This is a genomic window from Bradyrhizobium sp. (assembly GCF_035935975.1).
GTDB lineage: Bacteria > Pseudomonadota > Alphaproteobacteria > Rhizobiales > Xanthobacteraceae > Bradyrhizobium.
This window is the reverse complement of record NZ_DASYWN010000028.1, coordinates 1-114,431: the sequence shown is the minus strand read 5'-3', so window position 1 is coordinate 114,431 and position 114,431 is coordinate 1. Positions and strand designations below refer to the sequence as shown.

Below are 114,431 nucleotides of genomic sequence, written 5' to 3'. Positions count from 1 at the left end.
GCGGAATCAGAGCTGCGGTATGACCTGGGCCCAGATCGCGATCATTCCGACGAACAGCGAGATCGAGGCGAGTGCGGCGGCTTCTTCCACGAAGATCCTGAACATGGCTTGCTCCATCACCAGAACGTATGAAGAACATTGTTCTCATTTCGTTCTGTGGAGTCAAGCAATCTCGGCCACCTCGAAACGGGATGGTTAACTCGCTGAATTCACGCAATAAAAAAGCCCCGGCGCAAAGGCCGGGGCTTTCCACAACCGCTTCTTGCGAAGCGATCAGTCTCAGTAGCGCGCGATGGGCATGCCACCGAACTTGTAGTTCAGGCGGACGAGGCCCATGTCGACGTCCTGACGGATGCGATCGGTCGAGGGCACCAGCGCGAAGGTGACGTCCTTGTCCTGCAGGAAGATGTGGTTGTACTCGACGCCAACCGACCAGTTCGGCGCGAAGCCGTACTCGATGCCGGCACCGACCGTACCACCCCAACGGGTCTGGCTGTTCGAAGCGAGCAGCGCGCCCGAAGCGGTGCTGAACACGTCGTACTTGGTGCCCGCAACAGCCGCACCGCCCTTGATGTAGACGAGCACGTTGTTCCAGGCGTAGCCGACCTGACCGGTGATCAGACCGAACGAATCGATCTTCGAGTGGTTGCGCGTAGCGAACAGCGCGCTGACGTTGTCGCCGGAGAAGTCGGCCCAGTTGCCCTGGCCTTCAACGCCGAACACCCACTGGCCCGACTGCCAGCGATAGCCGATCTGGCCACCGACCGTGCCGCCGGTCGCGTCGTGCGAACCTTCGCGGCCACCGCCGACGATATCCCAAGTCGAGTGCGCCGAACCACCGCCGCCGTTGATGCCGATGTAGAAGCCGCTCCAGTCATAGATCGCGGCGACCATCGCAGGCGCCTTGGTGTACGGCCGAGCCGCGAGATCGGCAGCCAGCGCCGGAGCAGCCGCGCTGAGCGCGACGAGGCTGACGGCAGCAAGCAACAAGTTCTTCTTCATTTGAGTCCCGTTCCAGTTTCTTCAGTAGGCCCCCGGGCCGTCGCGTGGTCATATCAGCGATCGACGGAATTGCTGTAACCGCAACGCCACAGTTGAAGCCAAAGGCCCCGCTTGCGTTAATGGATGTTTAGCAGCGCATGCAGGAAACCCTTTGAAACAAGTGTTTTCCTGAGTTCCATTGTTCGACCGCACGACTTAAACTGCACACGCGTGTAACGACGACGCACGCACATTCCTGTGATGGAGATTTGAAATGCGTGGACAGATTGTCCTCCCCATTGTCGCCACATTTTCGCTCGCAATCGCCACATTCACGTTCACGTTGAACCCAAGTACGCCGGCGCGTGCGTTCGGAACGCGTCACGCGTTTTGTCTGACCGGCGATGAATGGCCAGGTCTCAGCAATTGCACCTTCGACACTTATGCGCAGTGTCAGGCGAGCTCGTCGGGCCGCCCGCTCACCTGCATCGCCAATCCCTACTTCGCAGGACAGAGCGATGATCCCTACGCCTATCAAAACCGCCCGCGCGCCGGTTATTCACCGGGCTACTACCCGCCGCGCTGAGATGCGCCGCGCTTCGTTCATGCTCCTCGCGGTCAGCCCGCTTCTCGTCAGCGCGCCTGCACGCGCGCAGACTTACGATCCGAATTATCCGGTCTGCATGCAGATCTACGGCCAGGTGGGCTATTTCGATTGCCGCTACACCTCGATGGAGCAGTGCCGATTTCTCGCCGTCGGACGTTCGGCAAGCTGCGTTGCGAATCCCTATTTTCCACAGCAGCGAGCCGCTCCGCGCACCAGGCGCCAGCGTTGGCACTCGCAAATCGGGACGCTGATATGCGGCCCGCTTTGTGTTGAGCTTGTAGTGTTGACGTAAGTCGTCACGGGTTTAAGTACGACAGACAAATCTTGCAGGGATGGCGACGTTCGCTGGGCGGGTTCCCGTTGACGCCACCACTGCAGGACACATGACGACCTCGCACCCAGCGACCTCGCCCCGCGCGACTGCGGCTTCCGCGCCCCCTCGCCTCGCCATCGTCCTGTTCTCGCTCGCGATGGGCGGCTTTGCGATCGGAACCACCGAATTCGCATCGATGAGCCTGCTGCCGTTCTTCGCCGCCGACCTCCGCATCGACGAGCCGACCGCGGGACACGCGATCAGCGCCTACGCGCTCGGCGTGGTGCTGGGCGCGCCGCTGATCGCCGTGCTCGGCGCGCGGTTCGCGCGGCGCACGCAATTGCTGGTCTTGATGCTGGTGTTCGCGCTCGGCAACGCGCTGACCGCGCTCGCCCCCGGCTTCGGCTGGATGATCGCGGCGCGCTTCCTCTCGGGCTTGCCGCATGGCGCCTATTTCGGCATCGCCGCGCTGGTCGCGGCCTCGCTGGTGCCGTTCGATCGCCGCTCGCGCGCGGTCGGCCAAATCATGCTCGGCTTGACGGTCGCCACCATCATCGGCGTGCCGCTCGCCAATCTGATCGGCCAGGCGGTCGGCTGGCGCGCGAGCTTTGCCCTCGTGTCGGTGCTCGCGCTGCTCACGGTGCTGCTGTGCGCCCTGTTCGCGCCGCGCGACCAGGCCGGCCGCTCAGATCCGCTGCGCGAACTCGGCGCGCTCCGAAACGGCCGCATCTGGATCACGCTGGCGATCGGCGCCATCGGCTTCGGCGGCTTGTTCGCCGTCTATACGTATCTGGCGACGACGCTGATCGAGGTCACCAAGGTCAGCACCGCGGTGATCCCGTTCTTCCTCGCCGTGTTCGGCATCGGCGCCACGCTGGGCAATCTGTTCGTGCCGCGCTTTGCCGACCGCGCCTTGATGCCGACGGCGGGCGTCATCCTGCTGTTTGCCGCGGTCGCGCTGCTGCTGTTTCCGCTTGCCGCCGGCAATCCCTGGCTGCTCGCGGTCGACGTCTTCGCCATCGGCGCCAGCGTCTCGCTCGGCGCGATCCTGCAGACGCGGCTGATGGACGTCGCCGGCGATGCGCAGGCGCTCGCGGCCGCGCTGAACCATTCGGCGTTCAACACCGCCAATGCGCTCGGCCCGTTCCTGGGCGGCATCGCCATTCGCGAGGGGCTGGGCTGGACCTCAACCGGCCCTGTCGGCGCCGTGCTCGCGCTGCTCGGCTTCCTGATCTGGATCGTCGCCTGGCGCGACGCCAGCTCTGTGCCGGTCGCGGTCGCCGCGAGCGGCCACGCTGCCCCACCGACAAACGCGCCCGCACGCGCGGCGCCGCCGCTGGCACCGGATCACCGCGCCCACGCGCAAGACCCGGTGGCGTAGCGGCCAGGCACGTTCAGCTCTGCCAGGGCGTGTTGCGGATGCGCGTGCAGGCGTTGGGCTTTTGGAAGGTCGGATCGTGGTCCTGGATGTAGTCGAAATTGACCGTCCCGAACGTCGTTTGGGGCTTCTTCAGCGCGGAGCAGGTCTGCACCTTCAGGAACTCGTTCTTGAAATCACCGCGCGGGAACGCGGTGATGACCTGATCGCGCTGCTCGGACGTGTAGTCGTCAAACCCGATGCCGACCACATCCACCAGAACGCCTGCGTTGGTGAGCGCGATCTCCGGCCGCATATATTGCGGAATGCCGGGAGTGGTGTGCAGCGCGATCGCCTCCCACACCAGATCGGCTTGCGGCTCGGCAATGCCGCGTGCCCGGAGAAAGTCGCGCGCGGCGTCGGCCCCGTCGACCTCAAATCGCTTGGTCTCGGTGTGGTAATGATCGACCAGGCCAAGGTCGTGAAACAGCGCCGCGACATAGAGCAGTTCGGCGTCGAACTTCAGCTTTTGCCGCAGCCCCTTCATCGCCCCGAACACGTAGACGCGAACGGAATGGTTGAACAGCATCTCGTCTTCGTAAGAGCGGACCAGTTCGGCCGCCTCGCGCGCCAGCTTGCTGTCGGGAATTCTGACGCCGGAGATCACGCTCGCCATTTTCACGCTCCTGCTTTGCATCGATGCCGGCTGATGCCGTTCGTGGACCTTCAGGCCGCCTTTTCGACGGCGGCCGGCGGCGTCTTGCGGAAGCTGATCGCCATGCGATTGTACGTGTTCATCATGCCGATCGCGATGGTGAGATCGACCAGCTCGCGCTCCTCGAAGACGGCGCGCGCCGCGTCATACGCCTGATCGGGCACGCCGGTATCGGCGACGCGGGTGACCGTTTCGGCCCATGCGATGGCGGCGCGCTCGCGTGCATCGAAGAGATCGCCGGCTTCCTGCCACGCCTGCAGCAGCGCGAGCTTTTCGACCTTCACCCCGCTCTTGAGCAGATCGCGCGTGTGCACGTCGAGGCAATAGGCGCAGTTGTTGATTTGTGATACGCGCAGGTAAACGAGGTTGATCAGCGCCGCCGGAAGATTGCTCTGCAGGATGTAGCCGTAGACGCCGCCCAGCGCCTTCACACCTGCCGGTGCAATGCGGTCGTAATCGAGACGCCTGGTCATTTTCTTGTTCCTTGATGATCGGGCGTGGCTGCCCTTTTTCCACCTTTAGGTGCCCCTGCCCTGGTCCATAAAAAAGCACCAAGAACGCACAAAAATCGTGTACCAAGGGCGATGACCAAGCCGCTGCGGTTGGAGCTCGATCGGTCCGCCAGGACGCCGCTGGCTGATCAGATCCATCGGGGCATCAGGGCCGCGATCGAGAACGGCGTGCTCGCCCCCGGCGCCCGCCTGCCCTCGTGGCAGGATTTGGCCGCCCAGCTCGGCGTCGCGCGCGGCACCGTTCGTTCGGCGTATGAAAAGCTCTCCTCCGCCCAACTGATCGTGGCGGCCCGCGCGACCGGAACGCATGTCGCGGATCGGCCCTTCGTTCCCGTCCGGCTGGACAAGGCCCCGGATCCCGGCTCGTTCATGGAGACGTACCGGGGGCTCACCGCGGGGCCGGCGATCTTCCAGATGGGCGTGCCTGCACAAGCAACATTTCCTGCCACGCTATTTGCGCGGATGCGCGCACAGGCCGTTCGCGTGGAAACGAGCGCGCCGGCGATCTATCCGGATCCGCGCGGCGAGCCGGATCTGCGCCGCGAGATCGCGGCCTACCTTGCGCTGGCGCGTGGGATCGAATGCGCGCCGTCGCAGATCATCATCACCGGCGGCTTCAGCGGCGGCCTTGGCCTCGCGCTCCGCGTGCTCGGCCTCGAGCAGAAAAAGGCTTGGGTGGAGGACCCGGGCTTTCCATTCACGCGGCATGGCCTCGAGCTTGCCCGCTTATCGCTCGTGCCGATCCCGGTTGACGCTGACGGCATCGACGTCGGCTACGGACTGCAACATACCCCCGACGCGGCTCTGGTTGTCGTGACGCCGGGACAGCAGGCGCCGCTCGGATCGACACTGTCTCTGGAAAGACGTTCGCGCCTGCTCGACTGGGCCGCACAAAGCAAGGCGTGGGTGATCGAGGACGACTATCTGAGCGAGCTTCAGCTCAAAGGCCGGGCCACGCCTGCGCTCGCCTCGCTCGACCGCGCCGGCCGCGTCATTCACATCGGATCCTTCAGCAAGACCATGACCCCCGCCCTGCGGCTCGGCTTCGTCGTCGCGCCCGCCGCTCTCGCGTCGCGTTTTGCCGAAGTTGCGGCGTGCCTCGCGCCGGCGCCCGGGCCCGCAGTGCAGCTCGCGACCGCCGATTTCATCCGCGACGGCCATTATCTGCGGCATCTGCGACGCACGAAGCGGGTCTACGCCGCGCAAGCCGATGCGCTGTTGAAATATCTTCGTCCGCGCACAGCCAACGTTGCGCTGGCCGGATTGGCGGCCGTCCTGCGATTGCCGGACGGAACAGATGACCTCTCCATCGGCCGGCAGGCGACATCGTTCGGATTGGCGCCGACGCCGCTCTCGCTCTGGTACGCCTCGACGACGTCAGTCCGCCCCGGTCTGTTGCTGGGCGTCGCCACATCTCCGGAAGCAAAGATTGCAGCCGCGTGCGACCGGCTCCTTCAGATCATCGCGCGTTAGCCGGCCAGCGTGACGATCAGAGGCCCGTTCCGGGTTGCGATCACGGTGTGCTCGTATTGGACGGTCGGCGCTTCCGGGCTGCTGTAGAGCGTCCACGGATCATCGCCATCCTGGGCCCATTCGGCGCCCAGCGACAGGAACGGCTCGACGGTGAACACCAGCCCGTCGCGCATGATGCGTCGTTCGGAGCGGTCGGGCCATGTCGCGATCTCCGTCGGCTCCTCGTGGAGCGACAGGCCGACACCGTGACTGGCGAGATTCCGGACCAGGCTGTAGCCGTTCTTCCGCGCAAAGCTGCCGATGGCGTCGCCGATTCCGGCGATCGGCTTGCCGGCTCCGACCTGCCGCAGGCCCGTCCACATCGCGCGCCGGCCGTCCCTGCAAAGGCGCTCGATCGTGCGCGTCACCGGCGGAACGGCGAACGAGGCGCCCGTATCGGCAAAGAAACCGTTCTTCTCGGCCGAGACGTCGATGTTGACGAGGTCGCCTGGCGCGATCCGCCGCTCGCCCGGGATGCCATGGGCGATCTCCTCGTTCACGCTGATGCAGGTCGCTCCGGGGAAGTCGTAGGCCAGTTCCGGCGCCGAACGCGCCCCGGAAGCCTCCAGCAGCTTTCGTCCGATCTGGTCCAGCTCGGCCGTGGTCATGCCCGGCTCGAGCGCCTTCCCCATCGCCTCGAGCGTATTGGCGCAGATCCGGCCGATCTCCTTCAGGCGCGTCAGGTCGTTATCATCGGAGATCGTCATATCAGGGCTCTTGTTCGGGAGGCCCGGACATAGCGCGTGTGACGGCGGCTTGCAAACGACGGCGAAATATCCGGCGGCAAGCCGCCTATCAGCGCCGCATGGGCCGCGGAGTCTTCGCGAAATAAACGCGAAACGACGCGCCACCGCAAGTTGTGCAATCGCCGATCGTCGTGTAGCGTCGGGATCGTTCTGCATTGCTCAGTCGATCGTTCATGCTTGCCCGCATCCTGCTTCTCGTTGCCTTGCTGTTGTCTCCCGTTGCAATGCATGCGGAAGGCACGACCGCCGAGCAAAACGGATTTGCATCCAGGCTGACGATCTACCTCGCCAAGGGCGCGCCTGACGCGTGCGGGCCGGGCTGCGACCGCTGGATCGCCATCGAGGGCCAGATCGATCAGGAGGCCGCGCCGCGCATTCGCCGCTTCCTCGCCGGCGTCAAGGACACGCAGCGTCCGATCTATTTTCATTCGCCCGGCGGCAATGTGGACCAGTCCTACGCGATCGGACGGCTGCTGCGCAGCCGCAAGGCGATCGCGCGCGTCGGCCGCACGATCGTGACGGCCTGCGCCACGGGCACGCAGGTGGACGCCGCCTGCCTGAAGCTGAAGAACGCCAGTGGCGAGGTCGAGGCCGAGCTCACCACCTATCATGCCATGTGCAACTCGGCCTGCGGCTTCCTGTTCATCGGGGCCACGTCTCGCGAGGTGGCTCCCGACGCCGCGCTGGCAGTGCATAATTCCAGACTGATCCTCCAGTTTCACGGGAATCCACCCCCGGCGGTGGTTGCGGAGGCCAGGCGGCGGCCCATCGCGAGCGGCCAGCGCGACCGCACGGCGTTCATTGCGGCGATGGGGATCAGCCGCGAGCTCGATGACCTCATCGGCACCGTGAAGTACGAGAGCCTGCACGTGCTGACGCGCGCCGAGCTCTATCGTTTCGGCATCGACACGCGGCCGCTCGCCGAAACCACCTGGAAGCTGGAGAAGGAAGCGCGCCCTTTCGTCCGCAAGTACGCGGTGATGAAAAAGGAGAATGACCCGTCGTTCCGCATGATGGAGTGGCGCCTGTCGTGCGAAAACAGGAAGCGTGTGCCATTGACGTTCGCCGGCGAGATCGACGAGGCGGTCACCGGCAAGAGCACGATCCAGATCGCGGCGGACGCCGAGGCGGACAAGCAGATCGGAGGATCCGCGCTGCGATCCGGCAAATATGAGATCTGGCGCGACAGCATCGATCCCGACATGATCAAGACGCTGCTGGCGTCCCGGGCCCTGCATGTCCGCCAAACCATGTTGATGCCCGACAACAAGACGGACACGACGAAATTCGACATCGACCTGACGGGCCTGGCGTCGGCGTGGACCCAGCTCAAATCATCCTGCGCCTTGTCGGCGCTCAACCCGATCAGCCCCTGGCCCGCCACGGTGCCGAATGTCGGTACAGCGCCTCCAGCCGCGCCGTCGCCATGAGCGCACACCCGTGCACAAGGGCACAATTCGATGGCCGGTGCGACCGGTTGACTGAGGGGGTTGCACTTCGCGCGCAACAGGCAATAGACTGACAACTCGCACGGAGATTGCGGGGGGAAGCCGCCGATGGGACGTCCGTTGCTCAGGCCCAAGATTCTTTTCGGCTGTATTTTGTTCTGTACCGAAATCATTGCTCTTCGCGCCGCTCATACGGCCGAAATCGCCATTCCAAGTGCAACGACCAATGCCGCAGGCGCCAAATCGCTCGCGCTGACCGTCGACCGCTCCAACTTTACCTGGCCAATCGTCGTTCGCCGCAATGACAGCGGAGACACTGCATTGCGGGTTCGGGTGGACTTCACATCGCTGCAATCCTCCTCGGCGCAAGTGGCGGACGCACTCCACCTCTCGCTGGATGGACGGGATGTCGCCGCGGCCGAATTCGACCTCGCCTCGCTCGATCAGAAAGAAGTTCGGCTGAGCGGGACGCTGCCGGTCGAGGGCGAATTCACCGGGCAGCTCGGCGTCATCGTCGACGGAAAACGCGTTCCGTACGAACTCAAGGTGACACGCCGAAAGCCGGAAAATCAGCCCAAGGCGCGACTGGTCGGCGCGACAACCGATGGCAAGCTGGCAATGACCAGCGACAAATCGGCCTTCGAATGGCCTCTCGTCATTCGCCGCGACGACGTGTTGGAGCAGGACATCGACATCACGCCGCGCATCTCGCTGATGTCCGGCCCCTCCGGCACCATCGTCGAGCCGAAGCTCCTGAAGGACGGCAACCCGCTGACCGGTGCGTTCAAGCTTCCCGCGCGCGGCCAGCAATCACTGACGTTGGCCGGCACTGCCGATCGGGAAGGACCTTATACCGGCGAGATTAGCTACGACATCAACGGCACAGGCACGACCGTGGTGCTGAACCTGACCCGCACGCACCCCGATCTCGATTTCAAGGTCGAACCAATCTCGAAGACATTCGCGACCACCGGCTCCCCGGTTACGCTGCAGCTGCGTTTGCTGAACAACAGCAGCACGACGCGGGAGATCTACCCGCCGGCCATCGTGCAGTTCGAGCGGACCGATACACTGGGATCGAGCCCGGTCCAGGTGGCGGCAGGCGACTACAAGCTCGCGTTCAGGCAGGACGACGGCAAGTCGTTGCAGTCGCTGAAGGCCAACGGCGACGCCGAGCTGACGATGGCCGCGACGATCACGGAGCTGGCGACCGCCGGCAATTACAAAGGCGTCATGCGGTTCACGGCTCCCGACCGCAAACCCGCAGACGTCGTCTTCGAGTTGAGCTTGCGACTCTGTTGGTTCTGGCCGGCCCTTGCCATTGCAGCAGGCGTCATCGTGTCCGCGCTTCTCCGCTACTATCAGAGCACGGGCCAACCGCGCCTTCAGGTTCAGCAGAGCGCCCTCGTGCTGCGCTCGGACCTGACCACGATGCTGCAGGCCGAGGGCCGGGATCTGAAGGACCGGGAGCAGCGAGCCCTCACTCACCTCATCGCGCAGATCGATAATGCGAGCGACAGGCTCGCCGACCCCGCCGCCAGAATCGATGCTGCGTCGGCGATCATCGACACCGTTCGCCGCAGGTCACCTCTGCTCGCTCCCTGGATCAGCAGCCGCCGCCGGCGGGATTCGTTGCGTGCCGAAATCGCGGATGCCCTCCCCAATACAGTCGAGCAGGCTCTGCGGGCGGCATTCAACGCACTGATGAATGATGGCGCTACCGATGCCAGCATCCAGACCGCCGTGGATGGGCTCAATCAAATGAATGCTGATATCGACGCCACGCTTCTGCAGAGTTTCGTCGCAGCAGCAGCGAAACTGCGGGAGGCCATTAACGAGTTCCCGGAGCCCGACCGGCCTCAGTTTGACCCGGTGGCGACCTCTATCGGGGAGATGATCCGTCAGGCCAATGGGTCCAATTTCGAGGAGGCCGAAAAGATCCTCGCACAGGCGCGTTCGAAGTTCGCCGCGATCGCTGCCGGCTTGCTGCGCGCAACTCTGACTGCGGCACAGCCTGCGGTCGGGTTTGAGGTCGCGGACTGGGCGGCATTCATCGCCGAGATCACGGGCCTCCTCGACAGTGTTGCTGCCGAGCCGGATCCGGAAAAGCGGGTGCAGCGCTGGACCGAGGCGAACCGCCGTTACCTTGGCGGTGTGATCCGGCACGCCAAGGCGCGTGTCGAGGAGCTGATCGCAGCAAACGTCGTGGGGACCGAGGAGGCGCTGGCGAACGCCCGCGAGAAACTCGTGGCGGCAGAGGCCGCCTTGACCGCGGATAAGCTTGGGACTGCCCGAACCAGATACCAGGAAGCCGTCGAAGCGGCCGCCCCGGCGCGCCCGCATCTTCGGGCGCAAGGCGTTCAAATGGGTAAAACGGCTGCCACCGATGCCGACGCGCCCAGATCGGGAGCCGACCTGCCGGACTCGATCATCGTGGAAGCGATCGCCAGCGTCTGGCCGCTGCCGCTGGGCCGCCGCGTTACGCTTGCGCAGGTGATGAACCGAAGGCGTCTTTACAGCGTGGGATTTGCCGTGGTTCTGCTGCTGATCGCCGTCGTAAGCGGCCTGCAACTGCTTTACCTCGCAAACCCGGCGTTCGGATATGTCGACCTTGTCGTTGCCTTCCTGTGGGGCGCCGGACTGCATGCGATCGCCGGGCAGACTTTTCAGGGGCTGACCGGCCTGGTCCAGCAACTGCGCTGAAGAGACATGGTCGATATCGGATATACCCGCCGCGACCATGTCGTCCGAATTTCTCGACAGGCGGACCGACGGCTTGTCGTCGAGCTCAGCGACGGCGTGCGGACGAGATTGCGGATCGTTCCGATCCGGCAGAGCGCGCGGGCCGGGGAAACGCCTTCGATTGCCGAGCTCGCATCCCTGCTGTTTGAAACCGCAGCAATTCGAACCGAACTGAGCCGCTGGAAGGAGACCTATCGCTCCAGCCTGGAGGCCCCTCCCGGCGGCGCCCGGTCGGAGCACCACCTCGAGCGCGTCTGCCTTCGAATTGACGACGAGCTGCTTGCCGGGCTTCCGATCGAACAAGCGCTCCGGCGTGCCCTGGGCGCGAAAAAACCCGGCGGCCCTCCGTTTCCACGCCTGATACCGCTACCGGCCCGCGTGGCTCAGGTTCCCTTCACGCTACCGATCCGCTTTCTGCAACTCGATCCACACCGCGATTTCCACCTTGGCCAGACGATCAAGAGCATATTCCCCTCGCACCTCCGCAAGCACCATTTCGCGTCAGTGATGCAGGTCCACGTGGGTTCGTCCGATAACTTTTCGCGGTGGACGCTACCTTCGGGGTGGCGAACCGTCGACGTCCTGCACCTCGATCGCCTGGCCCGTGACAAGGATCGTCTTCTGGTGATGTCGGCGCCGGAGGAAGTCGGCACGCTCGGCTGGCTCACACGTTGCGTCGAAGTCTGGCGCACCCGGCTGGTGGTCATCCGCTGCGACGTCTGTGCCGATATGCGCGCCCTGCGCCGTTTCGCTCATCGCCTGGCGGCACAAGGCGGACCGGCCGTCTGGCTGGTCGATGCGAAGACGCCTCACCTCCCGTCCAGATTGCGGAAGTTCTATAACCAGCTCGTTCACGACACCCCGATTGATCTTGCCGTTGCGATCGCCGCGCGATCGTCACCGAATCCGGCCAACGACACGCTGATCGTCGGCAGCGGGCGCGAGGAGCTTGTGCGCGTGTCGGCTCCAGGCCGTCGTATCTCGGAGATTGCCGGCCAACTCACCGACCCCGATCCGTCGGTAAGCGCGGAATCGGCAGGAAAGCTCTGGTCGTCGATCGCCGAAACCGGCCTCGATGTTGACCAGGTGACCGCAAACTTCGCGACGGCCGTGCGTGGGTTGACGGGAATTGCCAAGAGCTTTCCCACGCTGCGGTTTGACATCCACGAGGGTGATGGCCTGGTTCCGCTCGGCCGCACGATGGGCACCCTGCGGAGCCGCCTGCCCAAGGCCGCCGACCCGGCCAGAGACGTCAGGATCGTCCTGGATCGATCCGGCCCACGCTTCGTCAATCCCTCGCTCTGGCGGATCGACATTGCGACGGGCGAAAAGGAATCGATTCCGCAGTCCGCGCGTCTCCAGCGTGCCCAGCCGGTCATTTTCGGCGCGCAACTCGGTCCGCGCGACAGTTACGCCCCCGTGCTGGACGCCATCGCCATCGTCGAGGAGCCGTTCAAATGGTCGGAGGGTCAGGACGGCGTATGGCTCTCCGTGGGAGTGACGGGTATCGACTTTACGGTGATTGGCACTGCCATCCAGCAGGTGTGGCTGCCACGTCAAGGCGCAAGCGACCTGGTCGAATTCCTGGTCGAGCCGACAGCGGTCGGCGTCAGTCAACTGCGCTTCTGCGTCTACTTCGGCGCAGATCTCCTCCAGTCACACCGGCTCGCGGCTCTGGTCGTCGAAAATGTCTCGGAGGTCGAGGCAGGCGCAGCAGCAAGCTCATCTCTGGCCAAGGCACTCGGCGTTCCGGCAGAGCGCGTCGACAATTCCGGTTGGCTGGCCCGCATGGAATACGTCGCCGCAGCCGATCTCGCAGCTCCTCCCACCAACCGCGACGTGGCCCTCAGCGTGTTCGCCAACAATCTCGATGGCCGGCGGATCTTCACCGTGCGCGGATCGGAAGGCTTCGAGATTTCGGTGGCCGGCGACATCAGCAAGCGCGTCGAAGACGTCCGCAAGCAGCTTGACGCAATAAGCCGCGACAAATTCAAGCTCTATGCATTTCGCGAGCGTCCGGGCGTGCCTCGGCATTCCGGGACGCCGGACCAGCGCGACGCGGCGCTGCTGTCACTCGCCTTTATCGGCCGGATCTTGTTCGACGCGATCCTGAAGGAAGTGGACCAGGATCTCATCGCCGCCGATCTTGCGGGCGTGGGGCGCGTGATCCACGTCGCCCATTCCTTGCTGGAGAACGTGATCCCGTGGGCTGCGATCTATGACCGCCCGTATGACGCCAACCGCCAAACGGACGATGCCGGCCTGCCGGTGCTCCCCGCCGTCTGTCCGGCGGGCCTTCCGGACGCGAACGGGCAATTTGCGGCAGACACCTGCGGGACCCACCCGGATTGTCCGTTGTCGCCGCAGGGGAAGAAAGCGGCCACCGCCACTGGACGAGGCGTTACCGACGACACGATTGTCTGTCCTCGCCACTTCTGGGGCTTCCGTCACGTGATCGAGATTCCACCGTGGCAGCAGGATGATCCGGCCGCAGATGCGCCCGTCCCCGCGACGACGACCACCGTGAGCCGGTGGTCGGCGACGTCGGCAGGCAAGCCCGCGAGCCTGCTGCTCGGCTACAACGGCGCCCTGGCGACAGTCGATGCACACCGCACAGAGCTCGACGGTCTGGTCAAGCAGCAACATAAGGTTTCGGCAGTCTGGCGTGATACGAGGCTGCGCGACGAACTGCTCAAATACCTTCGGGAGGGGCGTGACGATTTTGTCTATCTGTTCTGTCACGCGCGTGGCGGAATGGCGGACCCGGAGATCAGCCCACCGGCGCTCGAATTTCAGGAGTCCGCGGCCAGCAAGCCTGTCTTCATCAACGCCGCCGATTTTCGCGGCGTGAAGCTGGCCAAGCACCCGCTTGTCTTCCTCAACGGCTGCAACACAGCCGCGTTCAGCCCCGATGCGCTCTCTCCTTTCATCCGCAAGCTGGTTCGGGATTGTGACGTCGCCGGCGTGATCGGAACGGAAATCCCGGTCTTCGAACTGTTGGCCGGCGAGATGGCGAGCCAGTTCCTGAGGCGGTTTCTGGACGGCCGGGAAGCCGGACAAGCCCTCCTCGCGAGCCGGCTGGACCTCCTTGCCCGCGGCAATCCACTCGGATTGGTGTACACTTTCTACGGGGCAGCCGAACTCACGCTGGTTCAGTGAGCCGGCCAACGCCCTAGACCGGCGTGTAGATCACGAGCTTCAGCGCGGGATCGTCATTGGCCTGAAAACTCGTGTGCTCGAACCGGAGCAGGCCCCTGGTCGGATGGTTCATGGTCTTGAGGCCGGACAAGGTGCTGCGGATCTCGTGCGCCTCCCACCATTTGACGAATTCCGGACTGCCCTGCCGCAGCCGCGCCAGCAATTCGGCAAAAGCGGGATCGCCGGCCCAGACGTCGTGCGTGGCGCGAAACATCGCGACCATGCTCTTGGCGACGTCGGCCCAGCCCGCTCCGTAGAATTTGCGCGTCTGCTTGTTGGTCAGGACCAGCAGCAGCGTGTTGCGGTCCTGCTCGGGCAGTTTGCCGAATCCGAAGATGTCCTCGGCCGCCGCGTTCCAGGCCAGCACGTCCCAGCGCCGCCCCGTGATGTAGGCCGGTTGCTGCAGGCTCTCCACCATCCGCCGGATCGGCGGCGGCACGGTCTCAGGCACAAAGGCGGTCCGCGTCCCGTCGCGTGCCAGCGCCTTCAGATGCGCGTGCTCGGTCTTGCTGAGGCGCAGCGCGCGGGCGAGCGCGTCGATGGTGGTGACCGAGGGGCTGACGGTGCGGCCCTGCTCGAGGCGGATGTACCAGTCGACCCCGATGCCGGCGAGTTGCGCGACCTCCTCCCGGCGCAGGCCCGCGGTGCGGCGCCGGCGGCCGGCGGGCAGGCCGACGGTCTTCGGCGTCAGCTTTTCGCGGCGGGACCGCAGGAAGTCGCCGAATTCGACGCGGCGCGGATCGGCCATGGCATTGCTCCCGCGATGGAGGGACTTGAGAATACTAGGATAATACCAGGTCTTCCTGGCCCTTCAAGGGCGGCGCATATCCACCTCACCCGACCTTGAGGTGAACACATGAAAGCTGCCGTACTCAAATCCCTGGGATCGCCGCTGGTGATCGAGAATGCCCCCGAACCGGTGCTCGGCACCGGCGAGGTCGTCGTCGATGTCGTCGCCACGCGCGTGCTGTCCTACATGAACGAGGTCTTCAGCGGGATGCGCAACTACGCGCTCGACCTGCCCATCATCCCCGGCCCCGGCGGCATCGGCCGGGTGCGCGCGATCGGCCCGGACGCGACCAAGCTCAGCGTCGGCGACTGGGTGTTCTGCGACCCCACGGTGCGCTCGCGCGACGACATCGTTGCGCCCGACATCGCGCTGCAGGGCCTTACGGCCGCCGGTCCCGGCGGCATGCGGCTGCAACAGCATTTTCGCCACGGCTCGTTCGCCGAGCAGATGCGCGTGCCGACCGAGAACGTCAAACGCCTCGGCACGATCACGTCCGAGGAGGCCACGCGATGGTGCGCGCTGGGCACGCTGCTGGGGCCCTATGGCGGCTTCCTCGCCGCGAACCTGCAGCCGGGTGAGACCGTGCTGGTGAGCGGAGCCACCGGCAATTTCGGCAGCGCCGCCGTCTCGGTCGCGCTGGCGATGGGGGCGGCCTGCGTGGTCACGCCCGGCCGCAACGAAAAAATCCTCGCCGACCTCGTCCGCCGCTTCGGCAGCCGCGTGAAGCCGGTCAGGCTCACTGGCAACGAGGATGACGACCGCGAGGCGATGAAACGCGCCGCATCGGGGCCGATCGACTGCGTGTTCGACATCATGCCGCCCTCGGTGAGCGCGACCGTCGTGCGCGCGGCGGTCATGACGGTGCGCGCCTATGGCCGCGCCGTGCTGATGGGCGGCGTCGGCATGGCCGGCGGCGCGGGCCTCGAGCTGCCCTACCCCTGGCTCATGCGCAACTGCATCAGCATCCACGGCGTCTGGATGTACCCGCCCGATGCCGCCAGCCGCCTGATCGCACTGGTGCGCGCCGGATTGCTGCGGCTGGAGGGGTACGAGACCACCGCCTTCGACCTCGACCACGCCAATGACGCCGTCGCACATGCCGCAGCCAATGGCGGTCCGTTCAGATTGACGGTGATCAGGCCGTAATTGGCCCTGATGTATACGCGCACCGCGCGCACGGCACCCGTCCGACCAAAGGGGCGCTCGCGCGCCTTGGGGAAGTAGGCAATTGCGCGTGCGCGGTCATCGCGTGAACAACATCTTCTTCAGCTCATCGACCGTAAACGGCGGGTCCCGTCGATGTGCGACTCGATGGCAGTTTGGACAAAGCGGCACGAGATCGGTCGCGGGATTGATGCGATAGTCGGGACCCAGCTTTGAGACCGGTATCAGGTGATGAACCTCAATAAGGCCTATGGCGGTTGGGCCATACCTGTCACCCAGATCGGAGCTACAGACTTGGCAGGCGCAACCATGGATAGCCAGCGCAGCCGCGCGATTCCGACGATCACGTTCGTAGCGATTTGCTTCGAATTGCACCTGTGCACCTTCAGAGAACCCACCGTGCAGGTTCTCTGTAGGAAGGTCGTCCTGCTCAAGCGGCAGCAACGCGACGATTGCGGCCGTGACCTGCTGGGTCCACGCGAAAATCTTCTCATTGTCTTGGTCACCGTTGCCAAGATCGAGCTGGCCGCGACGTACTGACAATTCGAGGCGCGACCATTCGCCGTCCCAGCCCGACGGATCGTCCGGCCTGGCCGGTCGACCGTTGATTTTCAGGTTGACGCTCGCGCCATCGCGAAGGCACCTGGCAAGCACGGCCGCGCAACTAGTGCGCGCGCCGGCATCCGCCAGTCCCATGTGGCGGACAAAGTCCCCGGCAAAGGAGCCGGGCACGAAGCTAACTTCCACGTTGCGCCAGCCGACAGCGGTCTGGATAGTGAATGTGTTCTGGACCGGCAGACCTGACGGATGAATCTGGAACGTATTGGCGCCGGTCAGACGCCGTCCGTCGAATGGCAATCCGCAGCTGTCCGAGATCAGCCGCGCAAGCGCTCCGGCCTCAAGCGGCATTCTCGTTCAGCTCCGGATCGGGCAGACCTTCAACCAGCTTCGAGAGGATCTTCGACAGCTCAAACCGCATGTCCTTGAAGTGGTCTGCGACCTCATCGTGGTATGCGGTCAGCTCCGCCACGGCCAAGGCCCACATGAGCGAGTCCATGCCCTGAACGAGAACGCTCTTGTTCAGGTTGGGGACGTAGACCTTGGCGTAATAGGGGTGTGAGCTGTTGATGTGAACCGCGCGGTGTCCCTGTATCAGACCCGGCTCGAAAAGCAGGCCGCTGTCGATGCTGTCGACCGTCTTGACGTAGACCTCGCCCGGCTTCGCGGCGGGTCCCATCGGCAGTCTGATTTTGAAGGTACCGTGCGGATTCTGCACCAGACATTCGCCAGTGTTCGGATCAACAACGTTGACCTTCGCACCCCCGGCCGCAGCCTCGCGCTCCTTGATGGTCTTGTTTGACGCGTCGTGCGCGCCCTGTGCAGCCTTCGAGATATCCTTCTTCTGGCCCTCACGATAGCGCTGGTTGGCCATGCGCCGTGGCGCGGTCAGGAATTGCCCGCCGAGCCAGTCCCAGAGCTGTTCGTTAAGGCCGATCTGGCTTTTCTTTATGTCGAGATGAAATACCTCGTCAAGCCGGTGGTCAAAGGAGAACTCGACGCGGAGCAATGTGCTGTGCGGCTCCTTCTGGTAGATGCCAAGCCAGTCGGCGTCCTTGATCAGGCGGTTCTCGCGGTAGATGTAAATACCCTGATTGTCCGACGATAGCTCTGCTTCCTTTGCGAGCTCGATCGTTGGAAAATCCTCGCGACGGGGAAGGATGTACGCCTTCACCGTGAACGAGGCATCTTTGCCGCTCGGCAGCTCGACGGGGACTTCCTGCTCGGCTGCAAGTTCGGCCAAGTCAGGCACAAAAGGATTCCACGCTTTGATGGCAGTCCCGTTGAGCTTTACGTTCACAGTCCGCGCGCGCGTGTCCTTCGGGTCGAGAAACCGCTGAAAGACCATCGCGAGATGGCGGCGCAGTTGATCCTCTTTCTGCTTCAGAGCCTTCTGCGCAGGCTTGCCGCCGGCATCCGCGTAGTCCTTCAGGAGACGGTCGACCTTTTGCCAGACAACGACCGTACCCGACGAATCCTTGGCCACTTCATCCAGATGGTCGGTAATCTCGTCATCGACGTTTTCGCTAAGCAGAACTTCCCATTTGCCGCTGTTGGCAACGTGGTCAAGATCCCACGTTGCTGCCAGCACGGGGTCTTTTGCTGCCGCCCGGGAGGCGACTGTCAGCATGCGGCAGAACGCAGTCGAAGCGGTCTTCAGACCGAGGCCATACTTGCCGAGACTCGCCGGGTTGGGACGAAGCCTCGCGCCGTAGGTCATGGCGTTTAGAAGGTCGGACCGGTTCATGCCGCAACCATCATCTGCCAGCGACAGGGTGATGTTGCCGCGAAGGTCCATATCGATGCGAAGGTCGATATCGGTCGCGTCTGCGGCGATCGAGTTGTCGAGTACGTCCGCCACTGCGGTGTTGAATTCATATCCCGTATCGCGGAGACCCATGATCATCCGCTTCGGATCCGGAGGAAGGATGATGCCTTCTTCCTTTTTGGTTCCTGCCACGTGCGTGCTCCCTTTATAGATCAATAACCTTCCACCCGAGGGCGAGCCGTAGCACGCCTCCCGGTTTCCATTCCGCCTGGTTCTTGCGGTGGTGCCCTATCGAAAAATGGTCGCGCTCGGAGCGCTTCAATATGATCTCGTCACCGGGCTTGAGATTATGCCGATGGAAGTAAGGTGTCATCCGGGTCAGGCGATACTCGTTTCGCGTACCGCGCCCGTGAATCCTGTTGTTGTAATAGATGAAGGCAAATTCCCAACGCTCGCCGGCCTCGTCCGCGAAGAAGAGGTGAACCCGCGGATTGTATTCTTGCGGATCGAGGTGCGGAAAAAACGAGACGACACCTGAAGTCTTCTGAATCAAGATACCCGCCTGGTGAGCCCCGGTTTCACCGGCGTCGTTCGCGCTGAGAATCTTGGAAATTTGGCCTGGTCGCTTCATTTCGTCGGCGACCTCTCGGCCAGCGGCGAGCGCTGCAGCGCGGCGAGGATATCGGTGTAGTCATCGGACTCACCCCGGACCCCGACTACGGCGGTCTCTGAAAGGGTCCGCTTTCTTGCCAGCCGGTCATCAACCACTTCTTCCACCGTCCCCCCGCAAAACAGTCTATGCACCGTAACCGGGCGGGTCTGTCCCCGTCGGTAAGCCCGGGCGGAAGCCTGGTCCTCAAGGGCAGGATTCCACTCCAGCGTGTAGTGTATCACATGGTTCGCGGCGGTGATATTCAGCCCGGCGCCCCCGGCCCTAGGATTAAGGACCAGGAGGGCCGGACCGGACTCCGCGGAAAAGCGGTCAATCACGGGCTGCCGGTCGTCGATCGGAACCCGGCCGTCGATGTACCCGGTAAACACCCGAAACCGCTTCGCGATATCCGCAACCACCATATCGGTCATTTCAGTGTAGGCGGTGAAAAGAATAGCCTTCTCGCCGCCCTGGAAGATTTCCTCAAGGATGTCGACAAGCCGCGCGTATTTGGAGAAGCTGGCAGGGTCGCCCGTGCGTGCCGTGCCGGCGACCAGCCACGGATGGCTACAGAACATGCGCAGTCGGGTCAGGGCGACCAGCGTTGCCGAGGCACCAAACTGTGCAGCGATGTCCTCGCGCATGGCTTCGTAGGTCTTCGCCTCGTCTTCCTCCAGCTCGATCGCCTGCGGGATGTCGATGCGTTCGGGTAGATCCTTCGCGACCTCCGACACCCGGCGCCGCAGCATGATCGGCGACGCTAGCCGCTCTAGGCTAATGGCACCATCGAGGTCGTCCTCGAAACGCTTCTGGAATTCACCGGCAGTGCCGAAGTAGCCGGGCAGAACGAGATCAGTGATGGACCAGAGGTCAGTCAGCCTGTTCTCGACCGGTGTGCCGGTCACGGCAATGGCCGAGCTGCGGCGCAATCTCTTTACTGACCGCGCCCGGAGGGAGTCGCTGTTCTTGACGTACTGCGCCTCGTCGCATACCAGCATCGACCAGCTGATCATCATGAACAGGGAATTGTCGCGAACGACAGTGTCGTACGAGGTAATCACGACATCAACCTGCTTCAGGTCGGCCGGGCGGCCGGTACGGTCGGGACCATGGTGTTTTAACGTGCGAATCTGCGGCGTGAACTTCCTGAACTCGCGCGCCCAGTTTTCCAGAAGAGAGCCGGGCGCCACGATCAGCACGGGCTCCTCACGCGGCTTCGGCGGGTCGGCGATGGCGCCAATGACCTGGAGGGTTTTGCCGAGCCCCATTTCGTCGGCAAGGATGCCACCCAGACCTTCGGCTGCAATAAATCGGCACCACCGCCAGCCGTCGAGCTGGTAAGGGTACAGCGTGGCATTGACGTTCTGCGGTTTCGCATCCGACGGTGTCAGGAAAGAAAGCGCGCCCAGCGGACGCGTGTCGCCTTCGGGCTCGACACCGGCTTGGCGCATGGCCAGATACATCTGTAGCGAGACACGCTCGCCGGGGTGTGCCTTGTTCTTCACAAGGAGCTGGCGGATTTCCGCCGCTGACGAGCCATCGAGCGGGTACCAGCAGTCGTCGCTTACAAAGTGGCCGGCGTCGAGCGCCGCGGCGTCGGGAATCGTGACCGTTTTACCGCGGTGCGTACCGTTCAGGAGCAGCAGCTCCATGCCATTCTGCTCTTTCAGCGAAAGCCCGAGCTGCAGGGGATATTTTGAGAACCGCAGATTCTCGACCGCGCTCTCATCCACCGGTTCCGGGACGAAACCACGGTCGCCTTCTCCGAAATACCGGAAGATATCTTCGGCCGAGGGAATCCGCTCACCCTCGGGTGAATGCATGCGAAGAATACCATCGCGCACAAACCAGCTGTACATGCTGCCCCCCGCTTAACCGGCCTGTCGCCCCCGCACAAGACCGAGAAAGCCCCGGACATCCATGAGGCCGGATTGCTGCGCGGTCGTAAACGTTGAATGGATCGCACGGGGGATAACCAGCTGCAGCCGGCTGGCTGCAATCTGTGAGGTCTGGTGGCCGGAGATCCCGGGCTCAAATGTAAGAAGATGCTTGTCTCTGATCCGGTTCGCCTCGGCCAGCACCTGGCGCCATCTGTCCTTGAGCGTGAACTTCACGCCGAGCATGGTGAGGCGATCGGCCGGAAACGCCACGTCGGCGTATTCCGCAGTGCCTGGAAAAAGGAAGTCGGGCTTGTTGCGGTTCTCGGTTTCAGCGCCCCGCGCGTACCGAAGGCCATGAGCCTCCAGAATCGTCTCAAAATGATTTTCGAGCGCCCGGCCGGCACGGGAGCGGCGCCGTTGATGAAGCTGCATCGAAAGCGACAGGACGCCTTCGACCAAGGCATTTTTGTTGCCGACGACGCCCGACAGTTGCCCGGCGATGATATGGCGTTCAAGCCGCCGGAAAAGCTGCTCCTCACGCTCCATCCATGCAAACAGGGCGGCGTCAGGATCATCGAGCGGCGAAACATCGCGCAAGGTCTGTCGTGCAAAAGCAGAAAATTCGCGAGTCGGCGGGAATGTCGTTCCGAATCTCGCGATGAGCGGGTCAATCGCGTCGACCTCCGGCTCCTCCAGGTCGATGCCGAGCTCGTCGAGAACATAGCGTGCGGCGAAATCGAGCCGGGCGGAGTCGTCGCCGGTGATTTCCCTAAAGGCGAAGGCAAGTTCCGGCTGCTCGTCGATGCCGAAGAGCCAGAGCAGCTGGCTCTGGATCGTGCTGTCCAGCGGGACGACCACGACCATTGCGGTACCGTCCCGGCGTAGCGCCAGGAACAGCGCGTCGCCGGGCTTCATGGCCTCAGTGACGATATTGCCGGAGTAATAGAGGTGATATTCGGGCGCCCGGGGCTTGCCCTTGCGGACGTTCGACCAGCTGATGAAACCGTCCTCGCTCAGGCCTTCGTTCTCGTCGTTGAGCCAGATAAAGCGTGTGGGAATGGACTTGCGGTCGGCATCGCCGAACATCCGGCGCAGCAGTTTGATGCCCTGGATTTCATGCTGGTTGGATTTGGGGCTCACGGTCTCGACCAGCGTCAGCCTCTTGACCGCAACCCCCTCGAAGAAATCGGACAGCATGCCGCGACGATACGTCATCAGGCGCCCCGGATTTCCAAGCAATCTTTGCGGGAGCGCAGCCACGAGGAGCATTGGCTGACGACCGCCGGGTAGGACAGACGCGTCCTGCCCTTCAACGCGCATTCCCATACAACGCCGCACCGCCAGCCGGCTTCACGCAATGCGGCCTCGTTCCGTGCATCGACCTCGCGGTTTCGCGCGATCTTCGCTTTCCAGAACTCGGGACGGGTCGATGGTATCTTGAACAGGTTGCAGTCATGCCCGTGCCAGAAACACCCGTGTGCGAAAAGAACTGCGTTGTATCGGGGAAACACCATGTCCGGCTTGCCGGGCAACCCCTTCGCGTGGAGCCGGTAGCGAAATCCCTTTGCAAAAAGGCCGCGTCGGAGAAGCATCTCCGGATTCGTGTGGGCACCCCGGATGCCAGCCATCATCCGGCTGCGCACCTCGGGGCTGACGACGTCAGCCATTTACGGCGACCGGCTGCCGGTCGGGGCGGGTGACCTGACGAACGACCACCGGTCGCGCGGGAACGGAGGCCTGCTTCTCCATGGCCTCCTCAAGGTAAGGCTTTATCGCCTTGGCGAGAAACTCGACCACAGGGACGACAACAGCATTGCCGAACTGCTTGTAGGCCTGTGTATCGGAGACCACGATCTTGAACTTCCGCTTCTTTGTCTCGAAGCCCATCAGGCGCGCGCATTCCGTCGGCGTAAGCCGCCGGGGACGCGTGCCGTTCTGTTTGACCAGAACTTCCGAACCGTCCTTGTAGTATCGGGCTGAAAGCGTTCGCGTGACATCGTCGGGACCGAACAGCCCAAAGCCAAATCCGTTGCCGGCGGCCGTGTGCTTCTCTTTGTAGGCTTGCAGATACTTCCAGAGATGCGGCGTCAGTGTATACTTCGCGTCGACCTCCTCGGGCGATTGCAAGATGCTGCCGAGCTTTGGCCATTGGCCTTTGGGCGGCAAACGGAGCGCAGACAGGTCAAATGTGGTGGGCTCTCGAAAGCCCACGATGAATATTCTTTCGCGGCGCTGGGGCACCCAGGGCTCCGAGCTGATGACCCGATGCTGGACGTGATAGCCGAGTTCGTTCCTCAGCACATTGATAATGGTGTCGAAGGTGCGGCCGCCGTCGTGGCGTTCAAGGTTCTTGACGTTCTCGAGCACGAAGGCCGCAGGACGGTGATGAGCAATGATCTGGGCCGTATCGAAGAAAAGCGTACCCTGGGTATCGCAGAGAAACCCGTGGGGTCGACCCAAGGCATTCTTCTTCGAAACACCCGCAATGGAGAATGGCTGGCATGGGAAGCCGGCCAGTAACAGGTCATGCTCGGGGATCTTGTCCGGATCGCTGGAATACTCGCGAATATCGCCTGCAATTTCGTGATTGTCGGCGAAATTGTGTTTGTAGGTCTCCTGGCACTTCGCGTCCCATTCGGACGTGAAAACGCACCGGCCACCAATGGACTGGAAGCCCAGCCTGAGACCACCAATGCCGGCGAACAAGTCAATGAAGCGAATGCCGGGAGCAGCGGGAGGCTCTTGGGCAAAACGGCTGTCCACAGCCTGGCGCAGCTGGTCGAGAGCTAGTTTTGTAGGCCGGGTCTCGCCGCGCTCATAGCGGTAGACCGTGCGTAGCTCCACCTTCAGCAGATCGGCTGTTTCCGGCAGCGTGAGGCCGGCGCGCTCGCGCAATTCCTTGAATTCTGTCCGCTTCTTCGTCGGTTTCAGGCTCATGTGCGGGCGACTCGCTCTGTGTCAATTTTTGACAATGTGGCATTGATTTTCCCTACCAGCAATGAACATGCCTGCAGAAAACAGAGGACGGAGGATTGCCTGATTGCGCTGGTGCGCCGGGCTGTTGCGGCTCGACGAATACCAGACGACGAACTTCGACCTCGACCACGCCAATGACGCCGTCGCACATGCCGCGGCCAATGGCGGTCCGTTCAGGTTGACGGTGATCCGGCCGTAATTGGCCGACCCGCTGCGGCGATGCGCCGTCGCAGCGGGTTTGCAAGGTATGTCAAGGAATTGGCAGGCGTCGCCCCGGTCAGCGCCGGAAGAGGCCGGCTACTGTGCATGGGGTTGTTTTCGCACTTTTTGTTATTCGAGCTCGACGACCTGGCCGTTCGACAGCGACACGCGCCGGTCCATGCGGCCGGCGAGCTCCATGTTGTGGGTCGCGATCAGCATCGAGACCTGGGTCGCCTTGACGAGCTGCATCAGGGCCTGGAACACGTGCTCGGCCGTGCCGGGGTCGAGATTGCCGGTGGGCTCGTCCGCAAACAGCACGCGCGGCGCATTGGCCACCGCGCGCGCGATGGCGACCCGCTGCTGCTCGCCGCCCGACAGTTCGGACGGGCGATGGGTGATGCGGTCGCCGAGGCCGAGATAGCCGAGGATCTCCTTGGCGCGCTTGACGCTCTCGGACTTCTTCAGGCCGCGGATCATCTGCGGCATCATCACGTTCTCCAGCGCCGAGAACTCCGGCAGTAGCCGGTGCGACTGGTAGACGAAGCCGATGTCGGTACGGCGAAGCTGGGTGCGCTCGATGTCGGGCAGTTGCGAGGTCGGCGCGCCGTTGACATAGACCTCGCCGGAATCCGGCGCCTCGAGCAGGCCCGCGATGTGCAGCAGCGTCGACTTGCCAGAGCCTGACGGCGCCACCAGGGCCACCGACTGCCCCGCCCACAGCGCGAGCTTGGCGCCGTCGAGGATCGTCAGCGGCACCTCGCCCTGCAAGTACTGCCGCTTTATCTCGTGGAGATAAATGACCGGTACATCTTCAGCCCCCTGCTGCTGCTCCATCAGCCCCTCACTCGTACCGGAGCGCTTCGACGGGATCGAGGCGCGCGGCGCGCCAGGACGGATACAGCGTTGCCAGGAACGACAGCGTCAGCGCCATGATGACGACGGCCGCGGTCTCGCCGATGTCGATCTCGGCGGGCAGTTTCGACAGGAAATAGAGCTCCGGCGAGAACAGCTCGGTCGAGGTCAACCAGGACAGGAATTGCCGGATCGACTCGATGTTGAGGCAGATGATGAGGCCGACGAAGAAGCCGACCAGCGTACCGACCACGCCGATCGAGGCGCCCGTGATCAGGAAGATCCGCATGATCGAGCCCTGCGAGGCGCCCATGGTGCGCAGGATCGCGATGTCGCTGCCCTTGTCCTTCACCAGCATGATCAGGCCGGAGACGATATTGAGCGCCGCGACCAGCACGATCATGGTCAGGATCAGGAACATCACGTTGCGCTCGACCTGGAGCGCGTTGAAGAAGGTCGAATTGCGCTGCCGCCAGTCGACCAGGAACACCGGCCGGCCCGCGGCCTCCGTCACCGCCTGACGGAACTGGACGATGCGATCGGGATTTGTGGTGAACACCTCGATCGAGGTGACGTCGTTGCTGCGGTTGAAATAGGCCTGCGCTTCGGCGAGCGGCATGAAGACGAAGCCGAGATCGTATTCGGACATGCCGATCTCGAACACCGCGACGATCTTGTAGGGTTTTATGCGCGGCGTTGTGCCCATGGGCGTGACGGCCCCCTTCGGGGCCACCAGCGTGATGCTGTCGCCGGCATGCAGCGAGAGCTGGTCGGCGAGACGGCGGCCGATCGCGACGCCCTGCCCGTCGTCAAACCCCTCGAGCGAGCCCTGCTTGATGTTCTTGGCGATCGAGGTGAGGTTGTTGAGGTCGTCGGAGCGGATGCCGCGCACCAGCACGCCCGAGGCGTTCCATGGCGATGACGCCAGCGCCTGGCCGTCCACCACGGGCGCGGCGAGCCGGATGCCCTGGACCTGGCTGAGCCGGTCGGCAACGTCCTTCCAGTCGGTCAGCGGCGATTCCAGCGGCTGGACCAGGATATGGCCGTTCAGGCCCAAAATCTTGTCGAGCAGTTCTTTCCGGAAGCCGTTCATGACGGCCATGACGATGATCAGCGTCGCAACGCCCAGCATGATGCCCAGGAACGAGAACCCGGCGATGACCGAGATGAATCCTTCCTTGCGGCGCGCCCGCAAATAGCGCGCCGACAGCATCCACTCGAAGGGCGCGAAAGGCGCAGTTTGAACGGTTTCAGTCATGGTTTCATCCATCGCTCGATAATCCCATGATTCGGGGTCAATTGTGGCCGGATTGGCGGCCGCGATATCAAGCGATGAACAATATTCAGCCGACCAGCCGGGCGATCGCGTCTGCAGGCGACATGGTCTCGCGGGATCCGTCACTGCGGCGCTTGATCTCGACCTTGCCGTCGGCCAGCCCCTTCGGGCCGATCATGATCTGCCAAGGGATGCCGATCAGGTCGGCAGCGGCGAATTTGGCGCCGGCGCGCTGGTCGGTGTCGTCATAGAGCACGTCGACGCCCTTGGCGGTCAGCTCCGCATAGAGCTTTTCGCAGGCCGCATCGACCGCGGCATCGCCCTGCTTCAGGTTGAGGATCGACACGCGGAACGGGGCGACGGCCTCGGGCCATTTGATGCCGGCATCGTCATGGCAGGCCTCGATGATGGCACCCAGCAGGCGCGAGACGCCGACACCGTAGGATCCGCCATGGATCGGCACGTCGACGCCGTCGGGGCCGGCCACGAGGGCCTTCATGGCGTCGGAATATTTGGTGCCGAAATAGAAGATCTGGCCGACCTCGATGCCGCGGGTGTTCACCCGCTTCTCCGCCGGCACTTCCTGCTCGAACCGGGCGGCGTCGTGAACGTCTTCCGTCGCGGCGTAGACCGAGGTCCATTGCTTGATGATCGGGGTCAAATCGCTGTCGTAGTCGACATCCTCGCCCGGCACCGGCAGGTCCAGCACGTCGCGATTGATGAACACGCCGGATTCACCGGTCTCCGCGAGCACGATGAACTCGTGGCTGAGATCGCCGCCGATCGGGCCGGTCTCGGCGCGCATCGGGATCGCCTTCAGCCCCATTCGCGCGAAGGTGCGCAAATAGGCAACGAACATCTTGTTGTAGGAGATACGCGCCGCGGCCTCGTTGAGGTCGAAGGAATAGGCATCCTTCATCAGGAACTCGCGTCCGCGCATCACGCCGAAACGCGGACGCTGCTCGTCGCGGAATTTCCATTGAATATGATAGAGATTCAGCGGCAGGTTCTTGTAGGACTTCACGTAAGCCCTGAAGATCTCGGTGATCATTTCCTCGTTGGTCGGCCCGTACAGCAGCTCGCGCTTGTGACGATCGGCGATGCGCAGCATCTCCGGACCATAGGCGTCATAGCGGCCGCTCTCGCGCCAGAGGTCGGCGAGCTGCAGCGTCGGCATCAGCAGTTCCAGCGCGCCGGAGCGGTCCTGCTCCTCGCGCACGATCTGCTCGATCTTCTTCAGCACGCGGAAGCCGAGCGGCAGCCAGGCATAGATGCCGGCCGCTTCCTGCCGGATCATGCCGGCACGCAGCATCAGCCGATGCGAGACGATCTCCGCCTCTTTCGGATTTTCCTTCAGGATGGGCAGAAAGAACCGCGACAACCGCATGGCAATACTCGAGGAATCAGTGAGGGCCTGCAGTGAAACCGGATTGGGAGCGAAAACACAAGACCGGGAATGAGGAAAAGCCGCTAACACGGCGAAATTCCTTGTCATTTTTCCGTCGACTTCATGTGCGACGTGAACGTCCGGCCTAGGGCGGCGCCACCTCGAGATCATCCTCAAGCGTGATCTTCTCGAAATCGGTCACAAGCGCATCGATGCGCGCGTGCCAGCGCCCCGCAAAGGGCAGCTCGACCTTGCGCACATGCCAGTAGCCGTCCGGCCCCAGCGCGGCGTCCCGCTCCATCGGCTCGATGCCGCGCTCGGGCAGGCTCAGGGTGAGCGTGACCTCCTTGGCCGCCAGTGGCGTCGCCTCACCCGTCATAAGCTGGAGCACGAAATCGTCGGAGCCCGCCTTGCCCGGCGACACCAGCACCTGGAACATCGCCTTGTCCGAATGGATGTGGATCGCGAGCGGCGTCTCCGGAACGATCGTCCGTGGCGGCGGCGTGAAGCGCCAGCCGGCGACGATGCCGAGGACGGCGAGCGCGATCACGCCTTCCAGCAGGATCGAGCGCTTGAGCGCGGGCGTCGATGTCGCGTCCCGCGCCAGGGCCGGCGTCAGCCGGAACCGGTTGAGCGCGGCAAGCGCCAGCAATCCCGTGACCAGTGCAAGTTTGATCGAGAGGATCAGTCCATAGCGGGTCTCGACCAGCGCTGCCGGCTTTTCGAGCTGAACGATCGCAAGCGCGAGGCCGGTCAAGGCCAGCACGCCGACCGCCAGCGCAGCGAGGCGGGAAAAGCGGTTCACGACGGGGAGCAACGCAGTCGCCGGTTTCGCCATCAGCGCGACGAGCGGCGCGAAAGCACCGATCCAGACGGTGACGCCGAGACCATGGAGAAAGATCGCCGGCCGGGTCAACGCCTCGGGCGGGGCCGTTGCTGCGTGCCCGGTCGCGGCGAGCGACAGACCGACGCCGATGAAGGCGATGAGCGCGAGCGCGCGCGCATACCATGCGCTGCGCATCGCCATCCACGCGAGCAGCATCGCCGCGATGGCGATGAGCAACGCGGGGCCGGCGCTGGTCGCGAACGCGACCTTCCACGGGGCAGCCGTCGCAAGAGCCGCCGGCGGCAGCCCGAGCAGATCCAAGCCAAGCGCACCCAGGGACGCCGCGGCGCCCAAGATACCGATTCCGAGCGCAACGCGCGGAACGGTCATGCCGATCATCGACCACGCGATCCAGCGCGCAAAGAACACGCCGCCGATGCCGACGAACAGCCCGAGATAGAGACCGACCCGCGCCAACCAGATCAGCACGCTCAACCCGCCATCCGCCGTGACCGGAGGCTTTGTCGCGGTCGGCATGCCGATCGAGAAGATCACCGATCCCGAGACTGGGTGGCCGTCCTGCGAGATCACACGATAGCTGACCACGGCCGTCCCCTGCGGCAGGTCCGGCGGCATCACGACCGAGATCGCCTCGCCCGATGCGTTGACGCGGGCATCATTGCGCGCCCTGCCCGCGCCGTCGATCAGCAGAATGGCGCCCGGCGTCACCGCCTCATTGAAGCGCAGCTCCACCGCCTTCGGTGCGGTCGCAAGCATGCTGCCGCTCGCCGGCTCGACCGAGACGAGCGCCGCATGCGCAAAGGCGCCGGTCGCGAAGCCGACAACGAGCAGCAGCGTCGCGAGCGCGGCAAGCAGGCGCATCAGGGCTTTGGCAGCAGCTTCAGGCCAGGCGCCGGCGAATTGCCCTCATGCGAGTGCTTTGCCTCCTCCGCCGGAATTTCGATCCAGCGGCTGACACCGCTCTCACACTCCTGCACGACCGGGAAATACAAGGTCGTATTCGGCTTCAGGCTGTCGGTGAGGAAGCTGCTGATGACGAACTCGTCGTAGTAATGATCCGGCAGCTTGCCGCCGGACCAGGCCACCTCCTTGACGCCGGTGGAGAGCTTGTTGCCGTGATAGTCGTACTCGTTGGTATATTTGCCCTCGACCACATCGACGCTCCAGCCCGCCTTCGGCATCGGCTTCACCCCGATCACGCCTTCCGGAATCTGCACCCGGATCTTCACCGTGGGCGAGCCCTTGCAGCCGTGCGGCACGGCGAAGACGGCCTTGTAGTAGGAGCCGACCGTCGCCTGCTTGGTCTCGAGCGTGATATGCGCCGCCGCGGGCGACGCGGTGAGCGCGGCCACCAGGATCAGGCAGGATCGCTTCGACATGTTCGGCCCCTTCGGCATGGTCATTTGATCAGGATCGGCGATTCGACGTTGACGTGATCGGCCTCGGAAATCGAGATTCCGAGACCCAGCATCCAGCGCCCGGGCGAGAGCTGCGCCACCTTCACATGCCAGCTGTCCTCGCCGTCGCGCGAGGCCTCGACCGGTGCGAGCTTCCGGCCGGATTGCGTATCGACGAGCGTCACCGATACGGCTTTCGCGGAAAGCGGCGTCTCGTCGGTGGTTTCGAGCTGGATCGCGATCTCGACCGGCCCGGCGCGGCCGGGCGAGACCGTGACATTGGCCATCGCCTTCTCGGTGTGCAGATGGGTGAAGAAGCTGTCGTCGTCGGTCGCTGCCGCAAGCGGTGTCGCCGCAACGGACAGCAACGCAGCCATCGCGAGTGCAAGGCCCGCAAGATTTCGACGCGAGGTCATGGGAGGCATGATCTGTTTCATCACATCTTCATTCCCGAATGATCCGGCATTTTCTTCATCATGTGCCCGCCATCACCCGGCGCCTGCGCGCCGACGCCCTGCACGTCGAGCGAGACGGCGACCTTGCCGGCCTTTTCGAACTCCAGCGTCAACGGCACCTTGTCGCCCTGCTTGAACGGCCCCTTCAGCTCCTGCAGCATCAGATGATAACCGCCGGGGGCCAGCTTGACGGTCTTGCCGGCGTCGATGACGAGCCCCTTGTCGAGCGGGCGCATCTTCATCACGCCGTTGTCCATCGCCATCTCATGGACCTCGGCCTTGCCCGCGATCTTGGCCGAAATGCTGACGAGCTTGTCCGCCGCCGTCCCCTTGTTCTCGATCGTGAGATAGCCGCCCGCGACCTTGGCTCCGCCCGGCGTTGCCCGGCTCCAGGCCTGCGAGATGACGAGATCGCCGGCCTTGACGTCCTCTGCCGCCGCAGGCGCGGCGCAAAGCACGAGAGCGAACGCAGCGAGCATCACATCTTTCAACATCGTCTTCATATCAGTCTTCCCGTTTGCAGATTGAGTTTCAGTGTGTGGCGAGCTGCTGGCCCGACCATTTTTCGAGATCGGCTATCTCAGCCGAGCCTTCGATCGTCGTGATGGTCCCGTCCCGCGAAATCAGCATGGTCCGGGGAATATCGCCCTGCCAGGCAGGATCGATCTCGAACCGCAGGCGCTCGACGAAGCCGTCGCTGAAGATGAAATTCTCGGTCGACGACAGCCCCGCCTTGTCCAGCATCGACTGCGTGGCGGCCGGAAGGTTCGGCACGAGATCGGCGCTGATCGTGACCACGTCGATCCCGGGATGGTCCTTTGCGAACCGCCCGAGCTCCGGCAGCTCGACCTTGCAGGGCCCGCAGGTCACACCCCAGAAATGCACGAGGGTCGGACGGCCGGCATGATCCTTGAGGACACTTTGCCACGTGCCGCGCTCGAATGGCTTCAGGGCCGGCGCCGCCACGAGCGTAGCGGCCGATGCGATCAGGATGCCCAGGCCCAGAATGCCGGCAAATCGATATGTCATGGTTGATCCTCGATCGCTGTAAGCCGATAGCCATCCGCCTTCGTCATCCACGACAGGTAAACCTGCCGGCCGCTGGAGACCAGCAAGGGATGGTCGGAGGTGTCGGTCGTGGTCGATATGGTCTTCGCCGCCGACCATGTCTCGCCGTCATCGCGGGAGCTTGTCATCTGGACCGAGGTCTTCTCGCCATCGAACTCCTTCCAGACCATCACCGTTCCCGCCGGGCCTGCGAGCACGTATGGGCGCGTCGGATTTCGGCCCGGCTGGCCCAGCGCCATCGGCGAAGAGAATGTCCGGCCTTCGTCGCGCGAATGCGCGTAGAACAATCCCTTGCGCGCCTTGCCATTCGTGTACCAGGCGACGTGATAGGTCCCGTTCGGCGCAACTGTGAGGCTCGGCCCGTGATGCGGGCAGGCGTTGATCTGCCAGTCGTCATTGCTGACCCGGCGGATTTCGCCCGGCGTCGCGGCGTCGGTGAAGGTCATGACCGCATGATCGCGCACGCCGCCGTCAAAGATGTTCCTGAAGATCACGGCCGGTCGCCCGGGCGCCGCGAACGTCAGCCCCAACCGGCAGCATTCGCAGGTGCCTTCGCGCGCCAGTCGGGCCTCGGCGTAGGTCGCGCCGCCGTCGCTGGACGCGGCGAAGAACAGCCCTGCCCCCTCGTACTTGCGTCCCGCCTCCTTCGCTGGAACGCGATTGCGCTTATCAAGCCACGCCGCGAAGACCGTTCCGTCCTGATCGAGCGCCAGCGCCTCAAACCGCTGGCTCTCGTTGCTGGCGGTGATGGGCTTCAGCTCCGCAAAGCTCTTCCCGCCATCGGCCGAGCGCGTGTAGAGCACCTGGCCGTTGAAGGCCTCGTCCCTGAAGATCGAGAACGCGAGCGCGATGCCGCCCTTGCGATCAACCACGATCTTCGGCCGCGCATCGGGCCCCCAGTCGAGGTTCAGACGCTTCGTCGTGACCTGGGTAGCCGCCGAGAAACTCCGCCCCGCATCCTGCGAGCTTGCAACCGAGACCTGCCCTCCCGCCATCCAGACCAGCCATAACGTTCCGTCTGGACCGAACGCGGGCGTCACCTTGGTTGCGCAACGCAGCGTCGGCTCTTCGCACGCGGCTTCAGAGGCGTGCTGACCGTGCATCTGCGCGAGCGCCGCACCTTGCAGGAATGCAAGAGCGACTATCCCGAGCAAGCCTGTTCGGATCATGGCCTTGGTCCCTTCGAGAGCCCGGCTCATTTGAATGCCACCTTCATACCCGCAACGAAGGCGCGCGGCGAGCCTGCGTAGATCGATCCCGTGGTGTTTGCGAGGACACTCGCGGGATTTTGAAGCCCTGCCGTTGTCACCGTGTTGGCGATGTTGTTGGCCGACGCAACGTAGGTGCGGTCGAACACGTTCCTGACCTCGAGGAACAGGTTCAGGGATCTGAACGTGTCGGACACAAGGTCGGTCTTGTAGTGGACATTGACGTTGACCAGTTCATAGCCGGGCGCCTTCAGCAGGTTTGCGTTGTCCATGTAGAAGGAGTCCTTCCACTGGAGTTCGACAAAGGCACCGAGGCCCGCGAGCGGCCCGGCGAACTCGTCGTAGCCTACCCGTGCCGTTAGCTCGTTCGGCGAGATGCCGGGAATCTTGTTGCCTGCCCGGTTGAAGCTGAACACCGCGCCATTGGTGATGTTCTCGACATACTCGGTGTAGACCTCGTCGAGATAGGTATATGCTGCCATGAACCGCCAGCCCGGATAGAACTTCCAATCAGCCGCAAGCTCGATGCCGCGATGCTCGGAGCGCGGGGCATTGAACGTGTAGCTTGTGTTGGGTGAATTGGCTGGCGTTGCCTGCGATACGAGTTCGTTGCGGAAAAATTCGTAAAATGCCGTCGCGCTCAGTTTGACTGCATTGCTTGGCGTCCAATCGAAGCCAAGATCGTAGCCGACATTGGTTTGTGTCTGCAGCTGAGTGTTGTTGCCAAAATCGCCGCTCGGAAGAACGAACAGATTCGAGACCTGCGGCGTTCCGTATCCGGTCCCCACGCGTCCGCGAAACTGCCATTCGGGATTGAGCCTGTATAGCAACGCCAATTCCGGAGCCGTGTTCTCAATCTTGCGATCAACGCTTGTAGGCGCGGGAATCGTAGCTATCGGGACATTGAACGTATTGTACTTATAGACAGTATTTACGCCCTTCAGAATCGTGGTCTCCCATCCAATTCCGGCTATCGCAGTCAGATCGGGAGTGAGCTTCAGCTCCTCCCTCGCGCGTACTCCGTAGTTGGACGTGTCGCTGAATGTATTCGCCTGGAGCAGCCCCAACGTGGCGTTTCCACCCGGCATGACGTTGCGCGTGTCGCTCGACGCCACGAGCGTATTGTACCACGCGCCGACGAATGTGGTGGAATCCATGCCGAGGATTTCACCGCGCTTCGTAAGGTCACTCATGTAGTTGTACGACGGAAAATCGCCGATAGCGCTGGTCGCGCCGGTCGGCTGGCTAATATTCCGGTCGTCGAAGACGAACTGGTTGCGCCAAGTCGTGGTGTTGTCGAAATCGTGCTCCCATCGTCCACCGACAATGGTTCGCCGATCGTTTCGCCCCAGACCCGCTTGCGTTGCCGTCTCAGTGTCTCTGTCGGCCGCGACGCCCGGTCTTGCGTTGAAGCCGTTGTTGAAGAGGGACACGGTTGGACATCCCGCAGCTATCGCTGTGCCAGTCGTGCACCCCTGCTGGAACGGGTTTTGATAGTACTGGTTCAACAACTGACGCAGCGGCAGCCGCGTGCTGAGGTCGTTGTTGATGATCTTGACCGTGAAACGATCGTCCGGCGTCGCCTTGAGCGTGCCGAGGAAGTTGACCGTCTGCGTGTTGAACCAGCTATTGCCGATATAGCCGTCGCCGCGTGCATCGCTTGCGAACAGCGAGCCCTCGAAATTGCCGACCTTCTTGCCGGCGGCAAGGTAGTTGTTGAGATAGCCATAGCTGCCGCCATCGACGCCGTATTCGACGCCGTCGATGGTGCCGCCGGGTCGTGTCCGGAAATTGAGCGCGCCGCCGGTCGCATAGTTGCCGTAGAGCGCCGACGAGGGGCCGCGGACGACGTCGATCGCGCTATAGGCGCGGGGATCGATCAGGTCGCTGCGCGACAGGCCGTCCGGCTGCGTCACCGGAAAACCGTCGTCGAAGATCACGAGATTGCGGATGGCAAAGCCGTTCCTTGCGTTGGAACCGCGAATCGAGATGCCGAAATCGCGCGGGCCGTTGCCCTGCTTGACCGAAACGCCGGGACTGTCCCGAAGGACGTCGCCGACCGAGAATGCGGGGCGGTTTTCGAACAGGCTGCGATTGATGGTGGTCTCGGTCTGGCCGGCCGGCGCCTGATAGAGGCTATCGAGTGCTGCACTCGCAGTCACGGTCCGTCCTTGGGTCGGTACGCTCGCGCTTGCAGTCGGCGCAGCGGGTCTCGCCGCACGCCCGGCCGAAGCCGAGCGTGGTTTCGACGGCCGCGCGACCGGCTTGGCTCGGGCCGCGTGCGGCGCCTCGACGGTGACCGCGGGAAGCTCGGTATTGCCGCTTTGGGCAAAGGCTCCGTTCGACGATGCGAGCAGCGCGGCCTGGATGGCAACGACACTCACGCCGCGACGGGCATGACAACGTAACATGGGGCATTCCTGACGCCGGGCTTTCTCTCCGGCAATTCGACAGCATCAATCGCCGGCGGACGGACCGCGGCGATCACGAGGGTCGTCAGGAAAAGTGCGGGGGTGCGCGTGCCTGGGCGCTCGAGCCCCTGTAGACGGCGACGGCGGATAGGTCCGCCGCGTGCCACACCACGCGCTCGGCGTGGCGGAAGGGAATGGCGAGCGCAATTTGCGGCGGCGAATCGAGCGAGGCGTTCGCCTGCGCCAGACAACAGAGTGCGCACGCGGCGCCATGCGCGGTCGGCGCGCCGGTCCGGTCGCTCTGGCCGCCCTGCTCGCTCGCGCTGTGACAGATGACGGCGGCGGAGAGCGGATCGGCCACGGCCTGACCCGCCGCCAGACAGGCGGCAATCGGCGCCAGCACCTGCATCGTCAGAGCGAGCAGGACCAAGGGTAGGAACTTTTGCAGCCGTGCGCGCATCCGCCGAACCATTCGTTCGCCTACGAACTAAACACCCGGCCGCGGGCTGAGTCGAGGTCAGTTCCGCCGGCTTCTTGGCCCAGCGCAAATTTCTCGAAAACTGTGGTCGGACCGCCCCACGGGAGGAGCCGGGTCCGGCATTTGAGGCAGCCCGGCCGCCCTGCCCATCCACAGATTTCTTATATTTGTCATATGCTTACACGGCCAAAAGCCCGATCATTTCGTTAACTGCTCTTATTTTGAACAATCGTTGCCGAAAATGATGACAAGTGAGAAAAGTTGATCTAGCATCCCTCTTGCTCAGGCTGGCCGCGAGGTCGAAGTCTGGTGGTCCAAGTCTCGGGAGGAGCCCCTGGCGCGCAAAATGCAGCGTCGCCCCGTCAATCAAGAGCAAATCTTAGAATCGGGGATAATAGGGTCGACACAATTTTTGAGCGGGGCCAGGGCCCCGCTCTTTTTTTGTCTGCGTGGCTTCGCCGCGAATGAACGCGTCCTCTAATCCGATCGAAAACAGTTTCGAAATCGCAGCCTCGCGTTGCGCGGATCTCACGCCACTCGTTTATCAACGCCTGTTCGAGACACACCCGGAGACGCGGACGATGTTCCGCTCGCAGGGCAGTGAGCTCGTGATGGGATCGATGCTGGCGCTGACGATCGAGGCGATCCTCGATTTTGCGGGTGAGCATCGCGGACCTTTCCGGCTGATCGCCTGCGAGGTCGTCTCGCACGATGGCTACGGCACGCCGCGCGAGCTGTTCATCGCCTTCTTCGGCATCATCAGGGATACGCTGCGCGAACTGCTCGGCAATGAATGGTCGCCGGACATTGCACAGGCCTGGGATACATTGCTCGTCGAGATCGACGCCTTCGCTGGCATCGCAGCGTAGCGCTTCGCGCTGCACCAACACGCCGCGACCATCTCCCGCTCGATTGCAGATTGGGTGGCGTGAACTCTTCGATTGTGAGAGACTTTCGGACATCGGTCGCGCAAGCAATGACGCGCCGAGATAAATATATGGGAGCGAGCGATGTCCGGGACGAAAGATTTCTCGACGACGAGGCGCGATCTTCTTCAGGCGGCAGCGACCGCCGGCGCCGGGGCTGCCCTGTTCGGTAGCATGGGCATAAACCCCGCATTGGCAGCCGAAGTCGGACGCAGCGAGAAGCCGCTGAAGGCGGCATTCTCCAACGCTGGCCTTCAGGCGACCTGGTGCGCACAGGGCAAGCAGGCGGCGGAATTCTGGGGCAAGCTGTTCAACGTCGACGTCACCTGGTTCGACGGCCAGCTCGACGCGGTGAAGCAGCGCGCCGCGATCGACAACATGGCCTCGCAGAAATGGGACTTCGTCGCGATCCAGGCCTTCGGCATCGGCACCCTCACCCAGCCCGTGCAGAAGATGATCGATGCCGGCACGCCTGTCATCGACATGGACACGCTGATCGCGCCGCTCGACCAGATCAACGTCCACTCCTTCCTCACCCCCGACAACGAGTTCATGGGGGCCTCGGTGACGCAGGCGCTGTGCAACGCCATGGGTGGCAAGGGCAAGATCATCATGACGCAGGGCGCGCTCGGCCACACCGGCGCGCAAGGCCGGGCCAAGGGCTTCAACAATGTCGTGAAGCAGTTCCCCGGCATCGAGGTGCTCGACACCCAGCCGGCCGATTGGGACGTCTCCAAGACCGCCCGCCTCTGGGAAACCTATCTGACGAAGTATCCGCAGATCGACGCGGCGTTCTTCCACAATGACGACATGGCGCTCGCCGCCGCCAACATCATGAAGGCCCGGGGTCGCACCAACATCCTGATCGGTGGCGTGGACGCGATGCCGCCGGCGATCCAGGCGGTGAGTGAGGGGCGCATGTTCGCGACCGTCCGCAATCCCTCCTGCCGCATCCATGGCGGCGCCATCATCGCAGGCGTCTCCGCCGTGGTCGGCGGCGAGAAGAGCGGACAGGGAATCCCCAAGAACGTCGTCACGGACGGGCCGGTCGTGACCAAGGCGAACGCGGCCGGGATGCAGTGGATGCAGGATCACTTCCTGATCTAAGCTTCCATGCCTGAGACGCGTTCGCCCATCCTGGAACTGCAGGGCATCACGAAGAGCTTTGGCGGCGTCGAAGCGCTTCGTGGTGTCGACTTCGCGCTTCTTCCCGGCGAGATCCACGGTCTCGTCGGCGAGAACGGCGCCGGCAAAAGCACGCTGATGAAGATCATCGCCGGCGTGCACACCGAATTCTCCGGCCGCTTCCTGATCGACGGTCAGGAGACGCATTTCCGCTCGGCGCGCGATGCGCATGCGGCCGGCATCGCCATGGTGCATCAGGAGCTCTCTGTTGCACCCGACCTCACGGTCGCCGAGAACGTCTTCCTCGGCAACCAGCCGACCAACGCGCTTGGCCTCGTGCAATGGCGGCGCATGGCGCGCGAGGCCGGCGAGCAGCTCGCCCGCTTCGGCATCGACGTCGATCCGATGACGAGGCTCGGTGACTTGCCCATCGGCCTGCAGCAGCTGATCGAGATCGCCCGCGTGCTGTTCTCCGGCGCGCGCATCGTCATCCTGGACGAGCCGACCTCTGCCCTTTCCCCGCCCGAGGTCGAACGGCTGTTCGCAACGCTCCGGCGCCTGCGCGAGGAAGGCACTGCAATCGTCTTCATCTCGCATTTCATCGAGGACATTCTTCGCGTGTCCGACACGGTGACGGTTTTCCGCAACGGACGGAAGGTTGCGGAGACGGCGAGCGCCGCAACCACCAAGGGCGCCCTGATCGAGGCCATGATCGGCCGCGGCGGCGAGGCGCTCGAGCACAGCTACACCGACGATCTGATGCTGCCACAGCCGAGCGCCAGTCCGGTGGTGCTGAAGGTCGATCAGCTCTCGCTCGCGCGGAGCCTGAAGGACATCTCCTTCGAGGCGCGTGCCGGCGAGGTGCTCGGCATCTACGGCTTCATGGGCTGCGGCCAGCAGGAGCTGTCCCGCATCCTGTTCGGCAAGCTGAAACCTGATAGCGGCACGCTTCTCGTCGACGGCACGCCGAAGACCTTTGCCAGCACGGCCGCGGCCCGACGCGCCGGGGTGGCGCTGGTGCCGGAGAGCCGGCGCGATATGCTGTTTCACCAGGAGCCGGTCTACAAGAACATCTCGATCAGCATTCTGGATCGCATCTCGTCGCTGCTGCTCAAGCCGGCGCAAGAGCGCGACATCGCCCAGCGTCAGGTCGAGCAGTTGCAGATCCGGCCACCCGTGGTCGGCCTCGACCTCGGCATGCTCTCCGGCGGCAATCAGCAGAAGGTGGCGCTGGCGAAATGGCTGACCTATCCGCCCAAGCTGCTTGTGCTGTGCGAGCCGACCCGCGGCATGGATGTCGGCGCCAAGAACGACGTCATCAACATCGTCCGCGACCTCCGCGCCCGGGGGCTCGCGATCATCGTGCTGTCGACCGAGCCGGAAACGGTGCTGTCGCTGGCCGACCGCATCCTCGTGCTCAAGCGCGGTGCGGTGGTGCGGGAATTCAGGAACGAGCCGGTCAGCAAGGACCGCCTGCTGGAAGCGGCGTGACGGAGAAGCACATGAGCAGCGAGACAGTTTCAGCGGCAGGGCAGCGGGCACGGGGCCTCGCGCCCTTCCTGCGCTCGCAGATGCGCAACATCGCGCCGTTCCTGACCCTGATCTTCCTGTCCGCCTTCTTCGCCTTCGCGAGCCCCTCCTTCGCGACGCTGGACAATCTCGGCAACATCCTGACGCAGGTGTCGGTGACGGGCATCATCGCCGTCGGCCTCACCTTCGTGATCCTCTGCGCCGAGATCGACCTGTCGATCGCCAGCATCGCCAACGTCACCGGCATTGCGGTGGCCTATTTCACGCTTCAGGAATCCTACGTCAACATCGCCAACATCCCCCTGCCCGGCGCAGTCGCGATTCTGCTGTCGATCCTGCTCTGCGCCCTGCTCGGCCTCGTCAACGCGCTGGGGCTGACCGTGATCGGCATCCCCTCCTTCATCATGACGCTCGCCATGATGCAGATCGCCGCCGGCATCTCCGCGCTGCTGGTGCGCGGCCAGATCGCCTACAAGGTGCCGAGCCTGATCACCACGCTCGGCTCCGGCTCGATCGGCGGCATCCCCTGGATCGTCATCGTCGCCGCCATCATGCTGCTTGGCGGCCATCTGGTGCTGACCTACACGCGCTTCGGCCGCTACGTCTACATGGTCGGCGGCAACCGCGAGGCGGCCGAATATGCCGGCCTCAACGTCAAGCTCATCCTGGGCAGCGTCATGGTGATCTCGGCGGTGTGCTCCGGCATCGGCGGCATGCTCGGCGTCGCGCATTTCGGCAGCGCCCAGCAGAACGAGTTCGATACCTATCTGCTCGACTCCATCGCCGCCGTCGTCGTCGGCGGCACCAGCCTGTTCGGCGGCCGCGGCGGCATCGGCAACACCATCGTCGGGCTGTTCGTGCTCGGCGTGCTCAACAACGGCCTCGACCACGTCAACATCGACAGCTTCCTGAAGATCCTGATCCGCGGCCTGATCCTGCTGGCGGCGCTGGTGATCAACGTCTACGCGCAGCGGCTGAGGGAAAAGGCGGCGGAATAGTCGCTCTCAAAACAAAAACTGCGAAAAACAACCCCATGCACAGTAGAGACTGTGAGGAAATTCAAACGCTTACGAAACCCGCAAATGGCGTGCGTGCGACCGAGCCCACATTTGACTCGTCGGGCAAAACAGGAGCAGGATGTCACCGTGGGATGTCCGCGGATGATGATCGCATGGCGGCCACGATTCCCAGGCGTCACCGGGCTACAGTTGGTGAAATGCCTGCGCGTTCCGCTTCACAAACTCCTTGATGCTCATCGGCCGAACTCCGGTCAACTGCTCGACATCGTCACTGAACCTGTCGTAGCGGTTGTTGCGATGAAGGGCTGCCATCGTCTCTACATGCGCAACGATATGCGGCGACATTCCAGAGGCGATCAACTGCTGCCTGAAGGCGTCCTGGGGAACATCGACATAGCTGATCGTGCGGCCGAGCGCCTCGGAGAACTCGCCCGCGATCGCGCGCATGTCCTGTGAGACCGGTCCCGTCAAATGGTAGGTCCTGCCGACATGGCTCGACGGATCCTGCAAGATGACGGCGATGACCCGAGCGACATCGAAGGCGGCAATTGCCGAGTTCTTTCCTTGCCCGAAGGGAGCCGGGAGCTTGTCTTGAAGGGACACGCCCTTCGCGCTCTGGAGAAACAATCCCTCCATGAAGGCTGTGGGGCGCACTTCAACGACGGGCAGGCCGGACCATGCGAGAATCTGCTCCGCCAGCCAATGCTGCTTTTGCTGCGGGCTCGCGGTCGTGTTGAAGACGTCCATCTCCTTCACGGTCATCTGAGACAGATTGACAAACGCCTTGATATCGTGATGTTTCGCCACAGCGGCAACGTTCGTTGCGACCTCCAGATAGTCCGGAGATACCGACATGGTCAGGCAAAGACGCTCGCAGCCCTCCATCGCGCGGTGAACGTCCGCGAGCTCGCGCAGATCGCCGACGACGACGTCCGCGCCCGCATCGCGAAGGTCAACGGCTCGCTCGTCATCAACCCTCAGCTGGGCGCGGACACGGAAGCCCGCGGCGAGAAGCAGATCGGCGACCTTGCGGCCAACGGAGCCAATCCGTCCGGCCGCGCCAGTCACGAGGATGGGATGCTTGTACTCTTTCGGGTCCATCATTCTGTCTCGGCTAAAGGACCTGCTCATCCCGCAGACGAGCCGGCGGGACAATGATCTCGACCTTCCCGTTGGCGACATCGTAGACGACGCCGGACACCATCATCGCAGCAGGAAAATGGTCGTTTCCCTTCAACGCAGCGACATCGAGGCGGACAGCCTGATACGGGTCCGTGATGGCCATCTTGTTCAGCTCGTCTTCCGTGACGTTCAAGTGCTGCGCCAGCAGCCCGGGCGCGTGCTTGTAGCAAGGTATGATTCCGCAATCGGTATGGTGCAGAACGATCAGGTTCCAGCCTTCTCCGAGCGCCTTTCCGGCCGCGTTCGCGACGGTCTGCAGGATTGTCATCGTCTCCAGCAGCGCCATGTTGATGCGGCCCCCCACATTCCGGATGACCACCGCCTCACCCGGCTTCAGCTCGAAGATGTCGGCGGGATCGACACGGCCATCGACGCACCCGACGATGACAGTGCGCATCGACGGAAGCATTTTGAGATCGGTCGCGAAGCCGTTCTTCGCAAAATCGATGTTGCGTTCGACCAGTGTTTCCACAAAGTCCATGATCTACTCCTTCACATTTTCCGTCAGGCCGGTTCCAACATCGCTTTCGCGACAAGATGAGGCACGTCGATCTGCAGCCAGTGGTTCGCATCGAGGGCTTTGAGCGTGGCGCGGGAGAACCGGGACGCCATGTCGTCGGCCACGCCCCGGGTCAGATACGGATCGTAGATGCCCCATATCAATCGCACCGGCGCGCGGAATTCGCGGAGCGCCGCGACCCGCCGATTGTTGTATTCGAGATTGGCGCGGGCATCGCTCGCCATGCTCAAAAATGCCGGCCCGGAACCAGGCGTCCGCACGAAATTCTCGTTGATGATCGGCTGCAGGATCGATTCGAACCGTGCGCGCAGCTCGGGGGGCGCCCCCTCCTCGAAGAGACCTTGCTGGAAGCGGAGCAACCACCCGGCCTGCTTCGGATCGGTCATGATCGCCAGCGCAAGCTTCTTGAGTGCGGGATCCGAGCACAGTTCGATGAGCTCGGGAAAGCGCAGCGCCGCCGAACTCGCGTAATAGCAGTTCAGCAAACACAGCGACGAGACGAGCTGAGGATGATCGAGCGCGAAATTGATCGCTGCGGGCCCGCCGGCATCGTGGGCTACCGGGATCACCGGGCCCACGCCAAGATCGTCAACGACGGCTTTGAGGTCCGCGAGCTGTTGCTCGAAGCTGTAGAGAAAGCCTGGAGGCTTGTCGGACAGGCCGAAGCCGAGGAAATCGAATGCGATCACGCGACGGCCCGCCGCGGACAGAAGCGGCGCAAGCTCTTCATAGATCCGGCAGTTGTCCGGAAATCCGTGCAGCATCACGAACGGAGCACCACCCCCGGGATAATCACGGACGTAGAGGCGCCCTCCCGGACGCGATACATACCTTTCTAGAAATCCGCCCTTTGACGGGGAGCCATCCGCTGATCCGGCCGCGGCAGACGCGACCGAAGGATATCCAGCCGCGAGCGTGCCCGCGACAGACAGGGCTGCATCTCTCACGAAGGCTCGTCTTGTTCGTTCCCGCGTACAGTCCGTATCGTTCGAAGGCATGGCGTCAGCCTTTCCTTGCATCAGTTGCGCCGCCACTCAGCGGCCAATGCCGCAGACCGATGAGATGATGTTCCAGGCGTTCATTTCGCTGTCGGAGGCAGAAGCCGTCCCAACGGCTGAAGCGGACCTAGCGGGGTGAATTCAAACGTCATCATTCCAGCCTGCCCGAGAGGCAACGGGTCCAGCAGCGCCTTTGCGGCCTCGACCGTGGTAACGTCGAGAATGAAGACAACGCCGGTCTGATCGGGCCTCGCGTACCAGCCATCGATTTTTCCGGCCAGGTACAGCTCCAGAGTCGCCGGCACTTCACGTGCAAGGACCGCTGGCAAAGCCGCCGGTGTCGCCTTTGACGTTAGATTGCCGACGGCCAATATCCTCGTGACGAGACCCGGCTTGGCAGCTGTGCCCGGCGCATCCGCTGCCTGCGCAGAAGTCCCGCCGGCACCCACCATCATCGCAAGGGTCAACGCCCCAAGCGTCGCTCTTACCGGCCAATCAACGAGCTGGTCGTACATCATGGCAACTTCTCCTTGGCAATGAGGCTGTTCTTCTCGGACCGAATGTCATTGACCGCCGGGTTTTCCGTTGAGAACGTCCGAATGAATGCGGGCGAATTCGCCGACGGCCATGGGCTTCTTGCCGGTGATGCGCTCGACGTTGTCGTCGCTCCCGGACATGTGCCCGTGCTGATAGTCCGCCATCGCGCCACGGAAATGCTGCACGACGTAGGGCGGCACGCCCATGGCAGCGATCGAGTCGCAATACTCGTCGATTGGAAGGTCCTGGTATCTGAACTTCCGGCCGAGCGCCTCGGAGAGTTCCGCGGCCATTTGCTCGTGGTCCATCTCCACTGGTCCGGAAAGAGGAATGGTCTTGCCGACATGAGCCTCAGGGCTTCTGAGCAGCGCGGCCACGACCCGCCCCTGGTCGTCCGAGGCGATCGGTGAATGTCGCCCTTTACCGGCCGGTATCCGGATTATCCCCTCGCGGACAAAGGGCAGTTGCCAGGGATAGAGCAGCCATTCGAGGAAAAAGGTCGGCCGCAGATGAATGACCGGAACGCCGGACCAATTGAATACCTGCTCGGCGATGTAGCTGTCCCGGCAGGAATCGCTCTTGGAGTAGCGATTTGCCGAGCGCTGCGACAGATTGATGACCGTCGAGACACCCGCTTCCTTCGCCCCCTGGGCGAAGTTGACTGTCGCATGGATCAGGTTCGGCGCGACCGGCCACACGAAGTACGCGGCGTCCACGCCATCCATCGCCGCACGAATGGTGTTGATCTCCAGGAGGTCGCCAATGACGACTTTCGCCCCCAGGATCTCGAGATTCTTCGATCTGGCATCTCTGCCGTGGGCCATCGCGCGCACATTGAGCCCAAGGGAAAGCGCTTCCCGCACCGCCGCCCTGCCCGTGTCGCCGGTGGCTCCTGCAATCAGAACGGTCCTGGTCATGATCTCACTCCGATGGTGTGACGCGTCTGATGCCGGTCAGGCGACCGCCGGTGAACGAAATCTGATCGCCGCGAGGATCGTCACGATGACGAACACCGCTAACGTCACGGCCTGGACGGCGACGAACGCTGGCTCGGTCTGGGTCGGCGCCAGGGCCTTCAGCGCCGGCACCTTGAGGAAGGTCTGAATGACCAGAACGAAGACGTTTAGATAAAGTGAGATCAGAGCCGTCACGACATAGATGGTGCGCCAGTAGCCCGAGAGATGCTTGCCATAGAGCGCAAACGAGGCGACGGAGAGCAGTGCCAGCGAGAGTATTCCGACGACATGCGACGGAAGCAATGACGCGACCGGGAACAGGAACCCTGTCAGGCTGGTCAGTATCGTTGTCGCGAGGAACAGGATCGTCCAGCCGCGCGATATAGTTGAGCTGAGAAGGCCTGCCGCTGCAACAAAGCCCGCGGCGATACCGATCAGGCCAATGGCAACGTGGATAGGCGTGAGAGCCGACAGCACCATATCCGTCCCCGAGCATCGAAGCCTGCTGGTGGCAACGACACTGCGCCGTCGCTCCGTTCAGGCAGAGCATCGGTCAGGTTCGGATCTTTTGATTGAATGAAAACGATGTCGCGCTTTGTACAAAAGCAACCCGGGAAAAAGGAGCAGCTACGGGCCGCGTACTAGTCGCCTTGGTTGCGCTGCCGCCAGCGGCCGGGACTCATGCCATTGAACTTCGTAAAGACCCGGCTGAGATGGCTTTGGTCAGCAAATCCGCAGATCACAGCCACCTCCGCCAATCCCAACCGGCCGCGAACCAGTAGCTCCTGCGCGCGCTCGACGCGCTTTCGCATCAACCATTGATGGGCCGTGACACCGGTCGTTCGGCGGAAGGCTCGCGCAAAATATCCCGGCGACAGTCCGCATTGCTCGGCAAGCTGAGCGATCGTGGGATCGCCGTCGAGATGAGCCGCAATGAAGTCGATCGAGCGGCGAAGCTGCCACGGCGCGAGCTGCCCCAGGGGCAACGCCGGAGTAGCCGACACATCGCCGTAAAACCGGGCGACGTGGGCATGAAACGCCAGGGCAATATGGTCGATGAAGAGCGTGCTCTGCTCGTCCGGCGTTTCAATACGGTCGAGCAGCGCCGTTGCCAGACCGTGCATGACGCGATCCTGCTGTCCGAGATCCGGCGAAATCAGGCTCCTCACCCTTCTGCTTCCGCTGTCATATCCGAGCTCCTCCAACGACGCCTGCGAGATATAGAAGCGGACCACATCGAACGCGTCGTGAATCTGGGAGACCGGATTGCTGCGCAAGTCGAACAGGAACGCGTCGCCGGTAGCTGCCGTCTTCGTCAGGCGATGCTTGCCATCGATCCACAAGTCCACGGCAGTCGGCTTGAGGGCAACGTGCAACGAGAAGGCATTTTCGGAGGGAACGTCCTTCGCCCGCAAGCTGAGCGCGCGATCGCTGAACAGGCGGGTAAAGCCGATGGGCGCAACCGACGCGGTCCGCGCCAGCACAGTCGGCGGCAGGTCCAGGTGGAACCTCTCGCCGATGACGCGACTTTCGTAACTTCGCGCTGGCCGATTAAGTGCCGACACCATTCGCGGCGCCTCGTTGCTGATAGGCGTATCTCAATAGCGGAAATCCGGCCTGCCAGCACGCTCAAATCCTGATCAACCATGGGCGGCAAGCACCCTCCCCCCTGGAGATATCCACCCTCAGTCGGAGGCCATCGCCGCCCGCCCCGCAATCTCCTCACTCCGCCAACACCGTACCGCATGCCCATCCGCGCGCGTTTCCAGCGTCGGCCCCGGCTCGCGGCGGCACAAATCTTCCGCGTAACGGCAGCGCGGGCTGAAGGCGCAGCCGTTCGGGGGATTGAGCGGGTTGGGCAGATCCCCGCCTGTGGTCGCGAGCGGCGCATGGTGCAAGGGATCGGGGATGGCGGCGATCAGGGCCTGCGTATAGGGGTGCGCGGGCCGCTCGAAAATTTCGCGCCAGTCGCCGTTCTCGACGATGCGGCCGAGATACATCACGGCGACGCGGTCGCTCATGTGCTCGACGACACCGAGATCGTGGCTGATCATGATGTAGGAGAGACCGAGCGTGTCCTTCAGTTCCAGCAATAGATTGATGATCTGGGCGCGGATCGAGACGTCGAGCGCCGACACCGGCTCGTCGCAGATGACGATTTTTGGATTGAGGATCAGCGCGCGGGCGATGCCGATGCGCTGGCGCTGGCCGCCGGAGAATTCATGCGGATAGCGGTAGGCCTGTTCGGGGCGCAGGCCGACATGCCGCAGCATCGTCGCGACGCGGTCCTCGATCTCGCTCTTTGCGGTCACGCCATGCACGCGCAGCGGATCTTCCAGCGTGCGACGAACGGTCTGGCGCGGATTGAGCGAGGCGTAGGGATCCTGGAACACGATCTGGACGGTCCGGGCGAGCGACTTGCGATCGCCGGACTGCCGGTTGGTCACGACCTGCCCGTCCAGCACGATGCGGCCGCGGGTCGGCGTCAAGAGGCCAAGGATCGACAAGGCGACCGTCGACTTGCCCGAGCCGGACTCGCCGACGAGGCCGAGGCATTCGCCGCGCTTCAGCTTGAGATCGACACCGTCGACGGCACGAAGCAGCCGCCTGTTACGGCCGAACAGGCCACCGCCCAGCGGAAAATGAACCGCGAGATCCTCGACGCTGAGAATGAGATCGTCGTCCACTCTCGCCTCAGCCAACACGTTTTGCGGCTCATGCATGGTGGTGACACCTCACCAACCCGCCTGCCCCGAGCAAATCCGCCGTCGGCGCGACGGTGCGGCAAATATCGGTCGCCTGCGCGCAGCGCGGATTGAACCGGCAGCCATCGGGAAAGTTCGCGATCGCCGGGACGACGCCCGCGATCTCCTTGAGCCTGCTGCGGCCAAGCGCAGCGCGGCTGCCCAACCGCGGCAGCGAGTCGACGAGACCTTGGGTATAGGGATGCGAAGGCGCCCGAAAAATTTCGGTCGAGCCGCGCTCCTCGACGATGCGGCCGGCATACATCACGGCGACGCGGCGGCAGACATTGGCGACGAGGCCAAGATCGTGGCTGATCATCAGGATCGCGGTGCCCCGCTCGGCGCACAAATTCCGCATCAGCTCGATGATCTCGGCCTGCACGGTCACGTCGAGCGCGGTGGTGGGCTCGTCCGCGATCAGGAGATCCGGGCCGCAGGCCAGCGCAATCGCAATCATCACGCGCTGGCGCATGCCGCCGGAGAGCTGGTGCGGATAGTCGTTGACGCGCCGCTCGGGCGCGGGGACGCGGACGCTGGCGAGCGCCTCGACGGCCAGCTTGTTGGCCTCCCGCCAGCTCTTGCCCTTGTGGAGCACGAACATCTCGGCGATCTGCCGGCCCACCGGCGAGACCGGGTTGAGCGCCGTCATCGGCTCCTGGAAGATCATGGCGATGCGATCGCCGCGCAGGTCCCTCTGCCTGGCCGCGGAAAGATGCTGGATCTCCTGTCCGTCGAACCGGATGACGCCGGCGCCGATCGACAGCGGCGGCCGCAGCAGGCCGATCAGGGCGAGCGCCGTGATGCTCTTGCCGCAGCCGGATTCGCCGACGAGGCCAAACGTCTCGCCGCGATCGATGCGGAACGAAATGCCCTCGGCCGCCGCGACGCGCTTCGATCCGTCGTCGAGATCGATGCGCAAATCCTCGACTTCGATCAGCGGCGCGCCCGTCATGTCCGCCGGCTCCGCGATTGAGGATCGAGAATGTCGCGCAGACCATCGCCGAGCAGATTGAGGCCGAGCACCGTCAGGAAGATGGCAAGGCCCGGAAAGACCGAGAGCCACGGTGCCGTCGTGATCTGGTCACGGGCGTCCGAGAGCATGCTGCCCCAGCTTGGGAATGGCGGACGAACACCAAGGCCGAGGAATGATAATGCGGCCTCAGAGAGGACCGCGCTGCCCATGCCGAGCGTCCCGATGACGACGATCGGACCAAGCATGTTCGGCAGCAGCTGCGTGATCATGATGCGCAGATCGCCGTAGCCGAGCACGGTGGCGGCCTGCACATAGCCCTGGCTCCTCAGCGACAGCGCCGAGGCCCGTGCGATCCGGCACGTGAAGGACCAGTTGGTCAGTCCGAGCGCGATCAGGAGGCTGGTCAGGCCGGGACCGAGCACCGCCATGATGGCGAGCGCAAAGATCAGCGAGGGGATCGCGAGCATGACATTGGTCAGGGCGTTGACGACATCATCCCACCAGCCGCCCCAATAGCCGGCACTGAGGCCCAGCGCCACGCCGATGATGCTGTTGATGAGCTGCGAGACGATGCCGACCGTCAGCGAGACGCGGGCGCCATAGACGACGCGGGAATAGATGTCGCGGCCCTGGTCGTCGGTGCCGAACCACCAGGTCCAGCTCGGCGGCTCCTCCGCATTCATGAGGTTGGCGTCCAGGACGGGATCAGTGTGCGCCAGCCAGGGCGCGAGCAGCCCGACCAGGATCGCAAGCGCGAACAGCGCGCCGCCGATGATGAGGTTGGCGCGGAGCTTCATGCGTATCTGATCCTGGGATCGATCACGCCGTAGAGCACGTCGATCAGCAGATTGATCACCAGAAAGGCCAGCACGACCACGAGAATGGAGCCCTGGACAGCCGGAATGTCGCGCTGCAGGACGCTGTCCACCAGCAGCGAGCCGATGCCCGGCCAGGAGAACAGCTTCTCGACCACGACCGCCTGACCCATCAGCCCGCCGAACTGCAGGCCGACGGTGGTGAGAATGATGACGAGCGCGTTGCGCATCACATGCCATTTCACGACGCGGGTCTCGCTCATGCCCTTGGAGCGCGCGGTGCGGACGAAATCGGCTGTCATGATCTCGAGCACCGCGGCGCGCGTGGTCCGGGCAAACAGCGCCATCGGCGAGACGCCGAGCGTCACGGCCGGCAGCAGCAGATATTTCAGGCCGCCATCGCCGTAGCCGAAGCTCGGCAGCCAGCCGAGCTTCAGCGCGAACAGATACATCAGCACCAGCCCAAGCCAGAATTTGGCGATGGAAAGCCCCGACACCGCCACGACCATGGCGGCACTGTCGACCAGACCGCCCGGCCGCAATGCGGCGATGAAGCCGAGCGGCACGCCGAGCACGATGGCGAACGCCATGGCTGTGAAGACCAGCTGCAGCGTCGGCCAGGCCCGCTTGGCGATCATGGTCGTCACAGGCTCACGGGTCCGGAACGACGTGCCGAAATCACCGGTGGCGAGCTTGGCGATGTAGGAGCCGAAACGCACATAGACGGGATCGTCGAGGCCGAGCTGCTTCTTCATGCGCAGCTCGACCTGCGGGTCGGCATCGTCGCTCATGCTCGAGACGATACTGCCGGGAACAACGCTGAACAGCACGAAGACCAGCAGCACGACGGCAAGCACGGTCGGAATGGTCTGCAGGAGGCGACGGATCAGGAAGGAGAGCATCGGCACTTTCTTCCCTCCCTCCATCTCTTAGCGTGATGGAGGGAGTACGAGAACGCGTGTCACTTCGCGGGCGAGGTCTCGTCGACCCAGAGGTCCTCGACGTTCTGGTGGGTCAGCTCCGTCGCGTTAAGCTGAACGCCATGCAGCCAAGGCTGCACGGCCATCACCGCCTTGTTGTAGTTGAAGAACCAGACCGGCGCCTCGTCGTAGAGCAGCGCATTGGCCTTCTGCAGCAGCTGGGTCCGCTTGGCGACGTCGTCGACCTGCCCGGCCTCGTCGATGATCTTGTCGAACTCGGCGTTCTTGAACGTCATGTAGTTGCAGGCCGATTGCGGCGTGGAAGAGTGGAAGCATTTCAGCGCGGCCTGGGGGTCCGGGCCGGTCTGCTGGGAATAGATGAAGGCCTGGTAGTCGCCGGAGCGAACCACCTCCGAGAGCACCGCGGCCTCGACCTGCTTGACCTTCGCCTTGATGCCGACCTTGTCCAGCATCGGGATCACGGCCGAGACGATCGGCAGGCCCCAGCTCTCATTCTGGCTGGTGGTCCATTCGAATTCGAAGCCCGAGGGATAGCCGGCGTCAGCGAGGAGCTGCTTGGCCTTGGCGGGATCGAAAGCGTAAGGCTTCATCGCCTTGTCGTAGGCCGGCGAGGTCAGCGGCAGCCAGCTGGTGGCGCGATAGGCCTTGCCCTTGACCAGCTTGTTGATGATCAGATCGGTGTCGATCGCGAGGTTGATCGCCTGCCGGACGCGCTTGTCGGCGAACGGCTTGAACGAGGGGTTCATGCCCATGTAGCGCGTGAAGACCTCGGCGACCTCGACGATGGTGCCCTTGAGGTCGGCATCGTTCTGATAGGCGACGTACTGCGCCGGCCCGAGCACGGAGGTGTCGATCTCCTTGTTGCGGAAGGCGACATCGCGCGCCGCGGCCTCGCCCATGATCGACACGACGACCTTGTCGGCATAGGGCTTGCCGGGCTTGTAGAACCGGTCCCACCGTTCCAGCACGATGCGCGATCCCGGCACGTGCTCGACGAATTTGAACGGCCCGAGGCCGATCGGCTTCTGGATGAAGCCCTCCTTGGCGGCCTCGTCGGCGGGATAGATCGAGGTCAGCGCGGTGAAGAAGTAGAAGCCCGGATCGACCTTCTCGGTCAGCTTCATCTCGACGGTGAAATCGTCGATCTTCCTCAGGCCGGAGATCTCCTTGGCCTGGCCTTTCTCGACCGCGGCCGCGCCCTCGATCATGCGGACGAAGCGCGCGCCCGGATAGGCCTTGGTGCCGTCCATGATGCGGTTGTAGGACCAGATCACGTCGTCGGCCGTCATCTTGCGCCCGTTGTGGAAGAAGGCGTCATCGCGGAGCTTGAAGGTATGAACCAGACCGCCGCCAGAGACGACGTCCTCCTTGGCGAGTTCCAGCACCGGCTTTCCTTCCGCGGAATTCCAGATGTAGAGCGAACGATGCAGCGCCTTGGCGTAGATCTCGTCCTGGGCGCGCTGGGTGGTGTGAATGTCGAGGCTGGTGAAACTCGACCCATAGGGCGCCGTCATGCGGACGGTTCCGCCCTTGCGTGGTGTCTGAGCCTCTGCCGGGGCGGCGAGCGCCAGCCCTAGACCAGCGACGATCGCCATCAACCTGAACATCATGTGTCCCCCAACAACGCAGGTATTCCGATCAGGGATTTGATCATTCGTCGCCAGTCGAAAGCAAGCATCGTTTTGATGGCAATCGATGCCGGTTCCTGAGGCAGCCACGGCCTCGTGGATCAGGTTGCATGTTCCGACGATGCAAGCTGCCGATTGACGCGGTGCATCATCGAGCGACCAAAACCAGTGAACATTTTTCGTGATCGATGCGACCAAGCTCAGGATCGTTATCTGAGCCCCAGGGATCGCGGAAAAATGAAGCTCCGAACGTTAGGTATCCTGCTCGCCGGCAGTCTGGTCGCCGCGACGGCGGCGATGGCGATCCCGGTCACGCCGGACCCCGCCCGGGACAGTTCGACCAACACCCTCCACGCCGGCTGGTCCCACACCTCGCGGTCAAACGGGGATGTCGCCGATTCCTGGTGGGCGGTCAGGGACCGTTGCGCCCCCGACTATCTCGGTGAGCGCCTGCTCTGCGACGCCCTCGGGGTTTTGGCGCGGGCCGCAAGCCGGACCTTCGAGAGCAAAATGTCCGCGGACGTGGGCCTGCCGCTCCCGGGCGGCTGGGGCCTGATGACCGCGAACAACTCGCCCTTCATCCGGTCGGCTCACGTCGAGACGCCGCTCGACCTTGCGGCCGTGCTCGGCTTCTATCGCGCCGCACTCGGGCAGCGCGGCTGGACAGAGAATGACGGCGCGGTGGTCGAGGCGGATCGGGCCGTGATCGCCTTCGCGACGTCGGACGGACCGGCCTCGCTCCGGCTCACCCGTCAGGACGGCAAGACCATCGCCGACCTGTCATTGCGCAAGCCCCCGGTCGCGACGGCAGGGTTTTTGCCGAAACCGGAGCAAGGGCGGCTGATGCTCGGCAACAGGACGGACGGCGCGGCGATCGTCACCATCAACGAGCGGACCATCAATCTGGCGGCGCGCGCCGGAGAGAACCTGGCGAATTCGGACAGCACGGCCGGCGAATTGCCGGACGGCCAAAAGCTCGATCTGTCGCCGGGCAAGTACAAGGTCACCCTGAAGGTGGACGGTAGCGCGGCGCAGAGCCGGGAGTTCGAGGTCGCGGCCAACGAGACCTGGGGTCTCCTGGTCGGCCAGGATGGCGCGCCGCTGCCGATGCGGCTGTATTGAGGCGCTGCTCTCTCCCCTCGTCATTGCGAGCCACCGGGTCCGCGCAAAGCGCGGCCCGATGACAGGCTCCGCGAAGCAATCCAGACTGCCGCCGCGGAAGGACTCTGGATTGCTTCGTCGCTCCGCTCCTCGCAATGACGGAGTGTGCGGGTCGGCCTTTTGCGACGTCTTCAGCCTGCCAATTCCGGCTGCCAGTCGCGCAATTTCCGCGCGGCGCCCGCAACGTCAGCGATCGTCCGAAACGCGGCCGCCTCGACCATCATCGCCCGCGCGAGCCGCACGGCGCGCGCCTCGCTTTCCGCCCTCCTCTTCGGATCCTCGATCAGCTCGAAATCGATGTTGTGCGCGAGGCCGAAGATGCGGCGGATGGTTTTGGCTGCGGCAAAGCCGACCGTGTCGGTGAACAGCCGCTGCATATAGGCCTGCCGCTCGGCCTCCAGCCGCACGACGCCCTTGTCGCCGGCGAAGAGCGAAACCGGATAGGCATCGCCGGTCGGCCCGGTCCGCCAGAGGTCGAGAAATTTGCGCGCGAACTCGTTCCAGACCTTGTCGACCGTCTCCAGCACCCAGGCCTCGAACTCAGCCCGCTCGCCCGGCGCACGCTCGTGGCCGGCGGAGGCGAAATAGGCCATCAGCAGATTGGCCAGCACGGCGCCGACGTCGAACCCCATCGGGCCATAGAAGGCGAATTCAGGGTCGATCACCCGCGTCTGGCTGTCCGTGACCATGATCGAGCCGGTGTGGAGATCGCCATGGAGCAGCGCCTCGGGGCTTGCCATGAATTTCAGCTTGAGGCGGGAGATCGCGACATGCAGCTCCATGTCGTCACGCAGGTTCGCGGCAAGCTTGTCGAGATAAGGCGCGGTCCAGCGGTTCTGCTCGGCGATGCGGTAGGGGTCGGTGAAGATCAGATCCTCGGTGATCTTGCAGAGCGCATGGTTGCCGGCGAACGCCGCGATGGCCTCCTTCTTCTCGGCGGCCGCAAGCGCGAGGTCGGAGGTGAAGAACAGCGTGCGCGCCATGAAGGTGGTGATGTCGTCCACGAAGCGCGGATATTGCGTGCCCGCAACCAGCCCCTTGCGCATGATGATGTGCGGCTCGAGCAGCTCCATCACCGTCAACGCCAGCGCCGCGTTGTGATGCAGCAGCGCCGGCACGAGGCCGGGGGCGAGCCGGGCCTGCTTGGACAGCGCGAGATATTCGTAATGAGCCCGCGACAGCGGTAGCGGCCAGCTCTCGCCGACGAGGCGGACGTAGGGCAGCGCCTGCTTTACCGCGATGCCGCCGCGCGCGCCCCTGACGATGAAGACGAGATTGAGATTGCCGTCGCCGACCTCGGTGATGGGCCAGGATGCGGGGTCGCCACCGAGCAGCGCTGCGATGTCAGGTTGGCCTGCGAGATAGTCCCGCAAGTCGGCTTCATGCAGAATCCGATAGTCCCCTGCCCGATCTCCGGTCATGACGATCCCCATCCCATGTTATTGGCCGGATCGTTACTCCCGCTCCAGGAAGCTCGAGCCGATCTCGGCCTTTCTTTTGATGGGATCGTAATCGCAATAGACGCTGTCCGCCACCAGCGTGTAGCTGGCGCTGACGGTGTATTTATCGAGCTTGGCCGAGTTCAGCCCGATCACCGAGGTGCTCTTGCCACCGTTCCACTTGAACGGCGTCGAGCTCTTGGCCTGCTCGCAGGCCAGCACCGCCTCGTTGAAGACGTAGCCCTCGACGAACGCCTTCAGCGTTCGCACCTGCACCGCCATCTTCCATTCGAAATAGCCGATGCCGCCGAGGCCGGCGACGATCAGCACCAGAAGCGCGATGACGATCCTCTGAAAAGTCATTCGTCCCCCCAAAAAACAACGACGTTACACACAAATTCTAGAACGGCATGCCCATCAATTTCGACAGGCGCTCGATCGAGAGATAGCCGGCCTGATAGGCGGCCATGCCGAGGCCGTAGATGACCGCCGAGATGATCGTGGTCCAGATCACCTTGCGGCCCATCCGCGTCAGGATCGGCGCGCCGGGGTCGGTGCCGGGCGCGCCGACGCCGTCCTCATGCTGGCTGCGCACGCCGAACGGCAGCGTCAGGAACAGCGCGATCCACCAGATGACGAAGTAGATCGCAAGCGCGGTCGAGATCTGGATGGCCATGGCGCGGCCTTACGCCTGCTCGATTTCGACCAGCGCGCCGGAAAAGTCCTTCGGGTGCAGGAACAGCACCGGCTTGCCGTGGGCGCCGATCTTCGGCACGCCGTCGCCGAGCACCCGCGCGCCCTCTTTCACCAGCGTGTCGCGGGAGGCGATGATGTCCACGACCTCGTAGCAGATATGGTGGATGCCGCCGTCGGCATTGCGCTCGAGAAACTTTGCGATCGGCGAGGTCTCGCCGAGCGGCTCGATGAACTCGATCTTGGTATTGGGGAGCGTGGCGAACACGGTGATGACGCCATGCTCGGGCAGCGGGACGGCTTCCGAGATCTGCGCCCCGAACGCCGCGCCGTAGATCTTTGCGGCCTTGACGGCATCCCTGGTCGCGATCGCGACGTGGTTGAGGCGACCCAGCATGTTTCTTCTCCCTCAGCGCATGATCCCGCGAGACCATGCCGACACAGTTACACTGTCAGGACATGTACCAGACAGGGGGGCTTTTTACCCCAATGTTCGTTGATGACGGCCCGGACAGCACGCCGCACCGACTCTCCCAGCGCATCGGGATCGCGGCGGCGCGCCCGTGGCAGGCCCTCGATCGTGGACATCACGGCATCGAAGACCAGGTCGTCGAACGGCTCGCCCGCCCGGTTCTTCTCGGGAATGCCGACGAGGTCGACCTCGGGATCGTCGGCGAGCTCGCCCTGCGCGGTCATGGCGATGGCGACGAAGGCGCAGCCGGAAAAGGCCATGCGGCGACGCTCGACCACGGCGCGGGATTTGGAATCCTCCAGGATCGTGCCGTCCTTGTAGAGCCGGCCCGCAGGCACCTCGCCGACCACGCCGGGATCGCCGGGGCCGAGCTTGACGAGGTCGCCGTTGCGAATGACCAGGACCCGCGGCACGCCGGCGGCTCGCGCGAGCTTGGCGTGCTCGTTCAGGTGCAGGGCTTCGCCGTGGACGGGGATCAGGAGCTGCGGCTTCACCCAGGAGATCATGTCGCGCAGCTCGTCGCGGCGCGGATGGCCGGAGACGTGGACCAGATGGTCGCGATCGGTGATGATCTCGACGCCCTGCAGCACCAGATTGTTGATGATCGAGCCGACGGCCTTCTCGTTGCCCGGGATGGTGCGCGAGGAGAAGATCACGCTGTCGCCGCGGTTGAGCGTGATTTCAGGGTGGTCGTCGTTGGCGATGCGGGCCAGCGCGGCGCGGGGCTCGCCCTGGCTGCCGGTGCAGAGCGCCAGCACCTTGTCTTGCGGCAGGTGGCCATAGACCTCGGGCGAGCGGAAATTCTGCACGCCGTCGAGATAGCCGGTCTCGCGCGCGACCTGCACCACGCGCTCCATGGCGCGGCCGACCACGACAACCTCGCGATCGGCGGCCTTTGCGGCATCGGCGACCGCCTTGATGCGGGCGACGTTGGAGGCGAAGGTCGTGACAGCGACGCGGCCCTTGGCTGACTTGACGAGGTCGATGATGGTCCGCGCCACCTCGGCCTCCGAGGGCGAGCGGCCGTCGCGCACGGCATTGGTGGAATCGCCAATCAAGGCGAGCACGCCCTCCTCGCCCAATTCGCGCAGCCGCTTCTCGTCGGTCGGCGCGCCCAGGGTCGGGGTCGGGTCAATCTTCCAGTCGCCGGTGTGCAGCACGATGCCGGCGTCGGTGTGGATCGCCAGCGCGTGCGCTTCCGGAATCGAATGCGCGACGGGGATGAACTCGACGTTGAACGGGCCGATATCGACGCGTCCGCCGGACGGGACGACGGTGACGGGTATCTCAGGCGCATTGCGTTCGGCGGCGCATTTGGCCTCGAACAAAGCGGCGCTGAATTTGGTGGCGTAGATCGGGCATTTCAGCTTCGGCCAGAGGTCGATGATGGCGCCGAAATGATCCTCATGGGCGTGCGTCAGCACCAGGCCCATCAGGTTCTTGCGTTCCTTCTCGAGGAAGCTGATGTCCGGCATGATCAGATCGATGCCGGGCAGATGCTCCTCGTCGCCGAAGGAGACGCCGAGATCGACCGCGAGCCACGAACGCTGGTGGCGGTTGCCGAGGCCGTAGACCGACAGGTTCATGCCGATCTCGCCGACACCGCCGAGCGGCGCAAACACCAGTTCGTCGGGCCTTGCCATCACGCAGCTCCCACCGAGCGGACCGGGCCGAAGAACACCTCGCCCGCGGCAATCGGCACGCGACGGCCCTCCGCGGTGCGGACGATCAGGCAGCCGGTGTCGTCGATCGTATCGAAGATACCTTCCAGCACCATCGTTCCCGTGTGGATCGCGACCGGCTCGCCGAGCCTGGCCGCGCGCTCCAGCCAGAGTTTCCGGATCTCGGCAAAGCCGCGGCCATTGTCCCAGATGCCGCGGAACTCGACCCAGGCATCTGATAGCGCCGAGAACAGCTCTTCCGCGCTGATCTGCACGCCGAGGGCTGCCAGCGACACCGCGGGCGTCGGAGTGCCCTCCGGCGCTCCTACGACGTTGGTGCCCATGCCCGTGACGATGGCCAGACGATCGCCGATGGCCTCGGCCTCGAGGCCGATCCCGACCAGCTTCTTGCCGTTGGCGAGCACGTCGTTCGGCCATTTGAGGGCGTAGCGGGGACGGCCCTCGCCGAGGCGCATGGCGGCCTCGAGGCTGACCTTCTCCAGCGCCGCCTCCTGGGCGAGGCCGGCGGCAAAGCCGATCGTGGCGGCAACGCCAGGCGTCACATCAAGGACCTCGAGGATGCTGGCGGCGAGATTGCCCTTGGGCGCGATCCAGGCGCGCTGGCGGCGGCCGCGGCCGGCCGTCTGATCATCCGTGACGAACCACATCGGGCCGGTTTCGCCGGCCCGCGCGCGTTCGATCGCGTCGACATTGGTCGAGCCGGTCCGCTCAAAAGCCGCGAGCTTGTAGCCCGCCGATTGTGCGCGAGGACCGAGTGCGAACCCCATCCTAGAACAGCGACTTTGCCGCGGCGGAGGCAACGCTCACCACGGGCCCCGCGAACAGCGCGAACAGGATGTTGAACAGGCCAGCAACCGCCAGCACCGTCCGCACCTCGAACCTGACGGGATCGACCTGGCCGGCCGGCTCGTCGAAGTACATCGTCTTGACGATGGCGAGGTAGTAGTAGGCGCCGACGACGCTGGTCAGCACGCCGATGACGGCGAGCGTGAACAGGTTCGCCTTGATGGCGGCGACGAAGACGTACCATTTGGCGAAGAAGCCGGCGAGCGGCGGGATGCCGGCGAGCGAGAACAGCAGCATCGCGAACATGAAGGCGAGCAGAGGATTGGTCCGCGACAGGCCGGCGAAATCGCTGATCTGCTCGACGGCCTGGCCGTTGCGCTTCATCGCGAGGATGACCGAGAACGAGCCGAGCGTCATCGCGACATAGATCACGATGTACATCAGCACGCCCTGCGCGCCCTCGACCGTGCCGGAGGCAAGGCCGACCAGCGCGAAGCCCATGTGGCCGATCGAGGAATACGCCATCAGGCGCTTGATGTTGCTCTGGCCGATTGCGGCGAAGGAGCCGAGCGCCATCGAGGCGATCGCCACGAACACCAGGATCTGTTGCCACTGCGAGACGATGCCCGGGAATGCCGTCAGCGTGACGCGGGTGAAGACGGCAAGCGCCGCCACCTTCGGCGCGGAAGCGAAGAAGGCGGTGACCGGGGTCGGCGCGCCCTCATACACGTCCGGCGTCCACATGTGGAACGGCACGGCCGAGACCTTGAAGCAGAGGCCGGCGAGCAGGAACACCAGGCCGAACACGAGGCCGACATTCGAGATCGTCGCGGCCGCGGCGATGCCGGCGAAGCTGACGGTGCCGGTGAAGCCGTAGACCAGCGAGGAGCCGTACAGCAGCATGCCCGAAGACAGCGCGCCGAGCACGAAATACTTCAGGCCGGCTTCGGTCGACTTGGCGTTGTCGCGGTTCGAGGCCGCCACGACGTAGAGCGCGAGCGACATCAATTCGAGGCCGAGATAGAGCGTGATCAGGTCGCCGGCCGAGATCAGAACCATCATGCCGAGCGTCGAGAGCAGCACCAGGATCGAATATTCGAAGATGCGGCGCGACGGGTCGGCCAGGAACTCGGTCGACAGGATCAGCGTCACCGCCGAGCCGATCAGGGCCAGGATCTTCATGAAGCGGGCGAAATCGTCGACGATGAAGCTGCCGCCGAACGTCACCTGCTTGCCCGCGGGCAGCGTGTATTCGAGCACGCCGACCACGACCAGGAGCAGCACCGCCAGCGAGGTGACGGCACCGGTCGTCCCCTGCCCGCGATAGGCTCCGAGCATCAGTAGCGCCATGGCGCCGATCGCGAGCACGAGCTCGGGCAGCACCGGCGCCAGTTGATAACCTGCAGTCGTAATGCTCATGACGATATCCTGACCTGCCCGATCAATGGAGCAGTGCGGCGGCCTTCACGGCCGTCACAGCGGTGTTGTAATTGTTGACGAGTTGCTGGACCGAGGCGGCCGACATGTCGAGCACCGGCTTCGGATAGACGCCGAACAGGATCGTCAGCGCGATCATCGGGAACAGCGTCACGCATTCGCGCAAGGTGAGATCCTTCATGCTCGCCAGCGACGGCTTGACCAGCGCCCCGAACACGACCTTGCGGTAGAGCCACAGCGCATAGCACGCCGACAGGATCACGCCGAAAGTGGCGAAGAACGCGGTCGGGATCGAAACCTTGAAGGTGCCGAGCAGCGTCATGAACTCGCCGACGAAGCCGGAGGTGCCGGGCAGACCGACATTGGCCATGGTGAAGACCATGAAGGTCAGCGCGTAGAGCGGCATCCGGTTGACGAGGCCGCCATAGGCCGCGATCTCGCGGGTGTGCAGGCGGTCGTAGACGACGCCGACGCAGAGGAACAGCGCGCCGGAGACGATGCCGTGCGAGATCATCTGGAACACGCCGCCGGCGACGCCCTGCATGGTGCCGGCGAAGATGCCCATGGTGACGAAGCCCATGTGCGCGACCGACGAGTACGCGATCAGCTTCTTCATGTCCTCCTGCATCAGGGCCACCAGCGAGGTGTAGATGATCGCGATGGCCGAGAGCGTGAAGATCAGCGGCGCGAAGTCGTGCGACGCCAGCGGGAACATCGGCAGCGAGAAGCGCAGGAAGCCGTAGCCGCCCATCTTCAAGAGGATCGCGGCGAGAACCACGGAGCCCGCGGTCGGCGCCTCGACGTGCGCGTCGGGAAGCCAGGTGTGCACCGGCCACATCGGCATCTTCACCGCAAAGGACGCGAAGAAGGCCAGCCACGCCCAGGTCTGCAAGCTGCGCGGCACGGCGGTGTGCATCAGGGTCGGAATGTCAGTGGTGCCGCCGTTCCAGTACAGCGCCATGATGGCGAGCAGCATCAGGACCGAGCCGAGCAGCGTGTACAGGAAGAACTTGAACGACGCGTAGACCCGGCGCGGACCGCCCCAGACGCCGATGATCAGGAACATCGGGATCAGGCCGCCTTCGAAGAACAGGTAGAACAGCACGAGATCGAGCGCCGAGAAGGTGCCGATCATCAGCGTTTCCAGGATCAGGAACGCCATCATGTATTCGCGGACGCGGTTGGTGATCGCCTTCCAGCTCGCAATGATGCAGAACGGCATCACGGCGGTGGTGAGGATCACGAGCGGCAGCGAGATGCCGTCCACGCCCATGTGGTAGGTGATGCCGGTGGCGAGCCAGGCCGCCTTCTCGACGAACTGGAAGTCGGCGCTGTTGGGGTCGAAGCGCATGACCAGGATCACCGACACCGCGAAGGTGATCAGCGTGGTCCAGAGCGCGATCCAGCGCGAATTGCGCTTGGCCGCCTCGTCATCGCCACGGCTCAGGTAAACGATCAGCGCGCCGACCACCGGCAGGAACGTCGTGACCGAAAGAATGGGCCAGGTTGTCATTTACTGGCCTCCAAAGCCGAACATGAACCAGGTGATCAGGCCGGCGGCACCGATCAGCATGGCGAATGCGTAGTGATAGAGATAGCCGGTCTGGATCTTCACGACGTTGCGGGTGACGTCCAGCACGCGGGCCGAGATGCCGTCGGGACCGAAGCCGTCGATGATGAAGCCGTCGCCCTTCTTCCAGAGCTGATAGCCGATCCACTTCGCCGGACGGACGAAGATGAGGTCGTACAGTTCGTCGAAGTACCATTTGTTGAGCAGGAACTGGTACAGCATCGGCTGCTCTTGAGCGAGCCGAACGGGGATGTACGGCCGGCGGATGTAGAACAGGTACGAGACCAGGAAGCCCAGCACCATCATCACCGTCGGCAGGAAGGCGATGTGCTCGGGGATGTGGTGCATCTCCTCGATGATGTGCGGGTTCATCTTCACGGACTCGCGGAAGAACTCCTCGACGCCGTGACCGGCGAACAGCTCCTTGAACGGCAGGCCCGCGACGAACGAGCCGACCGCGAGAACGCCGATCGGGATCAAGATCCAGAGCGGAGCCTCATGCGCGGCCTCGTAATGATGCTCGTCATGCGGCTCGCCGTGGAAAGTCTTGAAGATCAGGCGCCAGGAGTAGAACGAGGTCAGGCCGGCGGCGACGACCGTCATCAGGAAGCCGTACACCGCGAACGGGTTGTGCGAAGCGTAGGCGGATTCGATGATCGCGTCCTTGGAGAAGTAGCCGGCGGTCAGCGGGAAGCCGGTCAAAGCCAGCGTGCCGACCACCATCACCGCATAGGTGTAGGGGATCTTCTTCCAGAGGCCGCCCATGTTGCGGATGTCCTGCTCGTGGTGCATCGCGTAGATCACCGAGCCGGAGCCCAAGAACAGCAGCGCCTTGAAGAAGGCGTGCGTGAACAGGTGGAACATGCCGACCGAATAGGCCCCTGCTCCCATCGCCACGAACATGTAGCCGAGCTGCGAACAGGTCGAGTAGGCGACGATGCGCTTGATGTCGTTCTGGACGAGGCCGATGGTCGCCGCGAAGAACGCGGTGGTGGCGCCGAAGAACATCACGACGGCCTGGGCGTTCGGGGCGAGCTCGAACAACGGCGACAGGCGCGCCACCATGAAGACGCCCGCGGTGACCATGGTCGCGGCGTGGATCAGCGCCGACACCGGGGTCGGGCCTTCCATCGCGTCCGGCAACCAGGTGTGCAGCAGGAACTGCGCCGACTTGCCCATCGCACCCATGAACAGCAGGAGGCAGGTCAGGGTCAGCGCATCGGCGTGCCAGCCGAGGAAGTTGATGGTCTTGCCGGTCAGGCTCGGTGCCTGATGGAAGATCGTTTCGAAGTCCGTCGAGCTGGTCAGATAGAAGATCGCGAAGATGCCGAGTGCGAAGCCGAAGTCGCCGACGCGGTTGACCACGAAGGCCTTGATGGCGGCAGCGTTCGCCGAGGGCTTCTGGTACCAGAAGCCGATCAGCAGATAGCTTGCCAGACCCACGCCTTCCCAGCCGAAGAACAGCTGGACCAAATTGTCCGCAGTCACCAGCATGAGCATGGCGAAGGTGAACAGCGAGAGATAGCCGAAGAAGCGCGGCCGGTACGGATCCTCGTCCATGTAGCCGATGGAATAGAGGTGCACGAGCGAGGACACGGTCGTCACCACCACCAGCATCACGGCGGTCAGCGTGTCGACGCGCAGCGTCCACCAGACCTGGAGGTCGCCGGAGAAGATCCAGGGCAGCAGCTGGATACGCGCGTCGTGGTGCATGAAGCCGACATCGACCAGCGTCATCCAGGACAGCGCCGCCGACACGAACAGCAGGCCCGTGGTGATCAGCTCGGCGCCGCGCGAGCCCGCCGCGGGCGGCTCGACCGGACCGTGGCCGTGGTCGTCATGCCCGTGATCGTCGTGACCATGGTCATCGTGGGCCGCCGCGGCATGCGCATCGCCATGGCCGTGATCGCCGTGATGATCGAGCTCGTCGCCCGAGGGGTTACGGGCATGCGCGCCGGCCAGCGCAATCAGGCCGGCGAGAATTGCGCCCAGCAGAGGCAGAAAGACAATTGCCTGAACCATGACTGAGCTCAGCCCTTCATCAGATTGACGTCCTCAACCGCGATCGAGCCACGGTTGCGGAAATAGACCACCAGGATGGCGAGACCGATCGCGGCTTCAGCGGCCGCGACGGTGAGCACCAGAAGCGCGAAGACCTGGCCGACGATGTCGCCGAGGAAGGTCGAGAACGCCACCAGGTTGATGTTGACCGAGAGCAGGATCAGCTCGATCGACATCAGGATGACGATGATGTTCTTGCGGTTCAGGAAGATGCCGAGGATGCCGAGCGTGAAAAGGATCGCGCCGACGGCAAGATAGTGTCCGAGCCCGATCGTCATTTCACCCACTCCGCCGCATCGGCATCCGAGAGCCCCTGCCCCGGCGTCACCTTGCGCATCGCCATCGCCATCTCAGGCGTGCGTGCGTTCTGAACGTTGATATCCTGCCGCTTCACGCTCGCCTTGTGGCGCAGCGTCAGCACGATGGCGCCGATCATGGCGACCAGCAGCACCATGCCCGAGAGCTGGAAGTAGTGGATGTACTTCGTATAGAGCACCAGCCCGAGCGCCTCGGTGTTCGAGACGTTGGTCGGGATCGGCGCCGTGATGGTCTTGCTCACGGTCGGGTTGATCACCCAGGCGCCGACGGTGAGCAGCAGCTCGAACAGGAAGATGCCGCCGATGACGAGACCGACCGGCAGGTACTGGATGAAGCCTTCGCGCAGTTCGACGAAGTCGACATCGAGCATCATGATCACGAACAGGAACAGTACCGCGACGGCGCCGACATAGACGACGATCAGGATCATCGCCAGGAATTCGGCGCCCATCAGCACGAACAGGCCGGAGGCGTTGACGAAGGCCAGGATCAGGTACAGCACGGAGTGCACGGGATTGCGCGAGACAATCACCATCACCGCCGAGGCGACGCAGACGCCGGCGAAGAGATAGAAGAACAGCGCGGGAAGGATCATGCTCTCATCTCACCGGTAAGGCGCATCGAGCTCGATCGCCTTCGCGATCTCGCGTTCCCAGCGGTCGCCGTTGGCGAGCAGCTTGGCCTTGTCATAGAACAGTTCCTCGCGGGTCTCGGTCGCGAACTCGAAGTTCGGACCTTCGACGATGGCGTCGACCGGACAGGCCTCCTGGCAGAGGCCGCAATAGATGCACTTCACCATGTCGATGTCGTAGCGCACGGTACGGCGGGTGCCGTCGTTGCGACGCGGGCCGGCCTCGATGGTGATGGCCTGCGCGGGGCAAACGGCCTCGCACAGCTTGCAGGCGATGCAGCGTTCCTCGCCGTTCGGATAGCGGCGCAGCGCGTGCTCACCGCGGAAGCGCGGCGAGATCGGGCCCTTTTCGAACGGATAGTTCAGCGTCGGCTTCGGCTGGAAGAAATAACGCATGGCGAGGAAGAACGCCGAGACGAATTCCGACAGCAGGAGCGAGCGTGCAGTGGCGTTGATGTTGATACCCATGACGGCCCTCACTTCGGCGCGATGCCGGCGAAATGCAGCACGCCGGCCACCACGATCACCATCGCCAGCGACAGCGGCAGGAACACCTTCCAGCCGAGACGCATCAGTTGGTCGTAGCGGTAGCGCGGCACGATCGCCTTTGCCATCGCGAACAGGAAGAACATGAAGAACAGTTTCAGCGCGAACCAGATGATCCCCGGCACCCAGTTGAAGGGCGGCAGGTCCACCGGCGGCAGCCAGCCTCCGAGGAACAGGATCGTGGCCATCGCGCACATCGTGACGATCGCGACGTATTCGCCGAGCATGAACAGCAGGTACGGCGTCGAGCCGTATTCGACCATGAAGCCGGCGACGAGCTCGGATTCCGCTTCGACGAGATCGAAGGGCGGACGGTTGGTTTCCGCCAGCGCCGAGACATAGAAGATCACGAACATCGGGAACAGCGGCCACACATACCAGTTGAGGATGGTGAGCTGCGGCAGCCCGATCAGGCTGGCAAGACCGCGGACATGCTGGGCCTCGACCACGGCCGAGAGGTTCAGCGTGCCGGCGCAGAGCAGGACGGTGATGATGACGAAGCCGATCGAGACTTCATAGGAGACCATCTGCGCCGCCGAGCGCAGCGCGGCCAGGAACGGATATTTCGAGTTCGACGACCAGCCGGCCATGATGATGCCGTAGATCGACAGCGACGAGATCGCGAAGATGAAGAGGATGCCGACATTGATGTCGGAGATCACCCAGCCGAGATTGGTCGGGATCACCGCCCAGGCCGCGAGCGCGAGCACGCACGACACCAGCGGCGCCAGCAGGAAGACGCCCTTGTTGGCGCCGGCCGGGATGATCGGCTCCTTCAGCACGAATTTGAGCAGGTCGGCGAAGGACTGCAGCAGGCCCCACGGGCCGACCACGTTCGGGCCGCGACGGATCTGCACCGCCGCCCAGATCTTGCGGTCGGCGAGCAGGATGTAGGCGATCGCGACCAGGAGGACGACGAGCACCAGGACGCTCTCCGCGACCATGATGATCAGCGGCCAGAGGAAACCGGTCCAGAATGCGCTTTCGAAGAATTCCATCGGCTCACTCCGCTGCGGTCAGCATCTGCCCGGAGGCAAGCCGCGAACATTCCGCCATCACGGCGGACGCACGCGCGATTGGGTTGGTCAAATAGAAGTCCTCGACCAGGGGCTTGAACGGCGCCTTCTCGGGCGAACCGCCCTTCCCCGCCAGCTTCTTGATCTGGTCGGCGGAGCCGGCCTCGATCTGGTCGAGACGGATCAGATGCGGCACGGCCTTGAAGATCGCCTGGCGCAGCGCACTGAGCGAATCATAGCCGAGCTTCTTGCCGAGCGCTTCCGACAGCGCACGGATGATCGCCCAGTCCTCGCGGGCTTCGCCCGGCGGGAAGGCGGCGCGACCGGTCATCTGCACGCGGCCTTCGGTGTTGACGTAGATCGCGGACTTTTCGGTGTAGGCGGCCGCCGGCAGGATGACGTCGGCACGATGGGCGCCACGGTCACCATGGGTGCCGATATAGACGACGAAGGTGCCGTCCGGCGCCTTGATCTCGTCGGCGCCGAGCAGGAACAACAGGTCGAGCGTGCCGAACGTCGTCATCTGCGCGGCGTTCAGGCCGCCCGCACTGGCGGAGAAGCCGATGTCGAGCGCACCGACGCGCGAGGCGGTCTCGTGCAGCACGCCAAAGCCGTTCCAGCCGTCCTTGAGCGCGCCGACGTCGAGCGCGAGCTTCGCGGCGGCAGCGAGAATGGCGGCGCCGTCGTGACGCGCAGCCGCGCCCGCGCCGACCAGGATGATCGGGTGCTTGGCGTTCTTGAGCACGTCCATGAAGGAGTGCTTGCCGGCCGCGAGCTCACCGAGCGTCTCGGTGCCTGCGCCGAGATGATCGTAATCGTAGGTCAGATCGGCCTTGGCGCCGATCACGCCGACCTTGAAACCGCCGGTGCGCCAGCGCTTGCGGATGCGGGCGTTGAACACCGCCGCTTCCTTGCGCGGATTGGCGCCGATGATGAGCAGCGCATCGGCCTGCTCGACACCAACGAGGGTCGGGTTGAAGATGTAGGAGCCACGGCCGAGCGCGGGATCGAAGGCGTCGCCGCCCTGCACCGCCAGATTGTTCGAGCCGTACTTGGACAAGAGGTCCTTCAGCGCGAACATCTCCTCGACACCGGCGAGGTCGCCGGCGATCGCGCCGATGCGCTTGCCGTCGGTGCGCCCCGCCTTGGAGGCGATCGCGGCGAAGGCTTCCTGCCAGCTCGCCGCGCGCAGCTTGCCGGCTTCGCGGATATAGGGCCGATCGAGGCGCTGGGTGCGCAGGCCGTCGACGATGTGGCGGGTCTTGTCGGAGATCCACTCCTCGTTCACGGCCTCGTTGATGCGCGGCAGCACGCGCATCACTTCACGGCCGCGGGTGTCGACGCGGATCGCAGATCCGAGGCCGTCCATGACGTCGACCGACTGGGTCTTGCCGAGCTCCCACGGACGCGCCGCGAAGGCATAGGGCTTCGAGGTCAGCGCGCCGACCGGGCAGATGTCGACGAGGTTGCCCTGCAGTTCCGACGTCAGCGCGTGCTGGAGATAGGTGGTGATCTCCATGTCCTCGCCGCGCCCCGTGGCGCCCATCTCAGGGGCGCCTGCGACTTCCGCCGAGAAGCGGACGCAGCGCGTGCACTGGATGCAGCGGTTCATCGAGGTCTTGACCAGCGCGCCGAGATACTTGTCCTCGACCGCGCGCTTGTTCTCGGCGAAGCGGCTGGTGTCGACACCATAGCCCATCGCCTGGTCCTGCAGGTCGCACTCGCCACCCTGGTCGCAGATCGGGCAGTCCAGCGGATGGTTGATGAGAAGGAATTCCATCACGCCTTCGCGTGCCTTCTTCACCATCGGCGAACGCGTGGATATCTCCGGCGGCTCGCCCTTCGGGCCCGGACGGCAGTCGCGAACGCCCCAGGCGCAGCTCGCGACCGGCTTCGGGCCGCCCTTCACTTCAACGAGGCACATCCGGCAGTTGCCGGCGATCGACAGCCGCTCGTGATAGCAGAAGCGCGGAATCTCGGCACCGGCCGCCTCGCACGCCTGAAGCAGCGTGTATTCGGCGGGGACATCGATCTCTTTGCCGTCGATGATGAGCTTGGTCATTATCTCTACTCCGCCGCGACCATGTTCACGGGATCGCGGACGCCGGCATCATCGATGTCGGCCTTGTGCGAATACTGGTCGATGCGCGCTTCGATCTCGTGACGGAAATGCGCGATCAGGCCCTGGATCGGCCAAGCCGCCGCGTCGCCGAGCGCGCAGATGGTGTGGCCTTCGACCTGCTTGGTGACTTCGAGCAGCATGTCGATCTCGCGCTTGTGGGCGCGGCCTTCGGCCATGCGGGTGAGCACGCGCCACATCCAGCCGGTGCCCTCACGGCACGGCGTGCACTGGCCGCAGCTCTCGTGCTTGTAGAAATAGGAGATGCGGGCGATGGAGCGGATCAGGTCGGTGGACTTGTCCATCACGATCACGGCCGCGGTGCCGAGACCCGAGCGCAGCTTGCTCAGGCTGTCGAAATCCATCGGCGTGTCGATGATCTGCTCGGCCGGCACCATGCGCACCGACGAGCCGCCGGGGATCACGGCCTTGAGATTGTCCCAGCCGCCGCGGATGCCGCCGCAATGCTTGTCGATCAGCTCGCGGAACGGAATGCCCATGGCTTCTTCGACGTTGCAGGGCCGCTCGACATGACCGGAGATGCAGAAGAGCTTGGTGCCGACATTGTTCGGACGACCGATGCCGGCGAACCAGGCGGCGCCACGACGCAGGATGTCGGGCGCGACCGCGATCGACTCGACATTGTTGACGGTGGTCGGGCAGCCATAGAGGCCGACGTTCGCCGGGAACGGCGGCTTCAGGCGCGGCTGGCCCTTCTTGCCTTCGAGGCTTTCGAGCAGCGCGGTTTCTTCACCGCAGATGTAGGCGCCGGCGCCGTGCGCGACGTAGATGTCGAACGGCCAGCCGTTGACGTTGTCCTTGCCGACCAGCTTGGCGTCATAGGCCTGATCGATCGCGGCCTGAAGATGCTCGCGCTCGCGGATGAACTCGCCGCGGACATAGATGTAGCAGGTGTGCGCATTCATCGCGCAGCTCGCGATCAGGCAGCCTTCGATCAGGAGATGCGGATCGTGCCGCATGATCTCGCGATCCTTGCAGGTGCCCGGCTCGGATTCGTCGGCGTTGACGACGAGATAGCTCGGACGGCCGTCGGTCGATTCCTTCGGCATGAAGGACCATTTCAGACCGGTCGGGAAGCCGGCGCCGCCACGGCCGCGCAGGCCCGACGCCTTCATCTCGTTGATGATCCAGTCGCGGCCCTTGTCGATGATGTTCTTGGTGCCATCCCAGGCGCCGCGGCGCCGCGCACCCTCGAGCCCCCAATCGTGGAGGCCGTAGAGGTTCTTGAAGATGCGGTCCTTGTCCTCGAGCATATCAGTGCTTTCCGATCAACGATTGGACTGCTTGTAGGCAAGTCCGGCGGCGCAGACGGCGAATGTCAGCGCCCAGAGCAGACTGGATTCCTGCGACGCGTTCATCGCGAAGCGCTGCAGGGTGAACATGAAGGCCGCCGCGACCGCGGCATGCATGGCAACGAAGCCCCATTTATTCACGGCCTCGCCCCCTCCAATTGCGATGAGATCACCCATCAGGTGCTCTCCTTCAGCGTGGTCGGCCCACCGCTGGGCGCCGAGAACTGGCGGCCGTTCTGCGGGCCGGGCTTGGGCGGATTGCCCGAAGCGAAGCCGTCGAGCACCTTGCCGAAGGTTTCCTTGGTCAGATCCTCATAGGTGTCCTTGCCGATCAGCACCATCGGCGCATTCACGCAGGCACCGAGGCACTCCACCTCTTCCCAGCTGAAATTGCCGTCCTTGGAGAGATGGAAGGGCTCGTGATGGATGCGGTGCTCGCAGACGTGGATCAGATCCTCGGCGCCGCGCAGGCGGCACGGCGTGGTGCCGCAGACCTGGACGTGGGCCTTCTTGCCGACGGGAGCGAGCTGGAACATCGTGTAGAAGGTCGCAACTTCCAGCGCGCGGATATAGGGCATGTCGAGCAGGTCGGCGACGGCGCGGATCGCGGCTTCCGAGACCCAGCCTTCGTGCTGTTCCTGGACGCGCCAGAGGATGGCGATGACGGCGGAAGCCTGACGGCCGGCCGGGTATTTCGCGATCTGCTGCTTGGCGAACGCGAGGTTCTCCTCCGTGAACGCAAAGCTCGCGGGCTGGACTTCCTTCGGTGCTAAACGGCGAACAGACATATCTTATCTCTCACTGCATACGGCGCGCGGTCTTGGCGTTCAGGGCATCGATCCTGTCCTGCCAGAACGCGCTTGCGGTGCCGAAAACGTTGTAGCCGACGTGGGTCGAGACCTTGATGCGGTCGAGGATCGACAGCTCGGTCACGGTCTCCATCCGGTTGCTGCGCGGATCGAACACGATCAGCTTCAGCGGGGTCTGCTCGAGGATGTAGCGCGACACCGCATGCGAGCGGTCGCTGCCGTGCTCCTCGCACATGATGACGCTGTCGGCCTGGAGCAGCCGGGCACCGCCCTTGATCGCCTCGATCTCGACGCCCTCGACGTCGAGCTTGATCAGGTACTTGCCGCTGGCCGCGACCTTGCCGTCATCGATCAGATTGTCGAGCGCCAGCACCGGCACGTCCTCGCCACCGGCCGACGGGGCGCCGGCGATGCTGAAGGCCTCGTGCTTGGTGCCTGACAGACGCGCGGTGCCGCGCGTGGCGCCGATCGCGCATTTCAGGGTCTCGAAGCGGCCGCCATTGACGCGAGCGTTGTTGGCGAGCTTCGGATAGTTCTGGCCCGACGGCTCGATCGCGATCGCCTTGTGGGCGCCGAACGGTTTGCTCGACACCAGCACCGACCAGTAGCCGTAATTGGCGCCGCAATCGAGCAGCGTGTAATCGACGTCGATGGAGTCGGCGAACAAGAGCTCGAGCTCGTCTTCATAGTTGTACGAGCGGTTGAGCAGCTTGCTCCAGTAGCCGTCGCCGTAAGGGAACTCGAACACGGCGTCGGGATTGAGCTTGATCGCGATGTTGCGCCTGGGCAGCGTCTTCGCCAGCAGATTGGCGCAGGCGATGTAGCCCATATGCGAGAAGTGCGAGGAGATCTTCGATCCCGTCACCAGCGCCAAGGCAGCCGTCCGCTCCCACAGGTTGGCCCCTTCAAGGGCCCCCGAGGCACGGTCAAACTGGATTGGCGCCTGCGCCATCACCGATCGACCTCTCCGAACACGATGTCGAGCGAGCCCAGGATCGCGGAAACGTCGGCGAGCAGATGGCCGCGGCAGATGTGATCCATCGCCTGCAGATGTGCAAAGCCCGGCGCGCGGATCTTGCACTTGTAGGGCTTGTTGGTGCCGTCGGAGACCAGATAGACGCCGAACTCGCCCTTCGGCGCCTCGACCGCGGCGTAAACTTCGCCTTCCGGCACGTGAACGCCTTCGGTGTAGAGCTTGAAGTGGTGGATCAGCGCTTCCATCGAGCGCTTCATCTCGCCACGGCGCGGCGGCGCGACCTTGTTGTCGGCGACGACGACGGGGCCCTTGCCATCCGGCGCATTCAGCTTCTGGATGCACTGCCTCATGATGCGCACGGACTGGCGCATCTCTTCCATGCGGATCAGGTAGCGGTCGTAGCAGTCGCCGTTCTTGCCGATCGGAATGTCGAAATCCATCTCGGCGTAGCACTCATAGGGCTGCGACTTGCGCAGGTCCCAGGCCGCGCCCGAACCGCGCACCATCACGCCGGAGAAGCCCCACTCCCAGGCTTCCTTCAGCGGCACCACGCCGATGTCGACGTTGCGCTGCTTGAAGATGCGGTTGGCGGTCAGCAGGCGATCGAGGTCGTCCACGACCTTCAGGAACGGATCGCACCAGGCCTCGATGTCGTCGACCAACTTCTGCGGCAGGTCCTGATGCACGCCGCCGACGCGGAAGAAGGCAGCGTGCATACGGCTGCCGGACGCACGCTCGTAGAACACCATCAGCTTCTCGCGCTCTTCGAAACCCCACAGCGGCGGGGTCAGCGCGCCGACGTCCATCGCCTGCGTGGTGACGTTGAGAAGGTGCGAGAGGATGCGGCCGATCTCGCAATAAAGGATGCGGATGAGCTGGCCGCGGCGCGGCACCTCGATACCGAGCAGCTTTTCGGCCGCGAGGCAGAAGGCGTGCTCCTGGTTCATCGGCGCGACATAGTCGAGGCGGTCGAAATACGGGATCGCCTGCAGATAGGTCTTCTGCTCGATCAGCTTCTCGGTGCCGCGGTGAAGCAGGCCGATATGGGGATCGACGCGGGCGACGATTTCGCCGTCAAGCTCCAGCACCAGGCGCAACACGCCGTGCGCGGCCGGATGCTGCGGGCCGAAATTGATGGTGAAATTGCGAAGGTTTTCGGGTTGCTCGTTCATGATCAGGCCTTCGGTCCCGCCTTCTCGTCACCGGGAAGCGGATAGTCCGCCCCTTCCCACGGCGAGAGGAAATCGAACTTGCGGAATTCCTGGTTGAGCCGGACCGGCTCGTACACGACCCGCTTCTCCTGGTCGTCGTAGCGGACCTCGACGAAACCGGTGAGCGGGAAGTCCTTGCGCAGCGGATGGCCCTCGAAACCGTAATCGGTCAGGAGGCGGCGCATGTCGGGATGACCGACGAAGAACACGCCGTAGAGGTCATAGGCCTCGCGCTCGAACCAGTCGGCGCCGGGGAACTCGTTGATCAGCGACGGCACCTGCGTGGTCTCGTCGGCGGCAACCCGCAGCCGGATCCGCGTGTTCAGGGTCGGTGAGAGGAAGTGGTAGATCACGTCGAAGCGCTTTTCGCGCGAGGGGTAATCGACCGCCGTCACGTCGGTGATGTTGACGAAGCGGCAGTTCGGATCGTCGCGGAGGTACTTGACCACCTCGACGATCTTGCCGGCCTCGACATCAACCGTCAGCTGGTTGAAGGCCACCGTATGACCGGTGGCGGCGCCCGGAAGCGCGCTCACGATCGTTTGCCCAAGGGCGTCGAGCTTGCCGTCGTCCATGACGTAAAACCTTAGCGTTCGATGGTGCCGGTGCGCCGGATCTTCTTCTGCAGCAGCAGCACGCCGTAGAGCAGCGCTTCCGCCGTGGGCGGGCAGCCCGGCACGTAGATGTCGATCGGCACGATGCGGTCGCAGCCGCGCACGACCGAGTAGGAATAGTGATAGTAGCCGCCGCCGTTGGCGCAGGAGCCCATCGAGATGACGTAGCGCGGCTCGGGCATCTGGTCGTAGACCTTGCGCAGAGCCGGAGCCATCTTGTTGGTCAGCGTGCCGGCGACGATCATCACGTCGGACTGGCGCGGCGAGGCACGCGGGGCGAAGCCGAAGCGCTCGACGTCGTAGCGCGGCATCGACACCTGCATCATCTCGACGGCGCAGCAGGCCAGACCGAAGGTCATCCACATCAGCGAGCCGGTACGGGCCCAGGTGATGAGGTCGTCGGTCGCGGCCGTGAAGAAGCCCTTGTCGGACAGCTCCGAATTGACCTCGAGGAAGAACGGATCATTGGCCCCGACCGGCCTCCCGGTCGACGGATCCAGAATGCCCTTGGCGGCCGGCGCGACGACCGGACCGGTGGACGTTACAGGGTTCAATCCCATTCCAGTGCCCCTTTCTTCCATTCATAGGCGAACCCGACCGTCAGCACGGCGAGAAACACCACCATGGACCAGAAGCCGGTCGCGCCAAGCTTGCCGAACGCCACCGCCCAGGGAAACAGGAACGCCACCTCGAGGTCGAAGATGATGAAGAGGATGGCGACCAGATAGAAGCGGACGTCGAACTTCATGCGCGCGTCGTCGAAGGCGTTGAAACCGCACTCATACGCCGACAGCTTTTCCGGGTCAGGCTGCTGGAACGCCACGATGAAAGGCGCGATCAACAGCACCAGGCCAATGAGGCCCGCTACCCCTATGAAGACGACAAGTGGAAGATAGTTCTGCAGAATGCCGCTCATTGCGAGCCCTTTTTCCCGCGACGTCGGGGGAGCCGCGGATTCGTCCCGATTTGGAATTATTCTGAGCCTTAGCGCAGTGCACCAATGGGCGCAAGACACGCTCTTTTCAGGCCCTTTGCCGCCCCACAACGGTAGAAATCCCGGAATCACCCCGCGGCTGGTATGGAGCAGATCGCCAGAGCCAGCAAGGGAAACGGTCGCATTGCACGGCGGACGTTCCGAGATTGCAGTGCAAAGACCAAGGCCGCTCTTTGGGCCGCTCCCTGCTCGCAGCATTGGCCCAAAATGCACGGATTTTTGGTGCGGCGGCGCACCCGGACCGAGGCAATGAGCGCGGCGGACGCCCCTGATCGTCACCCGGTCGACATATTGCCGGGCCGCCGTCCGGAGCCGCGCAACCAACAAGCTGTGATCGCCGAAGCCAATTGCGCGATAGTTGCAGCCAGGACACGTATCCACAGGCGCAAATCGTCAGACGAGCCATGCATCCCGACGGGACCGGGGCTCGTCCGGCGAATGTGTCGGTGCCGGGCGGCCGCCGCGAGCGCGGCGGCGACGCTGGGCCGTCGCACGCGCCACGCTCGCATGAGCTCGGGCCGGGGGGCATGGCCGGGAGCTCATCGATCTCCCCTGGGAAGATCAGCGGTTGTCCGGCCGGCAGAACAGCTGGACGGTCGGGATCAGGGACGCGCGAAGCTGCCCTCGCCTGTCCCCATCATCGGCATCACCATTTGTAAGAGACGCTCGCGGTGACGCGGCGGCGGTCGCCGTAGAAGCACGCGGTTGGGGAGGAACAGCTTCCCACGTAAATCTTGTCCGTGATGTTGGCGACGTTGAGCGCGTATCGCCATCCCTGCCACTCGTAATGAATGGCAGCATCGCCCAACAGATAAGACGGGACCTCCAGCGTGTTCAAGTTATCGGCATAGGATTTGCCGACATAGCGAACGCCGCCACCGAAGCCGAGCCCAGCGAGCGGTCCGGATTGGAGCGTGTAATCGGCCCAGCCCGACGTGAGCTGGCTCGGCGTGTTGGTCGGCACCTTGCCGATCAGGGTGGCGTCGCCATCGCGGCTGACGAAGATGTCATAGACCGTATGAGACGCCGTCACCTTCAGGCCCGGCATCACGTTCGCCACCGCCTCGAGCTCGATGCCGCGCGAGGTCACCTCTCCGGTCTGGATTGAATGCAGCACATTGGACGGATCGGTGGTGAGCACGTTCGAACGTTTCAGGTCGAAATAGGCGATGCCGAAATGACCGTCGAAGCCGAGCGGCTGATACTTCACGCCCACTTCCGCCTGCTTGGCGGTTTCCGGCAAATAAAGCTGGTTCGGGGTCAGCGTGAAATTGGTACCGATGATCGGGTTAAAGCTCGTCGCGTAGGAAGCGTAAGGCGCGAGTCCATTGTCGAAATTGTAGATCAGGCCGGCACGGCCCGAGAACGCGCTGTCGTTGCGTCCAAGGCTCGCGCCGATGTGGTTGTCGTTGTTGGTGTCGACCCAGTCGTTGCGGCCCGACAACACGAATGTGAGACGATCGAACTTGATCTGGTCCTGCACATAGACGCCGACCTGCTTCTGCGTCAGCGTCGCGTTCTGATACGGCGCGCCGCTGAACGGTGCCGTCGGCGTGTAGACGGGATTGATCAGGTTGATGGGGTCCGCCGCGCCGAAGCCCTGGTAGTCGTCGATCTTGTAGTGTTTGAGGTCGATCCCGAACAAGGCGGTGTGCTGGACCGGACCGGTCGCGAAGCGGTATTCAAGCTGATTGTCGAGATTGGACTGGTTGGCGACGCCGTTCGTGAAGAAGTTGCCACGCGCCAGATTGGCGGCGGCGGCCGTCGTGGCGTAGCCGAGGCCGTACAGCGTTGCATAGTTCACATTGACATGGGCGAAGCGCGCGTTCTGACGGACAGTGACGCTATCGGAGAGGTTGCGCTCGAACTGATAGCCGATCATCTCCTGCTCGCGCGTGAACTTGTCGACGCTGGGATCGCCGACGAAGCGGCTGGTGGGAATCTTACCCCATGGCGCGTCCACGACGGTACCGACGTAAGGCAAGAAACCAATACCGCGCGTGTCTTGCTTCGAGGCTGACGCCAGCACCGTGAATGAGGTGTCCGCGTCCGGCTTCCAGGTGAAGGACGGGGCGATGAAGTAGTTGTTGTCGGGGGTGAAGTCGACCTGGGTACCGCCATTCTGAATCTGGCCGACGACACGATAGAACAGTTTGCCGGATTCCGTCTTGGTTGCGACAGGACCGCCGAAGTCGAAGGCGAGATAGCCGTTGCCGAAATTGTTGACGCCGGCCTCGACATATCGGATCGGCTCAGCCGGCGGCATCTTGGAAATCGCGTTGACGATACCGCCCTGGCTCGATCCGCCGTACAACACCGCCGACGGACCGCGCAGGATCTCCACGCGCTCCAGGTTGAATGGCTGCAGCTTCCAGCTCGCATAGGACGTGTAGAACAGCTGCATGCCGTCGAGGAACAGGCCGACGTCGTCAGATTTGAAGCCGCGGATCAGGAACCAATCGTTGCGCGTGTCCGCGCCGAACGTCCCTGCCCGCACGCCGGCCGCGTAGCGCAATATCTCGTCGAACTTGGCGGGCTTCTGGTCGCGGATCTGATCGGCGCCGATCACCGACACCGACTGCGGCGTCTCCATGATCGGCGTGTCGGTCTTGGTGCCCGACGAGCTGCGGCCGGCGACGTATCCGTTCACCGGACCACGCGCCGTCTCGACGAAGCCGGCATTACGCTGCGGCAGCGGCTTGTTTCTGCTCGCGGTCTGCACCACGCGTCGCGGCGCAGCACGTGCGGCGGATACGGGCGCGCGGCGACGCGCTTCCGGCGCGGTGACGGTCACGGACGGAAGATTCTGCGCGCCACCCTGCGAGGACGATTGTGCGAGCGATGCTTGCGGCACTAAAACCCAAGCGGATGCGGTCGCCAACACGGCCGACCGCAGCATTCCAAGACTGTTCAACGCGCCACCCCAAAGCTGCAAGTTTGATGCGTCATGCCGTCATGTCCCGACACGGCATGCGTTTGGGTGACGCTTATGTGAGGGTGCGCAAATTCCCTAATTGAATGCTTCTTAGAGAGGCTCTTAGAGAGTCTCTTAGAGGCGATCCAATATTTCCGGAGATTGCCGGGAACTCAGCGCGCGTTTTTTTCGCTCTCGAGCATCTCGGCAGCAATCGCGGTGAGCTGGTCGACCTGCCGCAACAGCGAGTCGAACTCGGCTTCGCTCAGATGTTTCAGCAGGCGCCGGTTGCGCTCCTTCGCACCTTCGACGATCGCATCATGTGCCTTGAGGCCGGCGTCAGTGAGCGAGACCAGAACCTCGCGGCTGTCTTTCGGATTTGCCGACTTCGCGATCAGCTTGCGCGAGACGAGTTCGGCCAGCGCTCGGCTGATCTGTCCCTTGTCCTGGCCGACCGCCTCTGCGAGCCGCGCCACGCTCATCGGCGGGCGGCGGCCGAGCGAGGCGACGAGGCCGAACTCGACCGAGGACAACCCGGCAATCCGCTTGTAGCGCAGGATGGCGCCGCGCCTGAGCAGATTGGCCAGCACCATCAGCCGCGACGACAGCATCGCGGTGATCGGCGCCGGCTCGCTATCGTCCGTATCGCACGTCGTCCAACCGTCCCTGCCCGGTGTCTGGTTCATGCTTCACCTGTGCCAAGAAAGCCGTGGCCTGCCAAGCCCAACTCCAGATCCCGGCGGGCGCTCTCCCCAGCCTCATCTGAATGCGACTTAGAGGCATTTGGAAGATCGTTGACATTGTCATCGAATTATTTTTCACTGGGGCAAGACATCAAAAGGCCCGGCCACCAAGGCCAGCGGCGGGAGGAACAGCATGACGATCACCCAGCGGGATCGCGATCTCGGCACGGCCTATGCGATGAAGCCCGCGCACACCCGCACCGAGCTCACCTCGGTCGTGCGCGGCACGCCGATGGGCGAACTGCTCCGCCGCTACTGGCATCCGGTCGGGCTTGTCAGCGACGCCACCGACACGCCGAAGAAGGTGCGCGCTCTGGGCGAGGATCTGGTGCTGTTCCGCGACAAGCATGGCCGCGCCGGCCTGCTCCACGCGCGCTGCTGCCATCGCGGCACCACGCTCTACTACGGCAAGGTCGAGGAAGACGGCATCCGCTGCTGCTATCACGGCTGGAAGTTCGACACCGAAGGCCATTGCCTGGAGCAGCCCTGCGAGCCCGACGGCGGCCAGTTCAAGGACAAGGTGCGCCAGCCCTGGTACCCGGTCGAGGAGCGCTACGGCCTGATCTTCGCCTATATGGGCCCGGCGGAGAAACGCCCGGTGCTGCCGCGCTACGAGTGCCTTGAAAACATGGACGACGGCGAGTTCGTCGAGGCCGATGACTCCTCGATCGGCGGCGGCGGGCCGGCCGTCATCCCCTGCAACTGGCTGCAGCATTTCGAAAACGTGGTCGATCCCTATCACGTGCCGGTGCTGCACGGCTCGTTCTCGGGGCCGCAATTCACCAACATGATGGCCTCGATGCCGGAGGTGAAGTTCGACAAGACGCCGCGCGGCATCGCGGTGCGGTCGATCCGCAAGCAGGACGACGGCAAGGTGTTCTATCGCGTCACCGAAGCCGCCCTGCCCACCCTGCGCGTGGTGCCCAATCCGCGCGTCGCGCAATTCGCCCGCGTCGAGTCGATCGGCTGGACGCTGCCGATCGACGACACCTCGTTCCGCATCTACGTCGCCGGCCGCGTGAAAAACTCCGGTGACATCGGCCGCATGCGCTCGAAGTTCAACGGCAAGTTCTGGTGGGACATGACGGAGCAAGAGCACCAGCAATTCCCCGGCGATTACGAGGCCCAGGTCGGCCAGGGCCCCGTGACCGTCCACTCCGAGGAGCATTTCGGCCAGAGCGACCGTGGCATCCTGATGATCCGGCGCATGCTCGGCGAGCAGTTGGAAGCGATGGAGGCGGGTCGCGACCCGATCGGCGTGTCGTTCGATGCGAGCGCACCGCCCGTCGAGTTCGAAGCGGGGAACTACATCCGCGAAGGGTAGAGCCCGCTTCGCACGAAAACGCTCTCAACCAGCCCCACGAAGGGCTGGACCGGCAACGATAACAAAGACAAATTGGGGGGATGCGATGGTCGATGTGACGTCACAAGTGTCGGTGCAGACGCCCGCCGCGGCAACGCCCTCGCCGCGGCGCTATTACGTGCTGGGCCTGCTCACCATCATCTACGCGCTGAACTTCCTCGACCGCACGATCTTCAATGTCCTGATCGAGCCGATCAAGAAGGAGTTCGCCCTCAGCGACACCATGATGGGTCTGCTCGCGGGCTTCGGCTTCGCGCTGTTCTATTCGCTCCTCGGCATTCCTATCGCACGCGTCGCCGACCGGCTCAACCGGCGCAACATCGTCGCGGTCGCCTTTGCGTTCTGGAGCGCGATGACGGCGCTGTGCGGCGCGGCTTCGAGCGTGACCTCGCTGGCGCTGGCGCGCATCGGCGTCGGCATCGGCGAATCCGCGGGCTCGCCGGCCTCGCAGTCCATCGTCGCCGATCTCTTCGCCAAGAACGAACGCCCGCGCGCGCTCGGCATCTACGCCATCGGGACCTATCTCGGCGTCTTCCTCGGCTATTTCGTCGGCGGCTATATCAACCAGCACTATGGCTGGCGGATGGCCTTCTACGTGGCGGGCCTGCCCGGCATCCTGCTCGCGATCATCCTGTGGCTGACGATCTCCGAGCCCAAGCGCGGCGCGATGCAGGAGAGCTTTGTGCCCGAGCCGCTTGGGCCGACGCTGCGCTTCCTCGGCTCGCAGCGGAGCTTCATCATCGTCCTGATCGGCTTCTGCCTGACCACCTACACGAACTACGCCACCGCGGCCTGGATCCCGCCGTTCCTCGCCCGCGTGCATCACCTGTCGAGCGCCGAGATCGGCACCTATGCCGGCACCTTCAAGGGGCTCGCCGGGATGGCCGGCACCCTGCTCGGCGGCTTCGTGGTGGCGCAAGTGAGCCGCCGCGACGATCGCTGGAAGCTGTGGGCCCCCGCGATCACCTCCGGCCTCGCCGGCCCCGTGTTCGCGCTCTGCATGCTGACGCAGGACTTTGCCATGATGGTCGCCATGCTGGCGCTGACCTCGTTCCTGGTCGGCTTCCATCTCGGCCCGATCTTCGCGATCGCGCAGACGGTGGCCAAGCCCAGCATGCGGGCACTCGCGTCCGCGCTGATCGCGCTGACCGCCACCTGCTTCGGCCAGGGCGTCGGCCCGCTCGCGGTCGGCATGGTGAACGACGCCCTGAAGGGCAGCTATGGTGCGGACGCCGTGCGCTATTCCCTGCTCTCGGCGGCGGTCACGACGACGCTGGGCGCGCTGCTCTTCATCTGGGCGGCGCGGACCATCCGCACAGACATCAAGCGGGCGAGCTGACTTCAGGCGCCCATGAAGGCGAGCATGTCCGCAAGCAGGCGCTCGCAATGCGTGAGCGGAAGCGGATGCGGCGCGCCCTCATAAACTGTGAGCTTGCTGCCCTTGATCAGCCTGGCGGTCTTGGCCCCCGTCAGCGGCAGGGGCGCGCTGGCATCCTTGTCGCCATGGACGATCAGCGTCGGGCGATCGATCGCGGCGACGGCCTTGCGGAGATCGGCGAATGCGATGGTCTTGCGGCAAGCCAGCGCCACCGGCAGCGGCACGCTCAGCATCATCTCGCGGATCCAGGTCCGTGTGATCTCGGGCGTGTCGGCGGTGAAGAACGGCGCCTCGTTCGCGGCGATCCATCTGGCGAAGTCGCTCGCCATGGCCGCATTGTCGGCCTCGATCATGGTCTTCGGAATCCCGTCCGGATTGTCCTCGCTCCTGATCAGGAACGGCGTCGTCGGCGCGACCAGCACGAGCCTTGCGATCCGCTCCGATCCGTGACGCGCGAGATAGTTCGCCGCCTCAGCCGTTCCCATCGAGAAGCCGACCAGCGTCACGTCGCGCAGGTCGCGCTGCTCGATCACCGCGGCGACGTCATCGGTCAGCGTGTCCAGATCGTAGCCGGCAGGCGGCATCTCGGAGCGGCCGTGCCCGCGCCTGTCAGGCGCGACGCACCGAAAGCCCTTCTCGGTCAGCGCGGCGATATGGCTGCCCCAGGTGCTCGCATCGAACGTCCAGGCCGACAGCAGAAGTACGGCACGGCCACTTCCCCAATCCTGCACGAAGAGCCTCGTGCCATCCCTGGCGGTCACATAGGGCGATCGTGCTGCCGGCTGGGCCGCGACTGGCGCGCGCGCAACGGACGCCGCCGCAAAGGCGGTCCCAAGCAGGGTGGCTTCGAGGACGGTTCGACGGTTCATTGGACTTCTCCCTTGCGGATCGCCCGGCGCTCATCGTTTGCGGCCGATGTAAAGCGATCATGGCGAAGGGAAGCGGCCCCCGCGATTACGCGGCAGGTAAGACACCGGCAGATGGCGATGGCCGTGGCCCGGGAGACGCCTCACATTGATTTCACGATAGTTTTCCGCCTGCGATGCCCCGGTTCCGGCTCCCCTACGGCCCCCTAGGCCGAAAGCCCGGCGAAACCAAGCGGGGTTATTAATGAAACCATTTTGCGGAACCCGTGAAACCATCCGGAAACAGATGGTCCTTAAGAGATGAGCCTACAGACGGCGGCCAAGCCCGTCGGGAGGCTCAGATGAACCACTCAATTCACTCTGCTGATCGTGCGACCCACCTGAAGATCGTGGTGGTGGCGCTTGTGGCAGGCATCCTGGTGGCCGGCTTCGGGATCGCAGCCCGTACCAATGCCGATTATAGCCAGACCGCTCAGTCGACCCAGGTCATCAAGGCCGGCAAGCCGGTGGTGGTGACCAGCGCAGGAACGTCGGAAGTTCGCTAAGGACCGGACTTCGCTTGATTGCGTCGTGCGTTGGACAACGTGGCCGCCTCCGGGCGGCCTTTTCGTTTGGTTTGCAGCCCACCGCCCCCCAAGCCAGGTATGAGATGGACCAAAAAAGATGGACCAAAAAAGATGCCCGCCGGGCATGGCGGGCATCTGTCCTTCGAGATCTCAGACTGCGTTACCAGGTGTAGCGAACACCCGCCTGCGCACCAGCGATCGAGGTTCCAGTGGCAATCGGGGCCACCAGGGCCTTGTTCGGCACCGTGATGCTGCTGCCGTGAACTTCGAGGTAAGACGACAGTTGCGGCGTCCAGAGCACGTTGATCTTGCCCGAGCCGCGAACGCCATACGTGCCGGTCGCGCCGAGCCCACCACCAACGAAGCCGACAATGCCGCCACCGGCGCCGCTCGAGTCGACGATCTCGTAGTACTGCCCTGAAATCGACGGCTGGACCGTGAAGCCCATCCACTTGGCCTCGAAACCGGCGCGCGCGCCACCGTGCACTTCGGTCGAGTCACCGGTCTTGCTGCCAAAGCTGGAGGTGAAGCTCTCCGAATAGGTCACGCCGGCCGTGGGCTCGATCCACACGGTGTACGGGAAGTCGAACCGGTATTGGCCATTCCAGGTATAGGAGATGCCGCTGGAGTCACCGCCCGCGACAAGGACCGTGTTGGAGGTGTTGTGGGTCCAGCTTGCGATGGCCGTGAAGTCAGTCGAGAAACCGCCGTTGAGATAAGACAGGGTGCCGGAGGTCGATGGTGTGGAGCCATCCATAATGAACCCGCCGGTCGCGAAGCTGTGCGCCCATGAGTGAGAGCCGGTCCCGATGAAGGTCAGCGCGTCGGTTGCGGTGAAGATACCGATCTTGGTCACATCGACCGCGCCGGTCACCGTCGCAACGCTCACCTCGACCCCGGTCGTTTGCGCCCTGTCGCCGCTGCCGACGAGGTTGCCGCCGTAAAGCCACATCGCCGGGGGCGGCGCCGCAAGCGCCGGAGCCTTGGCGTAGGCCAGCGCGCTGAACGGATTGCTGACACCCCTGGACGCGAACGGATCACGACGATCGAAATCCGACTCCTCGCCGCTGAAGCGCAGCGTTCCCGGCGGGGGAATGACCCGGCGATGCTGAATCTGATCGCGAACGTTCTGGATGATGTTCTGGATGACGTTCTTGACGACTTCCTGCGGAATATTGACCCCCGACGACTGGGCCAGGGCAGGTCGCGCAGCAAACAAACTAAGCAAAGCAAATGCGGCAACGGCAACGCCGTGACGGAAAATTCCTGGCCTCATGGTATTCGATAAGCCCCCTATTATTTTGCCCCGAGCGTCCGCGCAGGATTTGGTCCCGCGAACTCCTCATGCCGGAACCTATTTGCACGGCAGCTGCGGCGTCTTCACCCGATTGGGTGAATTGCCGTGCGGGCCCATCGAACGCTTCCACCTGATGCTCATTTGCAACACATTCCCGAGCCTCGTTAGCACGTGGTAGCACCGCACCACGTCCCCGGGTTGAATCCGCCTAGACATCTCCCGTTCTTCGATTTTATCGTTCGAGCGATTTCAGGGATAAATTTGCAATGGCAATTTGGGACTTGGGTGCCATTGAGGGCGCCTTCGCAGAAGCGGCTGTCGACTCCACGAGATGGACCCGGGCACTGGAGACGGTCGCATCGACAACCGAAAGCCATGGGGCACTCCTGCTTCCGGTCAGTGGCGGCGTTCTTCGCACGTTGCCCTTCACGGACTCATTATCCGGCTCGTTCGACAGCTATGTTCGTGACGGATGGCACCTGCGGGATGAGCGGATTCGCGGCATCCCGCTCATGCAGAAATTCGGCGTGATCGACGATCTCGACATTTTCAGTGCCGATACGATCTCCACCCTTCCCTACTATCAGGAGTTTCTGGCCCCGCACGGGTTGCGCTGGTTTGCGGGCGTCGGGGTTTTCTTCGAAGACGACGCCTGGTGTCTGTCGATCCAGCGACGCATCGATCAGGGCCCGTTCTCTGCCGCAGAAAAAGCCGAACTGGGAAAATTGTCCCGGTCGCTTGCAACGGCGACGGCAACGGCCCGGATCCTTGGCGAAGCCGCGACATCCGGGGCGATGGAGGCTTATTCAGCGAGCAACATGGCGGCTGTCCTCGTCGATCGCTACGGCAAGATCTTCGAAGCGAACGCGGTGGCCGAGCAGCTTCTGTCCGGCGAAATCCGGATCAAGAACGGGAAGCTGGTCCATGGCGCGGAAGCGTCCTTTCCCAACCTTGACCGCGCGCTGTCCCGGGTTCTGAACCAGGCCAGGCCGGGCTTGCACGGCCCTGTGGCCCTTCCCCGAAAAGAGCGGAGACCGTTGCTTGCTTATCCGGCGCGGCTACGGCCGACCATGAACAACGCGCTGGCCGATTGCCAGGCCATCATCGTCCTCGTCGACCCCGACGCGAGAAGCGTCCCGACCGAGACCACGCTCCGCTCGGTCTACAAGCTGAGCGGCGCAGAAGCGCGCCTTGCGATCCAGCTCTCCACCGGCGAGGCGCTGGACAAGGTTGCGGAACGCCTGAGCATCTCCAAAGAGACCTCGAGAACGCAGCTCAAGAGCGTTTTTTCGAAGCTGGGTGTGCATCGGCAGGCCGAGCTGGTCGCGGTGCTCTCGACCCTCCTGAACGGCATCGGCTAGAGACCGGTTTCTCACCCAATCGGGTGAAGACTGCCCTCGTCATGGCCGGTAGTGTGAGAGCCAATATCGCCCTACTCCGCCATGGTGCGGTTTCGCTTCTTAGCGGCACGACGCGGCGTGACGTCCTGGCTCAGCTCCGTCCTCTTCGAGGGCTTGCCGGCTTCCTTCGTCTGCTGTGCGCGGATGTGTCGCCGCACGTCCTCACGAACGTTCTGAATGATCGACTCGCGTGACGACTCGGCCGGATCATCGCAGCGGGCCACGCCGCAGAAAGCCATGAGAAGCGGAAGGACCAGAATTGGCGCGCGGGCAAAACTCATTGTGCTGGTCATCCCGGAGTCTCCGAATTTGTCGCCGGCCTTGCCGCTACTCGCCATCAACACCGGCGCTGCACGCTTGGTTTCACCGGTCCTTGCGTGCAGCTTCTTGGTCGAGGCAACGCCCGCCCCGGTTCAAGAAGCCCTGACAGCACAAGCCTTTGATGTCGTCATTCAGCCCCTCTTGAGGTAGAATCGATCAACCAACCGCCCATGCCTGTTTTTGCCATATTTTTCGATTTCTGAGTTTCCGCTGATGCAGGGTCATTTCAGGATCTGCACTTTCGCAGCCCTACCTCGCGCCTCCAGATTGCAGGGGCTCGCGCGTCGGTTTGTTGTTTTCGGGTTTGTGATGCTGTCGATCCTCGTTTCGCTGCAGGCGCAGGCCGCGGCCGGAGACAGGATCGCGCTCGTCGTCGGCAACAGCGACTACCGTAAAGTCCCAAAACTCATCAATCCCGCCAACGACGCGGCCGACATGGCGACGTCGCTGGGCCGGCTCGGATACTCCGTCAAGCACCTCGCCGACCTCGACTACAACCATTTCCGGCAGGCCCTCATCGAATTCGGCAACGCCGCGAAGACGGCCGACAAGGCAGTGATCTTCTTCGCGGGCCATGGCGTCGAAATGGACGGAAAGAACTGGCTGATTCCGGTCGATGCCGAGATCAAGTCCGAGATCGACGTCTATGCCGAGGCGATCAATCTCGAGACCCTGATCGATATCTCGGTGATGCCGAAGATCATCGGTCTCGTGGTTCTCGATTCCTGTCGCAACGACCCGTTCGAGACGACGAAGATCGCCGCCGCAGGACGCGCGCTGTCGTCGCGGCCTGCGCCATCAAAGGCTGCGGCTGCGCCCGCGTCCGGCACGCCCAGCGCCCCGACGCCGCTCACGGCGGGCGCGCGCGGTCTTGCCCCTGTCGAGGTGAGCGACAACGTGCTCGTTGCCTTCGCCGCCGCCGCCGGCACGACCGCCAGCGACGGCGCCGGACGCAACAGCCCCTACTCCGGCTCGCTGCTGCGCCACGTCGAGACGCCGCAGCTCGAGATCAACTATCTCTTCCGGATCGTGCATGACGAAGTCTGGAAGGAGACCGGAACGCAGGAGCCCGCGATCTACGGCACCCTGCCGAAGGGCGACATCTATCTCGACGGCGATGCGGCCGTCGCAACCAGCGACAGCGGAGCAGATGCCGAGCAGGTCGCCTGGGAGTTCGTTCGCTCGACCAACGAGATCGCGACCTTGCGCCGCTTCGCCCGGCAATTCCCGGCGAGCGCACATACAGGCGAAATCGACCAGCGCATTGCGCAGTTGCAGACCGCGGAAGCAAACGCCTGGACGATCGTCGAGCGACAGAAGTCGCTCGCGGCCTACCGCGCCTATCTCGATCTCTATCCGTTCGGCGAGCATGTCGAGAGCGCCCGTGTCACGCTGGCCTCGCTCGAGAAGTCGGCAAAACCTGGCCAGGCCGGTGGACAGGTCGAGATGCCCGGTCCGCCGCCAGCGAGCTATCAGCTCGCCTCGGCCGAGACGTCCGCCGGCAGTTCGGAGTCGATCGAGAAGGCATGGGACGTGCTGAAGGAATCGCGCGACAAGGGCGTGGTCGGCCGGTTTGCCGAACGCTATCCGAGCTCGCGCCATAACCGCCTGCCGGCGGGCAGCGACCTTGCGCTGCGACCGGTCAATTCCACCGAGCTGATGCTGCGCACCGCGCAGGATAGCGACGTGAATTCCTGCTTCGACGGTGATGCCGGGGCATGCGCCAGATCCATCAAGAAATACCCCGACTACGTCCAGCTTCAATTCCAGCTCTGCCGGGCCAAGGGCAATCCCAAGGGATGCATGATCAACGCGGTGACCGAGGCGCGCAAGCGCGGGCTGCTGGTCTCCGCCTACACCCGCTCGGAAGAAGAGAAGGTTCGCAATCGCGAATACCGGCGCGTCGTCGCCCGCGTGAACCAGAATGTCGGCAACGTGGTCAGCGGTGTCGTCAGCAACGTCGTCGGCAATGTGGTCAGCAATGCCGTTTCGACTGCGGTCAGCCGGGCGGCATCGCAGGCCGCATCAGCCGCAGCCAGCCGAGCCGCGTCATCCGCGGCGTCGAGCGCCGCCAGCCGATCGGCATCGAGCGCCGCATCCAGCGCGGCCAGCAGAGCGGCATCGCAGGCCGCTTCGAATGCCGCGAGCCGCGTCACCATTCCATCCGACATCCGCCTCAAGGAGGACATCGCGGCGCTCGGCCAGACCGCCAGCGGTCTCCACCTCTATCGCTACCGGTACAAGGGCGACGCGACGCATTATGTCGGCGTGATGGCGCAGGAGGTCGCGCGGCAGATTCCCGCGGCGGTGTCATCGGGAGTGGACGGGTTTCTGCGGGTTGACTATGGTCTGCTCGGCCTCGATTTCCTCACCTATCGTGACTGGGTGAGGCGGCAGCTCCATTCAGACATCCACTATTCAGACATCCACTAAGGGACGCGACGTCATCTTGCGCTGGCTGGCACCGTTCATTGCCATCGGGCTCCTGTTTGGCGCGGAAGCAGAAGCCGCAGGCCACCGTGTCGCCCTCGTCATTGGAAATGCGAGCTACGCGAACGCGCCACGGCTCGGCACGCCGGTCAACGACGCCGAGGACATTGCCACAGCTCTCACCGGCCTCGGCTTCGACGTCGATCTGCGCAAGGACGCCACCATCGGCGAGCTGCGCGCGGGGCTCGGCGCCTTCACCGAGAAGTCCGCCGCGGCTGATATCGCGATCTTCTATTTTGCCGGATACAGCGCGGCTGCCGGCGTCGGCGGTTACCTGATCCCTGTCGACGCACGTCTTGCGACACCGGCGTCGGCCAGTGCCGAGACCATTCCCCTGCCCGCGGCGATCGCCGGGGCGGCGCGGGCCCGCAGGCTCGGTCTGGTGATCCTGGATGCCATGAGGGAGAACCCGTTCCCTGCCATGCCGGTCGGTCGCCGCAGCAGCGCCTCCGTCGCCTCGGCAGGAAGCGCACCGATCCGCAACACGCTGGTGTTCTTTCCGGCGGAGCCCGGGCGAACTGCGGAAGACGGCGAAGGCCGCAACAGCCCTTTCGCTGCGGCTCTCTTGAAATATCTCCCGCAGGCCGACCTCGAGATCAACTTCGTGTTTCGCAACGTTCGCGATGACGTCCGGCAGGCCACGCACCGGAAGCAGACGCCGTACATGTATGGCCAGCTCTCCAAGGACAGGATCTATCTCAATCCCGTCAAGCAGGTCGTCCAGGACGATCCCGCCGTCATGCAGCGCTGCGACAACTCCGTTGCCGGGCTCGCGGATTCGAGGGCGATCGGCGCCGATCCGAGCGACACGCGCGACGATGCAAAGGCGGCGGGAGCGGTTGCGGCGTGCACGGACGCGGTCAAGCGATCACCGGGGGCGGACCGGCTGCACTACCAGCTCGGACGCTCGCTGTTCGCCGCGCGCGACTATGCGGGGGCAATGGCGAGCTACAAGGCGGCATCCGAACTCGGCAACGCGCGTGCGCTCTACGAGCTCGGATTGATGTACGAGAGCGGCAACGGCGTGGAGAAGGATCCCGCCCGCGCGCGCTTCTACTACGAGATGGCCGCCGAGAAGAAGATCGCACCAGCGCTCGTCAGCCTCGGCCTGCAGCAGGAGCGCGGAATCGGTGCGGCCAGCGACCCCGCAAAGGCCTATGCGCTCTACCAGCGCGCCGCCGATCTCGGCGATGCGACCGCCCTCAACAGGATGGGTGAGCTTGCCGAGAAAGGACTGGGGACCAAACAGGACCTGAAACTGGCCCGGGCGCTTTACCAGAAGAGCGCGGCCATGGGCGGGCTGGATGCCATGGTCAATCTCGCCCGATGCAATGCCAACGGCATCGGCGGCCGGCAGGACCTTCCCGAGGCCAGGCGGCTGCTGGCCAAGGCGGCGCAGGCCGGCAGCGCGGACGCAAAGCGGATCCTTGCTCATATCGAGGAGTCCAAGCCGAAATAGACGGATTCTGGCCGGGTGGTTTGTTTGCGGCTGAGGGGGACGAGTTGATCCCGATCAGCGGGGCCGCCTCGCTGATCGAAATCAGATCCAAAGCACTCAATTGATGTTGCTCCTAGCGTCCGATAACAGCCCCTAGCGGAAACCCAGGCTTGAACGGGATGGCGAGCTCTCAGGCTCTTCTGCCGGGCCGGTGAGTGCGTGCAACGCCCGTTCTGCCTGCTCCTTCGTCAAATTGGCCGCCACGTCGTGTCCAATCAGCGCCGGACCCCTGCGATCACGATCGTAAACCATCCATCCAATGCCTCCCATCCGAATGAGAAATCTGCTCACTGGCAGCAATCTTTCACTCATCCTCGCCTCCCGAACACTTGCTGTCGATCTGGTGAGTAGGCCGCTCTTTGCGCGACTGCATTCGCCCACCTGAATCCGCCCGGGAAACACCGGCAACTCAGAAAGGGGTTCCTGCCTGGGCCGAGCTTAAGCGAACAGGATTACAATGGTGCAACCGACCAACCCCGCGGCGGTCCGGCCTGCTCCACAGAAGCGCCCGGCCGGGGACCGTAAGGGCCCCTTTTGGCCCGTTCCTGCCGATCGCCATGCTCACAGCCGGCTCGGCGTCTTGGGTTCGAATGGAAGTTGTTGGCGGTCATTCCGGGCGGCGGTCCTGACCGTAGCGGAAACGCCCGGGCAGCGTCGCACCGCGTCAGGCGGCGCGCTGGCTGCGTCGCGAGGAGAGATCGGGGCACAGCACGAGCTTGCCCTCGAGACCGCCAGCCTCGAGGCGACGGTGAGCTTCGGCGACCTCGTCGAAGGAAATCCGCTCGGCGATGCGCGGCCGGATGGCACCTTCTGCCAGAAGCTCGAACAATTCCTCCAGGTCCTCCTTGAACCAGGTGGGATGTCGCGCCCGCATGGCATTTACCGAGTAAAAGCGGGCTCGCTTGCCGTCGGGCAATAATCTCCACAGATAGAGGCGCGCGATCTCCATCACGATCGGGAGCATTCGACGCTTTGCCTGCACGCTCGCCGAGAACCCGATGGCACAGAGCAGGCCACCTGGCTTGAGCGCCGCGAATGAGCGGCGATAGCCGTCTTCGCCAACGCCGTCGACGATGACGTCGAACCCGCCCGGCAGAACCTGCGTGAAGTCCTCATGCTTGTAGTCGATCGGGATTGCTCCCAGGTCTCGGACGAGCGCCATGTGCTCGCCGCGCACCGTGCCCCACAGCTCGAGGCCCGCCAGTCTCCCGAGCACGAGCAGCGCCTGACCGACTGCGCCGGCGGCTCCGTGCACGAGCACACGTTGGCCTCGCTGGACCTGGGCCACACGGTGCAGAAGCTGGTGCGCGGTCGTCCAGCTCAAGATCAGCGTGGCCGCCTCGGCCGCGTCTACGCCCACCGGCACGCGGGCCACGTCGTTCGCCCTAAGCGTGCGATACTCGGCGTTTGACCCGACCACCGTCATGTCGGCCACCCGGTCGCCAATCTGAAAGTCGTGCACGCCTTCGCCGAGCTGATCGATTGCCCCCACCACGTCGTAGCCCATCACGAACGGCGGCCGAAGGCGCATCGTTTGCGGGTATAGATGGCGCCTGATCAAGACCTCGGTGTAGTTGAGGCTCGACGCGAGCACGCGAACGCGCACCTCGCCCCGGCCGGCGGTGGGCAGGCGAGCGTCGACGACCTCCAGTCTCTCGGGATCACCGAAGCGGCTGACTTGAACAACTCGATTGCGCTGCTCCATCATGGGCGATCTCCATGCAAGGTCGTCATTCAGCGCAAGAACGGGCAGACTGCCGCCAAGCTGGAAAAATGAAATTGATTTAAATCAAGCCTGAGGCTGCACCGTTTGGAATTCTGCTCGGGCTAAATGACCAACCGGGTTATTTGGCGCCATCATTTTTCATTGGAGGGGAAAATGCCTGCAGTTGTCATGCAGTTCGTTTCGCATCCAAGGCCCGGCAGCGATCTCGCGACAATCTTACAGCTTGCAAAGGACGGCGCGACACTTTGGAGAAAGCACGGGGCCGATGTCAGCTATTGGTCGGTGATCGGTGGCGAGGTCGGGAACTACGCCTTCGTCGCTCGCTTCGATAGCGTAGAAGCTTATGGGCGCACCTTGGCGGCACTAGGTGCCGATCCGGCTTTCGCAGAATTCCAGGCCAAGCGGCTCAAGGCTGGGCAATCCGATTGGGTACGCTCCAACATGGCCATCCAAGTTGATATTTGACGGAACGCCTTCTCTCTCGCGTGCGAGACCGCCTTCGGGCGGTCTCTTGCTGCGCGGCCGATGTCGCCTGTTGGCCCATAGCTGCGTTGGCGCCCGTTCCTGCGACGCTTGCTATTGACCCGCAGCGGACCCTTTAGACCATCCAGTCCAAGAACGGTTGGCTGTCGTCAGACGAGCCAACTGAGCAAGATTGCTGGTCGTGCATTCGCGCGCCAAAGGCGGCATCCGTAACGCTACGAGGGCAAGCCGACCGCCTGCTTTCGAAAGCGTCAAGCGTCCGAGTTAACCATCAATTTGATCGAATTTTAATAAGACAACAGGACTGCTTGTTAGTGTGAGGCGGGCAAATCAACGTGGCAGATATCGCCGTTTTCCGGACGTCGGCGGGCCGGGAAGCTGACTTCATGGAGTGCGATCGCAATCGCTGCGGTCCTTCGATGCAAAGTAGCCTTCTCACCCGGAGCATCTCGCCATGATGATCGAACGTCGAGCAATGGAGCGGATACCGATCAACCGGGCCGCGCGGCTGTCATTTGATGGAATTCGTGGGACGCATCCATGCGTGGTGCGCAACATAAACGCCCTCGGGGCCTGTATCTCCGCGCCGTACTACATATTTGCGAATGAGTTTGTGCTGTCGTTCGAGGGACATTCCGGAATCTTCATCTGCCGCGTCGTGTGGAGAAAGGTGACGTTTTGCGGCGTTTGTTTCCTCCTGCGTCGTCGTTCGCCGAAACATGCGAACGATTCCGGCGAAGCCGCAAGCGTGGAGCGACTTGTTCGCCAGATCGTGTGCCGGTAGGAGTGGGCCTTGGCTTGGGGGTGTCAGCGCTTCTCCTTGCGTTCCGACGAAGCGTCGTATGGACCAACCCCTTCGGCTGTTGGCCCTTGGCGAACATGTCTCGGCTGGTCGCTCGACAGCAGCTTTTGACCCGTTTTCTGGAGACGGGGATCACGCACATCGAGATCGTGCTGCGCCTCAGGCGGCAACGCCAAAAGCTGCTTCTCGGGATCAAAAGCGAATGGCTTGTACCCCGTGGGTTCGCCATCAGCGCGCTTAGCGCTAATCAGTCCGCAGATCACCGTCTTGGCCGGCTTTGACTCCAATGAGTATGGCAGACGAAGGATCTAGGAGCTCAGTCCGCCGTGACCGAAAGGCTCGAAGAGCGTACGCAACGCTTCCCCGCATCAGCTTCGCACCAGCTTCCCACCAGAAACTGCCTCAACGGAACGTCGCGCTCGGTGGATTCCGCACGCTGACCGCGACCCCGCGGAACGATATGGCCAATGCAACTGACGCCGCCTTCGCGTGACTGAGAATCGGTCAGCAATTTTGCGCAATCTCCTTCTGGTCAACTCATGAATCGTCACGAGCGCGGGGCTGCGGCCCAACAAATCAAACAGGTCGCAGCTCAGGGTCTGCCGCAACATTTCGAGGCCTTGAAGCAGGGCAAGGCGCTGTTCGATCTCGGCCGCTATGCCGAAGCGCTGGACTATTTCGACCTGTTCGAGAGGCATAATCCCGGCATCGCGCCGCTCTATCAAACGCGCGGCCTCTGTCTGCAGCGCCTGGGCCGGTTCGAGGACGCGCAGGCCGACTTCGAGAGGTCCATCGCGCTGGCGCCCCTCGACGCCGAGACGCACAAGAACCTCGGCACGCTTCATTCGAGATTGGGGCGAATGGAGCAGGCCCTTGCGTGCATCGATCGCGCGCTCGCGCTTCGTCCCAATTTTTCCGCAGCACTGACCGAAAGGGCCCGGGCGTTGTGGAGCATGCAATTACTGGACGAGGCTTTCGCGGCCTTCCAGGCATCGCTGGCGGCCGATCCGCGCAGTGCGCACACGATCTGGAATCTTTCGCTGCTCCAGATGCTGACCGGAGATTTCGAGCGAGGCTGGCTTGGCCGCGAGGCCCGCTGGAGGGCGTCGCTCGGCCTCGTCGATCGCGGCTTTTCGCAAGCCCTCTGGCTGGGCGACCAGCCGATCGAAGGCAAGACCATCCTGCTTCATGCCGACGAGGGATTGGGCGACTCGATCCAGTTCGCGCGCTATGCGACCCTGGTGGCGGCGCTCGGGGCGAAGGTCATCCTGGAGGTGCCGCCGTCGATCCAGCAGCTTCTGGACGGCATCCCCGGGGTCGCAGCATGCGTCGACCGGTCGTCTGCGGCGTCGCCGGCGTTCGACCTGCACTGTCCACTTGGAAGCCTGCCGCTGGCGTTCGGAACGCGCCTCTACACGATCCCGTTCGCGGAACGGTACCTGCCCGAGCCCCCGGCGGCGCGGGTGAAGGCGTGGGAGGACCGGCTTGGCCCTCACGATCGCTTCCGCGTCGGCCTCGTCTGGGCGGGGAATCCGGCTCACAACAACGACCACAACCGATCGATCGCGCTGCAGACGCTTGCGCCGCTGCTCGATTGCGACGTCCAGCTCGTCTCCTTGCAAAAAGACATCCGGGACCAGGACAAGACCTTTCTCGGCGAACACCCCGATATCGTCGACCTCACGGAACAGCTTGATAATTTCAGCGACACGGCGGCACTCGTTGCCTGTCTCGATCTGGTGATCTCGGTCGACACCAGCGTCGCGCATCTCGCCGGCGCGATGGGCGCGCCGGTCTGGACGATGCTGCCCTTCAACCCGGATTGGCGCTGGCTGCTCGGCCGTGACGACAGCCCGTGGTATCAATCGATGAGGCTGTTCAGGCAGCCGAAGCGCGCCGACTGGGCCAGTGTCGTGGAACGCGTCCGCGGCGAGCTCGATGGGCTGGTGTCCGAATGGCGGTCGGGAGCACGGCAACTCCAGAGCAAGGCCCCGGCCACCAGGCCACATGATGCAGTCGTCTCGAACTACCTCGGCCACATGCACTGGCAACACTGGCGCATGGACGAGGCTGTGCTGCACTTCCAGCGGGCGTTACAGCTGTATCCGCAATATGTGGAGGCGGCGAACAGCTGCGGAAAACTGTTGTTCGATCTCGGACGGCATACGCAAGCCCTCGCATGCCTGGACTCAGCCGCGAAACTGAACGCAAATTCCGCAGACCTGCATCAAATTCGCGGCGACTGCCTCCAGGTGCTCAGCCGGTTCGAGGAAGCGGAGGCGGCGTACGAGACGTCCATCGCGCTCGACTCCGGCCTGGCGGACACGCACAACAAGCTTGGCGCGCTTCACGCAAAACTCGGCCGATTGGACCTGGCATTGGTGTGTTTCGATCGCGCGCTCGAACTTCAACCGGCTTTTTCGGCGGCGCTTTCCAACAAGGCATTGATCCTGCTGAATCTGCAATTGGTGGATGAAGCTTTCGCGACCTATCGCAGAGCGCTGACGATCGACCCGGACAATGCGGTGGCGACCTACAACCTGGCGACACTTCAGCTGCTGACCGGCGACTTCGAGCAAGGCTGGCTTGGGCGCGAGGCACGCTGGAAATTTCCCACCGGCTTCCTCAATCGGGGCTTTTCCCAGTCTCTCTGGCTTGGTGACCAGCCGATCGAAGGCAAGACCGTATTGCTTCATGCCGACGAGGGATTCGGTGACGCAATTCAGTTTGCGCGCTATGCCACCATGGTGGCTGCGCTCGGAGCGCGCGTCATCCTCGAGGTCCAGCCTCAGATCCGGCCGCTGCTGGCCGGGGTGCCCGGCGTTACAATTTGTGTCGACCGCCCCTCTGCTGCGTCGCTGCCGTTCGACCTTCACTGTCCTCTTGGAACGCTACCGCTCGCATTCAAGACACGGCTCGATACGATCCCGAGCCCGGAGCCGTACCTTCCTGCGCCTCCAATGGCGCGCGTGAAAGCGTGGCAAGACCGGCTTGGCGCCCACGATCGCTTCCGCGTCGGCCTCGTCTGGTCGGGCAATCCACATCACAAGAGTGATCTCGATCGATCGATCGCCCTGCAGACGCTCGTTCCCCTGCTGGATTGCGATGCTCAGTTCGTCAGCTTGCAGAAGGGCGCCCGGGATTGGGACCGCGCCTTCCTCGGCGAACGTCCTGATATCGTCGACCTCACGGATCAGCTCGGGGATTTCAGCGACACGGCGGCGCTGATTTCCTGTCTCGATCTGGTGATCTCGGTCGACACCAGCGTCGCACATCTCGCCGGCGCCCTCGGCGCTCCGGTCTGGACCATGCTGCCCCTCAACCCGGATTGGCGCTGGCTGCTCGATCGCGACGACACCCCATGGTATCGGTCGATGAAGCTGTTCAGGCAGCCAAAGCGGGGCGACTGGGCCAGCGTCGTGGACAACATTCGCCGCGAGCTGGAGGGCCTGGCTTCCGCAAGGCGTCACCGCAACGGGGCGAACGGCTAAAGCCTTCCAAGCAATGCTATCAGGAGCGGCATAAACAGCACCGCCTACCGCTCCTTCCTCACTTTGCCGGCTCCGGCCGGGCCCGACCCGGAAATGGGTTGCGATTCATCGCTTTGGCGCCCAATCTTGAGAACCCGGTGGAATTTCCCCGGGTAACCAGCCTGCCCGCATGCGAACGAGATCTGCATAAAGGTCCAAGGTCGCCGGCATACCTTGGACAGGGGCCAGAACGGTCCAAAACTGAGTGTCAGGTAAGGGATTGATATTCGGCCATTAAATGGCGCGAGAGACGGGGCTCGAACCCGCGACCTCCGGCGTGACAGGCCGGCGCTCTAACCAACTGAGCTACTCCCGCGTGACGCGTATGTGTCCGCGCGGAACGAGGGGGGAATTAAAGGCCGGACCATGCGAAGTCAAGGACGTTGGTACCTAAAGCCGGAATACTCCCGTCCCACCCCGATCGCGTGCGTGGATAACCTCCTCCACGCCCCGCGACGTAGTCAGTTCGGTCCCGAATCGTCTACGCCTTCCGTCACTTGCGCGGTTCCCGGCTCTCGTCCGTGACCGTCAGGAATCGAGGAGGCCAGACATGGCTAAGAAGGATTTGGCTAAGAAGGATTCGGCGAAGAAGGCAGCCGCTCCCGCCACCGTCACGCTCAAGCACCTCGCCGCCGACATCGCGGAGAGCCAGGACCTGTCGAAAAAGCACGCCGAGGCGGTCCTGACCGACATGGTCGACCTGATCACCAAGCACCTGAAGAAGGGCGACCGCGTCCGTATCGTGGGCCTCGGCATCCTCCAGGTCCGCAAGCGCGCCGCCCGCACCGGCCGCAATCCCGCCACCGGCGAGGCGATTCACATCAAGGCCAGCAAGAAGGTGGCGTTCCGCCCGGTCAAGGAGCTGAAAGAGGCGATCTAGCGGCTTACGGATCGTTAAGCCTGATCCAGCGTCCTTCCGGCCGCATCAAGGCCCGCTTTTCTGATATACCGCTGGCATCCCCCGAGAGTTGCTTCTCCAAAGACGCGGCGGTTTGACCAGAAATGTCCTCCCTCTCCTTTTCGCACACCGTGACCGAGCGCTTCCTGCGCTACGTCACCATCGACACTCAGTCGGATCCCAACTCACCGGCCTCTCCCTCGACCGAGAAGCAGAAGGATCTCGGCCGCGTGCTCGTCACCGAGCTCAAGGCCATGGGCGTCGCGGACGCCCATCTCGACGATTACGGCTATGTCTATGCGACGATCCCGGCCAACACGACCAAGAAGGTGCCGGTGATCTGCTTCTGCTCGCACATGGACACCTCGCCCGACGTCACCGGCAAGGACGTCAAGCCGCAGATCGTGAAGAACTATCGCGGCGGTGACATCACGTTGCCCGGCGATACCAGCCAGATCATCCGCTTCGCCGAGCATCCCGCGCTGAAGAACCAGATCGGCAACGACATCATCACCACCGACGGCACCACGCTTCTCGGCGCCGACAACAAGGCCGGCGTCGCCGAGATCATGGATGCCGCGCATTTCTTCATCAACAATCCCGACGTGAAGCACGGCACCATCAGGATCCTGTTCACGCCGGACGAGGAGATCGGCCGCGGCGTCGACAATGTCGACATCAAGAAGCTTGGCGCCGATTTCGGCTACACCATGGACGGCGAGAGCGCGGGCAGCGTCGAGGACGAGACCTTCTCGGCGGACGGCGCCACCATCACCATCACCGGCGTCAGCGCCCATCCCGGCTATGCCAAGGGCAAGATGGAGCACGCGATCAAGATCGCGGCCGCGATCGTCGAGCGCCTGCCGAAGGAGGGCTGCTCGCCCGAGACCACCTCGGGCAAGCAGGGCTTTCTGCACCCGGTCGGCATCGAGGGCGCACTGGAGCAGGCAACGCTCGCCTTCATCGTGCGCGACTTCACCGAGGAAGGGCTGAAGGAGAAAGAGGACCTGCTCGAGGGCATCGTCAAGGACGTGATGAAGGACTATCCGCGCTCGACCTACAAGTTCGAGGTGCGCGAGCAGTACCGCAACATGAAGCAGGTGATCGACCGTCACCCGCATATCCTCGAATACGCCATCGAGGCAATCCGCCGCGCCGGGCTGCGCCCGATGCGCACCGCCATCCGCGGCGGCACCGACGGCTCGCGGCTGTCCTTCATGGGCCTGCCCTGCCCCAACATCTTCGCCGGCGAGCACGCCTTCCACTCGCGGCTCGAATGGGTCAGCCGGCAGGACATGGAAAAGGCGGTGCAGACCATCGTGCATCTGGCGATGATCTGGGAGGAGAAGGCGTAGCGCTTCTCTCGCGTCGATGCGAAATGGCCAAGCTGCGCCCGGCCAACGCCGCGGGACGCTAATGAGGGGACTTCCGAACGTTCCTAATTTTGCATCACCTGCGGAACGAACCCGCAGGACGCGAATTGTCTGCTCAAGTCCCAAGGATGAAGATTGTGAGCACAAAAGGCCTCAGCCGGTCAGCCCCCGGCTGGGGCCTTTCCGTATTTCACCCGTGCGACATCGAGTTCCCCACACGTAACATTATTGCGGGTCGACACTGTTCCGGCCGCCGTGGTACCGGAGGCGGATCAGAAAGCCTCAAGTGACCTCGTGACGTCGATTCGCAGCCTCCACAACATTCGTTCCCTGCGCAACTGGCGCGGGCTCGTGGCTGTGCTGGTGGCAACGATGTACCTGCTGTCGGGCGTGCTCCACGGCGCGCATGACATCGACGTCACCAGCCCCTCCGGCGGCTCGGAGATCGCCTCGATCCTCGACGAGGGTTCCGCAGGCCATGGCGATCACAAGGCAATCGGCGGCCATCATTGCCATGGCTGTTTCTCGATCGCCGTCATCCAGCCGTTGCAATCCGAAGCTGCGGCCGACATCGTCGCCGCACCGGTCGCGCAGCGCGAGCCCGCGCTGATCGGCATTGCGCCGGATACGGACTCCCCGCCCCCCAAGCACCTGACCTGAACTGATCTGCCGGGCGCCCTGCGCGCTCACGATGCTATTGTTCACAGGTCACCTTCATGTCTTGCAGACGGACTGCCGCGCGCTTCGCGTGCGCGATGGCGATTGTCGTCAGCCCCTCGCTGACGCAGCACGCACACGCCCAGACCCTGACCATGCGCGCCGCGCTGTCGCGCGCGCTGGCGGCGAGCCCGCGCCTGACGGCGGCGGAGCGCGATGTCGGCATCGCGACCGGCCAGCGCATCCAGGCGGGTGCCCTGCTCAATCCGGAACTGTCTTATGAGCAGGATAATTCGTTCGGATCCGGCACCTATCGCGGCACGAAGTCAGCCGAAACCACGCTCCAGATCAGCCAGGCCTTCGAGCTGTTCGGCAAGCGCGAGGCGCGGATCGCCGCGGGCGCGGCCGGCATCGAGGTCGCCGCGATCCAGCGCAAGGCGATCAGGCTGGAAGTGCTGTCGGAGACCGCGATCGCCTTCCTCAGCGTGCTCGGCGCGCAGCGGCGCATCCAGATCCTCGACGAGCAGATCGCCGCGATCGACCGCCTGACGCCGCTGCTGCGCCGCCGCGTCGAGGCCGGCGCCTCCTCGCCGGCCGAAACCGGCCGCGCCGAGGTCGCCTCCGCGCTGGTGAAGGCGGACCGCGAGCGCTTCAAGGCGACGCTGGCCAGCGCCCGGCGCGAGCTTGCGGTGCTGATGGGCGATTCCGCGGCAAAGTTCGGCGACGTCTCCGGCCGGCTCGACAGCATGGTCAAGCCGCCGACCTTTCAGTCGGTGGTCGCCGCCATCGATGCCAATCCGCAGCTGGTGCGCTGGACCGCGGTCTATGCCCAGCGCAACGCCGAGCTGCTGATGGCGCGGCTGCGGCCCTATCCCGACGTGCGGATCGCCGCCGGCTGGCGTCATTTCAATGAGACCAATGACGACGCGGTGCGCCTCTCCGTCTCGGTGCCGATCCCCGTGTTCGACCAGAACCAGGGCAACATCCTCTCGGCGCAGGAAAGCCTCGCCAAGACCAAGGCCGAGCGCGAGGCCAACCGCAACACGCTGATCGTGGTCGCCGGCCGCGCCTACGACTCGGTGCAAGGTTCGCTGCGCGAGCTCGCGGTGCTGCGCGAGACCGCGATCCCCAAGGCGACGGAAGCTTCAGAAGCGATCTCGCAGGGCTACGGCCAGGGCCGCTTCTCCCTGCTCGAAGTGCTCGACGCCCAGGCGAGCGTGACCCAGGCGCGGCTGCGCGAGCAGGAGGCGCTGCAGAACTTCCACGTCGGCGTTGCCACCATCGAAGGCCTCGTCGGCAATCCCTTCGCGCTGGCCCGGGAGAGCGCACGATGAAAACGTCCTCCACCATTCTCGTTGCCATCATCGCCGCCGCGCTCGGCGCTTACGGCTATTCCCAGCTCGCACCGGTCAAGGTCGCACCGGCCGAGCATGCCGCGGAGAAGAAGCCCGAAAAGCCGAACGACCATGTCGAACAGGACGAGCACGGCGCCGATCGCATCCGCATCTCCGACGTCAAGCTCGCCGCCGCCGGCGTGACGCTGGCGGAGGCCGCGAGCGCGACGTTGACCGATACGCTCGCCTTCAACGGCATTTTGCGCGCCAACCAGGAAGCCGTGGTGCAGGTGACGCCCCGCTTTCCGGGGCTCGCCAAATCGATCCAGAAGCGCATCGGCGACAAGGTCGGCAAGGACGACCTGCTCGCCACCATCGAGAGCAACCAGAGCCTCACGGTCTACGAGCTCAAGGCGCCGATCGCCGGCACCATCATCGAGCGCCAGATCTCGCTCGGCGAATACGCCTCCGAGCAGAAGCCCGCCTTCGTCGTCGCCGACCTCTCGACCATCTGGGTCGACCTGTCGATCTACCGGCAGGACCTCCGGCGCGTGCGCCTGAACGACGAGGTGCTGATCGACCCCGACGACGGCCGCGGCGAGATCAAGGGCACGATCTCCTACATGGCGCCGATCGGCTCGAGCGAGACCCAGACCGCGCTCGCCCGCGTGGTGCTGCCCAATCCCGACGGCCGGCTTCGTCCCGGCCTGTTCGTCACGGCCCGGCTGATCCTCGCCGCGCGCAACGTCGCGGTCGCGGTGCGGCGAAGCGCGATCCAGACGCTGGAGAACAGGACCATCGTGTTCGTCCGCGAGGACGGCGACAAGATCGAGGCGCGTCCGGTCGAGCTCGGCGATTCCGATCCACGCCACGTCGAGATCAAGGCCGGCCTTTCGGCCGGCGAGCATTACGTCGCGGAGAACAGCTTTGTCGTGAAGGCAGAGATGGGCAAGGGCGAGGCCGAGCATGATTGAGCGCCTCATCGCCGTCTCGCTGCAGCAGCGCTGGCTGGTCCTCCTGCTCGGGCTCGTCGCCGTTGCATTCGGAGTCTGGAATTTCCAGCGGCTTCCGATCGACGCAGTGCCTGACATCACCAACGTCCAGGTCCAGATCAACACCCGCGCGCCCGGCTATTCGCCGCTCGAAACCGAGCAGCGCATCACCTTCCCCGTCGAGACCGCGATGGGGGGCCTCCCCAAGCTCGACTACACCCGCTCACTGTCGCGCTACGGCCTCAGCCAGGTGACGGTCGTCTTCAAGGACGGCACCGACATCTATTTTGCCCGCCAGCTCGTGGGCGAACGCATCCAGCAGGTGAAGGACCAGCTTCCGGCCGGCGTCGAGGTCGCGATGGGGCCGGTCTCGACCGGCCTCGGCGAGATCTTCATGTACACCGTCGAGGCCAGGGCCGGGGCGAAGACGCAAGGCGGCCACGACTATTCGCTGACGGATTTGCGCACCGTGCAGGACTGGATCATCCGGCCGCAGCTTCGCAACGTACCTGGAGTCATCGAGGTCAACACCATCGGCGGCTTCGAGCGGCAATTCCACGTGCTGCCGGACCCGGGCAAGCTGATGGCTTACCGGCTCGGCTTTCGTGACGTCATGACGGCACTCGCCGCCAACAACGCCAATGTCGGCGCCGGCTATATCGAGCGCAACGGTGAGCAATATCTGGTTCGCTCGCCGGGCCAGGTCGGCAATATCAGCGAGATCCAGGACATCGTGATCGGCTCGCGCGGCGGTAATCCGGTCAGGATCAGGGACGTCGCAACGGTCACCGAAGGCCGCGACCTGCGTACAGGCGCGGCAACACGGGACGGCGAGGAAACGGTGCTCGGCACCGCCATGCTGCTGATCGGCGAGAACAGCCGGGCGGTGGCACGCCGCGTCGCAGCCCGTCTCGACGAGATCGCCAAATCGCTGCCCGACGGCGTCGTGACGCGCACCGTCTACGACCGCACCCACCTGGTCGAGGCCACCATCCGCACGGTCGAGAACAACCTGCTGGAAGGCGCGGCACTGGTCGTGGCCGTGCTGTTCCTGATCCTCGGAAATATTCGCGCCGCCCTCGTCACCGCCTGCGTCATTCCGCTGTCGATGGCCATGACGATCACCGGCATGGTCGAGACCAAGGTCAGCGCCAATCTGATGAGCCTCGGCGCGATCGACTTCGGCATCATCGTCGACGGTGCCGTGATCATCGTCGAGAACTGCCTGCGCATGCTGGCCGAGGCCCAGCGCGAGAAAGGCAGGCTGCTCACCACGTCCGAACGGCTGCGCACGATCCTGCACGGCTCGAGCGAGGTCATCAAGCCGAGCCTGTTCGGAACGCTGATCATCGCGGTGGTCTATCTTCCCGTGCTGACGCTGACCGGCGTCGAGGGCAAGATGTTTACGCCGATGGCGCTGACCGTGCTGATGGCGCTGGGCGCCGCCGCCCTGTTCTCGATCACCTTCGTGCCGGCGGCCGTCGCCATCTTCGTCACCGGCAAGGTCTCCGAGCACGAGAACCTGTTCATGCGGGGGGCGAAGCGCGCTTATCTGCCTCTGCTCCGCCTTGCGATCGACAACCGGGGCGCGGTCGCCATCATGGCCGCAATCATCGTCATTGTGAGCGGCATCGCCGCCTCGCGCATGGGTGGCGAGTTCATCCCCAGCCTGGACGAAGGCGATGTCGCGCTGGCCTCGATCCGGATTCCCGGCACCAGCCTGACCCAGTCGCTCGACCTTCAGAAGGCGCTGGAAAAGCGCATCATGCAGGTTCCGGAAGTGAAGGAGTTCTTCACCCGCATCGGCACAGCGGAGGTCGCGACCGATCCAATGTCGCCGGCGCAGACCGACGGCTACATCATGCTCAAGCCCCGCGCCGAGTGGCCCGACCCGGACAAGCCGAAATCGGAGGTGATCGAGGCGATCGACAAGGCCGCCGACGACATTCCCGGCAGCGCCTATGAAATCTCCCAGCCGGTCCAGCTGCGCGTCAACGAACTGATCTCCGGCGTGCGCAGCGACGTCGGCATCAAGATCTTCGGCGACGATCTCGACATCCTGCAAGGCGCGGCCAAGCAGGTCGAGGCCGCGATCCGCGGCATCCGCGGCGCCAGCGACGTCAAGATCGAGCAGGTCTCGGGCCTGCCGATCCTGACCGTCCGCCTCGACCGCCAGGCACTCGCCCGCTACGGCCTCAGCGTCAGTGAGGTGCAGGGTATCGTCGAGATGGCGATCGGCGGTAAATCGGCCGGGAAACTGTTCGAGGGCGACCGCCGTTTCGAGATCGTGGTGCGCCTGCCGGAGCATCTGCGCGGCAATCTCGATGCCATCAAGGCCATCCCGATCCCGCTGCCGCCGAGCGACGAAGCCACATCCGGCGCGGCGATCCGGACGGCCCTTTCCGGCTCTCCCCTCGCCCAGATGCGCTATGTGCCGTTGTCGTCGGTCGCCACCGTCGATGCGACGCCCGGCCCCAACCAGATCAGCCGCGAGAACGGCAAACGGCGCATCGTCGTCACCGCCAACGTCCGCGCACGCGATCTCGGCTCCTTCGTCGCCGAGGCCGAAGCGGCGGTCGCCGAGAAGGTCAAGCTGCCGCCGGGCTACTGGATCGGCTGGGGCGGACAGTTCGAGCAGCTGGTGTCCGCCACCAAGCGGCTGACGATCGTGGTGCCGGTGGCGCTGCTGCTGGTGTTCCTGCTGCTGTTCATGGGCATGGGATCGGCGGCGGACGCGGCGCTGGTCTTCTCCGGCGTGCCGCTGGCGCTGACCGGCGGCGTCGCGGCGCTGCTGCTGCGCGGCATTCCGCTGTCGATCAGCGCCGGGGTCGGCTTCATCGCGCTGTCCGGCGTCGCTGTGCTCAACGGCCTCGTCATCATCGCCTTCATCGAGCGGCTGCGCAGCGAGGGGCGATCCGTTGCCGACGCCGTGCGCGAGGGCGCACTGACGCGGCTGCGTCCGGTGCTGATGACGGCGCTGGTCGCCTCGCTCGGCTTCGTGCCGATGGCGCTCGCCACCGGCGCCGGCGCCGAGGTGCAGCGGCCGCTCGCGACCGTGGTGATCGGCGGCATCATCTCCTCGACCATCCTGACGCTGCTGGTGCTGCCCGCGCTCTACGTGCTGTTCCGCCGTGACGTGGCACACGAAACGCCTACAATGGCGCCTGATTTGGCGGCTTCCGGGGAGCGCTAGGTTTTGGGCAACCACGACCATCACGGTCATCATCACCATGATCATGCCGGCCACGGGCATGATCATGGTGCCGGACACGTCCACGCGCCCGCCAATTTCGGCAAGGCGTTCGCGATCGGCATTACCCTCAACACCGCGCTGGTCGTGGCCGAGGCGATCTACGGCTATATCGGCAACTCCACCGCCCTGCTCGCGGACGCCGGCCATAATCTGTCCGACGTGCTCGGCCTCGTCGTCGCCTGGGGCGCATCGATCGCGGCGCGGCGCGCGCCGAGCGGCCGCTTCACCTATGGCCTGCGCGCCTCCACCATCCTGGCGGCGCTGGCGAACGCGGTCTTCCTGCTGGTCGCAACCGGCGCGATCGGCTGGGAAGCGATCTTGCGCCTGCGCGAGCCGGAGCCGGTCGCAGGCGTCACCGTGATGGTGGTGGCCGGCATCGGCATCCTCATCAACGGTTTCACCGCCATGCTGTTCGCGAGCGGACGCAAGGACGACATCAACATCGAAGGCGCGTACCTGCACATGGCCGCCGATGCCGCGGTCTCGCTCGGCGTCGTGATCTCGGCGGCGCTGATCATCTGGACCGGCTGGCTCTGGCTCGATCCCGTCACGAGCCTCGTGATCTGCGCCGTCATCCTCTGGAGCACCACCAGCCTGCTGCGCGGCTCCATCGACATGTCGATGGCCGCCGCCCCCAAGGGGACGGACCTTGCCGCAATCAGGGCGTTCCTGCTGGCGCGGCCGGGCGTGTCAGGGATCCACGATCTCCACGTCTGGCCGATCTCGACCACCGAGACGGCCCTGACCTGCCACCTTGTCATGCCCGCCGGCACTGCCGACGCATTCCTGATGGAAACGGCGCAGCTCCTGAAGACGACCTACCGCATCGGCCACACCACCCTCCAGGTCGAGACCCATCCGGACAATGGCTGCACTCTGGCGCCGGATGATGTGGTGTGAGGGGCAGTCTGCCTCTACGTCGTCATTGCGAGCCACCGGGTCCGCGCGCAGCGCGGCCCGATGACAGGCTCCGCGAAGCAATCCAGAATCCCTCAACGGAAAGACTCTGGATTGCTTCGTCGCTTCGCTCCTCGCAATGACGGTGGGATAGAGCGCAGCCTACCCCACCTTCGCCGTCACGATCCAGATCGCGCCCTGCAGCGCCACGCTCTGCCCCTTCAGGAACGGCGCGAGCGTCTCGCGGATCGAGGCTTTTGCGGCGGCGTACGTCTCCGGCGGATGGCCCTGCAGCGCGCGGCTGGCGGGGCCGATCTGGAGCGAGCCGTCGACGGCAGCATCGAGGCCGCCGCCGATGGCGATGTCCATCGGCAGATTATGCGGCTCCATCGCAACGTCCGCGAAGCCCGCACCTTTCAGGATGCGCATCACGCGCTCTTCCGAGGCGAAGGCGAACGGGCCCGGCTCCTCCGCCCCGACCGGCGGCATCTTCGGCACGTGCTTGTAGACCGCCATCAGCGGCGCCATCATCCACGGGTTTTCCTTCGGCTCGCGCCAGCAGGCGAAGGCGAGCCGCCCCGTCGGCTTCAGCGCGCGGCGGAGATTGGTGAAGGAGGCGATGGGGTCGGCAAAGAACATCACGCCGAAACGCGACGCCAGCAGATCGAAGCTGGCCGGCTCGAACGGATGCACCGTCGCATCCGCCAGCACGAAATCGAGCGGCAACCCCTTGGGCGCGAATGCGCGCGCCTGCGACAGCATCGGCTCGGAGACGTCGAGGCCGAGCGCAAAACCATTCGGCGCGACCGCCTTCGCGAACGCAAACGTCGTCGCCCCAGAACCACAGCCGACATCGACGACGCGCTCGCCCGGCTTCGGCCTGGCGCGGTCGATCAGCACGTCGGCAATGGGTCCGAGCAGGCTCTCCTGCGCCGAATGGCGATCGGCCCAGCGCTGGCCGCTCGGGCCGTTCCAATAGGCGATCTGGTCGGCGTTTTGCTCGTGTCCGGTGGGCTGTTGCATAGAGGCCTCTGTCGCTCGATATCGCCCGCCTTCGCCTATCGGCTTCGGCGCGGCAGCCTTCGCTCGCGTCGCGCCAATGACGTGTGAGGCTGGCTCGCCGAGCCGAAGCTCGCGAAGCGAGCAAAGGCTGGTGGGCGGTCACGGATTCGAACCGCGGACCCTCTCGGTGTAAACGAGATGCTCTAACCAGCTGAGCTAACCGCCCCTCGCCGCTTCTTTATCCCTACCCGCCCCATAGGGGCAAGTCCGGAACATCAATCCCCCGGCCTGCCCGGCAGCAGCGGCACCGCATCGATCCACACCGCCGCCGACTGGCACCAGATCTGCCTGACGGGGCGCAGGGCGTCGCGCTGGCGGATCGCGCCCCAGCGGATGCCCCAATCGTCGGCCTGGTCGCCCTCGCCGCTGGTGAACAGCGGGGAACCGCAATCGGGACAGAAGTGCTGGAAGCGCATCCGGCCGTTGTCGCCGCGCTTGCCGTAGACCTTGGGCGTACCGCCAGTGAGCTTGACGTCCGCGGCGCGGCAGATCGCCGTCACCCGGAACGGCGATCCCGTCAGCGCCTGGCAGTCCCGGCAATGGCACACCGACACCGCCTCGGGATCGACCTCGGCCTCGAAGGTGATCTGCCCGCAATGGCATTGCCCGTCGATCTGCATCGCCCGCGTCCCCTGCCCCCGAAACAAAAACGGCGCCCGAAGGCGCCGTTTTATCATCTTTTCGAATTGCGATCTCAGTGAGCGGTCAGGCCGCCGGCGGCTTCGTCACCATCCGGCTTCACCGTCACCTTGGTGTCCTCTTCCCAGACGATCGGCACGGGCTTCTTGACCAGTGCCTTGGCGACGACGTCGTCGAGGCGGGAGACCGGAATGATCTCCATGCCGCCCTTGATCGCATCGGAAATCTCCGTGAGATCCTTGGCGTTGTCCTCGGGGATCAGCACCGTCTTGATGCCGCCGCGGGCAGCCGCCAGCAGCTTCTCCTTCAGACCACCGATCGGCAGCACGCGGCCGCGCAGCGTGATCTCGCCGGTCATCGCGACATCGTGGCGGACCGGGATGCCGGTCATGACCGAGATGATCGCGGTGGCCATCGCGACGCCCGCCGACGGACCATCCTTCGGCGTCGCGCCTTCCGGCACGTGCACGTGGATGTCGCGACGGTCGAACATCGGCGGCTCGATGCCGTAGTTGATCGCCCGCGAGCGGACGTAGGACGCCGCCGCCGAGATCGACTCCTTCATCACGTCGCGCAGATTGCCCGTGACGGTCATCTTGCCCTTGCCGGGCATCATGACGCCTTCGATGGTCAGCAGCTCGCCGCCGACATCGGTCCAGGCAAGGCCGGTGACGATGCCGACCTGCGGCTCGCTCTCGATCTCGCCGAAGCGGTACTTCGGCACGCCGAGCAGCTCTTCCAGAGTCTTCTCGGTGACCTTGACCGACTTCTTCTTGGAGATCATCAGCTCCTTCACCGCCTTGCGGGCGAGTGTGGAGAGCTCACGCTCCAGATTACGCACGCCCGCTTCGCGGGTGTAGCGGCGGATCAGAAGCAGCAGCGCGTCGTCGTCGATCGAGAACTCCTTGGAGTCCAGGCCGTGCTTGGACACCGCGTTCGGGATCAGATGCTTGCGCGCGATCTCGACCTTCTCGTTCTCGGTGTAGCCCGCGATCCGGATGATCTCCATGCGGTCCATCAGGGGACCTGGAATATTCAGCGTATTCGCGGTCGTGATGAACATCACGTTGGACAGATCGTAGTCGACCTCGAGATAGTGGTCGTTGAAGGTCCCGTTCTGCTCGGGGTCGAGGACCTCGAGCAAGGCCGAGGACGGATCGCCGCGGAAGTCGGCGCCCATCTTGTCGATCTCGTCCAGCAGGAACAGCGGATTGGACGACTTCGCCTTCCGCATCGACTGGATGATCTTGCCGGGCATCGAGCCGATATAGGTGCGGCGGTGACCGCGGATCTCGGCCTCGTCGCGCACGCCGCCGAGCGACACGCGCACGAACTCGCGCCCCGTCGCCTTCGCGATCGATTTGCCGAGCGAGGTCTTGCCGACGCCGGGAGGACCGACGAGGCACAGGATCGGGCCCGTCAGCTTGTTGGCGCGCGACTGCACCGCGAGGTACTCGACGATGCGTTCCTTGACCTTCTCGAGCCCGTAGTGATCGGAGTCCAGAACGGCCTGCGCCGATTCCAGATCCTTCTTCACCTTGGACTTCTTGTTCCACGGGATCGACAGCAGCCAATCCAGATAGTTGCGCACGACGGTCGCTTCCGCGGACATCGGCGACATCTGGCGCAGCTTCTTCAATTCATGCTGCGCCTTCTCGCGCGCTTCCTTGGAGAGCTTGGTCTTGGAGATCTTCTCTTCGAGATCGGCGAGCTCGTCGCGACCGTCGTCGTCGCCGAGTTCCTTCTGGATCGCCTTCATCTGCTCGTTGAGATAATACTCGCGCTGGGTCTTCTCCATCTGGCGCTTGACGCGCGAGCGGATGCGCTTCTCGACCTGCAGCACCGAGATCTCGCTCTCCATCAGGCCCAGCACCTTCTCCAGGCGCGTGGTGACGGACAGCGTCTCCAGGATGCCCTGGCGATCGGCGATCTTGACCGCGAGATGCGAGGCAACGGTGTCGGCGAGCTTGGCGAAATCGGTGATCGCCTGTACGACGCCGACGACCTCGGCCGAGATCTTCTTGTTGAGCTTCACATAGCTCTCGAAGTCGGACACGACCGAGCGCGCCAGAGCCTCGGCCTCGACCGACTTCGCATCGGTGTCGGCGAGCGCAACGGCGGTCGCTTCGTAATAGTCAGCGCGATCGGTGTACTTCTGCACGCGCGCGCGCTCGAGCCCTTCGACCAGCACCTTCACGGTGCCGTCGGGAAGCTTCAAGAGCTGCAGCACGCTGGCAAGCGTACCGGTCTCGTAAATCGCATCGGGCGCCGGATCATCGTCGGACGCGTTCTTCTGCGTCGCGAGCATGATCAGCGCGTCGTTCTTCATCACCTCTTCGAGCGCGCGGATCGACTTCTCGCGACCGACGAAGAGCGGAACGATCATGTGCGGGAAGACGACGATGTCGCGCAGCGGCAGCACGGGATAGGCGTGCGTTTCGCCATGAACGATGGTTGGCCGGGGTTTTGGATTAGTCATGGCCTTTTCCTTTTGCTTTGCCCCCTTGCACGCAGCCCGCCGTCTTCATGCGCAACCGCCACAAGGTGCCGAGGTGATCCGAACAAACCGGTCTACCATTCGTAGGTTGGACCGGGCTTGCCGGATCGGAACAGAGGCGAATCTTGAACAGAATTCTCGCTCGCCGTCGACATTAGGTGGCTATCGACCGGGGGGGTGTCAAGTCATTGAAAGACGCGCGCCATCAGGCGCTTACGCACGCAAATAAGCGACGCAACATCGGCTGCGGAAGATCATTCCGCAGCCGCCACGATGAAAGACGGTTGGAGCGTTGCAGCGCCGCAAATCAGGCGCTGGCATTCTCGACGGCGCGATCGGTCCGATCGGCGTAGATGTAGAGCGGACGGGCCGTGCCTTCCACGACTTCGCGCGAAATCACGACTTCTTCCACACCTTCCAGGCCCGGCAGGTCGAACATGGTCTCGAGCAGGATCGCCTCGAGGATCGAACGCAGGCCACGCGCGCCGGTCTTGCGCTCGATCGCCTTGCGGGCGACCGCGCCAAGCGCCTCGTCGGCGAAGGTCAGCTCGATGTTCTCCATCTCGAACAGCCGCTGGTACTGTTTCACCAGCGCGTTCTTCGGCTCGGTCAGGATCTTCTTCAGCGAGGTCTCGTCCAGATCCTCCAGCGTCGCCACGACGGGCAGACGGCCGACGAATTCGGGGATGAGGCCGTACTTCAGCAGGTCCTCAGGCTCGACGTGACGGAAGATCTCACCGGTACGACGATCCTCCGGCGCCATCACCTGGGCCGCGAAACCGATCGAGGTCGACCGCCCGCGCGCCGAGATGATTTTCTCGAGGCCGGCGAACGCACCGCCGCAGATGAACAGGATGTTGGTGGTATCCACCTGCAGGAACTCCTGCTGGGGATGCTTGCGGCCGCCCTGCGGCGGGACCGAAGCCACCGTGCCTTCCATGATCTTCAGCAGCGCCTGCTGCACGCCCTCACCCGACACGTCGCGCGTGATCGAGGGATTGTCGGACTTGCGGCTGATCTTGTCGATTTCGTCGATGTATACGATGCCGCGCTGGGCGCGCTCGACATTGTAGTCGGCAGCCTGCAGCAGCTTCAGGATGATGTTCTCGACGTCCTCACCGACATAGCCGGCTTCGGTCAGCGTCGTCGCGTCGGCCATCGTGAAGGGCACGTCCAGGATGCGGGCGAGCGTCTGCGCAAGCAGCGTCTTGCCCGAACCGGTCGGACCGATCAGCAGGATGTTCGACTTCGCGAGCTCGACGTCGTTGTGCTTGGTCTGATGGTTGAGGCGCTTGTAGTGGTTGTGCACCGCGACCGACAGGACCTTCTTCGCATGGCTCTGGCCGATGACGTAATCGTCCAGCACCTTGCAGATTTCCTTCGGCGTCGGAATCCCGTCGCGCGACTTGACCAGCGAGGATTTGTTCTCCTCGCGGATGATGTCCATGCAGAGCTCGACGCACTCGTCGCAAATGAAGACCGTGGGACCCGCGATCAGTTTGCGGACTTCGTGCTGGCTCTTGCCGCAGAACGAGCAATATAGCGTGTTCTTGGAGTCGCTCGTGCCGACCTTACTCATTCATGTCTCCGTCCGCGGTTCGATCGTGTCGCTCGATCGCTCCATTCCGGCACGTCGCCGTCATGAAGTTTAAATAGAGCAAATTCCGTACCAAAAAAGACCCTACGCGTTACATCCCGTGCGAATCACGGTCACTCGATTCTCCCGCGATCATAGCCGATCAATCGTAGCCAACCATGCTGTCACCCGACTATCAAGAATTCGCTAATCGGGGGTCGCCGGCTACCCGTGACAATACCGTGATTTCCGGTCTTGGCACGGGCGAAGTGATCGAAATCACCCCGGCGTTGCTGGATTGCCACGAAAAACAAGCACGAAAGCGGAACTTTCTGCCTGTCGCAGGGCGCAAATCAACGTCCTTCTGCGCATAAGCGCGGTCGAAACGTGAACGCCGCCCTGATGGTTACGGCGATCCCAAAGGTATCGCCGTAACAGACCAGTAGTGCTACGGGGCCTTCGCCGCCGCCGGCTCCTCGGAGCGCTTGTCGATGACCTTGTCGACCAGACCGAACTCCTTGGCGTCGTTGGCGGTCAGGAACTTGTCGCGTTCCAGCGCGTCCTCGATCGTCTTGTAGGTCTGGCCGGTGTGCTTCACGTAGATCTCGTTGAGCCGCTTCTTCAGGTTCAGGATTTCCTGGGCGTGCAGCATGATGTCGGTGGCCTGGCCCTGGAAACCGCCGGAGGGCTGGTGGACCATGATGCGCGCGTTCGGCAGCGAGAAGCGCATGTCCTTCTCGCCGGCGCAGAGCAGCAGCGAGCCCATCGACGCAGCCTGGCCGGTGCAGAGCGTGGAGACCGGCGGACGGATGAACTGCATGGTGTCGTAGATCGCAAGGCCCGACGTCACCACGCCACCCGGCGAGTTGATGTACATCGAGATTTCCTTCTTCGGATTTTCCGCCTCGAGGAACAAGAGCTGCGCGACGATCAGCGTCGACATGCCGTCCTCGACCGGACCGGTCACGAAGATGATGCGCTCTTTCAACAGGCGCGAGAAAATGTCGTAGGCGCGCTCGCCACGGTTGGTCTGCTCGACCACCATGGGCACGAGGTTCATGTAGGTTTCAACCGGATCGCGCATGAGTCACCTAGGGTTTTCGGACGTGGACACCGCGCCTCTTGGCTGGCCAGTTGGGCTGGATTTGCCGGAGGGCGATGGACGTCCCGTGATGCAGGACTTGTTCGTAGAAGGCTTGTTGGTAGAGGAACTCGGGTACAGGGCGTACCGACAGATATAGCCCAATTCGTGCCAGACAAGTGCGGAGCGAATTAAGGCTTAATCCAGCGGGGAGTTGAAGCTGATTCTCGCAAAAAGGCCCAGCCAGCCACATGGCTAGCCGGGCCGGATCGCTGATCATCCTTAATAGAAGGCTCTCTCAACGCCTTCAGGCGGCGGTCTTTTCCGCCTCGTCGTCCTTGTACAGGTCCTCGCGCGAGACCTTCTTCTCGGTCACGTTGGCGAGCTCGAGGATGAAGTCGACGACCTTGTCCTCGTAGATCGGTGCGCGAAGCTGGGCGAGCGCCTGGGCGTTGTTGCGGTAGAAGTCCCAGACCTCCTTCTCGCGGCCGGGCATCTGGCGCGCACGCTCGATCACGGCGCGACCAACCTCGTCGTCGGTCACGGTGATCTTGTTCTTCTCGCCGATCTCGGAGAGCACGAGGCCGAGGCGCACGCGGCGGTCGGCGATCTTGTGGTACTCTTCCTTGGCCTTGTCCTCAGTGGTGTCCTCGTCGGCAAAGGTCTTGCCTGCGGAGTCCATCTCGGCCTTGACCGAGTTCCACATCAGATTGAACTCCTCCTCGACGAGCGAGGGCGGAGCCTCGAAGCGATGGGCCTCGTCGAGACGGTCGAGCAGCGCGCGCTTGACGCGCTGGCGCGTCGCGCCGGCGAACTCGGCCGCCAGGCGCTCGCGCGCGGCTTCCTTCAGCTTGTCGAGCGATTCGAGGCCGAGCGTCTTGGCGAACTCGTCGTCGATCGCGACGTCCTGCGGCGCCTCGATCAGCGTCGCGGTGGTCTCGAACTCGGCCGGCTGGCCGGCGAGCTTCTCGCTCATGTAGTTCTTCGGGAACGTCACCTTCAGCGTGCGCGTCTCGTTCGCGCCGATGCCGATCAGCTGCTCCTCGAAGCCGGGGATGAAGGTGTTGGAGCCGATCACGACCTGGATGCCCTCGCCGGCGCCGCCCTCGAAGGCTTCGCCGTTGATGGTGCCCTTGAAGTTGATGGTGACGCGGTCACCCGACTCGGCCTTGGCGCCGTCGGCCTTCGCGGCATAGCCGCGGTTGGTGTCGGCGATACGCTTGATCGCCTCGTCGACGTCGGTGTCGGACACGTCGGCGACCGGCTTCTCGACCTGGAAGGTCTTGAAATCGGCGAGCGCGATCGACGGCACCACCTCGATGGCAACGGTGTAGGTCAGATCGGTCTTGCCGTTCAGCAGCTCCTCGACCTCGGCCTGCTCGCTTGGCATGGTGATCTTCGGCTCGGTCGCAAGGCGGAAGCCGCGCTCGGAGAACAGCTGCGTGTTGGTGTCGCGGATGGTCTGGTCGATGGTCTCGGCCATCACCGAGCGGCCATAGACCTTCTTCAGGTGCGCCACCGGCACCTTGCCGGGACGGAAGCCGTTGATGCGGACCTTGTCCTTGAGGTCGACGAGCTTGGCACCGGCCTTGGCGTCGAGATCAGACGCGGGAACGCTGACCTTGAACTCGTGCTTCAAACCTTCCGAGAGGGTTTCTGTGACCTGCATGGCGTCCAATCTTCTTTTCGCTCGGCCCCGGCACGTTGCGCGTCGGGACGCTGTCATTAATCGATCCGACGCGAGGCGAACGCCTCAACGCCGGTGGTTCATCGAGCCCGGCTCCAGGCGGAAAACATCCGCGCGGAGCAAGGCCCCTCAGTAATCCGTGCAAACGCTGAAAGCGCTTGGTGCGGGCGGAGGGACTCGAACCCCCACAACTTTCGTCACTGGAACCTAAATCCAGCGCGTCTACCAGTTCCGCCACGCCCGCGTGAATTTGCATCAAGACCGGCCGCGATGCCGCGGGCGGCCGGGCTTATAGCATGTGCCTGACTGTTCGCAGCAAAAAAATGGCCGGTTGGAGGCATGCTTCAAGTAGGCACGATGGCTGGACTTATCCAGCGCGTCATGGTCCGGATTTGCCCCATGAAAACGCGGATTCTCGACCCCAATCGGCGAGAGGTTTTGGCCGGGCTCGGAGCCTCCCTTGGAGCCACTGCAGCCGGCTTGATGGCGGGCGGCGCCGGCCCGCTGGTGACCGCCCAGATCCTCCTTCAGGCGCGGCCGGCCACGCTGGCTCTCAGACCGGGTCAGCCGGCGACACCAATCTGGGAGCTTGCCGCGGCAAGCCACACCAGAGGCGTCCGCTTCAAGCGTGGCGACCGCTGTGAAGTGGTCTTTCGCAACGACCTGCCTGTGCCGCTGGCGCCCGCCTGGTACGGCCTCAACGGCGCGGCCGTGGCCGACCCCTATCAGGGGCGCGCGCCCGCTGCCCCCGGAACCACCGAAACATCAATTATTTCAATATCAAGCGCAGGAACCCTGCTGGCTGACTTCCGCCTGTTCGAGGACGGCCTGAAACAGCCCGCGCGACCGCTTCCGATCGTTGCCGAGGAGACCAACCGGGTCGCGGTCGATCGTGACGAGGTGCTGCTGATCGAGGAGTGGCGCCTGCGGCCGGACGGCACCGCGCTTCCCCCAGGCCTCGACCCCAAGGACACGACCCGCCTCTCTACAATCAACGGGCAGACTTCATTCGAACTCTCAGCCACGGCCGGCGAGCGGCTCCGGCTGCGCTTTATCAACGGCTCGCAACGTTCTGTTCTGGCAATCAAATTGGAGAATCACGAGGTTCAGGTCATGGCCCTCGACGGCCAGCCGGCCGAGCCGTTCCCGGCCCGCAACGGCGCCCTGGTGCTGGCCCCCGGCGCACGGGCCGATGCCTTTGTGGATGCAGCCGCATCGGCCGCTTTCCTGCTCCATGACGGCAAGGAGGCGCGCCAGGTCGGAAGCCTCAAGGTCTCCGGCAAGCTCGAGCGCGCGCCGCTCTCGCCGCCCCAGCCGCTCCCCTCCAACGACCTGCCCGAGAAGCTCGACCTCCGAGGCGCCCTGCGGTTCGATGTCGCGCTTGGCGCGCCCGAGGCCGGCTGGGTGCGGCCTGCGAACTTCTCCACCGCCTCCGCGCCGACATTCCGCGCCAGGACCGGCCGCACCGTCGTTCTGGCCCTGAAGAACCCCGGCCCTGTCGCGACCGTGTTTCACCTGCACGGCCACCATTTCCGCCTGCTCGACAAGCTCGACGACGGCTGGAAGCCCTATTGGCTCGACACGCTCGCGGTCGAGCCCGGCCAGACCCAGCGCATCGCCTTCGCGGCGACCTCGCCGGGGCGGTGGCTGATCGAATCCGTCGTCACCGACTGGGCCGCGCCGCGGCTGGTGCGCTGGTACGCTGTGGAGTGAGCTTTCGCAGACTTCGTAGAGCCTGAGAGCCATTTCCAGATTCGACATCAAGGGGCGTTGGCGGCCCCTGATGTGGGAGGCGAGCGGCGTGGGGCGGACGGGTATGGTTCTGCGGTCTATGCTTTTGCGAGTTGGTGTCCTTGCAGGATGTTGT

99 protein-coding genes, 3 tRNA genes and 1 pseudogene are annotated in these 114,431 nt (G+C 64.0%); 31 read left to right on the top strand and 72 right to left on the bottom strand.

The features are described from left to right. Positions 1-279 precede the first annotated feature (279 nt). Entirely contained in the window at positions 280-1,002 is a 723-nt protein-coding gene (locus VGR99_RS15760) for an outer membrane protein (RefSeq protein WP_326899470.1), read from the bottom strand. Positions 1,003-1,255: 253 nt separating this feature from the next. On the opposite strand from VGR99_RS15760, the gene VGR99_RS15755 reads away from it, so the two are divergent. The 3 genes from VGR99_RS15755 to VGR99_RS15745 all read left to right on the top strand — a co-directional run bounded on the left by VGR99_RS15755 (position 1,256) and on the right by VGR99_RS15745 (position 3,282). Then, positions 1,256-1,567 (top strand): DUF3551 domain-containing protein, encoded by a 312-nt coding sequence (locus VGR99_RS15755; protein ID WP_326899468.1) that lies wholly within the window; start codon positions 1,256-1,258, stop codon positions 1,565-1,567. A 1-nt stretch (position 1,568) separates the two neighbouring features. Next, entirely contained in the window at positions 1,569-1,880 is a 312-nt protein-coding gene (locus tag VGR99_RS15750; RefSeq protein ID WP_326899467.1) for a DUF3551 domain-containing protein, read from the top strand. Positions 1,881-1,971: 91 nt separating this feature from the next. Then, the gene (locus tag VGR99_RS15745; RefSeq protein WP_326899466.1) at positions 1,972-3,282 is read left to right on the top strand and encodes an MFS transporter; all 1,311 of its coding nucleotides are present in this window, start codon (positions 1,972-1,974) and stop codon (positions 3,280-3,282) included. 13 nt (positions 3,283-3,295) lie between these two features. On the opposite strand, the gene VGR99_RS15740 is transcribed toward VGR99_RS15745, so the two are convergent. Then, positions 3,296-3,934, bottom strand: coding sequence for an HD domain-containing protein (locus VGR99_RS15740; RefSeq protein WP_326899464.1), 639 nt, complete (start codon positions 3,932-3,934; stop codon positions 3,296-3,298). Positions 3,935-3,984: 50 nt separating this feature from the next. After that, on the bottom strand, positions 3,985-4,446 hold the full coding sequence (locus tag VGR99_RS15735; protein ID WP_326899462.1) for a carboxymuconolactone decarboxylase family protein: 462 nt from the start codon (positions 4,444-4,446) through the stop codon (positions 3,985-3,987). Between the two features lie 111 nt (positions 4,447-4,557). Here VGR99_RS15735 and VGR99_RS15730 point away from each other — a divergent pair, with 111 nt between their 5' ends. Then, positions 4,558-5,958 (top strand): PLP-dependent aminotransferase family protein, encoded by a 1,401-nt coding sequence (locus tag VGR99_RS15730; protein ID WP_326899461.1) that lies wholly within the window; start codon positions 4,558-4,560, stop codon positions 5,956-5,958. Here the strand turns inward: VGR99_RS15730 and map are convergent. After that, complete coding sequence (gene map, locus VGR99_RS15725) at positions 5,955-6,704, bottom strand: type I methionyl aminopeptidase (RefSeq protein WP_326899459.1); 750 nt, start codon at positions 6,702-6,704, stop codon at positions 5,955-5,957. The genes VGR99_RS15730 and map overlap by 4 nt on opposite strands. A gap of 212 nt (positions 6,705-6,916) precedes the next feature. Between map and VGR99_RS15720 the strand changes: the two genes are divergently transcribed. From VGR99_RS15720 to VGR99_RS15710, 3 genes are all read left to right on the top strand, one after another. Further along, entirely contained in the window at positions 6,917-8,173 is a 1,257-nt protein-coding gene (locus tag VGR99_RS15720) for a hypothetical protein (protein WP_326899457.1), read from the top strand. 126 nt (positions 8,174-8,299) lie between these two features. Then, positions 8,300-10,894, top strand: coding sequence for a hypothetical protein (locus VGR99_RS15715; protein WP_326899455.1), 2,595 nt, complete (start codon positions 8,300-8,302; stop codon positions 10,892-10,894). A 6-nt stretch (positions 10,895-10,900) separates the two neighbouring features. Beyond that, positions 10,901-14,092: a CHAT domain-containing protein gene (locus VGR99_RS15710; RefSeq protein ID WP_326899454.1), complete on the top strand. Its 3,192-nt coding sequence runs from the start codon at positions 10,901-10,903 to the stop codon at positions 14,090-14,092. 13 nt (positions 14,093-14,105) lie between these two features. Here VGR99_RS15710 and VGR99_RS15705 read toward each other — a convergent pair whose 3' ends face one another. Beyond that, on the bottom strand, positions 14,106-14,879 hold the full coding sequence (locus tag VGR99_RS15705; RefSeq protein WP_326899452.1) for a helix-turn-helix transcriptional regulator: 774 nt from the start codon (positions 14,877-14,879) through the stop codon (positions 14,106-14,108). Positions 14,880-14,987: 108 nt separating this feature from the next. Between VGR99_RS15705 and VGR99_RS15700 the strand changes: the two genes are divergently transcribed. After that, entirely contained in the window at positions 14,988-16,067 is a 1,080-nt protein-coding gene (locus tag VGR99_RS15700; RefSeq protein ID WP_326899450.1) for a medium chain dehydrogenase/reductase family protein, read from the top strand. Between the two features lie 96 nt (positions 16,068-16,163). Here the strand turns inward: VGR99_RS15700 and VGR99_RS15695 are convergent, their stop codons facing one another. The 7 genes from VGR99_RS15695 to dcm are packed head-to-tail and all read right to left on the bottom strand — an operon-like array spanning position 16,164 to position 23,880. Further along, positions 16,164-16,994, bottom strand: a complete 831-nt coding sequence (locus VGR99_RS15695; protein ID WP_326899448.1) for an HNH endonuclease — start codon at positions 16,992-16,994, stop codon at positions 16,164-16,166. Then, the gene (locus VGR99_RS15690) at positions 16,984-18,603 is read right to left on the bottom strand and encodes an ATP-binding protein (RefSeq protein WP_326899446.1); all 1,620 of its coding nucleotides are present in this window, start codon (positions 18,601-18,603) and stop codon (positions 16,984-16,986) included. Before VGR99_RS15690 ends, VGR99_RS15695 begins: the two co-directional genes overlap by 11 nt. 13 nt (positions 18,604-18,616) lie before the next feature. Continuing rightward, positions 18,617-19,042, bottom strand: a complete 426-nt coding sequence (locus VGR99_RS15685; protein WP_326899444.1) for an EcoRII N-terminal effector-binding domain-containing protein — start codon at positions 19,040-19,042, stop codon at positions 18,617-18,619. Beyond that, a complete protein-coding gene (locus tag VGR99_RS15680) occupies positions 19,039-20,922 on the bottom strand; it encodes a DEAD/DEAH box helicase (RefSeq protein ID WP_326899442.1) in 1,884 nt (627 codons plus the stop codon). The genes VGR99_RS15685 and VGR99_RS15680 overlap by 4 nt, the downstream gene beginning before the upstream one ends. Before the next feature lie 12 nt (positions 20,923-20,934). Beyond that, complete coding sequence (locus VGR99_RS15675; RefSeq protein ID WP_326899440.1) at positions 20,935-22,158, bottom strand: type II restriction endonuclease; 1,224 nt, start codon at positions 22,156-22,158, stop codon at positions 20,935-20,937. Next, the gene (locus VGR99_RS15670; RefSeq protein WP_326899438.1) at positions 22,158-22,610 is read right to left on the bottom strand and encodes a very short patch repair endonuclease; all 453 of its coding nucleotides are present in this window, start codon (positions 22,608-22,610) and stop codon (positions 22,158-22,160) included. Before VGR99_RS15670 ends, VGR99_RS15675 begins: the two co-directional genes overlap by 1 nt. Beyond that, on the bottom strand, positions 22,603-23,880 hold the full coding sequence (gene dcm / locus VGR99_RS15665; RefSeq protein WP_326899436.1) for a DNA (cytosine-5-)-methyltransferase: 1,278 nt from the start codon (positions 23,878-23,880) through the stop codon (positions 22,603-22,605). Before dcm ends, VGR99_RS15670 begins: the two co-directional genes overlap by 8 nt. 115 nt (positions 23,881-23,995) lie before the next feature. Between dcm and VGR99_RS15660 the strand changes: the two are divergent. After that, positions 23,996-24,118: pseudogene (locus VGR99_RS15660) on the top strand (alcohol dehydrogenase); the annotation flags it as partial. A 131-nt stretch (positions 24,119-24,249) separates the two neighbouring features. Here the strand turns inward: VGR99_RS15660 and VGR99_RS15655 are convergent. The 11 genes from VGR99_RS15655 to VGR99_RS15605 form a co-directional block, all read right to left on the bottom strand. Continuing rightward, positions 24,250-24,954 (bottom strand): ABC transporter ATP-binding protein, encoded by a 705-nt coding sequence (locus VGR99_RS15655; protein ID WP_326899434.1) that lies wholly within the window; start codon positions 24,952-24,954, stop codon positions 24,250-24,252. 7 nt (positions 24,955-24,961) lie between these two features. Further along, a complete protein-coding gene (locus VGR99_RS15650; protein WP_326899431.1) occupies positions 24,962-26,242 on the bottom strand; it encodes a lipoprotein-releasing ABC transporter permease subunit in 1,281 nt (426 codons plus the stop codon). Positions 26,243-26,315: 73 nt separating this feature from the next. After that, on the bottom strand, positions 26,316-27,635 hold the full coding sequence (gene proS / locus VGR99_RS15645) for a proline--tRNA ligase (protein ID WP_326899428.1): 1,320 nt from the start codon (positions 27,633-27,635) through the stop codon (positions 26,316-26,318). A 145-nt stretch (positions 27,636-27,780) separates the two neighbouring features. Then, positions 27,781-29,343, bottom strand: a complete 1,563-nt coding sequence (locus VGR99_RS15640; protein WP_326899426.1) for a copper resistance CopC/CopD family protein — start codon at positions 29,341-29,343, stop codon at positions 27,781-27,783. Then, positions 29,343-29,861 carry a YcnI family protein gene (locus tag VGR99_RS15635; protein ID WP_326899424.1) on the bottom strand — a complete coding sequence of 173 codons (519 nt, stop codon included), beginning with the start codon at positions 29,859-29,861 and terminating at the stop codon, positions 29,343-29,345. The genes VGR99_RS15640 and VGR99_RS15635 overlap by 1 nt, the downstream gene beginning before the upstream one ends. A gap of 20 nt (positions 29,862-29,881) precedes the next feature. Continuing rightward, positions 29,882-30,316, bottom strand: coding sequence for a hypothetical protein (locus VGR99_RS15630; RefSeq protein WP_326899422.1), 435 nt, complete (start codon positions 30,314-30,316; stop codon positions 29,882-29,884). Then, a complete protein-coding gene (locus tag VGR99_RS15625; protein WP_326899420.1) occupies positions 30,316-30,837 on the bottom strand; it encodes a copper chaperone PCu(A)C in 522 nt (173 codons plus the stop codon). Before VGR99_RS15625 ends, VGR99_RS15630 begins: the two co-directional genes overlap by 1 nt. Positions 30,838-30,865: 28 nt before the next feature. Next, positions 30,866-31,363 (bottom strand): TlpA disulfide reductase family protein, encoded by a 498-nt coding sequence (locus tag VGR99_RS15620; protein WP_326899418.1) that lies wholly within the window; start codon positions 31,361-31,363, stop codon positions 30,866-30,868. Then, entirely contained in the window at positions 31,360-32,571 is a 1,212-nt protein-coding gene (locus tag VGR99_RS15615) for a sialidase family protein (RefSeq protein ID WP_326899511.1), read from the bottom strand. Before VGR99_RS15615 ends, VGR99_RS15620 begins: the two co-directional genes overlap by 4 nt. 26 nt (positions 32,572-32,597) lie before the next feature. Beyond that, a complete protein-coding gene (locus VGR99_RS15610) occupies positions 32,598-35,021 on the bottom strand; it encodes a TonB-dependent receptor (RefSeq protein ID WP_326899416.1) in 2,424 nt (807 codons plus the stop codon). An 85-nt stretch (positions 35,022-35,106) separates the two neighbouring features. After that, a complete protein-coding gene (locus VGR99_RS15605; protein WP_326899414.1) occupies positions 35,107-35,481 on the bottom strand; it encodes a DUF2946 domain-containing protein in 375 nt (124 codons plus the stop codon). A gap of 482 nt (positions 35,482-35,963) precedes the next feature. Between VGR99_RS15605 and VGR99_RS15600 the strand changes: the two genes are divergently transcribed. The 4 genes from VGR99_RS15600 (at position 35,964) to VGR99_RS15585 (ending at position 40,078) form a co-directional block, all read left to right on the top strand. Continuing rightward, the gene (locus VGR99_RS15600) at positions 35,964-36,368 is read left to right on the top strand and encodes a globin (RefSeq protein WP_326899412.1); all 405 of its coding nucleotides are present in this window, start codon (positions 35,964-35,966) and stop codon (positions 36,366-36,368) included. Positions 36,369-36,509: 141 nt separating this feature from the next. Then, entirely contained in the window at positions 36,510-37,532 is a 1,023-nt protein-coding gene (locus VGR99_RS15595; protein WP_326899411.1) for a sugar ABC transporter substrate-binding protein, read from the top strand. A 6-nt stretch (positions 37,533-37,538) separates the two neighbouring features. Continuing rightward, entirely contained in the window at positions 37,539-39,041 is a 1,503-nt protein-coding gene (locus VGR99_RS15590) for a sugar ABC transporter ATP-binding protein (RefSeq protein WP_326899409.1), read from the top strand. Positions 39,042-39,052: 11 nt separating this feature from the next. Continuing rightward, on the top strand, positions 39,053-40,078 hold the full coding sequence (locus tag VGR99_RS15585; RefSeq protein WP_326899407.1) for an ABC transporter permease: 1,026 nt from the start codon (positions 39,053-39,055) through the stop codon (positions 40,076-40,078). Positions 40,079-40,282: 204 nt separating this feature from the next. Here the strand turns inward: VGR99_RS15585 and VGR99_RS15580 are convergent, their stop codons facing one another. The 12 genes from VGR99_RS15580 to VGR99_RS15525 form a co-directional block, all read right to left on the bottom strand. Beyond that, positions 40,283-41,203, bottom strand: coding sequence for an NAD(P)H-binding protein (locus VGR99_RS15580; protein WP_326899405.1), 921 nt, complete (start codon positions 41,201-41,203; stop codon positions 40,283-40,285). A 10-nt stretch (positions 41,204-41,213) separates the two neighbouring features. Then, positions 41,214-41,762 (bottom strand): carbonic anhydrase, encoded by a 549-nt coding sequence (locus VGR99_RS15575; RefSeq protein ID WP_326899403.1) that lies wholly within the window; start codon positions 41,760-41,762, stop codon positions 41,214-41,216. 23 nt (positions 41,763-41,785) lie between these two features. Then, positions 41,786-42,565, bottom strand: a complete 780-nt coding sequence (locus VGR99_RS15570) for an alpha/beta hydrolase (protein ID WP_326899510.1) — start codon at positions 42,563-42,565, stop codon at positions 41,786-41,788. 314 nt (positions 42,566-42,879) lie between these two features. Continuing rightward, on the bottom strand, positions 42,880-43,317 hold the full coding sequence (locus VGR99_RS15565) for a hypothetical protein (protein WP_326899401.1): 438 nt from the start codon (positions 43,315-43,317) through the stop codon (positions 42,880-42,882). Between the two features lie 45 nt (positions 43,318-43,362). Continuing rightward, positions 43,363-44,253 (bottom strand): NmrA family NAD(P)-binding protein, encoded by an 891-nt coding sequence (locus tag VGR99_RS15560; protein WP_326899399.1) that lies wholly within the window; start codon positions 44,251-44,253, stop codon positions 43,363-43,365. A 36-nt stretch (positions 44,254-44,289) separates the two neighbouring features. Beyond that, positions 44,290-44,772: a hypothetical protein gene (locus VGR99_RS15555; RefSeq protein WP_326899397.1), complete on the bottom strand. Its 483-nt coding sequence runs from the start codon at positions 44,770-44,772 to the stop codon at positions 44,290-44,292. Positions 44,773-44,933: 161 nt separating this feature from the next. Continuing rightward, positions 44,934-45,860 (bottom strand): AraC family transcriptional regulator, encoded by a 927-nt coding sequence (locus VGR99_RS15550; protein WP_326899395.1) that lies wholly within the window; start codon positions 45,858-45,860, stop codon positions 44,934-44,936. A gap of 117 nt (positions 45,861-45,977) precedes the next feature. Beyond that, positions 45,978-47,015: an oligopeptide/dipeptide ABC transporter ATP-binding protein gene (locus tag VGR99_RS15545; protein WP_326899393.1), complete on the bottom strand. Its 1,038-nt coding sequence runs from the start codon at positions 47,013-47,015 to the stop codon at positions 45,978-45,980. Continuing rightward, positions 47,008-47,988 carry an ABC transporter ATP-binding protein gene (locus tag VGR99_RS15540; RefSeq protein WP_326899390.1) on the bottom strand — a complete coding sequence of 327 codons (981 nt, stop codon included), beginning with the start codon at positions 47,986-47,988 and terminating at the stop codon, positions 47,008-47,010. Before VGR99_RS15540 ends, VGR99_RS15545 begins: the two co-directional genes overlap by 8 nt. Further along, on the bottom strand, positions 47,985-48,806 hold the full coding sequence (locus tag VGR99_RS15535) for an ABC transporter permease (RefSeq protein ID WP_326899389.1): 822 nt from the start codon (positions 48,804-48,806) through the stop codon (positions 47,985-47,987). Before VGR99_RS15535 ends, VGR99_RS15540 begins: the two co-directional genes overlap by 4 nt. Further along, entirely contained in the window at positions 48,803-49,726 is a 924-nt protein-coding gene (locus VGR99_RS15530) for an ABC transporter permease (RefSeq protein WP_326899509.1), read from the bottom strand. Before VGR99_RS15530 ends, VGR99_RS15535 begins: the two co-directional genes overlap by 4 nt. A 59-nt stretch (positions 49,727-49,785) precedes the next feature. Next, a complete protein-coding gene (locus VGR99_RS15525) occupies positions 49,786-51,375 on the bottom strand; it encodes an ABC transporter substrate-binding protein (RefSeq protein WP_326899387.1) in 1,590 nt (529 codons plus the stop codon). A gap of 255 nt (positions 51,376-51,630) precedes the next feature. Here VGR99_RS15525 and VGR99_RS15520 point away from each other — a divergent pair, with 255 nt between their 5' ends. Continuing rightward, a complete protein-coding gene (locus VGR99_RS15520) occupies positions 51,631-52,515 on the top strand; it encodes a hypothetical protein (protein WP_326899386.1) in 885 nt (294 codons plus the stop codon). A gap of 170 nt (positions 52,516-52,685) precedes the next feature. Here the strand turns inward: VGR99_RS15520 and mtnK are convergent, their stop codons facing one another. The 24 genes from mtnK to VGR99_RS15400 form a co-directional block, all read right to left on the bottom strand. After that, positions 52,686-53,975: an S-methyl-5-thioribose kinase gene (mtnK, locus tag VGR99_RS15515; RefSeq protein ID WP_326899384.1), complete on the bottom strand. Its 1,290-nt coding sequence runs from the start codon at positions 53,973-53,975 to the stop codon at positions 52,686-52,688. Between the two features lie 33 nt (positions 53,976-54,008). Continuing rightward, entirely contained in the window at positions 54,009-54,356 is a 348-nt protein-coding gene (locus VGR99_RS15510; protein WP_326899382.1) for a hypothetical protein, read from the bottom strand. Positions 54,357-54,393: 37 nt separating this feature from the next. Next, positions 54,394-54,669, bottom strand: coding sequence for a DUF1467 family protein (locus VGR99_RS15505; RefSeq protein WP_326899379.1), 276 nt, complete (start codon positions 54,667-54,669; stop codon positions 54,394-54,396). Between the two features lie 9 nt (positions 54,670-54,678). After that, a complete protein-coding gene (gene mce, locus VGR99_RS15500; RefSeq protein WP_326899377.1) occupies positions 54,679-55,083 on the bottom strand; it encodes a methylmalonyl-CoA epimerase in 405 nt (134 codons plus the stop codon). 47 nt (positions 55,084-55,130) lie between these two features. Then, positions 55,131-56,801 (bottom strand): ribonuclease J, encoded by a 1,671-nt coding sequence (locus VGR99_RS15495; RefSeq protein WP_326899375.1) that lies wholly within the window; start codon positions 56,799-56,801, stop codon positions 55,131-55,133. Continuing rightward, entirely contained in the window at positions 56,801-57,607 is an 807-nt protein-coding gene (locus VGR99_RS15490; RefSeq protein WP_326899373.1) for a biotin--[acetyl-CoA-carboxylase] ligase, read from the bottom strand. Before VGR99_RS15490 ends, VGR99_RS15495 begins: the two co-directional genes overlap by 1 nt. Before the next feature lies 1 nt (position 57,608). Then, a complete protein-coding gene (nuoN, locus tag VGR99_RS15485; RefSeq protein ID WP_326899370.1) occupies positions 57,609-59,045 on the bottom strand; it encodes an NADH-quinone oxidoreductase subunit NuoN in 1,437 nt (478 codons plus the stop codon). A gap of 22 nt (positions 59,046-59,067) precedes the next feature. Then, complete coding sequence (locus tag VGR99_RS15480; RefSeq protein ID WP_326899368.1) at positions 59,068-60,576, bottom strand: NADH-quinone oxidoreductase subunit M; 1,509 nt, start codon at positions 60,574-60,576, stop codon at positions 59,068-59,070. Further along, complete coding sequence (gene nuoL / locus VGR99_RS15475; RefSeq protein WP_326899367.1) at positions 60,577-62,655, bottom strand: NADH-quinone oxidoreductase subunit L; 2,079 nt, start codon at positions 62,653-62,655, stop codon at positions 60,577-60,579. A gap of 8 nt (positions 62,656-62,663) precedes the next feature. Continuing rightward, complete coding sequence (gene nuoK, locus VGR99_RS15470) at positions 62,664-62,972, bottom strand: NADH-quinone oxidoreductase subunit NuoK (RefSeq protein ID WP_008547737.1); 309 nt, start codon at positions 62,970-62,972, stop codon at positions 62,664-62,666. After that, on the bottom strand, positions 62,969-63,607 hold the full coding sequence (locus tag VGR99_RS15465; RefSeq protein WP_326899350.1) for an NADH-quinone oxidoreductase subunit J: 639 nt from the start codon (positions 63,605-63,607) through the stop codon (positions 62,969-62,971). Before VGR99_RS15465 ends, nuoK begins: the two co-directional genes overlap by 4 nt. Positions 63,608-63,616: 9 nt before the next feature. After that, entirely contained in the window at positions 63,617-64,105 is a 489-nt protein-coding gene (gene nuoI / locus VGR99_RS15460; protein ID WP_026232873.1) for an NADH-quinone oxidoreductase subunit NuoI, read from the bottom strand. A 14-nt stretch (positions 64,106-64,119) separates the two neighbouring features. Then, a complete protein-coding gene (gene nuoH / locus VGR99_RS15455) occupies positions 64,120-65,187 on the bottom strand; it encodes an NADH-quinone oxidoreductase subunit NuoH (protein WP_326899349.1) in 1,068 nt (355 codons plus the stop codon). A gap of 4 nt (positions 65,188-65,191) precedes the next feature. Beyond that, positions 65,192-67,267: an NADH-quinone oxidoreductase subunit NuoG gene (gene nuoG, locus VGR99_RS15450; protein WP_326899347.1), complete on the bottom strand. Its 2,076-nt coding sequence runs from the start codon at positions 67,265-67,267 to the stop codon at positions 65,192-65,194. Between the two features lie 5 nt (positions 67,268-67,272). After that, a complete protein-coding gene (nuoF, locus tag VGR99_RS15445) occupies positions 67,273-68,598 on the bottom strand; it encodes an NADH-quinone oxidoreductase subunit NuoF (RefSeq protein WP_326899346.1) in 1,326 nt (441 codons plus the stop codon). Between the two features lie 15 nt (positions 68,599-68,613). After that, positions 68,614-68,814: a hypothetical protein gene (locus tag VGR99_RS15440; protein WP_326899345.1), complete on the bottom strand. Its 201-nt coding sequence runs from the start codon at positions 68,812-68,814 to the stop codon at positions 68,614-68,616. Then, complete coding sequence (nuoE, locus tag VGR99_RS15435) at positions 68,814-69,425, bottom strand: NADH-quinone oxidoreductase subunit NuoE (RefSeq protein WP_326899344.1); 612 nt, start codon at positions 69,423-69,425, stop codon at positions 68,814-68,816. Before nuoE ends, VGR99_RS15440 begins: the two co-directional genes overlap by 1 nt. Before the next feature lie 10 nt (positions 69,426-69,435). Continuing rightward, positions 69,436-70,398, bottom strand: coding sequence for an FkbM family methyltransferase (locus VGR99_RS15430; protein WP_326899343.1), 963 nt, complete (start codon positions 70,396-70,398; stop codon positions 69,436-69,438). Beyond that, the gene (locus tag VGR99_RS15425; RefSeq protein ID WP_326899342.1) at positions 70,398-71,594 is read right to left on the bottom strand and encodes an NADH-quinone oxidoreductase subunit D; all 1,197 of its coding nucleotides are present in this window, start codon (positions 71,592-71,594) and stop codon (positions 70,398-70,400) included. The genes VGR99_RS15430 and VGR99_RS15425 overlap by 1 nt, the downstream gene beginning before the upstream one ends. A gap of 2 nt (positions 71,595-71,596) precedes the next feature. Continuing rightward, positions 71,597-72,208, bottom strand: coding sequence for an NADH-quinone oxidoreductase subunit C (locus tag VGR99_RS15420; RefSeq protein ID WP_326899341.1), 612 nt, complete (start codon positions 72,206-72,208; stop codon positions 71,597-71,599). A gap of 11 nt (positions 72,209-72,219) precedes the next feature. Continuing rightward, positions 72,220-72,807, bottom strand: coding sequence for an NADH-quinone oxidoreductase subunit B family protein (locus VGR99_RS15415; RefSeq protein WP_326899339.1), 588 nt, complete (start codon positions 72,805-72,807; stop codon positions 72,220-72,222). Next, positions 72,798-73,163, bottom strand: coding sequence for an NADH-quinone oxidoreductase subunit A (locus VGR99_RS15410; protein WP_008136158.1), 366 nt, complete (start codon positions 73,161-73,163; stop codon positions 72,798-72,800). The genes VGR99_RS15415 and VGR99_RS15410 overlap by 10 nt, the downstream gene beginning before the upstream one ends. A 724-nt stretch (positions 73,164-73,887) precedes the next feature. Continuing rightward, entirely contained in the window at positions 73,888-76,140 is a 2,253-nt protein-coding gene (locus VGR99_RS15405) for a TonB-dependent siderophore receptor (RefSeq protein WP_326899337.1), read from the bottom strand. Between the two features lie 188 nt (positions 76,141-76,328). Then, positions 76,329-76,841: a MarR family winged helix-turn-helix transcriptional regulator gene (locus VGR99_RS15400; RefSeq protein ID WP_326899336.1), complete on the bottom strand. Its 513-nt coding sequence runs from the start codon at positions 76,839-76,841 to the stop codon at positions 76,329-76,331. 190 nt (positions 76,842-77,031) lie between these two features. On the opposite strand from VGR99_RS15400, the gene VGR99_RS15395 reads away from it, so the two are divergent. Both VGR99_RS15395 and VGR99_RS15390 read left to right on the top strand, forming a co-directional pair. Continuing rightward, on the top strand, positions 77,032-78,222 hold the full coding sequence (locus VGR99_RS15395; RefSeq protein WP_326899335.1) for an aromatic ring-hydroxylating dioxygenase subunit alpha: 1,191 nt from the start codon (positions 77,032-77,034) through the stop codon (positions 78,220-78,222). A gap of 85 nt (positions 78,223-78,307) precedes the next feature. Then, positions 78,308-79,600: an MFS transporter gene (locus VGR99_RS15390; RefSeq protein ID WP_326899334.1), complete on the top strand. Its 1,293-nt coding sequence runs from the start codon at positions 78,308-78,310 to the stop codon at positions 79,598-79,600. Positions 79,601-79,602: 2 nt separating this feature from the next. Here VGR99_RS15390 and VGR99_RS15385 read toward each other — a convergent pair whose 3' ends face one another. Beyond that, on the bottom strand, positions 79,603-80,508 hold the full coding sequence (locus VGR99_RS15385; protein ID WP_326899333.1) for an alpha/beta hydrolase: 906 nt from the start codon (positions 80,506-80,508) through the stop codon (positions 79,603-79,605). Positions 80,509-80,846: 338 nt separating this feature from the next. Between VGR99_RS15385 and VGR99_RS15380 the strand changes: the two genes are divergently transcribed. Next, positions 80,847-81,050, top strand: coding sequence for a hypothetical protein (locus tag VGR99_RS15380; RefSeq protein WP_326899332.1), 204 nt, complete (start codon positions 80,847-80,849; stop codon positions 81,048-81,050). Between the two features lie 181 nt (positions 81,051-81,231). On the opposite strand, the gene VGR99_RS15375 is transcribed toward VGR99_RS15380, so the two are convergent. Next, on the bottom strand, positions 81,232-82,347 hold the full coding sequence (locus VGR99_RS15375) for a hypothetical protein (RefSeq protein WP_326899331.1): 1,116 nt from the start codon (positions 82,345-82,347) through the stop codon (positions 81,232-81,234). Positions 82,348-82,634: 287 nt separating this feature from the next. Between VGR99_RS15375 and VGR99_RS15370 the strand changes: the two genes are divergently transcribed. After that, on the top strand, positions 82,635-83,729 hold the full coding sequence (locus tag VGR99_RS15370) for a helix-turn-helix transcriptional regulator (protein ID WP_326899330.1): 1,095 nt from the start codon (positions 82,635-82,637) through the stop codon (positions 83,727-83,729). A gap of 71 nt (positions 83,730-83,800) precedes the next feature. Here the strand turns inward: VGR99_RS15370 and VGR99_RS15365 are convergent, their stop codons facing one another. Next, positions 83,801-84,061 (bottom strand): hypothetical protein, encoded by a 261-nt coding sequence (locus VGR99_RS15365; RefSeq protein WP_326899329.1) that lies wholly within the window; start codon positions 84,059-84,061, stop codon positions 83,801-83,803. 337 nt (positions 84,062-84,398) lie between these two features. Here VGR99_RS15365 and VGR99_RS15360 point away from each other — a divergent pair, with 337 nt between their 5' ends. Both VGR99_RS15360 and VGR99_RS15355 read left to right on the top strand, forming a co-directional pair. Continuing rightward, a complete protein-coding gene (locus tag VGR99_RS15360; RefSeq protein ID WP_326899328.1) occupies positions 84,399-86,522 on the top strand; it encodes a caspase family protein in 2,124 nt (707 codons plus the stop codon). Positions 86,523-86,538: 16 nt separating this feature from the next. Then, positions 86,539-88,038 (top strand): caspase family protein, encoded by a 1,500-nt coding sequence (locus VGR99_RS15355; protein WP_326899327.1) that lies wholly within the window; start codon positions 86,539-86,541, stop codon positions 88,036-88,038. Positions 88,039-88,741: 703 nt separating this feature from the next. Here VGR99_RS15355 and VGR99_RS15350 read toward each other — a convergent pair. Continuing rightward, positions 88,742-89,785: a medium chain dehydrogenase/reductase family protein gene (locus tag VGR99_RS15350; RefSeq protein WP_326899326.1), complete on the bottom strand. Its 1,044-nt coding sequence runs from the start codon at positions 89,783-89,785 to the stop codon at positions 88,742-88,744. A 171-nt stretch (positions 89,786-89,956) separates the two neighbouring features. Here VGR99_RS15350 and VGR99_RS15345 point away from each other — a divergent pair, with 171 nt between their 5' ends. From VGR99_RS15345 to VGR99_RS15335, 3 genes are all read left to right on the top strand, one after another. Further along, positions 89,957-90,268, top strand: a complete 312-nt coding sequence (locus tag VGR99_RS15345) for a hypothetical protein (protein ID WP_326899325.1) — start codon at positions 89,957-89,959, stop codon at positions 90,266-90,268. Positions 90,269-90,740: 472 nt separating this feature from the next. After that, positions 90,741-91,070, top strand: a complete 330-nt coding sequence (locus VGR99_RS15340; RefSeq protein WP_326899323.1) for a PilZ domain-containing protein — start codon at positions 90,741-90,743, stop codon at positions 91,068-91,070. 557 nt (positions 91,071-91,627) lie between these two features. Continuing rightward, on the top strand, positions 91,628-94,579 hold the full coding sequence (locus VGR99_RS15335) for a tetratricopeptide repeat protein (protein ID WP_326899322.1): 2,952 nt from the start codon (positions 91,628-91,630) through the stop codon (positions 94,577-94,579). 278 nt (positions 94,580-94,857) lie between these two features. Here the strand turns inward: VGR99_RS15335 and VGR99_RS15330 are convergent. Further along, positions 94,858-94,934, bottom strand: a tRNA-Asp gene (locus VGR99_RS15330). Between the two features lie 234 nt (positions 94,935-95,168). Between VGR99_RS15330 and VGR99_RS15325 the strand changes: the two genes are divergently transcribed. From VGR99_RS15325 to VGR99_RS15295, 7 genes are all read left to right on the top strand, one after another. Next, complete coding sequence (locus VGR99_RS15325; protein ID WP_326899321.1) at positions 95,169-95,498, top strand: HU family DNA-binding protein; 330 nt, start codon at positions 95,169-95,171, stop codon at positions 95,496-95,498. 122 nt (positions 95,499-95,620) lie between these two features. Continuing rightward, positions 95,621-96,871, top strand: a complete 1,251-nt coding sequence (pepT, locus tag VGR99_RS15320) for a peptidase T (RefSeq protein ID WP_326899320.1) — start codon at positions 95,621-95,623, stop codon at positions 96,869-96,871. A gap of 390 nt (positions 96,872-97,261) precedes the next feature. Continuing rightward, the gene (locus VGR99_RS15315) at positions 97,262-97,549 is read left to right on the top strand and encodes a hypothetical protein (protein ID WP_326899497.1); all 288 of its coding nucleotides are present in this window, start codon (positions 97,262-97,264) and stop codon (positions 97,547-97,549) included. 56 nt (positions 97,550-97,605) lie between these two features. Continuing rightward, a complete protein-coding gene (gene ihpA, locus VGR99_RS15310) occupies positions 97,606-98,880 on the top strand; it encodes a divalent metal ion exporter subunit IhpA (protein ID WP_326899319.1) in 1,275 nt (424 codons plus the stop codon). Further along, complete coding sequence (gene ihpB / locus VGR99_RS15305) at positions 98,877-99,854, top strand: divalent metal ion exporter adaptor subunit IhpB (protein ID WP_326899318.1); 978 nt, start codon at positions 98,877-98,879, stop codon at positions 99,852-99,854. The genes ihpA and ihpB overlap by 4 nt, the downstream gene beginning before the upstream one ends. Further along, entirely contained in the window at positions 99,847-103,065 is a 3,219-nt protein-coding gene (locus tag VGR99_RS15300; protein ID WP_326899317.1) for a CusA/CzcA family heavy metal efflux RND transporter, read from the top strand. Before ihpB ends, VGR99_RS15300 begins: the two co-directional genes overlap by 8 nt. Positions 103,066-103,068: 3 nt before the next feature. Continuing rightward, on the top strand, positions 103,069-104,025 hold the full coding sequence (locus VGR99_RS15295; RefSeq protein ID WP_326899316.1) for a cation diffusion facilitator family transporter: 957 nt from the start codon (positions 103,069-103,071) through the stop codon (positions 104,023-104,025). A gap of 159 nt (positions 104,026-104,184) precedes the next feature. Here VGR99_RS15295 and VGR99_RS15290 read toward each other — a convergent pair whose 3' ends face one another. The 8 genes from VGR99_RS15290 to VGR99_RS15255 form a co-directional block, all read right to left on the bottom strand. Then, positions 104,185-105,045, bottom strand: a complete 861-nt coding sequence (locus VGR99_RS15290; protein WP_326899315.1) for a class I SAM-dependent methyltransferase — start codon at positions 105,043-105,045, stop codon at positions 104,185-104,187. A gap of 128 nt (positions 105,046-105,173) precedes the next feature. Then, positions 105,174-105,250: transfer RNA gene (locus VGR99_RS15285), tRNA-Val, on the bottom strand. Positions 105,251-105,299: 49 nt separating this feature from the next. Further along, on the bottom strand, positions 105,300-105,704 hold the full coding sequence (locus VGR99_RS15280; protein WP_326899314.1) for a GFA family protein: 405 nt from the start codon (positions 105,702-105,704) through the stop codon (positions 105,300-105,302). Positions 105,705-105,778: 74 nt separating this feature from the next. Then, positions 105,779-108,202 (bottom strand): endopeptidase La, encoded by a 2,424-nt coding sequence (lon, locus tag VGR99_RS15275; RefSeq protein ID WP_326899313.1) that lies wholly within the window; start codon positions 108,200-108,202, stop codon positions 105,779-105,781. Positions 108,203-108,527: 325 nt separating this feature from the next. Continuing rightward, complete coding sequence (clpX, locus tag VGR99_RS15270; protein WP_018642420.1) at positions 108,528-109,799, bottom strand: ATP-dependent Clp protease ATP-binding subunit ClpX; 1,272 nt, start codon at positions 109,797-109,799, stop codon at positions 108,528-108,530. A gap of 445 nt (positions 109,800-110,244) precedes the next feature. Next, a complete protein-coding gene (locus tag VGR99_RS15265) occupies positions 110,245-110,880 on the bottom strand; it encodes an ATP-dependent Clp protease proteolytic subunit (protein WP_326899312.1) in 636 nt (211 codons plus the stop codon). 304 nt (positions 110,881-111,184) lie between these two features. Next, positions 111,185-112,546, bottom strand: coding sequence for a trigger factor (tig, locus tag VGR99_RS15260; RefSeq protein WP_326899311.1), 1,362 nt, complete (start codon positions 112,544-112,546; stop codon positions 111,185-111,187). Positions 112,547-112,723: 177 nt separating this feature from the next. Continuing rightward, positions 112,724-112,808: transfer RNA gene (locus VGR99_RS15255), tRNA-Leu, on the bottom strand. Positions 112,809-112,963: 155 nt separating this feature from the next. Here VGR99_RS15255 and VGR99_RS15250 point away from each other — a divergent pair. After that, a complete protein-coding gene (locus VGR99_RS15250) occupies positions 112,964-114,277 on the top strand; it encodes a multicopper oxidase family protein (protein WP_326899310.1) in 1,314 nt (437 codons plus the stop codon). Positions 114,278-114,431: the final 154 nt, after the last annotated feature.

Bases quoted from the DNA above. Each gene is read 5' to 3' on its own strand.
- VGR99_RS15760 (WP_326899470.1), bottom strand. From the start codon at position 1,002: ATGAAGAAGAACTTGTTGCTTGCTGCCGTCAGCCTCGTCGCGCTCAGC.
- VGR99_RS15755 (WP_326899468.1), top strand. From the start codon at position 1,256: ATGCGTGGACAGATTGTCCTCCCCATTGTCGCCACATTTTCGCTCGCA.
- VGR99_RS15750 (WP_326899467.1), top strand. From the start codon at position 1,569: ATGCGCCGCGCTTCGTTCATGCTCCTCGCGGTCAGCCCGCTTCTCGTC.
- VGR99_RS15745 (WP_326899466.1), top strand. From the start codon at position 1,972: ATGACGACCTCGCACCCAGCGACCTCGCCCCGCGCGACTGCGGCTTCC.
- VGR99_RS15740 (WP_326899464.1), bottom strand. From the start codon at position 3,934: ATGGCGAGCGTGATCTCCGGCGTCAGAATTCCCGACAGCAAGCTGGCG.
- VGR99_RS15735 (WP_326899462.1), bottom strand. From the start codon at position 4,446: ATGACCAGGCGTCTCGATTACGACCGCATTGCACCGGCAGGTGTGAAG.
- VGR99_RS15730 (WP_326899461.1), top strand. From the start codon at position 4,558: ATGACCAAGCCGCTGCGGTTGGAGCTCGATCGGTCCGCCAGGACGCCG.
- map (WP_326899459.1), bottom strand. From the start codon at position 6,704: ATGACGATCTCCGATGATAACGACCTGACGCGCCTGAAGGAGATCGGC.
- VGR99_RS15720 (WP_326899457.1), top strand. From the start codon at position 6,917: ATGCTTGCCCGCATCCTGCTTCTCGTTGCCTTGCTGTTGTCTCCCGTT.
- VGR99_RS15715 (WP_326899455.1), top strand. From the start codon at position 8,300: ATGGGACGTCCGTTGCTCAGGCCCAAGATTCTTTTCGGCTGTATTTTG.
- VGR99_RS15710 (WP_326899454.1), top strand. From the start codon at position 10,901: ATGGTCGATATCGGATATACCCGCCGCGACCATGTCGTCCGAATTTCT.
- VGR99_RS15705 (WP_326899452.1), bottom strand. From the start codon at position 14,879: ATGGCCGATCCGCGCCGCGTCGAATTCGGCGACTTCCTGCGGTCCCGC.
- VGR99_RS15700 (WP_326899450.1), top strand. From the start codon at position 14,988: ATGAAAGCTGCCGTACTCAAATCCCTGGGATCGCCGCTGGTGATCGAG.
- VGR99_RS15695 (WP_326899448.1), bottom strand. From the start codon at position 16,994: ATGCCGCTTGAGGCCGGAGCGCTTGCGCGGCTGATCTCGGACAGCTGC.
- VGR99_RS15685 (WP_326899444.1), bottom strand. From the start codon at position 19,042: ATGAAGCGACCAGGCCAAATTTCCAAGATTCTCAGCGCGAACGACGCC.
- VGR99_RS15680 (WP_326899442.1), bottom strand. From the start codon at position 20,922: ATGTACAGCTGGTTTGTGCGCGATGGTATTCTTCGCATGCATTCACCC.
- VGR99_RS15675 (WP_326899440.1), bottom strand. From the start codon at position 22,158: ATGACGTATCGTCGCGGCATGCTGTCCGATTTCTTCGAGGGGGTTGCG.
- VGR99_RS15670 (WP_326899438.1), bottom strand. From the start codon at position 22,610: ATGGCTGACGTCGTCAGCCCCGAGGTGCGCAGCCGGATGATGGCTGGC.
- dcm (WP_326899436.1), bottom strand. From the start codon at position 23,880: ATGAGCCTGAAACCGACGAAGAAGCGGACAGAATTCAAGGAATTGCGC.
- VGR99_RS15655 (WP_326899434.1), bottom strand. From the start codon at position 24,954: ATGGAGCAGCAGCAGGGGGCTGAAGATGTACCGGTCATTTATCTCCAC.
- VGR99_RS15650 (WP_326899431.1), bottom strand. From the start codon at position 26,242: ATGGATGAAACCATGACTGAAACCGTTCAAACTGCGCCTTTCGCGCCC.
- proS (WP_326899428.1), bottom strand. From the start codon at position 27,635: ATGCGGTTGTCGCGGTTCTTTCTGCCCATCCTGAAGGAAAATCCGAAA.
- VGR99_RS15640 (WP_326899426.1), bottom strand. From the start codon at position 29,343: ATGCGCCTGCTTGCCGCGCTCGCGACGCTGCTGCTCGTTGTCGGCTTC.
- VGR99_RS15635 (WP_326899424.1), bottom strand. From the start codon at position 29,861: ATGTCGAAGCGATCCTGCCTGATCCTGGTGGCCGCGCTCACCGCGTCG.
- VGR99_RS15630 (WP_326899422.1), bottom strand. From the start codon at position 30,316: ATGAAACAGATCATGCCTCCCATGACCTCGCGTCGAAATCTTGCGGGC.
- VGR99_RS15625 (WP_326899420.1), bottom strand. From the start codon at position 30,837: ATGAAGACGATGTTGAAAGATGTGATGCTCGCTGCGTTCGCTCTCGTG.
- VGR99_RS15620 (WP_326899418.1), bottom strand. From the start codon at position 31,363: ATGACATATCGATTTGCCGGCATTCTGGGCCTGGGCATCCTGATCGCA.
- VGR99_RS15615 (WP_326899511.1), bottom strand. From the start codon at position 32,571: ATGATCCGAACAGGCTTGCTCGGGATAGTCGCTCTTGCATTCCTGCAA.
- VGR99_RS15610 (WP_326899416.1), bottom strand. From the start codon at position 35,021: ATGTTACGTTGTCATGCCCGTCGCGGCGTGAGTGTCGTTGCCATCCAG.
- VGR99_RS15605 (WP_326899414.1), bottom strand. From the start codon at position 35,481: ATGCGCGCACGGCTGCAAAAGTTCCTACCCTTGGTCCTGCTCGCTCTG.
- VGR99_RS15600 (WP_326899412.1), top strand. From the start codon at position 35,964: ATGAACGCGTCCTCTAATCCGATCGAAAACAGTTTCGAAATCGCAGCC.
- VGR99_RS15595 (WP_326899411.1), top strand. From the start codon at position 36,510: ATGTCCGGGACGAAAGATTTCTCGACGACGAGGCGCGATCTTCTTCAG.
- VGR99_RS15590 (WP_326899409.1), top strand. From the start codon at position 37,539: ATGCCTGAGACGCGTTCGCCCATCCTGGAACTGCAGGGCATCACGAAG.
- VGR99_RS15585 (WP_326899407.1), top strand. From the start codon at position 39,053: ATGAGCAGCGAGACAGTTTCAGCGGCAGGGCAGCGGGCACGGGGCCTC.
- VGR99_RS15580 (WP_326899405.1), bottom strand. From the start codon at position 41,203: ATGATGGACCCGAAAGAGTACAAGCATCCCATCCTCGTGACTGGCGCG.
- VGR99_RS15575 (WP_326899403.1), bottom strand. From the start codon at position 41,762: ATGGACTTTGTGGAAACACTGGTCGAACGCAACATCGATTTTGCGAAG.
- VGR99_RS15570 (WP_326899510.1), bottom strand. From the start codon at position 42,565: ATGCTGCACGGATTTCCGGACAACTGCCGGATCTATGAAGAGCTTGCG.
- VGR99_RS15565 (WP_326899401.1), bottom strand. From the start codon at position 43,317: ATGATGTACGACCAGCTCGTTGATTGGCCGGTAAGAGCGACGCTTGGG.
- VGR99_RS15560 (WP_326899399.1), bottom strand. From the start codon at position 44,253: ATGACCAGGACCGTTCTGATTGCAGGAGCCACCGGCGACACGGGCAGG.
- VGR99_RS15555 (WP_326899397.1), bottom strand. From the start codon at position 44,772: ATGGTGCTGTCGGCTCTCACGCCTATCCACGTTGCCATTGGCCTGATC.
- VGR99_RS15550 (WP_326899395.1), bottom strand. From the start codon at position 45,860: ATGGTGTCGGCACTTAATCGGCCAGCGCGAAGTTACGAAAGTCGCGTC.
- VGR99_RS15545 (WP_326899393.1), bottom strand. From the start codon at position 47,015: ATGCATGAGCCGCAAAACGTGTTGGCTGAGGCGAGAGTGGACGACGAT.
- VGR99_RS15540 (WP_326899390.1), bottom strand. From the start codon at position 47,988: ATGACGGGCGCGCCGCTGATCGAAGTCGAGGATTTGCGCATCGATCTC.
- VGR99_RS15535 (WP_326899389.1), bottom strand. From the start codon at position 48,806: ATGAAGCTCCGCGCCAACCTCATCATCGGCGGCGCGCTGTTCGCGCTT.
- VGR99_RS15530 (WP_326899509.1), bottom strand. From the start codon at position 49,726: ATGCTCTCCTTCCTGATCCGTCGCCTCCTGCAGACCATTCCGACCGTG.
- VGR99_RS15525 (WP_326899387.1), bottom strand. From the start codon at position 51,375: ATGATGTTCAGGTTGATGGCGATCGTCGCTGGTCTAGGGCTGGCGCTC.
- VGR99_RS15520 (WP_326899386.1), top strand. From the start codon at position 51,631: ATGAAGCTCCGAACGTTAGGTATCCTGCTCGCCGGCAGTCTGGTCGCC.
- mtnK (WP_326899384.1), bottom strand. From the start codon at position 53,975: ATGACCGGAGATCGGGCAGGGGACTATCGGATTCTGCATGAAGCCGAC.
- VGR99_RS15510 (WP_326899382.1), bottom strand. From the start codon at position 54,356: ATGACTTTTCAGAGGATCGTCATCGCGCTTCTGGTGCTGATCGTCGCC.
- VGR99_RS15505 (WP_326899379.1), bottom strand. From the start codon at position 54,669: ATGGCCATCCAGATCTCGACCGCGCTTGCGATCTACTTCGTCATCTGG.
- mce (WP_326899377.1), bottom strand. From the start codon at position 55,083: ATGCTGGGTCGCCTCAACCACGTCGCGATCGCGACCAGGGATGCCGTC.
- VGR99_RS15495 (WP_326899375.1), bottom strand. From the start codon at position 56,801: ATGGCAAGGCCCGACGAACTGGTGTTTGCGCCGCTCGGCGGTGTCGGC.
- VGR99_RS15490 (WP_326899373.1), bottom strand. From the start codon at position 57,607: ATGGGGTTCGCACTCGGTCCTCGCGCACAATCGGCGGGCTACAAGCTC.
- nuoN (WP_326899370.1), bottom strand. From the start codon at position 59,045: ATGAGCATTACGACTGCAGGTTATCAACTGGCGCCGGTGCTGCCCGAG.
- VGR99_RS15480 (WP_326899368.1), bottom strand. From the start codon at position 60,576: ATGACAACCTGGCCCATTCTTTCGGTCACGACGTTCCTGCCGGTGGTC.
- nuoL (WP_326899367.1), bottom strand. From the start codon at position 62,655: ATGGTTCAGGCAATTGTCTTTCTGCCTCTGCTGGGCGCAATTCTCGCC.
- nuoK (WP_008547737.1), bottom strand. From the start codon at position 62,972: ATGACGATCGGGCTCGGACACTATCTTGCCGTCGGCGCGATCCTTTTC.
- VGR99_RS15465 (WP_326899350.1), bottom strand. From the start codon at position 63,607: ATGATCCTTCCCGCGCTGTTCTTCTATCTCTTCGCCGGCGTCTGCGTC.
- nuoH (WP_326899349.1), bottom strand. From the start codon at position 65,187: ATGGAATTCTTCGAAAGCGCATTCTGGACCGGTTTCCTCTGGCCGCTG.
- nuoG (WP_326899347.1), bottom strand. From the start codon at position 67,267: ATGACCAAGCTCATCATCGACGGCAAAGAGATCGATGTCCCCGCCGAA.
- nuoF (WP_326899346.1), bottom strand. From the start codon at position 68,598: ATGCTCGAGGACAAGGACCGCATCTTCAAGAACCTCTACGGCCTCCAC.
- VGR99_RS15440 (WP_326899345.1), bottom strand. From the start codon at position 68,814: ATGGGTGATCTCATCGCAATTGGAGGGGGCGAGGCCGTGAATAAATGG.
- nuoE (WP_326899344.1), bottom strand. From the start codon at position 69,425: ATGTCTGTTCGCCGTTTAGCACCGAAGGAAGTCCAGCCCGCGAGCTTT.
- VGR99_RS15430 (WP_326899343.1), bottom strand. From the start codon at position 70,398: ATGGCGCAGGCGCCAATCCAGTTTGACCGTGCCTCGGGGGCCCTTGAA.
- VGR99_RS15425 (WP_326899342.1), bottom strand. From the start codon at position 71,594: ATGAACGAGCAACCCGAAAACCTTCGCAATTTCACCATCAATTTCGGC.
- VGR99_RS15420 (WP_326899341.1), bottom strand. From the start codon at position 72,208: ATGGACGACGGCAAGCTCGACGCCCTTGGGCAAACGATCGTGAGCGCG.
- VGR99_RS15415 (WP_326899339.1), bottom strand. From the start codon at position 72,807: ATGGGATTGAACCCTGTAACGTCCACCGGTCCGGTCGTCGCGCCGGCC.
- VGR99_RS15410 (WP_008136158.1), bottom strand. From the start codon at position 73,163: ATGAGCGGCATTCTGCAGAACTATCTTCCACTTGTCGTCTTCATAGGG.
- VGR99_RS15405 (WP_326899337.1), bottom strand. From the start codon at position 76,140: ATGCTGCGGTCGGCCGTGTTGGCGACCGCATCCGCTTGGGTTTTAGTG.
- VGR99_RS15400 (WP_326899336.1), bottom strand. From the start codon at position 76,841: ATGAACCAGACACCGGGCAGGGACGGTTGGACGACGTGCGATACGGAC.
- VGR99_RS15395 (WP_326899335.1), top strand. From the start codon at position 77,032: ATGACGATCACCCAGCGGGATCGCGATCTCGGCACGGCCTATGCGATG.
- VGR99_RS15390 (WP_326899334.1), top strand. From the start codon at position 78,308: ATGGTCGATGTGACGTCACAAGTGTCGGTGCAGACGCCCGCCGCGGCA.
- VGR99_RS15385 (WP_326899333.1), bottom strand. From the start codon at position 80,508: ATGAACCGTCGAACCGTCCTCGAAGCCACCCTGCTTGGGACCGCCTTT.
- VGR99_RS15380 (WP_326899332.1), top strand. From the start codon at position 80,847: ATGAACCACTCAATTCACTCTGCTGATCGTGCGACCCACCTGAAGATC.
- VGR99_RS15375 (WP_326899331.1), bottom strand. From the start codon at position 82,347: ATGAGGCCAGGAATTTTCCGTCACGGCGTTGCCGTTGCCGCATTTGCT.
- VGR99_RS15370 (WP_326899330.1), top strand. From the start codon at position 82,635: ATGGCAATTTGGGACTTGGGTGCCATTGAGGGCGCCTTCGCAGAAGCG.
- VGR99_RS15365 (WP_326899329.1), bottom strand. From the start codon at position 84,061: ATGACCAGCACAATGAGTTTTGCCCGCGCGCCAATTCTGGTCCTTCCG.
- VGR99_RS15360 (WP_326899328.1), top strand. From the start codon at position 84,399: ATGCTGTCGATCCTCGTTTCGCTGCAGGCGCAGGCCGCGGCCGGAGAC.
- VGR99_RS15350 (WP_326899326.1), bottom strand. From the start codon at position 89,785: ATGATGGAGCAGCGCAATCGAGTTGTTCAAGTCAGCCGCTTCGGTGAT.
- VGR99_RS15345 (WP_326899325.1), top strand. From the start codon at position 89,957: ATGCCTGCAGTTGTCATGCAGTTCGTTTCGCATCCAAGGCCCGGCAGC.
- VGR99_RS15340 (WP_326899323.1), top strand. From the start codon at position 90,741: ATGATGATCGAACGTCGAGCAATGGAGCGGATACCGATCAACCGGGCC.
- VGR99_RS15335 (WP_326899322.1), top strand. From the start codon at position 91,628: ATGAATCGTCACGAGCGCGGGGCTGCGGCCCAACAAATCAAACAGGTC.
- VGR99_RS15325 (WP_326899321.1), top strand. From the start codon at position 95,169: ATGGCTAAGAAGGATTTGGCTAAGAAGGATTCGGCGAAGAAGGCAGCC.
- pepT (WP_326899320.1), top strand. From the start codon at position 95,621: ATGTCCTCCCTCTCCTTTTCGCACACCGTGACCGAGCGCTTCCTGCGC.
- VGR99_RS15315 (WP_326899497.1), top strand. From the start codon at position 97,262: ATGTACCTGCTGTCGGGCGTGCTCCACGGCGCGCATGACATCGACGTC.
- ihpA (WP_326899319.1), top strand. From the start codon at position 97,606: ATGTCTTGCAGACGGACTGCCGCGCGCTTCGCGTGCGCGATGGCGATT.
- ihpB (WP_326899318.1), top strand. From the start codon at position 98,877: ATGAAAACGTCCTCCACCATTCTCGTTGCCATCATCGCCGCCGCGCTC.
- VGR99_RS15300 (WP_326899317.1), top strand. From the start codon at position 99,847: ATGATTGAGCGCCTCATCGCCGTCTCGCTGCAGCAGCGCTGGCTGGTC.
- VGR99_RS15290 (WP_326899315.1), bottom strand. From the start codon at position 105,045: ATGCAACAGCCCACCGGACACGAGCAAAACGCCGACCAGATCGCCTAT.
- VGR99_RS15280 (WP_326899314.1), bottom strand. From the start codon at position 105,704: ATGCAGATCGACGGGCAATGCCATTGCGGGCAGATCACCTTCGAGGCC.
- lon (WP_326899313.1), bottom strand. From the start codon at position 108,202: ATGACTAATCCAAAACCCCGGCCAACCATCGTTCATGGCGAAACGCAC.
- clpX (WP_018642420.1), bottom strand. From the start codon at position 109,799: ATGAGTAAGGTCGGCACGAGCGACTCCAAGAACACGCTATATTGCTCG.
- VGR99_RS15265 (WP_326899312.1), bottom strand. From the start codon at position 110,880: ATGCGCGATCCGGTTGAAACCTACATGAACCTCGTGCCCATGGTGGTC.
- tig (WP_326899311.1), bottom strand. From the start codon at position 112,546: ATGCAGGTCACAGAAACCCTCTCGGAAGGTTTGAAGCACGAGTTCAAG.
- VGR99_RS15250 (WP_326899310.1), top strand. From the start codon at position 112,964: ATGAAAACGCGGATTCTCGACCCCAATCGGCGAGAGGTTTTGGCCGGG.